Source organism: Stenotrophomonas sp. PI_27 (genome assembly GCF_027854495.1).
In the GTDB taxonomy this organism is placed as follows: domain Bacteria; phylum Pseudomonadota; class Gammaproteobacteria; order Xanthomonadales; family Xanthomonadaceae; genus Stenotrophomonas; species Stenotrophomonas pavanii.
The window spans coordinates 55651-166892 of the sequence record NZ_JAJNOF010000010.1 but is presented as its reverse complement, the minus strand read 5'-3'; the positions used below and the strand labels follow the sequence as shown (position 1 = coordinate 166892).

General features: G+C 67.2%; 107 protein-coding genes, 11 tRNA genes, 1 pseudogene and 1 riboswitch (1 of these 120 running past the window's edge). Of the genes and pseudogenes, 40 read left to right on the top strand and 79 right to left on the bottom strand.

Features of this window, described 5'->3' with window-relative positions; all coding sequences use genetic code 11:
- Positions 1-4 precede the first annotated feature (4 nt).
- The 7 genes and pseudogenes from pgi to pcnB form a co-directional block, all read right to left on the bottom strand.
- Positions 5-1519 (bottom strand): glucose-6-phosphate isomerase, encoded by a 1515-nt coding sequence (gene pgi / locus LRM18_RS14440; RefSeq protein ID WP_270954871.1) that lies wholly within the window; start codon positions 1517-1519, stop codon positions 5-7.
- Complete coding sequence (panD, locus tag LRM18_RS14435; RefSeq protein ID WP_005409061.1) at positions 1516-1896, bottom strand: aspartate 1-decarboxylase; 381 nt, start codon at positions 1894-1896, stop codon at positions 1516-1518. Before panD ends, pgi begins: the two co-directional genes overlap by 4 nt.
- Positions 1897-1983: 87 nt before the next feature.
- A pseudogene (locus LRM18_RS14430) lies at positions 1984-2482 on the bottom strand (hypothetical protein).
- A gap of 66 nt (positions 2483-2548) precedes the next feature.
- Positions 2549-3388, bottom strand: a complete 840-nt coding sequence (panC, locus tag LRM18_RS14425; protein ID WP_074725890.1) for a pantoate--beta-alanine ligase — start codon at positions 3386-3388, stop codon at positions 2549-2551.
- On the bottom strand, positions 3385-4200 hold the full coding sequence (panB, locus tag LRM18_RS14420) for a 3-methyl-2-oxobutanoate hydroxymethyltransferase (protein ID WP_005416119.1): 816 nt from the start codon (positions 4198-4200) through the stop codon (positions 3385-3387). Before panB ends, panC begins: the two co-directional genes overlap by 4 nt.
- 34 nt (positions 4201-4234) lie before the next feature.
- Positions 4235-4720, bottom strand: coding sequence for a 2-amino-4-hydroxy-6-hydroxymethyldihydropteridine diphosphokinase (folK, locus tag LRM18_RS14415; RefSeq protein WP_049466335.1), 486 nt, complete (start codon positions 4718-4720; stop codon positions 4235-4237).
- 3 nt (positions 4721-4723) lie between these two features.
- On the bottom strand, positions 4724-6109 hold the full coding sequence (gene pcnB, locus LRM18_RS14410) for a polynucleotide adenylyltransferase PcnB (RefSeq protein ID WP_270954869.1): 1386 nt from the start codon (positions 6107-6109) through the stop codon (positions 4724-4726).
- A 46-nt stretch (positions 6110-6155) separates the two neighbouring features.
- Here pcnB and LRM18_RS14405 point away from each other — a divergent pair.
- Positions 6156-6230 (top strand) — tRNA-Glu (locus LRM18_RS14405).
- A 459-nt stretch (positions 6231-6689) separates the two neighbouring features.
- Here the strand turns inward: LRM18_RS14405 and LRM18_RS14400 are convergent.
- On the bottom strand, positions 6690-8114 hold the full coding sequence (locus tag LRM18_RS14400) for a sugar porter family MFS transporter (RefSeq protein ID WP_053506625.1): 1425 nt from the start codon (positions 8112-8114) through the stop codon (positions 6690-6692).
- A 189-nt stretch (positions 8115-8303) separates the two neighbouring features.
- Between LRM18_RS14400 and fdxA the strand changes: the two genes are divergently transcribed.
- Positions 8304-8627 (top strand): ferredoxin FdxA, encoded by a 324-nt coding sequence (gene fdxA / locus LRM18_RS14395; RefSeq protein WP_049411316.1) that lies wholly within the window; start codon positions 8304-8306, stop codon positions 8625-8627.
- Between the two features lie 175 nt (positions 8628-8802).
- Here the strand turns inward: fdxA and LRM18_RS14390 are convergent, their stop codons facing one another.
- Positions 8803-9318 (bottom strand): hypothetical protein, encoded by a 516-nt coding sequence (locus tag LRM18_RS14390; protein WP_270954868.1) that lies wholly within the window; start codon positions 9316-9318, stop codon positions 8803-8805.
- A 32-nt stretch (positions 9319-9350) separates the two neighbouring features.
- Positions 9351-10244 (bottom strand): 4-hydroxy-tetrahydrodipicolinate synthase, encoded by an 894-nt coding sequence (dapA, locus tag LRM18_RS14385; RefSeq protein ID WP_053463400.1) that lies wholly within the window; start codon positions 10242-10244, stop codon positions 9351-9353.
- Positions 10245-10408: 164 nt separating this feature from the next.
- Here dapA and LRM18_RS14380 point away from each other — a divergent pair, with 164 nt between their 5' ends.
- From LRM18_RS14380 to LRM18_RS14335, 10 genes are all read left to right on the top strand, one after another.
- Complete coding sequence (locus tag LRM18_RS14380) at positions 10409-10969, top strand: glycine cleavage system protein R (protein WP_005409051.1); 561 nt, start codon at positions 10409-10411, stop codon at positions 10967-10969.
- Positions 10970-11060: 91 nt separating this feature from the next.
- A complete protein-coding gene (locus tag LRM18_RS14375) occupies positions 11061-11540 on the top strand; it encodes a peroxiredoxin (RefSeq protein WP_049466345.1) in 480 nt (159 codons plus the stop codon).
- An 84-nt stretch (positions 11541-11624) separates the two neighbouring features.
- Positions 11625-13025, top strand: coding sequence for a PhoH family protein (locus LRM18_RS14370; RefSeq protein WP_049466347.1), 1401 nt, complete (start codon positions 11625-11627; stop codon positions 13023-13025).
- Positions 13022-13528: a hypothetical protein gene (locus LRM18_RS14365; RefSeq protein WP_182067829.1), complete on the top strand. Its 507-nt coding sequence runs from the start codon at positions 13022-13024 to the stop codon at positions 13526-13528. The genes LRM18_RS14370 and LRM18_RS14365 overlap by 4 nt, the downstream gene beginning before the upstream one ends.
- A 12-nt stretch (positions 13529-13540) precedes the next feature.
- Positions 13541-14209: a YoaK family protein gene (locus LRM18_RS14360; RefSeq protein ID WP_053506629.1), complete on the top strand. Its 669-nt coding sequence runs from the start codon at positions 13541-13543 to the stop codon at positions 14207-14209.
- Between the two features lie 121 nt (positions 14210-14330).
- Complete coding sequence (thiD, locus tag LRM18_RS14355) at positions 14331-15140, top strand: bifunctional hydroxymethylpyrimidine kinase/phosphomethylpyrimidine kinase (protein WP_049466353.1); 810 nt, start codon at positions 14331-14333, stop codon at positions 15138-15140.
- Complete coding sequence (locus LRM18_RS14350; RefSeq protein WP_270954867.1) at positions 15137-16063, top strand: alpha/beta fold hydrolase; 927 nt, start codon at positions 15137-15139, stop codon at positions 16061-16063. Before thiD ends, LRM18_RS14350 begins: the two co-directional genes overlap by 4 nt.
- Positions 16054-16130, top strand: a tRNA-Arg gene (locus tag LRM18_RS14345). The genes LRM18_RS14350 and LRM18_RS14345 overlap by 10 nt, the downstream gene beginning before the upstream one ends.
- A 58-nt stretch (positions 16131-16188) precedes the next feature.
- Positions 16189-16265 (top strand) — tRNA-Arg (locus LRM18_RS14340).
- 32 nt (positions 16266-16297) lie between these two features.
- A tRNA-Arg gene (locus LRM18_RS14335) sits at positions 16298-16374 on the top strand.
- A 686-nt stretch (positions 16375-17060) separates the two neighbouring features.
- On the opposite strand, the gene LRM18_RS14330 is transcribed toward LRM18_RS14335, so the two are convergent.
- Positions 17061-17981, bottom strand: coding sequence for a LysR family transcriptional regulator (locus LRM18_RS14330; protein WP_057493842.1), 921 nt, complete (start codon positions 17979-17981; stop codon positions 17061-17063).
- 140 nt (positions 17982-18121) lie between these two features.
- Here LRM18_RS14330 and LRM18_RS14325 point away from each other — a divergent pair, with 140 nt between their 5' ends.
- Positions 18122-18823: a pirin family protein gene (locus tag LRM18_RS14325; protein ID WP_049464791.1), complete on the top strand. Its 702-nt coding sequence runs from the start codon at positions 18122-18124 to the stop codon at positions 18821-18823.
- Positions 18824-18905: 82 nt separating this feature from the next.
- Here LRM18_RS14325 and LRM18_RS14320 read toward each other — a convergent pair whose 3' ends face one another.
- Positions 18906-19601, bottom strand: coding sequence for an alpha/beta hydrolase (locus LRM18_RS14320; protein WP_270954866.1), 696 nt, complete (start codon positions 19599-19601; stop codon positions 18906-18908).
- Positions 19602-19785: 184 nt separating this feature from the next.
- Between LRM18_RS14320 and LRM18_RS14315 the strand changes: the two genes are divergently transcribed.
- Complete coding sequence (locus LRM18_RS14315) at positions 19786-20925, top strand: MFS transporter (protein WP_057493845.1); 1140 nt, start codon at positions 19786-19788, stop codon at positions 20923-20925.
- A gap of 81 nt (positions 20926-21006) precedes the next feature.
- On the opposite strand, the gene LRM18_RS14310 is transcribed toward LRM18_RS14315, so the two are convergent.
- Positions 21007-22125, bottom strand: a complete 1119-nt coding sequence (locus tag LRM18_RS14310) for an alpha/beta fold hydrolase (RefSeq protein ID WP_064238141.1) — start codon at positions 22123-22125, stop codon at positions 21007-21009.
- Positions 22126-22310: 185 nt separating this feature from the next.
- On the opposite strand from LRM18_RS14310, the gene LRM18_RS14305 reads away from it, so the two are divergent.
- The 4 genes from LRM18_RS14305 to LRM18_RS14290 all read left to right on the top strand — a co-directional run bounded on the left by LRM18_RS14305 (position 22311) and on the right by LRM18_RS14290 (position 29191).
- Positions 22311-23657, top strand: a complete 1347-nt coding sequence (locus LRM18_RS14305; protein WP_270954865.1) for a cytochrome c — start codon at positions 22311-22313, stop codon at positions 23655-23657.
- Positions 23654-24580, top strand: coding sequence for a c-type cytochrome (locus LRM18_RS14300; protein ID WP_270954864.1), 927 nt, complete (start codon positions 23654-23656; stop codon positions 24578-24580). Before LRM18_RS14305 ends, LRM18_RS14300 begins: the two co-directional genes overlap by 4 nt.
- Before the next feature lie 115 nt (positions 24581-24695).
- On the top strand, positions 24696-27074 hold the full coding sequence (locus tag LRM18_RS14295; RefSeq protein ID WP_270954863.1) for a TonB-dependent receptor: 2379 nt from the start codon (positions 24696-24698) through the stop codon (positions 27072-27074).
- Between the two features lie 8 nt (positions 27075-27082).
- A complete protein-coding gene (locus tag LRM18_RS14290; RefSeq protein WP_270954862.1) occupies positions 27083-29191 on the top strand; it encodes a phospholipase C, phosphocholine-specific in 2109 nt (702 codons plus the stop codon).
- Between the two features lie 109 nt (positions 29192-29300).
- Here the strand turns inward: LRM18_RS14290 and LRM18_RS14285 are convergent, their stop codons facing one another.
- From LRM18_RS14285 to LRM18_RS14270, 4 genes are all read right to left on the bottom strand, one after another.
- Positions 29301-30896 (bottom strand): alkaline phosphatase D family protein, encoded by a 1596-nt coding sequence (locus LRM18_RS14285; RefSeq protein WP_270954861.1) that lies wholly within the window; start codon positions 30894-30896, stop codon positions 29301-29303.
- A gap of 10 nt (positions 30897-30906) precedes the next feature.
- A complete protein-coding gene (locus LRM18_RS14280; RefSeq protein WP_270954860.1) occupies positions 30907-33840 on the bottom strand; it encodes a TonB-dependent receptor in 2934 nt (977 codons plus the stop codon).
- A gap of 140 nt (positions 33841-33980) precedes the next feature.
- Positions 33981-34994: a FecR domain-containing protein gene (locus LRM18_RS14275; protein WP_270954859.1), complete on the bottom strand. Its 1014-nt coding sequence runs from the start codon at positions 34992-34994 to the stop codon at positions 33981-33983.
- Positions 34991-35506 (bottom strand): sigma-70 family RNA polymerase sigma factor, encoded by a 516-nt coding sequence (locus LRM18_RS14270; RefSeq protein ID WP_049469036.1) that lies wholly within the window; start codon positions 35504-35506, stop codon positions 34991-34993. Before LRM18_RS14270 ends, LRM18_RS14275 begins: the two co-directional genes overlap by 4 nt.
- A gap of 135 nt (positions 35507-35641) precedes the next feature.
- Between LRM18_RS14270 and LRM18_RS14265 the strand changes: the two genes are divergently transcribed.
- Both LRM18_RS14265 and aceE read left to right on the top strand, forming a co-directional pair.
- Positions 35642-35941 carry a hypothetical protein gene (locus LRM18_RS14265; protein ID WP_057493854.1) on the top strand — a complete coding sequence of 100 codons (300 nt, stop codon included), beginning with the start codon at positions 35642-35644 and terminating at the stop codon, positions 35939-35941.
- A gap of 243 nt (positions 35942-36184) precedes the next feature.
- On the top strand, positions 36185-38857 hold the full coding sequence (aceE, locus tag LRM18_RS14260; protein ID WP_270954858.1) for a pyruvate dehydrogenase (acetyl-transferring), homodimeric type: 2673 nt from the start codon (positions 36185-36187) through the stop codon (positions 38855-38857).
- A 49-nt stretch (positions 38858-38906) separates the two neighbouring features.
- Here aceE and LRM18_RS14255 read toward each other — a convergent pair whose 3' ends face one another.
- Positions 38907-39389, bottom strand: a complete 483-nt coding sequence (locus LRM18_RS14255; RefSeq protein ID WP_049469030.1) for a hypothetical protein — start codon at positions 39387-39389, stop codon at positions 38907-38909.
- Positions 39390-39565: 176 nt separating this feature from the next.
- On the opposite strand from LRM18_RS14255, the gene LRM18_RS14250 reads away from it, so the two are divergent.
- Entirely contained in the window at positions 39566-41896 is a 2331-nt protein-coding gene (locus LRM18_RS14250; protein ID WP_270954857.1) for a TonB-dependent receptor, read from the top strand.
- Positions 41897-41955: 59 nt separating this feature from the next.
- On the opposite strand, the gene LRM18_RS14245 is transcribed toward LRM18_RS14250, so the two are convergent.
- From LRM18_RS14245 to rlmE, 16 genes are all read right to left on the bottom strand, one after another.
- Positions 41956-42048 (bottom strand) — tRNA-Ser (locus LRM18_RS14245).
- Positions 42049-42126: 78 nt separating this feature from the next.
- On the bottom strand, positions 42127-42330 hold the full coding sequence (gene csrA, locus LRM18_RS14240; RefSeq protein ID WP_004152909.1) for a carbon storage regulator CsrA: 204 nt from the start codon (positions 42328-42330) through the stop codon (positions 42127-42129).
- Between the two features lie 147 nt (positions 42331-42477).
- On the bottom strand, positions 42478-45126 hold the full coding sequence (gene alaS / locus LRM18_RS14235; protein WP_150827255.1) for an alanine--tRNA ligase: 2649 nt from the start codon (positions 45124-45126) through the stop codon (positions 42478-42480).
- Between the two features lie 109 nt (positions 45127-45235).
- Complete coding sequence (recX, locus tag LRM18_RS14230; RefSeq protein ID WP_049469023.1) at positions 45236-45727, bottom strand: recombination regulator RecX; 492 nt, start codon at positions 45725-45727, stop codon at positions 45236-45238.
- 110 nt (positions 45728-45837) lie between these two features.
- Entirely contained in the window at positions 45838-46875 is a 1038-nt protein-coding gene (recA, locus tag LRM18_RS14225) for a recombinase RecA (protein WP_049420399.1), read from the bottom strand.
- 203 nt (positions 46876-47078) lie between these two features.
- Complete coding sequence (gene lexA, locus LRM18_RS14220; RefSeq protein WP_046429914.1) at positions 47079-47714, bottom strand: transcriptional repressor LexA; 636 nt, start codon at positions 47712-47714, stop codon at positions 47079-47081.
- A 153-nt stretch (positions 47715-47867) separates the two neighbouring features.
- Positions 47868-49550, bottom strand: coding sequence for a 2-polyprenylphenol 6-hydroxylase (gene ubiB, locus LRM18_RS14215; RefSeq protein ID WP_270954873.1), 1683 nt, complete (start codon positions 49548-49550; stop codon positions 47868-47870).
- A 34-nt stretch (positions 49551-49584) separates the two neighbouring features.
- Entirely contained in the window at positions 49585-50079 is a 495-nt protein-coding gene (locus LRM18_RS14210; RefSeq protein WP_053463576.1) for a nicotinamide-nucleotide amidohydrolase family protein, read from the bottom strand.
- Positions 50080-50198: 119 nt separating this feature from the next.
- Positions 50199-51509, bottom strand: a complete 1311-nt coding sequence (gene hflX, locus LRM18_RS14205) for a ribosome rescue GTPase HflX (protein ID WP_049469021.1) — start codon at positions 51507-51509, stop codon at positions 50199-50201.
- Between the two features lie 14 nt (positions 51510-51523).
- Positions 51524-51799, bottom strand: a complete 276-nt coding sequence (hfq, locus tag LRM18_RS14200) for an RNA chaperone Hfq (protein ID WP_004152891.1) — start codon at positions 51797-51799, stop codon at positions 51524-51526.
- Between the two features lie 96 nt (positions 51800-51895).
- On the bottom strand, positions 51896-52849 hold the full coding sequence (miaA, locus tag LRM18_RS14195) for a tRNA (adenosine(37)-N6)-dimethylallyltransferase MiaA (RefSeq protein WP_103281743.1): 954 nt from the start codon (positions 52847-52849) through the stop codon (positions 51896-51898).
- A complete protein-coding gene (gene folP / locus LRM18_RS14190; protein ID WP_064238111.1) occupies positions 52849-53745 on the bottom strand; it encodes a dihydropteroate synthase in 897 nt (298 codons plus the stop codon). Before folP ends, miaA begins: the two co-directional genes overlap by 1 nt.
- A gap of 184 nt (positions 53746-53929) precedes the next feature.
- On the bottom strand, positions 53930-54433 hold the full coding sequence (locus LRM18_RS14185; protein WP_150827257.1) for a hypothetical protein: 504 nt from the start codon (positions 54431-54433) through the stop codon (positions 53930-53932).
- A 194-nt stretch (positions 54434-54627) separates the two neighbouring features.
- Positions 54628-54813: a hypothetical protein gene (locus LRM18_RS14180; protein WP_049469015.1), complete on the bottom strand. Its 186-nt coding sequence runs from the start codon at positions 54811-54813 to the stop codon at positions 54628-54630.
- A 99-nt stretch (positions 54814-54912) separates the two neighbouring features.
- The gene (gene ftsH / locus LRM18_RS14175) at positions 54913-56847 is read right to left on the bottom strand and encodes an ATP-dependent zinc metalloprotease FtsH (RefSeq protein ID WP_049469014.1); all 1935 of its coding nucleotides are present in this window, start codon (positions 56845-56847) and stop codon (positions 54913-54915) included.
- A 69-nt stretch (positions 56848-56916) separates the two neighbouring features.
- A complete protein-coding gene (gene rlmE, locus LRM18_RS14170; RefSeq protein WP_005409014.1) occupies positions 56917-57549 on the bottom strand; it encodes a 23S rRNA (uridine(2552)-2'-O)-methyltransferase RlmE in 633 nt (210 codons plus the stop codon).
- A 65-nt stretch (positions 57550-57614) separates the two neighbouring features.
- Between rlmE and yhbY the strand changes: the two genes are divergently transcribed.
- On the top strand, positions 57615-57920 hold the full coding sequence (yhbY, locus tag LRM18_RS14165) for a ribosome assembly RNA-binding protein YhbY (RefSeq protein WP_049469012.1): 306 nt from the start codon (positions 57615-57617) through the stop codon (positions 57918-57920).
- A 13-nt stretch (positions 57921-57933) separates the two neighbouring features.
- Complete coding sequence (locus LRM18_RS14160) at positions 57934-58308, top strand: Mth938-like domain-containing protein (RefSeq protein WP_014646710.1); 375 nt, start codon at positions 57934-57936, stop codon at positions 58306-58308.
- A 27-nt stretch (positions 58309-58335) separates the two neighbouring features.
- Here LRM18_RS14160 and LRM18_RS14155 read toward each other — a convergent pair whose 3' ends face one another.
- The 5 genes from LRM18_RS14155 to surE form a co-directional block, all read right to left on the bottom strand.
- Positions 58336-58824, bottom strand: coding sequence for a hypothetical protein (locus tag LRM18_RS14155; RefSeq protein WP_154331475.1), 489 nt, complete (start codon positions 58822-58824; stop codon positions 58336-58338).
- A gap of 597 nt (positions 58825-59421) precedes the next feature.
- Positions 59422-60207 (bottom strand): peptidoglycan DD-metalloendopeptidase family protein, encoded by a 786-nt coding sequence (locus LRM18_RS14150; RefSeq protein WP_053507016.1) that lies wholly within the window; start codon positions 60205-60207, stop codon positions 59422-59424.
- Positions 60204-60818: a YqaA family protein gene (locus LRM18_RS14145; RefSeq protein WP_014036746.1), complete on the bottom strand. Its 615-nt coding sequence runs from the start codon at positions 60816-60818 to the stop codon at positions 60204-60206. Before LRM18_RS14145 ends, LRM18_RS14150 begins: the two co-directional genes overlap by 4 nt.
- A gap of 18 nt (positions 60819-60836) precedes the next feature.
- Positions 60837-61514: a protein-L-isoaspartate(D-aspartate) O-methyltransferase gene (locus LRM18_RS14140; protein ID WP_270954856.1), complete on the bottom strand. Its 678-nt coding sequence runs from the start codon at positions 61512-61514 to the stop codon at positions 60837-60839.
- Positions 61511-62290, bottom strand: a complete 780-nt coding sequence (gene surE, locus LRM18_RS14135; RefSeq protein ID WP_270954855.1) for a 5'/3'-nucleotidase SurE — start codon at positions 62288-62290, stop codon at positions 61511-61513. Before surE ends, LRM18_RS14140 begins: the two co-directional genes overlap by 4 nt.
- Positions 62291-62499: 209 nt before the next feature.
- Here surE and LRM18_RS14130 point away from each other — a divergent pair, with 209 nt between their 5' ends.
- The gene (locus LRM18_RS14130; protein WP_049464684.1) at positions 62500-63039 is read left to right on the top strand and encodes a Smr/MutS family protein; all 540 of its coding nucleotides are present in this window, start codon (positions 62500-62502) and stop codon (positions 63037-63039) included.
- A gap of 122 nt (positions 63040-63161) precedes the next feature.
- Here LRM18_RS14130 and truD read toward each other — a convergent pair whose 3' ends face one another.
- The 9 genes from truD to LRM18_RS14085 all read right to left on the bottom strand — a co-directional run bounded on the left by truD (position 63162) and on the right by LRM18_RS14085 (position 70808).
- On the bottom strand, positions 63162-64193 hold the full coding sequence (gene truD / locus LRM18_RS14125; protein ID WP_049464685.1) for a tRNA pseudouridine(13) synthase TruD: 1032 nt from the start codon (positions 64191-64193) through the stop codon (positions 63162-63164).
- Positions 64190-64687, bottom strand: coding sequence for a 2-C-methyl-D-erythritol 2,4-cyclodiphosphate synthase (gene ispF / locus LRM18_RS14120; protein WP_049464687.1), 498 nt, complete (start codon positions 64685-64687; stop codon positions 64190-64192). The genes truD and ispF overlap by 4 nt, the downstream gene beginning before the upstream one ends.
- Positions 64688-64721: 34 nt before the next feature.
- Positions 64722-65420: a 2-C-methyl-D-erythritol 4-phosphate cytidylyltransferase gene (ispD, locus tag LRM18_RS14115; protein WP_049464689.1), complete on the bottom strand. Its 699-nt coding sequence runs from the start codon at positions 65418-65420 to the stop codon at positions 64722-64724.
- Complete coding sequence (ftsB, locus tag LRM18_RS14110) at positions 65417-65770, bottom strand: cell division protein FtsB (protein ID WP_053506901.1); 354 nt, start codon at positions 65768-65770, stop codon at positions 65417-65419. Before ftsB ends, ispD begins: the two co-directional genes overlap by 4 nt.
- Positions 65771-65774: 4 nt before the next feature.
- Positions 65775-67067, bottom strand: a complete 1293-nt coding sequence (eno, locus tag LRM18_RS14105) for a phosphopyruvate hydratase (protein ID WP_049464694.1) — start codon at positions 67065-67067, stop codon at positions 65775-65777.
- Between the two features lie 181 nt (positions 67068-67248).
- Entirely contained in the window at positions 67249-67596 is a 348-nt protein-coding gene (locus LRM18_RS14100) for a hypothetical protein (RefSeq protein ID WP_053463430.1), read from the bottom strand.
- On the bottom strand, positions 67593-68423 hold the full coding sequence (gene kdsA / locus LRM18_RS14095; protein ID WP_053463431.1) for a 3-deoxy-8-phosphooctulonate synthase: 831 nt from the start codon (positions 68421-68423) through the stop codon (positions 67593-67595). Before kdsA ends, LRM18_RS14100 begins: the two co-directional genes overlap by 4 nt.
- An 89-nt stretch (positions 68424-68512) precedes the next feature.
- Entirely contained in the window at positions 68513-70177 is a 1665-nt protein-coding gene (locus LRM18_RS14090) for a CTP synthase (protein WP_053506902.1), read from the bottom strand.
- 397 nt (positions 70178-70574) lie between these two features.
- The gene (locus LRM18_RS14085) at positions 70575-70808 is read right to left on the bottom strand and encodes a hypothetical protein (protein WP_270954854.1); all 234 of its coding nucleotides are present in this window, start codon (positions 70806-70808) and stop codon (positions 70575-70577) included.
- A gap of 160 nt (positions 70809-70968) precedes the next feature.
- Between LRM18_RS14085 and parE the strand changes: the two genes are divergently transcribed.
- From parE to LRM18_RS14070, 3 genes are all read left to right on the top strand, one after another.
- Positions 70969-72858 carry a DNA topoisomerase IV subunit B gene (parE, locus tag LRM18_RS14080; protein WP_049464702.1) on the top strand — a complete coding sequence of 630 codons (1890 nt, stop codon included), beginning with the start codon at positions 70969-70971 and terminating at the stop codon, positions 72856-72858.
- 195 nt (positions 72859-73053) lie between these two features.
- Positions 73054-73632: a GNAT family protein gene (locus tag LRM18_RS14075; RefSeq protein ID WP_053507024.1), complete on the top strand. Its 579-nt coding sequence runs from the start codon at positions 73054-73056 to the stop codon at positions 73630-73632.
- 110 nt (positions 73633-73742) lie between these two features.
- On the top strand, positions 73743-75239 hold the full coding sequence (locus LRM18_RS14070; RefSeq protein WP_164688104.1) for a S10 family peptidase: 1497 nt from the start codon (positions 73743-73745) through the stop codon (positions 75237-75239).
- 355 nt (positions 75240-75594) lie between these two features.
- Here LRM18_RS14070 and LRM18_RS14065 read toward each other — a convergent pair whose 3' ends face one another.
- Both LRM18_RS14065 and LRM18_RS14060 read right to left on the bottom strand, forming a co-directional pair.
- Complete coding sequence (locus LRM18_RS14065; RefSeq protein ID WP_064238092.1) at positions 75595-76716, bottom strand: inorganic phosphate transporter; 1122 nt, start codon at positions 76714-76716, stop codon at positions 75595-75597.
- A 13-nt stretch (positions 76717-76729) separates the two neighbouring features.
- Positions 76730-77356, bottom strand: a complete 627-nt coding sequence (locus LRM18_RS14060) for a DUF47 family protein (protein WP_004152833.1) — start codon at positions 77354-77356, stop codon at positions 76730-76732.
- A 292-nt stretch (positions 77357-77648) separates the two neighbouring features.
- On the opposite strand from LRM18_RS14060, the gene LRM18_RS14055 reads away from it, so the two are divergent.
- Together LRM18_RS14055 and LRM18_RS14050 are read left to right on the top strand one after the other, a co-directional pair.
- Positions 77649-78953 carry a hemolysin family protein gene (locus LRM18_RS14055; RefSeq protein ID WP_032959200.1) on the top strand — a complete coding sequence of 435 codons (1305 nt, stop codon included), beginning with the start codon at positions 77649-77651 and terminating at the stop codon, positions 78951-78953.
- Positions 78937-79596: an exopolysaccharide biosynthesis protein gene (locus LRM18_RS14050; RefSeq protein WP_064238090.1), complete on the top strand. Its 660-nt coding sequence runs from the start codon at positions 78937-78939 to the stop codon at positions 79594-79596. The genes LRM18_RS14055 and LRM18_RS14050 overlap by 17 nt, the downstream gene beginning before the upstream one ends.
- A 1033-nt stretch (positions 79597-80629) precedes the next feature.
- On the opposite strand, the gene LRM18_RS14045 is transcribed toward LRM18_RS14050, so the two are convergent.
- The 4 genes from LRM18_RS14045 to LRM18_RS14030 all read right to left on the bottom strand — a co-directional run bounded on the left by LRM18_RS14045 (position 80630) and on the right by LRM18_RS14030 (position 83903).
- A complete protein-coding gene (locus tag LRM18_RS14045) occupies positions 80630-81127 on the bottom strand; it encodes a pyridoxamine 5'-phosphate oxidase family protein (protein ID WP_270954853.1) in 498 nt (165 codons plus the stop codon).
- A 67-nt stretch (positions 81128-81194) separates the two neighbouring features.
- A complete protein-coding gene (locus LRM18_RS14040) occupies positions 81195-82190 on the bottom strand; it encodes an LLM class flavin-dependent oxidoreductase (RefSeq protein ID WP_053463437.1) in 996 nt (331 codons plus the stop codon).
- 221 nt (positions 82191-82411) lie between these two features.
- Positions 82412-83179 carry a sulfurtransferase gene (locus LRM18_RS14035; RefSeq protein ID WP_270954852.1) on the bottom strand — a complete coding sequence of 256 codons (768 nt, stop codon included), beginning with the start codon at positions 83177-83179 and terminating at the stop codon, positions 82412-82414.
- 358 nt (positions 83180-83537) lie between these two features.
- Positions 83538-83903 (bottom strand): DUF6164 family protein, encoded by a 366-nt coding sequence (locus tag LRM18_RS14030; protein WP_049468563.1) that lies wholly within the window; start codon positions 83901-83903, stop codon positions 83538-83540.
- A 69-nt stretch (positions 83904-83972) separates the two neighbouring features.
- Here LRM18_RS14030 and LRM18_RS14025 point away from each other — a divergent pair, with 69 nt between their 5' ends.
- Both LRM18_RS14025 and LRM18_RS14020 read left to right on the top strand, forming a co-directional pair.
- Positions 83973-84407 (top strand): FKBP-type peptidyl-prolyl cis-trans isomerase, encoded by a 435-nt coding sequence (locus tag LRM18_RS14025; protein ID WP_049468561.1) that lies wholly within the window; start codon positions 83973-83975, stop codon positions 84405-84407.
- Complete coding sequence (locus tag LRM18_RS14020) at positions 84394-85641, top strand: TIGR03862 family flavoprotein (protein WP_270954851.1); 1248 nt, start codon at positions 84394-84396, stop codon at positions 85639-85641. Before LRM18_RS14025 ends, LRM18_RS14020 begins: the two co-directional genes overlap by 14 nt.
- 37 nt (positions 85642-85678) lie before the next feature.
- Here LRM18_RS14020 and LRM18_RS14015 read toward each other — a convergent pair whose 3' ends face one another.
- The 4 genes from LRM18_RS14015 to LRM18_RS14000 form a co-directional block, all read right to left on the bottom strand.
- A complete protein-coding gene (locus LRM18_RS14015) occupies positions 85679-86140 on the bottom strand; it encodes a GNAT family N-acetyltransferase (protein WP_270954850.1) in 462 nt (153 codons plus the stop codon).
- Between the two features lie 84 nt (positions 86141-86224).
- A complete protein-coding gene (locus tag LRM18_RS14010) occupies positions 86225-87847 on the bottom strand; it encodes an FMN-binding glutamate synthase family protein (protein WP_064238081.1) in 1623 nt (540 codons plus the stop codon).
- A 55-nt stretch (positions 87848-87902) separates the two neighbouring features.
- Complete coding sequence (locus LRM18_RS14005) at positions 87903-89189, bottom strand: nucleotide sugar dehydrogenase (RefSeq protein WP_270954849.1); 1287 nt, start codon at positions 89187-89189, stop codon at positions 87903-87905.
- Positions 89190-89332: 143 nt separating this feature from the next.
- Positions 89333-89767: a BLUF domain-containing protein gene (locus tag LRM18_RS14000; protein ID WP_049468552.1), complete on the bottom strand. Its 435-nt coding sequence runs from the start codon at positions 89765-89767 to the stop codon at positions 89333-89335.
- 131 nt (positions 89768-89898) lie between these two features.
- Between LRM18_RS14000 and LRM18_RS13995 the strand changes: the two genes are divergently transcribed.
- Positions 89899-89985: transfer RNA gene (locus LRM18_RS13995), tRNA-Leu, on the top strand.
- Positions 89986-90006: 21 nt separating this feature from the next.
- Here the strand turns inward: LRM18_RS13995 and hemN are convergent.
- Positions 90007-91416: an oxygen-independent coproporphyrinogen III oxidase gene (gene hemN / locus LRM18_RS13990; protein ID WP_053463579.1), complete on the bottom strand. Its 1410-nt coding sequence runs from the start codon at positions 91414-91416 to the stop codon at positions 90007-90009.
- A gap of 44 nt (positions 91417-91460) precedes the next feature.
- The gene (locus LRM18_RS13985) at positions 91461-91901 is read right to left on the bottom strand and encodes a group III truncated hemoglobin (RefSeq protein ID WP_049468550.1); all 441 of its coding nucleotides are present in this window, start codon (positions 91899-91901) and stop codon (positions 91461-91463) included.
- 179 nt (positions 91902-92080) lie between these two features.
- On the opposite strand from LRM18_RS13985, the gene LRM18_RS13980 reads away from it, so the two are divergent.
- Complete coding sequence (locus LRM18_RS13980) at positions 92081-92368, top strand: hypothetical protein (protein WP_049468548.1); 288 nt, start codon at positions 92081-92083, stop codon at positions 92366-92368.
- Complete coding sequence (locus LRM18_RS13975) at positions 92365-93405, top strand: 4Fe-4S dicluster domain-containing protein (RefSeq protein ID WP_270954848.1); 1041 nt, start codon at positions 92365-92367, stop codon at positions 93403-93405. Before LRM18_RS13980 ends, LRM18_RS13975 begins: the two co-directional genes overlap by 4 nt.
- Positions 93406-93414: 9 nt before the next feature.
- Here LRM18_RS13975 and LRM18_RS13970 read toward each other — a convergent pair whose 3' ends face one another.
- Both LRM18_RS13970 and LRM18_RS13965 read right to left on the bottom strand, forming a co-directional pair.
- Complete coding sequence (locus LRM18_RS13970) at positions 93415-93651, bottom strand: hypothetical protein (RefSeq protein WP_053506619.1); 237 nt, start codon at positions 93649-93651, stop codon at positions 93415-93417.
- Between the two features lie 352 nt (positions 93652-94003).
- Complete coding sequence (locus LRM18_RS13965) at positions 94004-94213, bottom strand: hypothetical protein (RefSeq protein WP_080375681.1); 210 nt, start codon at positions 94211-94213, stop codon at positions 94004-94006.
- A 111-nt stretch (positions 94214-94324) separates the two neighbouring features.
- On the opposite strand from LRM18_RS13965, the gene LRM18_RS13960 reads away from it, so the two are divergent.
- The gene (locus LRM18_RS13960) at positions 94325-94726 is read left to right on the top strand and encodes a hypothetical protein (protein ID WP_049468541.1); all 402 of its coding nucleotides are present in this window, start codon (positions 94325-94327) and stop codon (positions 94724-94726) included.
- Positions 94727-94749: 23 nt separating this feature from the next.
- Positions 94750-94810: riboswitch (Fluoride riboswitch) on the top strand.
- Positions 94811-94891: 81 nt separating this feature from the next.
- A complete protein-coding gene (crcB, locus tag LRM18_RS13955) occupies positions 94892-95284 on the top strand; it encodes a fluoride efflux transporter CrcB (protein ID WP_049468539.1) in 393 nt (130 codons plus the stop codon).
- A gap of 3 nt (positions 95285-95287) precedes the next feature.
- On the opposite strand, the gene LRM18_RS13950 is transcribed toward crcB, so the two are convergent.
- Positions 95288-96121, bottom strand: coding sequence for an AraC family transcriptional regulator (locus LRM18_RS13950; RefSeq protein WP_270954847.1), 834 nt, complete (start codon positions 96119-96121; stop codon positions 95288-95290).
- Between the two features lie 456 nt (positions 96122-96577).
- Between LRM18_RS13950 and LRM18_RS13945 the strand changes: the two genes are divergently transcribed.
- Both LRM18_RS13945 and LRM18_RS13940 read left to right on the top strand, forming a co-directional pair.
- The gene (locus LRM18_RS13945; protein ID WP_270954846.1) at positions 96578-97651 is read left to right on the top strand and encodes a hypothetical protein; all 1074 of its coding nucleotides are present in this window, start codon (positions 96578-96580) and stop codon (positions 97649-97651) included.
- Between the two features lie 9 nt (positions 97652-97660).
- Positions 97661-97810, top strand: a complete 150-nt coding sequence (locus LRM18_RS13940; protein WP_206150142.1) for a hypothetical protein — start codon at positions 97661-97663, stop codon at positions 97808-97810.
- A gap of 21 nt (positions 97811-97831) precedes the next feature.
- Here LRM18_RS13940 and LRM18_RS13935 read toward each other — a convergent pair whose 3' ends face one another.
- From LRM18_RS13935 to LRM18_RS13915, 5 genes are all read right to left on the bottom strand, one after another.
- Entirely contained in the window at positions 97832-98101 is a 270-nt protein-coding gene (locus LRM18_RS13935) for a hypothetical protein (protein ID WP_005415995.1), read from the bottom strand.
- 217 nt (positions 98102-98318) lie between these two features.
- Positions 98319-99233 carry an ADP-ribosylglycohydrolase family protein gene (locus tag LRM18_RS13930; protein WP_270954845.1) on the bottom strand — a complete coding sequence of 305 codons (915 nt, stop codon included), beginning with the start codon at positions 99231-99233 and terminating at the stop codon, positions 98319-98321.
- Between the two features lie 118 nt (positions 99234-99351).
- Positions 99352-99425: transfer RNA gene (locus tag LRM18_RS13925), tRNA-Cys, on the bottom strand.
- Between the two features lie 66 nt (positions 99426-99491).
- A tRNA-Gly gene (locus LRM18_RS13920) sits at positions 99492-99567 on the bottom strand.
- A gap of 142 nt (positions 99568-99709) precedes the next feature.
- A tRNA-Gly gene (locus LRM18_RS13915) sits at positions 99710-99785 on the bottom strand.
- 128 nt (positions 99786-99913) lie between these two features.
- Between LRM18_RS13915 and LRM18_RS13910 the strand changes: the two genes are divergently transcribed.
- Both LRM18_RS13910 and LRM18_RS13905 read left to right on the top strand, forming a co-directional pair.
- Complete coding sequence (locus LRM18_RS13910; protein ID WP_057493625.1) at positions 99914-100315, top strand: hypothetical protein; 402 nt, start codon at positions 99914-99916, stop codon at positions 100313-100315.
- Complete coding sequence (locus tag LRM18_RS13905; protein ID WP_270954844.1) at positions 100308-100736, top strand: hypothetical protein; 429 nt, start codon at positions 100308-100310, stop codon at positions 100734-100736. The genes LRM18_RS13910 and LRM18_RS13905 overlap by 8 nt, the downstream gene beginning before the upstream one ends.
- A 2-nt stretch (positions 100737-100738) precedes the next feature.
- Here LRM18_RS13905 and LRM18_RS13900 read toward each other — a convergent pair whose 3' ends face one another.
- From LRM18_RS13900 to LRM18_RS13850, 11 genes are all read right to left on the bottom strand, one after another.
- Positions 100739-101659: a biotin/lipoyl-binding protein gene (locus tag LRM18_RS13900; RefSeq protein ID WP_270954843.1), complete on the bottom strand. Its 921-nt coding sequence runs from the start codon at positions 101657-101659 to the stop codon at positions 100739-100741.
- Positions 101656-102384 (bottom strand): ABC transporter ATP-binding protein, encoded by a 729-nt coding sequence (locus LRM18_RS13895; RefSeq protein WP_049470093.1) that lies wholly within the window; start codon positions 102382-102384, stop codon positions 101656-101658. Before LRM18_RS13895 ends, LRM18_RS13900 begins: the two co-directional genes overlap by 4 nt.
- A gap of 10 nt (positions 102385-102394) precedes the next feature.
- Entirely contained in the window at positions 102395-103534 is a 1140-nt protein-coding gene (locus tag LRM18_RS13890) for an ABC transporter permease (protein ID WP_206632061.1), read from the bottom strand.
- The gene (locus LRM18_RS13885; RefSeq protein ID WP_270954842.1) at positions 103531-104994 is read right to left on the bottom strand and encodes an efflux transporter outer membrane subunit; all 1464 of its coding nucleotides are present in this window, start codon (positions 104992-104994) and stop codon (positions 103531-103533) included. Before LRM18_RS13885 ends, LRM18_RS13890 begins: the two co-directional genes overlap by 4 nt.
- Before the next feature lie 366 nt (positions 104995-105360).
- A tRNA-Gly gene (locus tag LRM18_RS13880) sits at positions 105361-105436 on the bottom strand.
- A gap of 113 nt (positions 105437-105549) precedes the next feature.
- Positions 105550-106656 carry an NAD(P)/FAD-dependent oxidoreductase gene (locus LRM18_RS13875; RefSeq protein WP_270954841.1) on the bottom strand — a complete coding sequence of 369 codons (1107 nt, stop codon included), beginning with the start codon at positions 106654-106656 and terminating at the stop codon, positions 105550-105552.
- Between the two features lie 138 nt (positions 106657-106794).
- Positions 106795-106870: transfer RNA gene (locus LRM18_RS13870), tRNA-Gly, on the bottom strand.
- Positions 106871-107105: 235 nt separating this feature from the next.
- Positions 107106-107732 (bottom strand): CDP-diacylglycerol--glycerol-3-phosphate 3-phosphatidyltransferase, encoded by a 627-nt coding sequence (pgsA, locus tag LRM18_RS13865; RefSeq protein ID WP_049464736.1) that lies wholly within the window; start codon positions 107730-107732, stop codon positions 107106-107108.
- A gap of 18 nt (positions 107733-107750) precedes the next feature.
- The gene (gene uvrC, locus LRM18_RS13860) at positions 107751-109595 is read right to left on the bottom strand and encodes an excinuclease ABC subunit UvrC (protein WP_049464739.1); all 1845 of its coding nucleotides are present in this window, start codon (positions 109593-109595) and stop codon (positions 107751-107753) included.
- Positions 109592-111004, bottom strand: a complete 1413-nt coding sequence (locus LRM18_RS13855; RefSeq protein WP_270954840.1) for a hypothetical protein — start codon at positions 111002-111004, stop codon at positions 109592-109594. Before LRM18_RS13855 ends, uvrC begins: the two co-directional genes overlap by 4 nt.
- Positions 111001-111242, bottom strand: the end of a protein-coding gene (locus tag LRM18_RS13850) for a low molecular weight protein-tyrosine-phosphatase (protein WP_053463481.1). It continues 247 nt past the right edge of the window; 242 of the gene's 489 nt are visible here — the last part of the coding sequence; its start codon lies beyond the right edge, outside the window; its stop codon occupies positions 111001-111003. Before LRM18_RS13850 ends, LRM18_RS13855 begins: the two co-directional genes overlap by 4 nt.

Below are 111242 nucleotides of genomic sequence, written 5' to 3'. Positions count from 1 at the left end.
GGCATCAGCGCTTCAGCTGCGCCAGGATCTCGCGGGTCATCGGATCGGCAATCGCCACCTCCTCGCCCTGCAGCGCCGGCAGCAGGCCACTGGCCAGCTGCTTGCCCAGCTCGACACCGAACTGGTCGAAGGCGTTGATGTTCCAGATCACCGACTGCACGTACACGGCGTGTTCGTACATGGCGATCAGCGCGCCCAGCGCCTGCGGGGTCAGCGCGTCGAGCAGGATCAACGTGCTCGGGCGGCCGCCCGGGTAATCCCGGTGCGGATCTTCGCTGCCCTGGCCATTGGCCAGCGCCTCGGTCTGCGCCAGCAGGTTGGCCAGCAGGGCCTGGTGATTGACCGTGTACGGATCATCGTTGTGCACGCAGCCGATGAAATCGGCCGGCACGATGCTGGTGCCCTGGTGCAGCGCCTGGAAGAAGCTGTGCTGCACATCGGTGCCCGCCCCGCCCCACCACACCGGCACGGTGTCGGTGGTGACCGGCTGGCCGTCACGCTGCACGCGCTTGCCCAGGCTTTCCATCACCAGCTGCTGCAGGTAGGCCGGCAGCAGCGCCAGGCGCTGGTCGTAGGTCATCACCGCATGCGTGGCATGGCCCAGCAGGTTGCGGTTCCAGATGTCGGTCAGACCGTGCAGCACCGGCAGGTTGCGCTCCAGCGGCGCATCCAGCGCGTGCGCATCCATCTGCGCCGCGCCTTCCAGCAGCTGTTCAAAGCGCTCGAAGCCGATCGCCAGCGCGATCGGGAAACCGACCGCCGACCACAGCGAATAACGGCCCCCCACCCAGTCCCACATCGGCAGCACGCGATCGGCGGCGATCGCGAAGGCCTTGGCGGCACGTTCGGGATTGGCGCTGACCGCATACAGGCGCTCGCTGCCGCCCAGCCAGTCGTGCAGGATCTGGCCGTTGAGCAGGGTTTCCTGCGTACCGAAGGTCTTGGAAATCAGGATGCCGGCGGTCTTGGCCGGATCCAGCGTGGCCAGCGTGCGCTGCATGGCGGCGCCGTCCACGTTCGACACGAAATGCACGCGCAGGCGCGCGCCGGTGACCGGGCGCAGCGCGTCGGCAACCAGGCGCGGGCCAAGGTCGGAACCACCGATGCCGACACTGACCACATCGGTCACGCCACTGTCTTCCAGCGCGCGCACCAGCACGCCCATGCGCTGGCGGATCGCGCGCGCGGTGGCATAGGCCTCGGCCGCCACCGGCGCATCGACCACGTCGCCGCGCAGCGCGGTGTGCAGCGCCGCGCGACCTTCGGTCAGGTTGACCTGCTCGCCGCGGAACAGGCGGGTGATGGAACCGCCGACGTCACGGTCGGCCGCCAGCGCCAGCAACGCCTGCAGCGCCGCGGCATCGTATTTCTGCCGGGCAAAGTTGACGTACAACGGACCGACCCGCAGCGCCAGGTCCTGTACGCGGCCGGGTTCGGCGGCGAGCAGGCTGGGAATGCTTGCGCCCTTCAGGCGCTGGGCGTGGGAATGCAGCGAGTCGAATCCGTTGTTCGTTGTCATGCGGCCTGGGTCGGGATCGTGTCGTTGGTGTGGGTGATCTGGTTCTTGCCATCAACGTACACCAGCTTCGGCTTGAAGCTGTCGGCTTCCTGCTCGGTCATGCTGGCGAACGCGGCAATGATGATGATGTCACCGACCTGCACGTGGCGCGCGGCGCCACCGTTGAGCGAGACAACGCCGCTGCCGGCTTCGGCGCGGATGGCATAGGTCGAGAAACGCGCACCGTTGGTCACGTCCCAGATGTGCACCTGCTCGAACTCGCGGATGCCGGTGGCCGCCAGCAGGTTGTCGTCGATGGCGATCGAGCCTTCGTAGTTCAGCTCGGAATGGGTGACGGTGGCGCGGTGGATCTTGGTCTTGAGCAGGGACAGGTGCATGGGGGCGCTGCAACGGCAAAGGAAAGAGCAGATTCTAGCACCCGCTTGGCCGTCGTCAGGGGGCTGCCGCAGGACGCTGAAGGCCGTTCAGGCGCCCTCGCCCCGCGGCGCTGGCGCGGCAGGGACGGCACCGCCCTGCAGTGACAGCCGGAATACCGCATGGAAGGCCAGCCCGGCGGCCAGGCCCAGCCCCCCCGGCCAACGACACCGTCAGCCCATAGCGGATCACATCGAAGGTATCCACATAGCGCAGGCGCTGCAGCAGCGGCCCCTGGACCGCACCCGGCCATTCATGGACCGCCATGGCCAGCGCGCCCAGCGCAGCCCCCACAAACGCGAAGCTGATCCGGCGCAAGGGCCGCCGGGACTGCAGGATCAGCGCCATCGGCAGGAACACCGCGATGGCGCTGCAGACGCCCAGCCCGAACATCAGCCCACCGCCGGTGAGCGCGGGCATCGGCGTGCGCCTGAATTCGAGCGCGAACAAGAGGCCGCCAAACAGCTGCGCCGGCAGCATGCCGGCCCCCAGCACGGCGAGGATCGACGCGTGGGCAAGGCGGCCGGCGTCAGTGGCAGGGGTCTTCATATCCAGTCTCCCGTCCGTGGGATGGTGAGAGGCGCCCGTTGCGGGCGCCCCGGAGCCACGTGCGGCTCAGAACTCCAGGTTGTCGATCAACCGGGTGGTGCCCAGGCGCGCAGCAATCAGCGCCACGCGGCCACCGCCGTCGAAGGTCGGCTCGGCCAGTTCCGGGGTGCGCAGCACCGCGTAGTCGACCTGGAACCCGGCTGCCTGCAGCGCGGCGGTGGCATCCGCCTCGATGCGTTCGCGCGGGTGACCGGCCACGTAGCCCTCGCGCATGCCCAGCAGGGTGCGGTGGAGGGTGGTCGCAACCGGGCGTTGTTCCGCGCTCAGGTACTGGTTGCGCGAGCTCTTGGCCAGGCCATCCTCGTCACGCACGATGTCGGCGCCGACGATCTGGATCGGGAACGACAGCTCGGTCACCATCTGCCTGATGACCGCCAACTGCTGGTAATCCTTGCGGCCGAACACGGCCACATCCGGCTGGACCTGCAGGAACAGGCGCGCCACCACGGTGCAGACGCCATCGAAGTGGCCCGGCCGGCTGGCGCCTTCCAGCACTTCACTGACACCCGGCGCATGCATCTGCGTGGTCTTGTCCACGCCCAGCGGGTACATCACCTCGACGCTGGGCAGCCACACCGCGTCGCAGCCGGCCTGCTCCAGTCCGGCCACGTCGGCCTCGGGCGTTCGCGGGTAGCGGTTGAAATCCTCGTTCGGGCCGAACTGGGTCGGATTGACGAAAATGCTCGCCACCACCTTGTCGGCGTACTGGCGGGCCAGCGCCACCAGCGAATGGTGGCCGCCATGCAGGTTGCCCATGGTCGGCACCAGCGCCACGCGCAGGCCGTCCTGCTTCCACTGGGCGATCTGCGCGCGCAGTGCGCCGAGTTCGTTGAAGGTCTGGATCATTGGGCGTAGGCGTGCTGTTCGTCGGGGAAGCTGCCGTCGCGCACGGCGTCGGCGTATGCGCGGGTGGCACCGGCCACCGAACCGCCTTCGGCAAGGAAGTCCTTGACGAACTTGGGACGGCGATGGCCGCTGTCCAGGCCCAGGAAGTCGTGCAGCACCAGCACCTGGCCGTCGCACTGCGGGCCGGCACCGATGCCGATGGTCGGCACATCCACCGCGGCGGTCACTTCCGCGGCGACCGGGGTCGGCACGCATTCGAGCACCATGATGCTGGCACCGGCCGCGGCCACGGCCTTGGCATCCTCGACCAGCTGGCGGGCGGCATCGCCGCGGCCCTGGATCTTGAAGCCGCCCAGGCGCAGCACCGATTGCGGGGTCAGGCCCAGGTGCGCGCAGACCGGAATCTCGCGCTCGACCAGGTAGCGGATGATGTCGACCTTGAAGCCGGCCCCTTCGATCTTGACCATCTCGGCACCGGCCTGCAGCAGCTGCAGCGAAGCATCCAGCGCGCGCTCCGGGGTGGCATCGGCGCCGAACGGCAGGTCGGCCACCAGCAGCGCACGCTGCAGCACGCGGGCCACGGCGCGGGTGTGGTAGACCATGTCGGCCACGGTCACCGGCAGGGTCGAATCATGGCCCTGCACGACCATGCCCAGCGAATCGCCGATCAGGATCAGGTCAACGCCATTTGCGTCGAAGGTGCGGGCGAAGCCGGCGTCGTAGGCGGTCAACATGACCAGCTTCTGGCCATTGCGCTTGGCCTCGGCCAGGGCGGGAACGGTCCAGGGCTTGCTGTCTGCGTGGGTGCTCATGTGCTGATAACCGGGGGAGATAACCCGGGCATTATCACCCTATCGGCGCGATCCCGCAGGCATCCACCCGCATCACTGCATCCCGCACGCGGCCATGGCCGGGAATGGCCAGATCCGGTGCGATTTCGGCCAGCGGCACCAGCACGAAGGCACGCGCGTGCAGGTAAGGGTGTGGCACCTGCAGGCCCGGCTGATCGAGCACCTGCGCGCCGTACAGCAGCAGGTCCAGGTCCAGCGCACGCGGCCCCCAGTGCACCGCCGGATCGCGTACGCGGCCGAAGCGCTGCTCCAGCGCCAGCATCGCCTGCAACAACTCATCGGCCGGCAACGTGGTTTCGACCGAGGCCACCGCATTGACGAACGGCGGCTGGTCTTCCTTGCCCCAGGCCGGCGTCGCGTAAAGCCGCGAGGCCTGGCGCAGGCGGGTCCCGGGCAGGCCGTCCAGCGCGGCAATCGCCGCGCCCACGGTGGCGGCCGCGTCGCCAAGGTTGGCGCCGAGGCCGATCCAGGCAAGGGTCATTGCTTACTCGCCCGCTGCACCGGCCGTGGCGCCCGGACGACGCCGACGACGGCGGCGCTTGCGCGGCGCCCCACTCTCGTCCTCGGCCTCTTCGCTGTGCATCGCATCCAGCGACGATTCCAGCTCGCGTCCGGACTGCGCCTGCGCGTCGCGCCAGAACTCGACATCGGCAGCATGCTCGGACGATGCCACCTGGCGCAGGCTGAGGAAGTCGAACGCCGCACGGAAACGCGGGTGGGTCAGGGTGCGGAACACGCGCTTGCGCTGGCGCGAACCGAAGCGCGACTGCAGCAGCCAGATCTCCTGCATCGGCAGCGAAAAACGCCGCGGCAGCGCAATGGTGCTCAGCTGCTGCACGGTGACGCGGTCGGCGGCACGGCGTTGTGCCTCTTCCGGTGCCACGCCCTGCTTGAGCAGGGTCGCCTGCGCGCGGCAGAACGCCGGCCACAGCAGCAGTGCGAACAGGAACGCCGGCGAGACCGGCTCGTCGTTGGCCACGCGCGCATCGGTGTTGGCCAGGCCCTCGACCAGCATGCGGCGCAGCGCGCCGGTGCGGTTGGACTTCAACGCCTTGGCGCTTTCCGGGAACAGCACGTCGAGCAGGCCGTAACGCTCCAGGCCTTCGAAGCTGGCCACGCCGTGCCCGGACAGGAACAGCTTGAGCACTTCCTCGAACAGGCGCGCCGGTGCGGCTTCGTTGAGCAGGCCGGCCAGCTGCGGGATCGGCGCGGCGGTGCCCTCTTCGATCTGGAAGCCGAGCTTGGCCGCCAGGCGCACCGCACGCAGCATGCGCACCGGGTCTTCCTGGTAGCGCTGCACCGGATCGCCGATCAGCTTCATCAGACGTGCCTGCACGTCCTCGAAACCACCGGTGTAGTCACGCACCGAGAAGTCCTCGATGGCGTAGTACAGCGCGTTGCAGGTGAAGTCGCGGCGGACGGCGTCGTCTTCGATGGTGCCGTACACGTTGTCGCGCACGAGCATGCCGTTTTCCATCTCGCGGTCGCCGCTGCCGTCATCGCTGTTGGCACGGAAGGTGGCGACTTCGATGATCTCGCGGCCGAACACAACGTGGGCGAGGCGGAACCGGCGGCCGATCAGGCGGCAGTTGCGGAACAGCTGCTTGACCTGTTCGGGCGTGGCGTCGGTGGCCACGTCGAAATCCTTGGGTTGGCCATTGACCAGCAGATCGCGCACCGCGCCGCCGACAAGGTAGGCGCCGAAGCCGGCGTCGCGCAGGCGATAAAGCACGCGCAGGGCGTTCGGGCTGATGTCCTTGCGGGAGATCGTGTGCTGGTCGCGCGGGATGACGCGCAGGCTGAACGGTGATGTAGCAGGGGAAATGATGTTGGCGCTTCCGGTTGAAGTTTCGGGATTGCCCAATGGCATCGAGGTGCATATACTAGCGCTCCTGCCTCGGCAGCGACACAGTTACGCTCCCTTCGTCTAGTGGTTAGGACGTGGCCCTCTCAAGGCTAAAACAGGGGTTCGAGTCCCCTAGGGAGCGCCAGTCGCCGCAGCAGGAACCGAAAAAGCCCGCCTTGTGCGGGCTTTTCTGTTTTCCGGGGTTGCAATGATTGCGATCGGATTGGCCGCTTGTGCGCCTCCCTGTTCCTGCGCGGGAGGGGGCGGGCCACCCTTTTCTGGACACGCAAAAGCCCATCCATGGTGCTCGATGGCGCCATCCATGGCGCCAACGGTCCAGAAAAGGGTGGCCCGCCCCCTCCAGACAATCTCCCGCGACGGCGGTACGAACAGCCTCGCTCATCCGCAGCCAATTCAATCCCGACGTGCAGACCTGCGTCCGCCACCCGCAATGTGTCGAGAGGCGGCAGGCCCGCCGATCCAGGACCGTTGGCGCCATGGATGGCGCCATCGAGCCCCCATGGATGGGTTTACGGCGTGTCCTGGATCGGCGGACCTGCCGTCTCCCCGCAGAACAGGGAGGCGCTGAAACACAGGCCGGCCGTCAGCCTTCCATCTGCTCCAGCTCCTTGCCCTTGGTCTCGCGCACGTAGCGGACCACAAAGAAGATCGAAAGGATCGCCGCGACCGCGTAGATACCATAGGCGCCGGCCAGGCCGATGCCGGCCAGCAGCATCGGGAAGGTCACGGTGATCGCGAAGTTCGAGGTCCATTGCGCGGCCCCCGCCACAGCCAGCGCCGGGCCACGGATCTGGTTGGGGAACATTTCGCCCAGCATCACCCACATCACCGGGCCCCAGGACATGTTGAAGAACACCACGTAGACATTGGCTGCGACCAGCGCCAGCCGACCCATGCCATCGGACAGCTGCAGGCGCCCGCCGGCCAGGCTGCCGCTGGCAAAGGCCACCACCATCAGCACCAGTGCCACCGACATGCCGACCGAGCCGACCCACAGCAGCGGCTTGCGCCCGATGCGGTCGATCAGCAGCACGGTGAGCAGGCAGGCGCCGATGCTCAGCGCGCCGGACAGCACATTGATCAGCAGTGCGTCGCTTTCAGAGAAGCCCACCGCCTGCCACAGCACCGCGCCGTAGTAGAACACCACGTTGATGCCGACCAGCTGCTGGAACATGGCCAGGCCGATGCCCACCCAGAGGATCGGGCGCAGCCTGCCGGTAGCCCTGCTGCGCAGGTCGCCGAAGCGCGGCTTGTGCTGGTCCTGTGCCAGGCTGGCCTCGATCTCGGCCTGCTTGGCCCGGGCAGCGGCCTCGCCGTACAGTCGCGACAACACCGCCCTCGCCTGCCCCTGGCGGCCCTTCAGCACCAGGAAGCGCGGGCTTTCCGGAATCACCAGCAGCAGCACCAGGAACAGCGCGGAGGGCAGCGCCTGCATCCAGAACATCCAGCGCCACGCCTCATGGCCCAGCCACAGCGGCTCGGTCGAGGCGCCGGCAGCGCGGGCCAGCAGATAATTGCTGAGGAACGCCGCAAACAATCCGCAGATGATGGCCATCTGCTGCACCGTGGCCAGTCGGCCGCGATACCGCGCCGAAGCGACCTCGGCGATGTAGGCCGGCGACATCACGCTGGCCGCGCCCACCGCGAAACCGCCCAGCACGCGGGCCGCGACAAACAGCCAGGACGCATGGGCCGCGCCGGCGCCCAGCGCCGAAACCAGGAACATCAGCGCCGACACGATCAGGACGCCGCGGCGCCCCAGCCGATCGCCCAGCCAGCCGGCCAGGAAGGCCCCGATCGCGCAGCCCAGCAACATCGAGGCGACCTCGAAGCCCAGCGCGGCCTCGCTGGAATTGAAGGCCTGCCGCAGGCCATCGACCGTGCCATTGATGACACCACTGTCGAAGCCGAACAGGAACCCACCGAGGGTGGCAACGCAGCTGATCAGGACGATGAAGGCCGTGTTTTCACCGCCGTGGGAGGCGACGCCGGGCTGGGCGTGAGACATGGAAGATCCTGTTGGAAAGGGAGCCCGGCCACCACGGCCGGTTGCCGCGCAGCGTCGCACAGGCCCTGCCATGCCGCCAACGGCGGCCACGGCCGCGCCTGCCAGACGCCCGTTTTCGGCTCCGCGCCGACACCGGGGGCCAACCTGTTCTAGAATTGGCGGGTTCAGGAATCGATCCACCCCCAGCCCATGCCCTTTGTCGTCACCGAAAACTGCATCAAGTGCAAACACACCGATTGCGTGGAAGTGTGCCCCGTGGATTGCTTCCACGAAGGCCCGAACTTCCTGGTGATCGACCCGGATGAGTGCATCGACTGCACCCTCTGCGAGCCGGAGTGCCCGGTCAACGCGATCTTCCCGGAGGACGATGTCCCCGCCGGCCAGGAGGGCTTTGTCGCCCTCAATGCCGAGCTGGCGAAGGCGTGGCCGGTGCTGACCGTGCGCAAGGATCCGCCTGCCGACGCCGGCGAGTGGGATGGCAAGCCGGACAAGCTGAAACTGCTGGAGCGCTGAGAAGCGCCCGTTGCAGCAACGAAAAGGGCGCCCTTGGGCGCCCTTTTGCGTTTTCCGGCATACGCCAACCGCACGATCCGGTAGGTGCCAACCTTGGTTGGCACAGAAGCGCCGACCCAGGTCGGCCTCTACCCGGGCAGCTGCGGACCTGGGCCCGCACCCGCTCGACCGGCCCTTACGGCGCCAGCTTCGCCTTCAGCGCAGCGATCAGCTTCACCGGTGCTGCGGCCGTGGCCGGCAGGCCACGCGGATCGACCGCGGAGATGTAGGCGCCAGCATCGACGGCGACCACGCGGACCAGGAAGTTGCTGCCTTCATAGGCCACGTCGTACGAACCCAGCAGCTGCGCGCGGCTGGCGATGGTCACGCCCTCCACGCCTTCCAGCGCCGTGCCGACCTTGGCGAAGGCTTCTTCCTTGCCGCCGGCAATGGTGAAGCCCGTGGTGCCCACGGCCGGGGCAGCCGCGGCAGGTGCCGCCGGCTTGGTCGCCGAGGCCAGCGTCGGCACCTTGTTGTCACCGGTGGTGGCCGGCAGGTTCAGGTCCGGCGGCACTTCCAGCGGACGCATTTCCGGGGCCAGGGCGTAGTCGCCCTTGACGCCGCGCTTGAAGCAGCCGGTGGTGCCGGCAGCGACCGCCACAGCAAGCAGGGCATAGGACAGCACGCGGACGGTGCAAACGGATTGACGCATATGAATCTCCTGGGTCAGACCAAGACGGAAGGTCAGTGGCTGGAAAGGGCTTCGAGGGCGGCGATGTCGCCCGCAAGATGATCGGCGGCCGGGTGATGCGCTGCCGACAGCGGCAGCAGTGGCAGGCGCAGGTCGTGGCCGATGCCGATGCGGCGCAGCAGCGCCTTGACCGGGATCGGGTTCGGTTCGACGCCACAGAAATCATGGAACGGCTGCAGGCGCGCATCCCACGACTCGGTGGCTTCATGGTCGTGCGCGGCGGCCAGCTCGCACATCCGGCGGTAGGCGCCGGGAAGCACGTTGGAACCCACCGAGATCAGGCCATCGATACCGGCCCGGATGGAACGGGCAGCGGTGCCATCGTCACCACTGAGCACCGCGAACTGCGGGCTGCGCAGTGCCAGCAGCGCGTGGACCCGGCCGGTGTCACCGACCGCTTCCTTGATGCCGACGATGTTGGGGTGGCTGGCCAGCTCGGCGACGGTCTCCGGCTGCATGTCGCAGCCGGTGCGGCCAGGCACGTTGTACAGGACGACGGGCAGCCCGCCCTGGTCGGCAACCGCGCGGTAGTGCGCGATCAGGCCGGCCTGGGTCGGCCGCACGTAGGGCGGGGTGACCACCAGCGCATGGCTGGCGCCCAGTGCGGCGGCACGACGGGTCTGTTCGATGGTCTTGGCGGTGCCGGACAAGCCGGTGCCGGCCATGACGGGAATGCGGCCGCCGATGCGTTCCACCGCACTGGCCAGCAGCTGGTCGTACTCGGCGTCGGTCAGGGTGGCCGCCTCGCCGGTCGAGCCGGCCACGACAACGCCATGGACGCCACCCTCCAGTTGCAGGTGCAGCAGGCGCTGCCAACCATCGGGATCGAGGGCACCGTCGGCCCGGAACGGGGTCGCCAGCGCGGTGATGAGGCCGGAAAGGGACAAGGACGTGCTGCTCTTGGCTGGGAAGGGAAAACGCCCGCCACGACAGGCCGGGGGCGACCTGAATGTTACTTGCGGCGCGAAAGCACGGGCAAGTATGCTGGACACCGGTGGATCCCCGCCTCTGGCGGGCATTCAGACTCACGCATGCATTACCCGGAATCGCCTTGACCGACACCACCCCGCGCCCCGCGCCGAGCGAAAACCACCTCCTGATCAACGCCTATACGACGCATCCGGAGTCCCCCCTGCTGTCCGTCACCCGCCGCATCGCCGACAGCGGCTGCAATCTGGTGGACGCACGCCTGGCCACGGTCGGCCGCGATGTCTCGGTCACCGCCCTGGCCACCGGCTCCTGGGACTCGGTGGCCAAGCTCGAGGCGATGCTGACCCGGCTCGAGCGCGAGGAAGGCCTGAAGCTGGTCTGGTACCGCACCGCCGCCAAGCAGGCGCAGTCCAACCTGCTGCCTTACATCGTCGAAGTGATCGCCGCCGACAAGCCGGGCATCCTGTTCCAGCTGGCCGACTTCTTCGACCGCCAGGGCATCACCATCGAGAACCTGCAGAGCACGCGCTACCGCGCCATGCAGACCGGTGCGGAGATGTTCAGCGCGCAGGTCACCATCGGCGTGCCGGCCAACATGCACATCGCCGCGCTGCGCGACGATTTCCTCGAGTTCTGCGACCACCTGAACCTGGACGCGATCATGGACCCGATGAAGTTCTGAATGAATTCCTGATTTTTCGCGCATCCCTCACGGGCGCGTGGCGTTTCATGCAATTGTCGTAGAAAGAACCCAGGCTCGACAGAAGGACCTCATGAACAACGGCGACACCCTGGACCGCACCACCCTCTCCCTGCCACTGGCGTTGTCCGGTGGCGCCCAGGCCACCCTCGGCGACTACGCCGGCCACTGGCTGGTGCTGTACTTCTATCCCAAGGACAGCACCCCGGGCTGTACCACCGAAGGCCTCGACTTCAACGCGCTGCTGCCGGAATTCAAGAAGGCCGGTGCGGTCGTGCTGGGCGTCTCGCGTGATTCGGTGAAGTCCCACGACAATTTCTGCACCAGGCAGGGCTTCGGCTTCCCGCTGGTCAGCGATGGCGACGAAGCGCTGTGCAACGCCTTCGACGTGATCAAGATGAAGAACATGTACGGCAAGCAGGTACGTGGCATCGAACGCAGCACCTTCCTGATTTCCCCCGACAGCCGCATCGTGCAGTCCTGGCGCAAGGTCAAGGTTGCCGGCCATGCCGATGCGGTTCTCGCCGAACTGAAGGCCTCCCAGTCCAAGTGAGTCCCACTGCCTACTGTGTCTGCCATCACCCTGCCCCGCAGCAGGCCGTGGTGGTTTTTCCCTGTCCGTAACCAGGAATCGACGATGACCCGAGGCAAGCGCATCTACGTGCTGGATACCAACGTGCTGATGCACGATCCCACCGCGCTGTTCAAATTCGAGGAGCACGACGTCTACCTGCCCATGCAGGTGATCGAAGAGCTGGACAACGGCAAGAAGGGCACCTCCGAGGCGAGCCGCAACGCCCGCCAGGTGAGCCGCTTCCTCAACGAGCTGGTGCAGGAATCCGGCCTGGACAACCTGGCCGACGGCATTCCGCTGCAGCGCCCCAACGGCCTGCAGCTGCGCGGCAAGCAGAGCGCCGGCAAGCTGCGCTTCCAGACCAGCCATTTCGATGCAGGCAAGAGCTTCGGCCAGGTCATTCCGGACAACGCCATCCTTGGCGCGATCCTGGCCCTGAAGGAAGAAACCCCGGACCTGCCGGTGGTGTTCGTCTCCAAGGACATCAACCTGCGGATCAAGGCCGCCATCGCCGGCATCGTGTCCGAGGACTACGAGAACGACCGCGCGCTGGACGATTTCAGCCTGCTCTACACCGGCGCCACCGAACTGCCGGAAGACTTCTGGAAGCGCCACGGCGACGACCTGCGCAGCTGGAGCGACAAGGGCCGTACCCATTACGAAATCCAGGCGCAGGACGGCGAGGAGTGGTATCCGAACCAGTATGTCTACCTGCCAGGCGAGGATGAAGTCGAGCTGCGCGTCAGCCGCGTGGTCGGCGACGGCAAGGTGGTGCTGTCGCTGGTCGATGATTTCCGCCACGGCAGCCACGCCGTGTGGGGCATCAGCGCACGCAACCGCGAGCAGAACTTCGCCCTCAACGCACTGATGGACCCGGAGATCGACTTCGTCACGCTGCTGGGTACCGCCGGCACCGGCAAGACCCTGCTGGCACTGGCCGCCGGCCTGGCGCAGACGATGGACCAGCAACGCTACCGCGAGATCATCATGACCCGCGCCACGGTCAGCGTGGGCGAGGACATCGGCTTCCTGCCCGGTACCGAGGAAGAGAAAATGACGCCGTGGATGGGTGCGCTGACCGACAACCTGGAAGTGCTGACGCACAACCAGGAAGGCGGCACCTGGGGCCGCCAGGCCACCAACGACCTGCTGGCCAGCCGCATCAAGATCCGCTCGATGAACTTCATGCGCGGCCGCACCTTCCTGTCGCGCTACCTGATCCTGGACGAGGCGCAGAACCTCACTCCGAAGCAGATGAAGACGCTGATCACCCGTGCCGGCCCCGGCACCAAGATCGTCTGCCTGGGCAACGTCGAGCAGATCGACACGCCGTACCTGACCGAAACCACCTCGGGCCTGACCTACGCGGTGGATCGCTTCAAGAACTGGCCGCACAGCGCGCACATCACGCTGCGCCGTGGCGAGCGTTCGCGCCTGGCCGATTACGCTTCGGAGGTGTTGTGAACCGCTGCACCCGCCTGCTGCTGCCCACGGCGGCGATCGCCCTCGCCGCCGTCCTGGCTGCCTGCACCACCACGCGCGGCCCGGCCAGCGTGCCGACTGCCGCGCGCACTGGCCAGTCCTGGGTGGTCACCCGCCCGATCATCGCCGCGCAGGTGCTCGATACCTGCTCGCGGCCCAGCCCGGGCCGCGAGCCCGGGCGGGTCAGCGGCTACTGGGCACCCAGCCGCCAGCAGGTCGACCAGCTGGAAGCGAAGCTGTCGTCGCTGGAGGCCCAGGTGCCGAAGGTGCTGGACTTCGACCGGCAGTACGTCGGCATCGAAAGCGCTGGCAAGCGGTTGATCTACATCAACGCCTTCCATCTGCCCGACGACAGCGGCATCAACCCGGCGCGGGAAGCGATCCGCGTCTGCGACGGCGGCGCGCAGTTCTGGGGCGCGGTGTTCGACCCGGCCAGCAACACCTTCAGCGAGCTGCAGTTCAACGGCGGCCTCGGCGGGCCCTGAGGGGCCCCGCCGATGGGAATCCGCCTGCCCACCTGGGTCTGGATCGGCGCGGTCGCGCTCTCGTGCGTGGCCGGCATGGTCAACGTGGTCGGCTTCCTCGGCTTCGAGCACCAGGCGGTCAGCCACATGACCGGCAGCACCAGCCAGCTCGGCATGGCGCTGGCGCAGGGCGACTGGCGCGCGGTCGGCCATCTGTGGGGGCTGCTGATCGCGTTCTCGCTGGGCGCGATGCTCAGCGGCCTGCTGATCCAGGACAGTACCCTGCAACTGGGCCGACGCTACGGCGTGGCGCTGGCGCTGGAGTCAGCGCTGCTGCTGGTGGCCATTCCGCTGTTCGAACGCCACCAGATCTGGGGCGCACTGGCCGCCGCGATGGCCTGCGGCCTGCAGAACGCGATGGCCACGACCTTCAGCGGCGCGGTGGTGCGCACCACCCATCTCAGCGGCATGTTCACCGACCTCGGCATCGGCCTGGGCCACCTGCTGCGTGGCCTGCCGCTGCAGGTGCGGCGACTGACCCTCAGCGGCCTGATCATCAGCGGTTTCCTCGGCGGCGGCATCCTCGGCGCCTGGCTGTTCATGCGCTGGCAGTACCACGCCCTGCTCGCCCCGGCCCTGCTGACCGGCCTGACCGGGCTCGGCTATGTGGTGTACCAGCAATGGGCGCGCTGGCGGCACTGAGGGCCGCGCTCTGGGGGTCAGGTCCCTTTTCCTGCGAAAAAGGGCTCTGACCCCATCTACCAAGGCATCCACGCATGGCATGGATCTACTTTCCCCCGCTGGACCACGGCACAATCGCTGGATGAGCCCGACCACGCCCGTTTCCGCCCTGACCATCGCCGGTTCCGACTCCGGCGGTGGCGCGGGCATCCAGGCCGACCTGAAGACCTTCGCTGCCCATCGCGTGCACGGTCTTTCCGCGATCGCCGCGCTGACCGCGCAGAACACCCGCGGCGTCATCGCCGTGCATGTGCCACCGGTCGGTTTCCTGCGCGCGCAGCTGGAGGCCTGCTTCGACGACTTCGACATCCACGCGGTGAAGCTGGGCATGCTGGCCAACGCCGAAGTGATCCACACCGTCGCCGATGCACTGGAGCAGCATCGGCCGCCGCACGTGGTGCTGGACCCGGTGATGGTCGCCACCAGCGGCGCACGCCTGCTGGAAGACAATGCCCTGCAGGCGATGCGCGAACGCCTGATTCCCTTGGCCACGCTGGTGACCCCGAACACACCGGAGGCGGAACTGCTGGTGGGCCGGAAGATCAGCAATGGCGATGATGCCGAACGGGCGGCCTCCGACCTGCTCGACCTCGGTGCCGGTGCCGTACTTCTCAAGGGCGGACACCTGCTGGAAGGCCATCGTGTGATCGACCGTTACTTCGACGGCGTCAGCAGCGAAGAATTCATCCACGCCCGCCTGCCGCTGGATGCACATGGCACCGGCTGCACACTGGCCTCGGCCATCGCCGCGCAGCTGTGCAACGGCCTGAGCCTGGCCAACGCCTGCGAAGCCGGCATCGACTACGTTGCGCGCGGCCTGCAGCAGGGCCATGCCCCCGGCCGCAGCGAGGTCCTGGTCCTCGATCACTTCGGCGCGGCGCCGCACGCATGAACCTGGCGCCGCGCAACCTCGCCGTGCAGTGCGACGACGGCCACCGCTACGAGGTGATTGCCTGCGTGCCTGCGCAGCCGCTCGCGCGCCTGCTGTGGCTGCCGGCGCTGGGCGTGGCTGCACGCCATTACCTGCCGCTGGCATTGGCGCTGGCAGCCAGGGGCGTGGCGGTATACCTGCATGAGTGGCGCGGCAATGGCAGCAGTTCGCTGCGCCCATCGCGCACGCAGGACTGGGGATACCGCGAAGTACTTGAACAGGATCTGCCGGGAAGCCAGGCGATCCTGGCCGCCGCCGATCACGAGGGCGGCGCCCTGCCCTGGATCATCGGCGGCCACAGCCTCGGCGGTCAGCTGGCCTGCGTGCACGCCGGGCGCAATCCGAAGCACTTCCACCGGCTGTGGCTGGCGGCCAGCGGCTCGCCGTTCTGGCGCGGCTTTCCGCCACCACGCGGCTGGCTGCTGCCGCTGGTCTACCGCTTTCTGCCGTGGATCGCACAGCGCCAGGGCGTGCTGCACGGGCGCCGACTTGGCTTTGGTGGCACCGAAGCACGCGGACTGATCGCCGACTGGGCGCGCGTGGGCCTGAACAACCACTACGCCGCGGTCGGCATGGATGAGGATCTCGATGCGCAGATGGCGCGCGTGCGCGGCAGCGCGCAGGCGGTGCTGATGGAACACGACTGGCTGGCGCCGACCGGGTCGATGCAGGCGTTGCTGGCGAAGCTGCCGAACGTGGACGCACAACTGTGCGTGCTGTCGGCGCAGGAGCTGGGCACGCGCGCCGATCATTTCGCGTGGCTGAAAGCCCCGGACGCTGTGGCTGACCTCTTTTTCATTCAGTTGGATGAAAATTTTCACAAAACTGTTGACGGTCCGCGCCGACATCCGCATAATTCCGCTCCTGTCGCAGGGCGCCCGTAGCTCAGTTGGATAGAGTACCTGGCTACGAACCAGGCGGTCGGGAGTTCGAATCTCTCCGGGCGCACCACTCGACAGGTTTTCAGCATCCGCCGCTGGAAATGCTTTAAAATTTGATTGTGTACCGCGCGCCCGTAGCTCAGTTGGATAGAGTACCTGGCTACGAACCAGGCGGTCGGGAGTTCGAATCTCTCCGGGCGCACCATACACAGTCAACACAACAAGTTTATGTAATTGGCGCCCGTAGCTCAGTTGGATAGAGTACCTGGCTACGAACCAGGCGGTCGGGAGTTCGAATCTCTCCGGGCGCACCATTACACCGAAACAGCAGGCCTCGGCCTGCTGTTTTTTTATGTGTGTTCTTCGGCAGGGCGGCGCCCTGCACCCCTGGTAGTGCCGGCCGCTGGCCGGCAACCTCAACAGCAAAAGCTGGCATTCCGTGGGTTGGCAGGGCGGCATGGACAGGCAGGACACGCCGTAAACCCATCCATGGGGGCTCGATGGCGGCATCCATGCCGCCAACGGTCCTGCCTGTCCATGCCGCCCCACCTCTGACAGATTTCCGCGATCTGATGGATCTACGCCATGCGTGGATGAATCTCCATCGGAATCGAATATTTCGAATCGAGATCGAAAAGCATCCACGCATGGCGTGGATCTACCGTGCCGACCAAGGTCGACACCTACCAGAGCAGTACGCCGTTCCGACAGATCGCGGAAAACTGTCGAAGGCGGGGTGGGTCCGGTTGCGGGAGTGTCCGCGGCATGGGCCCGAGGCATGCCTCGGGCGGGTTGGGCGGGACGCCCAACCCCGGTCTTGCCGTGTGCGCAGGAAAGCGCACACGAGCAAGCCCCCCATGGACGGGTTTACGGCGTCTCCCGCAACCGGCCCCACCCCGCCATCCCTCAGGAAACCAGCTTCTGCTGTTGCTGTTGCTTCGAATGTTGCCGGCCAGCGGCCGGCACTACGGCGGGTGCAGGGCGCAGCCCTGCCAAACCCCTACCCCCTGGCCATCGCCTGCCACCACTCCGACAGCAGCTCCGGCCTGCGCAGGCGCTCCCGCCACCAGCGCAGGGCAGCGCCCTCCTCACCGGTGCGCCAGGCCAGCCAGAACGTCTCCTCCGGCTTGTGTTCCTCCACCTCACGGATCACCAGCTGGCCGCGCGCCACTGCGGCGCGTGCACAGGGCTCGGGCAGGAAACCGAAGCCCACGCCTTCGCACTGCAGCTTCAGCTTGCTGGCCATGTCCGGCACCGTCAGCATCTCCTGCCCCATCAACAGTCCAACGGTGCGCGGCAGCAATCTGCGCGCGGAATCGGAAACGGCGATCGCACAGTGCTCGGCCAGCTGCTCGCGACCGAGCACGCCGGGCACCGCGGCCAAGGGATGCTCGGGCGCGACGGCGAACACGAACGCCACCGTGCCCAGGGGCTCCACCACGTAACCGCCGCCACTGGGTCCCTCGCCAGGCGCACCGACCAGCAGGTCGGCACGCCGGTCCAGCAGGGCCTCCCAGGTGCCGGACAGCGCCTCGCCGATCAGTCGCAACCGGGTCGGCGCCTCGGCCTGTCGAAATGCGGCGATATCCGGGCCGAGCAGCCAGGTCGGGAACACCGAATCCACCGCCAGGGTCAGCTCGGTCTCCCAGCCCGACGCGACCCGGCGCACCCGCAGCTCCAGCTCGCGGGCCGCACGCAGCAGGTGCCGGCCTTCGTCCAGCAGCGCGCGGCCGGCCTCGGTCGGCTCGGCGCGCGGGCCAACGCGGTCGAACAGCTGGACACCCAGGTCTTCCTCCAGCTTGGCCACGGTATAGGAGATGGTCGAAGGCACCTTGTGCAACGCCTTGCCGGCACCGGCAAACGATCCGCGGCGGTCGATGGCATCCAGTATCTGCAGGGCATCGAGGCTGAGCTTGAGCATTCGAATTTTTCGATGATGGCTGTCAAAACTATCCGTTTTTCAAACCCGCGGCGCAAGCGGATACTTCTCTCCAACGGGGAAACACGCAGGCTTCCGGCCCACCCCGCCCCATCGAAACCATCGAACAAGGAGATTCCATCATGCTGCAGATCCGCAAGAGCGCTACCCGTGGCCTGGCCGAGCATGGCTGGCTGTCGTCGCGCCATACCTTCTCCTTCGCGAACTACTACGACCCCCGCTACGTCAGCTTCGGCCCGCTGCGTGTCATCAACGAAGACAAGGTGATCGGCGGCCAGGGCTTCGGTACCCACGGTCACAGCAACATGGAGATCATTTCCTACGTGCTGGGCGGTGCGCTGGAACACAAGGACTCGATGGGCACCGGCTCGGTGCTGCGCTACGGCGACGTGCAGCGCATGAGCGCCGGCAGCGGCGTCACCCACAGCGAGTTCAACCACTCGGCCGACGAGACGGTGCACTTCCTGCAGATCTGGATCTTCCCGGACAGCGAGAACATCACCCCGTCGTACGAGGAGACCCACTTCCCGCCGGACAGCAAGCGTGGACAACTGCGACTGATCGCTTCGCCGGACGGTGCCGACGGTTCGCTGCGCATCCACCAGGACGCCCGCATCTTCGCCACCATCCTCGATGGCGGCCAGAAGCTGCACCATGCGCTCGGCAACGGGCGTGGCGCCTATGTGCAGGTGGCGCGTGGCCAGCTGCAGGTCAACGGCATCACCCTGGAAGCCGGTGATGCACTGCAGGTCAGCGACGAAGCCCAGCTGACCCTGGAAAACGGCAACGACGCCGAAGTGCTGGTGTTCGACCTGCCGCTGTAACCACAACGCCCGCGGTGCCTCCGTGCATCGCGGGCGCTTTCGTGCTGCGCCGGCGCTCGCTCGGCGCTGTGCAGAAGCAGCCTCAGCCAGCGATGGCAGCGCTGGCTTCCAGGATCAGCGCGGTCACTTCCTTCGGCTGCGAGGCCAGCGAGGCATGGCTGGCATCCAGCTCGAGCAGGCGCTTGGGCTGCATCCGCGCGGCCATCGCCTTCTGGTTCTGCGGTGCGATCATGCGGTCCTGGCGGGACAGCTGGTACCAGCTGGGCTTGTGCTTCCAGGCCGGATTGCTGACCGCATCGCCGAACGTGCTGGCCAGCGGCGCCTTCTGGGTCACCGCCATCACCCGGCCTTCGTCGTCACTCAGGTCCTGGCAGAAGCTCTCGTGGAACCTGTCTGCACGCAGCCACAGATAGCCATCGCTGTCCGGCGCCAGGTTCTGTGCCGCCTCCGGCAGGTGTTGCTGGGTGATGCCACCCGGGCTCTCGCCGGCATCAGGCGCGAAGGCCGCGATGTAGACCAATCCCTTGACGTTGTCCTCGTTGCCGGCCTGGCTGATCACCGCGCCACCATAGGAGTGGCCGACCAGCAGCACCGGTCCATCGACCTGCCGGATCATCTTCTGCGTGCGCCCCGCGTCGTCGGCCAGCGAGGTAAGCGGCAGTTCCACCGCCTGCACGCGGTCGTGGCCGTTGCGATGCAGTTCCAGGATCACTTTGGCCCAGTGTGCCGCCCCGCCCCAGAATCCATGGGCGAGGAGGATGGTCGGTGTCGTGCTCATGTACAGGTCTCCGGCAGCGGCCGGCGGGATGCCGGCCGTGCGGCCACTGTGCGTGCGCGAGGTTAATCACCAGTGACGCTGCGGGCCCACTGCAATCGTATGCGTCGCCGGATGTCACCCATGGCACTTGCCGAGGCTATCTGAAAACGTTTTCATTGAGGCTCCCTGGAGCTTCGCACCGCGCATGACGCCTTCATCCCCACGTGCCCAGCAGCACGCCACCCGCGCCGCCTTCTTCATTCCCGGATTCGCCACCGCTGCCTGGGCGCCGATGGTGCCCTATGCCAAGGCCAAGGCCGGGCTGAGCGATGCCAGCCTGGGCGCGGTGCTGCTCTGCCTCGGCCTGGGCTCGTTGCTGGCAATGCCGCTGGCCGGTGCGCTGACCGGGCGACTGGGCTGCCGGCGCCTGCTGGTGGCCAGCTGTGCAGCGGTGCTGCTGGCACTGCCATTGCTGGCACTGGCGCCCTCGCCGCTTGCGCTGGGCGCCGCCCTGTTCCTGTTCGGCGCCGGTGTGGGCGCGATGGACTGCACGGTGAACATGCAGGCCGTGGCGGTCGAGCGCGATGCAGGGCGCGCGATGATGTCCGGTTTCCACGCCTTCTACAGCATCGGCGGATTCGTCGGCGCCGGGTGCATGACCGGCCTGCTGATCCTGGGCACGCCGCTGTGGCTGGCCGCGCTGCTTTCGGTGGCGGCGCTGTTGCTGGTCGCGGTGCTGTCGGCGCCGCACTGGCGTCCGCAACGCATCCTGCACGAGGGACCTCTGCTGGCGCTGCCGCACGGCGTGGTGTTGTTCATCGGCGTGCTGGCCTTCGTGGTGTTCCTTGCCGAGGGCTCGATGCTGGACTGGAGCGCGGTGTTCCTGGCCGAGGTACGCCAGGTGCCGCGCGATCAGGCCGGCGCTGGCTTCGCACTGTTCACCCTGGCGATGACGGCGATGCGCCTGTTCGGCGACGGCATCGTCGAACGCCTTGGCCGGACCCGCACGATGGTCTTCGGCGGCATCACGGCGGCGGCGGGGTTCACGCTGGCGACGCTGGTCCCGTCGTACGCGGTGGCGCTGGTGGGCTACGTGCTGGTCGGCCTGGGCTGTGCCAACATCGTGCCGGCCCTGTTCTCGATGGCGGGCCAGCAGCGGGTAATGCCGGAGAGCATTGCCATCACCGCAGTCACCACACTGGGTTACGCCGGCATCCTCGCCGGCCCGGCGGCAATCGGTGCCCTGGCGCATGCGACCAGCCTGGGCTTCGCCTTCCTGTGCGTAGCAGCACTCCTGCTCGGCGTCGCCGCCTCCGCGCGTTCCCTGGCACACCGACTGCCCTGACAGAAAAAGGGGACGGAGGGGATTAAGTCGTTTGCAGCACACCTGTGGCAGATGCGACTTAATCCCCTCCGTCCCCTTTTTTCAGCTTCGCGTCAGCCACTCGGCCTGGGCCGGCAGCTGTGGGGCCGGGCAGGCACTGTGCGGAGGGTGCGCGTCGCGCGCCATCCAGTCATCGACCACTCCGGCCAGCAGGTCCAGCCGCAGCGGCAGGGTGATGTGGTCCTCGCCGCGCATCTCGATGTAGTGCGCGCGCGGGTTGGCCTGGGCGAGCGCGCGGCCCTGGCTGACCGGAATGTGCTGGTCGCCCTGTCCATGCAGCAGCAGCACGCAGGCGCGGGTATCGGCCAGCGCACGCGCGACGTCCACGCGGTCCAGATCGACGTCGATGCGGCGGCTGGCCGCAGCAATCACCTGGTTGATGTCCTGACCGCCATAGCGCCAGCGCGCGTACGACGCCATCGCCTGCGCTTTCAGTCCGTCCGGCTGCAACCCCATCAGGTGCGGGATCATCGTGCGGATCGCCACGCCGGCATTGGCGAATGACTCCATCGCCACCACGCCGGCCACCTGGTCGCCGAGCTTGTCGGCGGTGAACACGGCCGTGGCGGCGCCGTAGGACACGCCGAACAGGTACAGCGGCCCGATCACTTCGCCGCGCCTACGCAGCGCGCCGATCACATCGACGACGTCATCCGATTCGTAGGTGCCATAGCCGGACGGTCCCGCACCGGACTGGCCGTGGTTGCGCAGGTCGAGGGTGACCACGCGATAGCCGGATTCCGCCAGCTGCAGCGACCATGGCAGCATCGAATCGCCGTTCATCATCCACCCGTGCAGCAGCACTACGGTGCCACGCGGCGCCTGCGCGCGGAAGGGCTTCGGCACGGCCAGGCTCAGCCCGGTATCCAATGGCAGGCCGTTCTCGTGGCGCTGCGGCAGGTAGTGGTAGCGCGCGCCGTAATCGCCGGGATCGAACACGCGCCAGAAGATCGGCACGCCATCGCGGCCCGCTGCGAATCCGTGGCGGTTGGGCAATGCGGCGATGGCCGCAGCGATGCGCGGGCGATCAAGCAGGGTCGAGACGCCACCTGGCGCAATCAGCCGATCGGCGAGCGAGGTGGACGAGGCATTGATCGAGGAGGAGCATGCAGCCAGCCACAGGCCGGCGCACGCCAGCAACAGCAGCAGCAGGCGCTTCATGGCACGTCATAGGGGGGAATCCGACAGACTCGGACAGTAACGCCCCAATACGCCCCCGATCTATCGCACGCGGATGACGGCTTGATGACAGCGCAGCAATGATTCAGCTTCGCGCGCAAGCTGTACACGTTCAGTCATTGATCGGAATCAATGAGCGCGCGCACGTGCTTGCCCAGAGTGCACCCATGCGCACCTCGATCAAGCTTGCCCTCGCTCTGGCCGCGACGTTGGCCGCCGCCTATGGCATCGCCCGCAGCATGCCCCACTGGTTCGCACCGCGGCAGACCGCGCAGGTCGACATCCACGATCCGGCGCTGATCGCGCAGGGGCGGTATCTGTCGCGCGCCGCCGACTGCGCGGCGTGCCACACCGCGCCGGGGGGCAGGCCGTTCGCCGGTGGCCTCGGCATGCAGACGCCGATGGGCACGATCTACTCGACCAACATCACCCCCGATCCGGATACCGGCATCGGTGCCTACGACTACGCCGACTTCGAGCGTGCGGTTCGCCGCGGCGTCCGCCACGACGGCCAGCCGCTGTATCCGGCGATGCCGTACGCCTCATACGTGATCGCCCGCGATACCGAAATCAAGGCGCTCTATGCCTATTTCATGGCCGAGGTGCAGCCCGTGAGGCAGGACAACGCCGCCAGCACGATTCCGTGGCCGGCCAACATGCGCTGGCCGCTGGCCTGGTGGCAGCTGTTCTTCGCACGCCCGCGCAGCTTCAGCCCGGATCCGGCGCTGGATGCCGGCCAGCAGCGTGGTGCCGAACTGGTGGAAGGCCTGGCCCATTGCGGCGCCTGCCACACACCACGCGGCCTGGCCTTCCAGGAAAAGGCAATGGCCGATGATGGCAGCCGCCAGTTCCTGTCCGGTTCGGTGCTGGAAGGCTGGTACGCGAAGAACCTGCGTAACGAATCGACCGGCCTGGCCAGCTGGAGCGAGGGCGAGATCGTCGAGTTCCTGCGCACCGGCCGCACTGATCGCTCTGCGGCTTTCGGTGGCATGGCCGACGTAGTCGAGCACAGCACGCAGTACCTGTCCGATGCCGACCTGCTGGCGATGGCACGCTACCTCAAGCAGCTGCCGGCGCGTGAGGGACGCAGTGCGCAGTGGTCGCCCGGTACCGACACCACCACCGCCGCGCTGCGCAGTGGCGACTACCGTGCTGCCGGTTCGCTGGCCTACGCCGAGCACTGCCAGGCCTGCCACCGCGCCGATGGTCGCGGCATGCCCCGCGTCTATCCGGCGCTGGCTGGCAACTCGATCGTGTTCGCCGATGATCCCAGCTCGCTGGTGCAGGTGACCCTGACCGGCGGACGCACGCCGCACACCCCGAACGATCGCATGGCCTTCAGCATGCCGGGCTTCGAGCACCTGCCGAACGCGCAGCTGGCGCAGATCCTGACCTTCATCCGCAGCAGCTGGGGCAACCACGCCAGCGCTGTGAGCGAGGTCGACGTGGCGCGCATGCGCCGGGTGGTGCGCGACAAGCCGGTGCACTACGTTCCGCAGGAGGCCGCACAATGAAGCGTTCGCGCACGCGTTCCCGCCTGCTGGCCGGCACTGCGATCACCCTGGTGATGCTGGCCGGCGCCGGTGCCCTCGCCTACCGTCATCTGTATCCGGACCTGGATGCTGCCGTGGCCGCCACGATCAATACCCTTGATGCGCAAGGCAGACGGGTCGGCCACTACGCCGCGCCCAGCGCCGACGAGATTGCCGGCCTGGACAATGCCGGATCGGTGATGCTCGGCCGGCGCATCCTCAACGAGACCGCGCGGCTGCTGCCGGACAACGTCGGCAACGATCTGAACTGCAACTCGTGCCACATGGCCGAGGGCAAGCGGCCTTTCGGCAATCACTACTTCAATACCGGCGGCGGCGCCTATCCGCGTTACATGCCGCGCCCGGGCAAGGTGATCGGGCTGCCCGAGCGCATCAACGGCTGCCTGCAGCGTTCGATGAACGGCAAGCCGCTGCCGAAGGACGCGCCGCAGATGCGCGCGATGCTCGACTACATGGCGTGGTTGAGCAGTCCGGTGCCAGAAGGTGCAACGGTGGCCGCGCCCAGTGAGGGGCCCATCGACAGCACGCTGACCGCAGACCCGGTCCGTGGCCAGGCGCTGTACGCCGTGCAGTGCGCTGCCTGCCACGGCGACAACGGCGAAGGACGGCGCGACGCCAGCGGGGACATCGCCTTCCCGCCGCTGTGGGGCGACCACAGCTTCAACATCGGCGCCGGCATGGCGCGCCTGTACAAGGCCGCCGGCTTCATCAAGCACAACATGCCACCGGCGGTGACCCGCGAGCCGCCACTGGGCCAGCAGGCGATGCCCGACCAGGATGCGGTGGACATCGCCGGCTATTTCATCAACCAGCCGCGGCCGGACTTCGCCAACAAGGGCAAGGATTGGCCACGCGACCCGAAACCCAAGGACGCGCGGTACTGAAGCAGGCCGCAGGTGCCGGCCGTCGCACAACACGATTCCTGCATCGTCACGTCATGCCGATGTCATTGGCGCTGCCGACACTCCGGGGCTTCCCTCCCCTGAAGGTCCGGTCTCGATGCGAATGTCTGCGCGCTTTCCCCGTGTCTCGCTGCTTGCCCTGCTGATCGCCCCCGCACTGGACGCCCTGGCTGAAGCACCGCAGGGCGATGCCGCTGAAGCGCGCAGCAGTGAGGCCCGCACCCTCGACCAGGTGCAGGTGATCGGCCAGGCCACCAGCTACGCCAAGACTTCGGTACGTGCGGAAACGCTGAACCGGCAGACCGTGATGAGCAGCGTCAACGACGCGCTCAACGAGGTGCCTGGCGTGGTGGTCAGCGAAGCCGACGCCACCGGCTCGTCGGTGTGGGGCACGCAGATCAGCATGCGTGGCTTCGTCACCAACCGCGACACCCAGCAGATCGGCACCACCATCGACAGCCTGCCCAACGGCGGCTCGGGCTATGGCGGCGGCTCGCTGGCCAACCGCTACATCGACACCCTCGACCTGGAAACCGTGGAGGTCAGCCAGGGCACCGCCGATATCTCCTCGCGCTCGAACGAGGCCCTCGGCGGCACGCTCAACTTCCTCACCAGCGACCCGCTGCAGGACAGCCGCCTGCGCTTCGTGGTCGGTGCCGGTGACAACGAGGCGCGCAAGTACTACGTGCGGTACGACACCGGCCTGCTCGGTGGCCACACCCGCGCCTGGGTCAGCGCCTCGTCGGCGCGCGTGCAGGACTGGATCGACGGCAGCGGCAAGGCCAGCAACGACCACATTGCCGGCAAGTTCATCACCGAACTCGACCGTTGGACGCTGACCGGCTACCTGTCCTACAACGACGCCGACGAGCCGGAATACACCAGTGTGTCGCCGAACGGCTTCGCCACCAATCCGGATCGCGACAACCTGGTCGGCACCCTCACCGGCATTCCCTACCTGGACCAGAACTACCGCTCCGGCTCGCGCGCGCTGCGCGAGAACACCTTCGGCTACCTGCGCGCGGCCTTCGATGCCGGCAACGGCTTCAAGGCTTCGGTGGCGGCTTACGGACACCGCATGCAAGGTCGTGGCGACTGGCTGCCACCGTACCTGGCGCAGGTCAGCGATGACGGTGCGGGCCGTCCCGAGTCAGAGTACCTCGGTGGCAAGACCGTGTACGGCGGCAGCAATCGTGGCCAGATCTTCTTCGTCAATCCCGACGGCAGCGCCGCGCAGCGCCTGGCCAACTGCACGCCGCGGCTGGGCTTCACCGCCGAATACGATCCGGACTGCTATGCCGGCAACGTGCTGGGCGCGCAGTCCTACCGCCACACCCACTACGACAATGACCGCATGGGCGTGACCGCCGACGTCGAGTGGCGGCAGACCTTCGGTGCGATCGACAACACCCTCCGGGGTGGCCTGTGGGTCGAGAAGCTGGACCGATCGGCACGCCGCGACTGGCACCGCCTGCTCAACGTCGGCCAGGACATCGCCTTCGACCACCAGCCGTACTGGGTGCAGTTCGAAGACAAGTACAAGGTCGACGAGCAGATGTACTACGTCGAGGACGTCGCCCGCTTCGGGCCGTTCAGCGCGCGCCTGGGCGTGAAGCAGTTCTTCGTCGACCAGTCGCGGCGCCGGGTGATCGGCGCCAGCGAACACGTGACGTCCGATTCCAGGTCCGATCCGCTGCTCTCCACCGGCTTCACCTGGGCGCCGGGCGTGGAAGGCATGGAGCTGTTCGCGGGCTTCTCGCAGAACTTCGCCGCCATTCCCTCCGGCGTGCTCGGCGAGACCGACCCGCAGCGCTTCCGCAACGTCGAGCCGGAAACCGCCGACAACATCGAAGTGGGCATGCGCATCAGCCGCTGGCCGCTGACGGCCTCGGTCACGCTGTACAACATCAAGTTCGACAACCGCATCGTCTACCTGCCGGCCGGCTTCGTCAGCGGCATCGACTACCTGGGCGAGACCGACGGCGTCTACGAGAACTTCGGCGGCGTGGAAAGCAACGGCCTGGAAGCGGCGTTCGGCTATGGCTGGGACAACGGCTGGCGCCTCAACGCCGCCTATACCTACAACCGCTCCAAGTACCTGGGCAGTGGCGATGCCGCGCGTGATACCCAGCTGGGTATCGTCGACGGCGCCAAGGTGATCGGCCAGCCCGAACAGACCCTCGTCCTGTCGGCGGACTGGCAGGGCGAGAGCTGGAACTTCGGCCTGTCCGGCCGTTACCTGGGCACGCGCTATCTCGACGCCGCCAACGTCAACACGCTGCCTTCGGCCACCGTGTTCAACGCCAACATCGGCGTCGACCTGCAGGGCCTGTCGCCGCGGCTGAAGGGCATGGGTGCCAACCTGGTGGTGAGCAATCTGACCGACAAGCGGTATCTTGCTGGGGTGGACGGCCGCGACAACGCCTTCATCGGCGCCCCGCGCACCGTCGGCATCTCCTTCCGTGTGGACCTGTGAGTGAGCCCGTGACCGATATCGGCCGACGCCGGTTGTTGCAGGCCGGCGTTGCCGCCGGCCTTTCCCCGCTGCTGCCCAGTATCGCCCGGGCCGCAGCGATCGCGCCTGCGGCGCAGACCCGCAGTCTGGAAGACCTGCAGCACATCGTGGTGTTCATGCAGGAGAACCGTTCGTTCGACCACTACTTCGGCACGCTGCCGGGGGTACGTGGTTTCGGCGATCGCTTCGTGGCCCCGGCGCCGGCACTGCAGGCCGGCGGCCGCACCCGCAGCCTGTGGCTGCAGCCCGATGCGAGCGGCACGCGCGCGATCGCACCGTTCCCGCTGGATACCGCCGCGCACTTCGGCTACATGCGGGTGGAAGGCACGCCGCACACCTGGCCCGACGCACAGCGTGCCTGGGACCACGGGCGCATGGGGCAATGGCCGAAGGCCAAGCAGAACCACGCGATGGGCTACTTCCAGCGCAGCGACCTGCCGTTCCAGTTCGCGCTGGCCGATGCCTTCACGATCTGCGACGCCTACCACTGCGCGATGCAGGCGGGCACCAACCCGAACCGGGTGTTCCTGTGGACCGGCCACAACGACGCGCACGCGCGTGCCGGTGGCCCGGTGATCGCCAACTCGCACGACAACTTCCCCGAACAGGGTGGGCACCCGGCGTCGTACCGCTGGACCAGCTATGTCGAGCGTCTGCAGAACGCCGGCGTGTCCTGGCAGATCTACCAGGACATGGCCGACAACTTCACCGACAACCCGCTGGCCGGCTTCGAGGCGTTCCGCCAGGCCCACCGCGCTGCGCCAGGGCATGACCCGCAGCTGCGCGCACGCGGGGTCAGCACGCGTGGCCTGGCGCAGCTGCGCCAGGATGTCATCGACGGGCGCCTGCCGCAGGTCAGCTTCATCATTGCCGACGCGGCCGGCAGCGAGCACCCGGGACCCTCCAGCCCCGCCCAGGGCGCGGCCTATACCGCGCGCGTGCTGGATGCGCTGACCGCCGATCCGCAGGTGTGGAGCCGCACCGCCCTGCTGCTGATGTTCGACGAGAACGACGGCTTCTTCGACCACATGCCGCCGCCGGCTCCTCCTTCACCAGTGGGCACTGGCTGGGCGGGTACGTCTTCGGTCAGCACCGAGGGCGAGTACCACCGCCATCCGGCACCGGGAGACGAGAAGTACGATGCCGCCGAGCTGCGCGGCCGCCCGTATGGGCTGGGTCCGCGCGTGCCGCTGTACGTGATCTCGCCCTGGAGCCGCGGCGGCTGGGTCGATTCGCAGGTCTACGACCACACCTCGGTCATTCGACTGATCGAACGCCGCTTTGGTGTGGCGGCACCGGATATCTCGCCGTGGCGCCGCGCCGTGTGCGGCGACCTCAGCAACGCCTTCGACTTTGCCCAGCGCGATACCCGGCCGTTCGTCCGCGGCCTGCCGGACGTCAGCGCAGTGGCGGCACGTGCTGCTGCTTTGCCGGGACGCACCGTGCCCGCGCTGCCGGAGGGGCTGAAGCCGGCGAAACAGGAAAGCGGTGTACGCCCGGCGCGTGCCCTGCCCTATCGCCCACAGGCGTCGTTGGCGGCGGTCGACGCCTCGGGCGTGGATCTGACGCTGTCCTGCGATGGTGCGGCGGCCGTACTGCACGTCTACGACCGGCTGCGGCTGGAGGCGGTGCCCCGCCGCTACACGCTGGTCCCGGGCGTGCCGCTGCGCGAGCGCTGGCCGCTGGACGCCCAGGGTCGCTATGACCTGTGGCTGCTTGGGCCGAACGGCTTCCATCGTCACTTCCAGGGTGCGGCCAGGACGCCTGCCGTGCAGGCGTCGATTGATCACGCGGATGGCCAACTGCGGCTGCACCTGCGCAACCTGGAGGACAGCGCACAGCCGCTGCGCATGCAGGCTGGCGCCTATGCCGGGCACATGCCAGAGCAGATGCTGGCACTGCCGGCGCGCGCGGAAACGACGGTGGCCTGGGACGCGGCACTCACGGCAGGCTGGTACGACCTGCGCGTCAGCGCGGGTGAGAGTGTGCTGCGTCTGGCGGGCCGCGCCGAGGATGGTCGCCCCGGCACCAGTGACCCGGCGATGGGCGCCGAACCGCTGCGGTTCGAGCACGATTGAGGAATCCCCTGTAGAGCCGAGCCCACGCTCGGCTGCTTCTCGCCCTGGTCGCATCGCCCCGAAAAAGCAGCCGAGCGTAGGCTCGGCTCGACAGCACAGACCGGTAGATTCAGGCCTCCTGCAGCCCCGGCCGGCCGTGCTCCACCGCGTAGCGCTTCCAGCTCTGCACGGTACCGTTCGGCCGCATCACCGTATCCAGCGTCTTCATGTCGCCGATCCACGCATCACGGGTGACATCGCACAGCACATAGCCACGCTTGTCGGTGGTCGCCTTCAGATTTGGGCTGTGCGCAAGCTGGTTGCGGGCGTAAGCGTCCATGCCCTGGCCATCGGCACCGGACGTGATCGAAGTAGCAAGGAACTCGCTGGAGACCACGCCCGAATCACGATGGTCCTGCACCAGGTCGCTGGCGTAATGCCGGTGCGCGTCGCCACAGGCGGTCACCACGTTGCCGAAGCCGACCTTCTGGATGTGGTCGAGCAGGCGCCGGCGGCTGTCCAGGTAGCCCGACCACTGGTCATCGGACGACTGCACCACCCCGTCCTTCTCGCGCATGTAGTTGCCCAGCGCCACCTGGTGGGCGATGGTGTGCCAGCGCGGCGCGGCATCGGCCAGTCCATTGAACAGCCAGCGCTCCTGCTTCGCACCGACGATGCTGCGCTCCGGTGATTCCACGTCCTCACGCAGCGCAATGTTCACCTGCTTGCTGCGGTACTGGCGGGTGTCGAGCAGGTGCAGGTCCATCAGCGTGCCGTAGCGTGCGCGCCGGTACAGCTGCATGTGGCCGTCGCGCGGGAAGGCCGAACGGCGCAGCGGCATGTTCTCGTAGTACGCCTGGAACGCCTGCGCACGGCGAAGCAGGAACACCTCGCTGGGCGTATCGTCCTGGTCCTCGGCGCCGGCCCAGTTGTTGTCCACTTCATGGTCATCGAAGGTGACGAACCAGGGGGCCGACGCGTGCGCGGCCTGCAGGTCGGCGTCGCTCTTGTACTGGGCGTAGCGTCGACGGTAATCGTCGAGGGTGTAGGTCTGCGGCCCGACATGATTGCGCAGGTTGGTGAACGGCTGGCCGTTCATCTTCCGCAGGCCTGGCTGGCTTTCGCCCTCGTAGATGTAATCACCGTAGTGGAAGACGAAGTCCAGCGGTTCCTCGGCGATGCGCCGCCACGCGGTGTAGTGGCCCTCTTCGTAGTGCTGGCAGCCGGCCACCACAAAGCGCACGCGATCCACCGCCGCCGTGGCCGCAGGCAGCGTGCGGGTACAACCGACTGCACTGGCGTGACCTCCAACGGTGAAGCGGTACCAGTAGGGCCGTCCGGGCGCCAATCCGTCCAGTTCCACGTGCACCGCGTGGCCGAGTTCGGGATGCGCGAGCGCCGAACCCTGGCGTACCACCTTGCGCATGCCTTCATCCGCTGCCAGTTGCCATTCGACCACCATCGGCCGGGCCGGCATGCCACCGCCGAACACCAGCGGCTCGGTCGCCAGCCGCGTCCACAGCACCATGCCATCGGCGGACGGATCACCCGAGGCCACGCCCAGCGTGAACGGTGTGCTGGCAAAGCGTGGCGAAGCCAGCAGGTTGCGCGGGTTCAGCGCGGTGGCATCAACCTGCGCGGCCAGCGCGCGTGCCGTGCCCATCCAGGCGCCGGCGGTGGACAGGCCGGCCAGGGCCAGGAATCGCCTGCGATTGATCGTGTCCACGGCTGCGCCCTCAGTTGTAGATGATGTGGAAGTAGAAGAAGCGGCCGTAGTCGTCGATCTCGGTGCGGAAGCGCCCGTTCGGACCGGTGCTGTAGGTCGGCTGGGTGTTGAACAGGTTCTTGGCCTCGTACTTCAGCGTCACGTGCCTGCTGACCTTGTGGCTGAAGGCCATGTTGAAGGTCATGTACGGGTCGTAGTACGAGTCCAGCCACTGGGTATCGCCGAAATCGACCAGCATCCGGCTGCGATAGGTTCCGGACAGGCGCAGTTGCGAGCTCCTCCACGGCATGCGCCAGATCACCGAGCCATTGAGCGACCAGTCCGGCTGGTACAGCAGGCGGTCCAGGCGCCGCTCGGTGCCATCGGTGATGCGGTAGTTGGTGCGGCCTTCCAGCCGCGTGGCGTTGAAATACATGTCGAAGCGCTGGCGGCCCCACCGCAGGTTGCGGTTGGCCACCGCGAACTCGACGCCATGCAGCGTGGACTCATCGGTGTTCATCGGCTGGGTCACCCGGTAACGGGTGTCGCCCACGTTCTCGAAGGTGGTCAGGGTGTAGATGTCGTCCTTGATCACCTTGTCGAACAGCGCCACAGAAACCAGGCCGTTGTTGCCGTTGAAGTACAGATCCCAGGCCAGGTCGAGGTTGGTGGAACGGCGCGGCTGCAGGTCCGCATTGCCCTGCTTGATGGTGCAGAAGCCCCTGCCTTCCTCGTCGTCGCCACAACTGGTGCTGGTGGCCTGGGCGATGTTGCTCGGCGTCGGCCGGCCCAGCGTGCGGCTTGCAGAGAAGCGCAGGCGCTGGTCCTCGCTCAGCTTGAAGGTCGCGTTCAACGAAGGAAGCAGGTTGTTGTAGCCGCCACTGGTCGTGCGGAACGCCGGACTGTAGGTGGTGCCACCGTCATCGCTGAACGGGCTGTACGCATCGAAGCGGGTGTGGTCGTAGCGCAGGCCGCCGATCAGCAGCAGCCGGTCCCACGCGTAGTGCGCGGACACATAGGCGTTGGTGATGTCCTCCACGTACTTGTAGTCGCTGGTGAAGTTGGCATTGGGATACGCCGCATTGTTGTTGCCCAGTTTCGGCAGCAGTTGCTCGTTCCACTTGCGGTTGTCGATCAGCGGGAAGCCCGGCACGCTGCCCAGCAGCGTCGAACCCGGATACAGGTAATCGTTGAGCGTGGCACTGCTCTTGAAGTAGTCGAAGTCGATGTCCTGCCAGATCTTCAGGTGGCGGTATTCGGCGCCGGCGCCCAGGCCGAAGCCCCGCGCATCGGCGTCGATGTTGTAGCTGACGTCGGCGCGCAGGTTATCGATGCTCTCCCTGGCGTTGCGGGGGGAGACGTAGGCCTGCGCAGGATTGAGCTTGAACGCGGAGCTGGTCAGCAGGCTGGAATCGGATACCGCCACCGCGTTGGGGAACCCGTGGCTGTCGTTCTCGTAGTCGACGAACAGATTGCTGGGGTAGGCGCGCACGCCCCAGTAGACCTGGTTGTTGTGGAAGGTCTCTTCGGTATGGCCGCCACGCAGGGTCAGCCGCGAACGCTCGCCGATGTCCCAGTTGAAGCTGGCGATCGCGCCCCGGTTGCTGCGGTCCCAACGGTCGTGGCGGTTCTTGATGTAGATGCTGTTGATCTGGGTGGTGCCGCTGTCCTCGGTCTGGTTGCGGATCGGGAACTTGGCATTGCCATACAGATCGGTCTTGTTCATCGTCGAGTTCTCGTAGAACCGGTACGAGTACAGCAGCAGCGATGCGTAGAGCGGGTCATCCGAGGGCTTCCACTCAAGCTTGGCGGAGCCGCCGAAATTGGTGATGAAGTTGGTATAGGTGCCGGTGCTGAAGTTGCCAGGCGCGCGCAGCCCGTTCCAGCCCTTGGCTTCGTCCGGCCCGGTGGTGCCGTCGGTGAGGTACTTGCCAGCGTCGTTGTAGTAGTAGTTCGACTCCACCCAGCGCTTGACGCTGTTGCGCGAGCGTTGCTCGTAGCGGGCCACCGCGACGATGCCGAATTCCTGGTCGGCGCCGAACGGGCTGGAGAACACCATCTTGGCGCTCTTGCCGAAGTGACCGAGCGTCTCGTGGTTGCCGCCAGCGCTGCGCTCGACGTTGGTCTCGGCGGTGGAATAGATGCCTGCCACATCGGCAAACACGTACTTGCCGGACCGGTCGAAGGCACTGCGGCTGATGATGTCGATCACACCGCCGATCGCGTCCGGTGCCTGCTCCGCACTGAAGCTCTTGTAGATGTCGGTGCGGGTACCGATGTCGCTGGGAATCAGCTGCAGGTTGTTCATGCGTTCACCCGACCCGCTGCCCCCCACGCTCGCAATGGCGATGCCATCGATGGTGGTGTAGTTGAGATTGGCCTGCACGCCGCGCACGGTCACGTAGCGAGGCTCGCCGGCATCTTCCACCGCACTCAGGCCGGGCGCGGCCATCAGGCTTTCGGCCAGGGTTTCGTCGCCGTAGCTGTCCATCTCATCGTAGACCACCGAATCCTTGATCACCGGCGAGGTCTTCTTCTGGTCGATCACCTCATGCGCGGCAATCACCTTCACCGTGCCCAGCGTCGGCGCGACCATCGCCTCGGCTTCGCGCGGCTTCGGTACGGCTGGCTTCGGCGCGTCGTGCACGGGGGTCGGGTCGATGGCGATGACATTGCCATCCACCACGGTATAGCCCAGTCCGCTCCCCGCCAGCAGTGCATCCAGCGCCTGCCTGACGGTGGCACCGCGCGGCACCGCACCGGCCATGCGGGCATCGCCATCGGCCGAGTACAGGAACTGGACGCCGGAACTGCGCGACAGCTGCTCCAGCGCGCGCGCCAACGGCTGTGCCGCGATCGGCGTGGACACGCGCGCCTGCAGGCCATCGGGCGCGGCAGCGACGGCCGGTGCCACGCTACAGGGAGACAGGGCGAGGATGATCGACAGGTAGAGCGTGTTGCGCATCACGGGTCCTTGCAGGAGAGAAGACAGCAGGCGCCGCTGCGTGGTTCGGCAGCGGCTTCTCCCATGTAAGAGCCCGCGTCTGCCGAAGTGGAGAACGCGGATTCGATGAATTTTTTCTGACAGCCCGCGCCCACACGGGTTCAGCGGCTGCCGACCCGCACCGTATCGCCCTCGCGCCGCACCACGAAACGCGGGTCGCGTTCGAGGAAGGCCTGCAGCGCACCGATGCGATGCGCATCGAGACTGCCGGACAACCGCGCCGATGCCGCGCCTTCATCCAGCACGCGTACCTGCACCTGGTTGTGCCGATTGAAGGCAGCAGCCACTTCGTCCAGGCGCTCGTCAAGGAAGGACACTTTGCGCTGCTGCCAGTCCAGCAGCATCGACAGTGGCATGTCCAATGACTCCACCGCATGGCTGCGCGCGTCGACCTGCACCACCCGGCCCTGCCCCAACTGCGCCAGGCGGTGGGCGCCCGCGCCCTGGCTCCAGACCTCGACCTCGCCGGAAACCACACCGATGCGCGTGCTCTGCAGCCGTCGCGACACGTCGAAGACGGTGCCGATGTCTCGGATCTCCAGGCCGTTCACTTTCACCTCGAATGGACGGCGGTCGCGGGCGATGTCGAACGTGGCCTCACCCTGCAGCAGCTCCACCTGGCGACCGAACCAGCCCATGCGCACCCGCAGGCGACTGTCCGCGTTCAGTCGCACCTGGGTCTGGTCAGGCAGCACCAGGTCGCGCAGTTCGGCGTGACCGGTGCCATGGATCTGCTCGCTCGGCATCATCCAGGGCAGCAGGCCTGCGGCCAGAACGCCGATGCAGGCCGCCGCCATCCTCCAGCGCGCGCGGCCGTAGCGTGGCGTGGTGCCCGTCGGCGCTGGTGCAGTGCCGAACAGGGGCACGACCTTCGCCGACACCGGCGATGCCACCGGCAACGCTCCGGGCACCTGCGACTGCAGCGCCTCGCCCACCTGCCGGTGCAACGCGAGAGCACGCAGGTAGGCGCGCACATGCTCGGGCGAGCGCTTCATCCATTCCAGCAACGCAGCGCGTCCCGCTGCATCCAGCGTTCCCTCGCGATTGCACAGGAACCAGTGCGCCGCCTCACGGGCGACCTGGTCGTCCAGCCACCGCGATGGATCCCGGTTCATGCGCGCTCCCTGGCGCGCAGCGCCTTCCTGCAGGCTTCCAGCCCCTTGCCGATGTGCTTGCGCACCATGTGCACCGACACCTGCAGCTGCTGGCTGATTCCGGGGCAGTCCAGCCCGTCGCGGTAGTGCAGTTCCATCACCCGCCGGGTGGTCGCCGGCAGCTGCTCGATGGTGCTGCGGATGTCGTTCCAGCGCTGTGCGCGTTCGAACTCGCCTTCGATGTCTTCTTCGCTCTTCAATACTTCGGCCAGCAGATCGACGTCTTCCAGTGGCGGCAACGACGAGCGTGCGCGTGCATGCTCGCGCGCCAGGTTGGCGGCCACGGTGAACAGGTAGGCTTCCGGATTCTCGACCGCATCGGCGTGCTCGCCGGTGCTGCGCAGCAGGCGCAGGTAGACCTCCTGTGCCAGGTCTTCGGCATCCTCGCGGGCCGAGCCGCGGCGCAGGAAGAAGCCACGCAGCAGCCGGCGCCGCAGTTCGTAGCGCTGCTCCCAGATCCTCACGCTGTTCACGGCCGGCCAACCCTCCGCAGGCTGGAAAGCCCCGCAGGGTGACGGTCGTCGATGACAGGGGCGTTTCAGCGAGCGGCGGGCAACCGCTAGACTGCCGCCCCCGCCACCGCGGCGACCCGCACAAGGAGTGCTCCAATGAACGCACGCACCGCCATCAATACCCTCAGCAGCCTGCTGTTCCTGCTGCTGGTTGCGCACACCACGGCCTACCAGCAGCAGATGTGGCCGCCCAGCCGGGTCGTCCACGTGCATCCGGTCGTCGTCGCCCTCGCCTACGCGCTTGGGCTGCTGACGCTGCTGCTGTGGATCGCCGGCCCGCGTGCGCCGGAGACCACCCAGCGGCTGGCGCGCGGGCTGCCCATCGTTGCCTGGTGCCTGCTGGCCATCGGCGTGGCGATCATTCCGGTGTTCTTTCCCGGCCTGCTCCCGGGCTGATCGGTTGGCACGACCGGCGCACTGCCGATGATACGGCGCGCGGCGCCAACCCCGGCTTTGCAGAGACCCAAGCCCGCGCCGCCTATCGACGCCGGCTGCGCGGGCCTAGGCTGGCGCTCTCGGTGACCGCCACGGTCGCCCTTCGCGTCACGGCCCCGCCGTTGCGACCCCGCTCCAGTGCTGTGCGCCCTGCCGGTGTTGTCGCCCCGGTGGATGTCCGACCGGCGCCCTCTGGAGACAGCCATGAACCCAACCCCGATCCCCTTCGATACCGACCCGCTGGAGACACGCGAGTGGCGTGAATCGCTGGAGGCGGTGATGCAGGCCGGCGGACGGCCGCGCGCGCACTACCTCATCGACCAGCTGAGCGAGCTGGACACCCAGCAGCACGGCGATCTGCATGCCCGTGCCTGGACCGCCTACGTCAACACCATCCCGCCCGAGCGCCAGCCGGCCTACCCCGGTGACCTGGCCATCGAGCGCCGCCTGAACGCGATGATCCGCTGGAACGCGATGGTGATGGTGCTGCGTGCCGGCAAGCACTCGAACGTCGGCGGCCACATCGCCACCTACCAGTCGGCAGCGGTGCTGTACGACGTGGGCTTCGACCACTTCTTCCGTGGCCGCACCGATACCTTCGACGGCGACCTGATCTACATCCAGGGCCATTCGGCACCCGGCATCTATGGCCGCGCTTACGTGGAAGGCCGTATCGACGCGGCAACGATGGGCAATTTCCGCCGCGAAGCCTATCGCGAGGGCCTGTCTTCATACCCACATCCGCGCCTGATGCCGGAGTTCTGGCAGTTCCCCACCGTATCGATGGGACTGGGCCCACTCACCGCCGCCTACCAGGCGCGCTACATGCGCTACCTGGAGTACCGCGGCCTGAAAGAACACCAGGGGCGCAAGGTCTGGGCCTTCCTTGGCGACGGCGAGATGGACCAGCCCGAGTCGCTTGCGGCGATCTCGCTGGCCGGCCGCGAGCGGCTGGACAACATCGTGTTCGTGGTCAACTGCAACCTGCAGCGGCTGGACGGGCCGGTGCGCGGCAATGCCAAGGTCATCCAGGAGCTGGAAGGCACCTTCCGCGCGGCCGGCTGGAACGTGATCAAACTGATCTGGGGCAGTGGCTGGGACGACCTGCTGGCCCGTGACCACGACGGCCTGCTGCGCCGGCGCATGATGGAATGCGTGGACGGCGACTACCAGACCTTCAAGTCGCAGAATGGCGCCTACGTGCGCGAGCATTTCTTCGGCCGCTATCCCGAGCTGCTGGAGCGGGTCGCACACATGAGCGACGACGACATCTGGGCGCTGGCACGTGGCGGCCACGATCCGCAGAAGGTGTTCGCCGCCTACCAGCAGGCAGTGCAGACCCGCGGCCGCCCGACCGTGATCCTGGCCAAGACGGTCAAGGGTTTCGGCATGGGCGAAGCCGGCGAAGGCCAGAACATCAACCACCAGCTGAAGAAGATGAGCGCCGACGCGGTGCGCGCCTTCCGCGACCGCTTCAACCTGCCGGTCAGCGACGAGCAGCTGGAGGAAATGCCGTATCTGCGCCCTGAGCCGGGCAGCCCCGAGGCCGCCTACTTCGCCGGGCGCCGCCGCATCCAGGGCGGCCAGCTACCTGCGCGCCTGGCCAGGGTCGATCCGCTGCCGCTGCCGCCGCTGTCGATCTTCAACACCCAGCTGCAGGGCAGCGGCGATCGCGGCCAGTCCACCACCATGGGCTTCGTGCGTATCCTCACCAGCCTGCTGAAGGACCCGGAACTGGGCAAGCGGGTGATTCCGATCGTGCCCGATGAATCGCGCACCTTCGGCATGGAAGGCCTGTTCCGCCAGATCGGCATCCACTCCTATCTGGGCCAGCTGTACACCCCGCAGGACGCCGGCCAGCTGAGCTACTACAAGGAAGCCAAGGACGGCCAGATCCTGCAGGAAGGCATCAACGAATCCGGAGCGATCTGCTCGTGGATTGCCGCCGGCACCGCCTACAGCAACCATGGCCTGGCCACGATCCCGTTCTACATCTTCTATTCGATGTTCGGCCTGCAGCGCGTCGGCGATCTGGCCTGGGCCGCTGCCGACGCGCGTACGCGTGGCTTCCTGCTCGGCGCCACCTCGGGCCGTACCACGCTGATGGGCGAAGGCCTGCAGCACGACGACGGCCACAGCCACGTGCTGTCGTCGGTGATCCCCAGCTGCGTGTCCTACGACCCGACCTACACCTACGAGCTGGCGGTGATCATCCACGACGGCCTGCGCCGCATGTATGTCGAGCAGGAAGACATCTACTACTACATCACCGTGCTCAACGAGAACTACCCGCAGCCGGCACTGCCCGAAGGCGCCGAGGCCGGCATCCTGAAGGGCCTGTACCTGCTGCATCCGGCAGCCGCCGACAACGCTTCGCAGCCGCGCGTGCAGCTGATGGGCAGCGGCGCGATCCTGCGCGAGGTGGAAGCCGCGGCCGACCTGCTGCTGCAGGACTTCGGCATCGCCAGCGATGTGTGGAGCGCGACCAGCCTGACCGAACTGCGCCGCGACGGGCTGGCCGCTGAGCGCTGGAACCTGCTGCATCCGGCCGAGGAACCGCGCGTACCCTACGTGCAGCAGTGCCTGCAGGGCCATGAAGGCCCGGTGGTGGTGGCCACCGACTACATGAAGATCGTCGGCGACCAGATCCGCCCCTTCATCAACGACCGGCGCTTCATCGCGCTGGGTACCGATGGCTTCGGCCGCTCGGATACACGGGAAGCGCTGCGCACGTTCTTCGAAGTGGATCGCCACTTCATCGTGCTGGCCGCCCTGAAGGCCCTGGCCGACGAAGGCCGCATCGAGCGCTCGCGGATGCAGGACGCCATCGACAGGTACCGCATCGACACCGGCAAGCGCGACCCGGCCACAGTGTAAGACAGCCCTGCTCACTACGCCCGTCGCGGGCGTGGTGAACGCCGCAACGCTACGGCATGCGCTTGAACAGGTTGGTCTGCAGGATCGGTGTACCGTCGTGGGCGTAGAACGCCTTGGTCTCGGTCATCGTCGCGTGGTCATCGGCCACCGTGTAGATGCGGGTGGAGGCCGGGGTGCCGTGGTCCACCAGCTGCATCACCAGCGTATTCGGGGCCGGCAGTTTCAGGTTGGCCCTGTCCGCGCCGTAGGTGCCGGACAAGGCACCCGGCGTGCCATCCAGGGCCAACGTGCCGTCGGACTTCATGGTCTTGCCGTCGTGCAGGACGATGTCCACGTGCGAGCTCCAGCGGCCACCCCCGGCATCCCTGAACTCCAGCACCACCCGCTTCGGGCGCTGCGCTTCGGGTAATGCCGAGGTCGCTGTATCCAGCGACCAGCGCCCCAGCAGCGGCGACGGGGATGCCTCCCCGGCCAGTGCCGACGCGATCGGCAGCGAGCACGCACACAACAACACCGCGGACAACAGCTTCATACGTTGCTCCGTTCCAGTGGAGAAGGCACTGCATTGACGGGTGGCGGGGGCACCGCCTCGGATCGTGCACGGCATCGGCGGGCCGCGCAAGGCGCGGGCGACACGCGCCGCCCCCCCTTCTTGTCCACCCAAATAGTTACGTTATAACATTTCACTTCACCTTCACGGATCGCATCATGCGTCGCCACCTGCTTGCCTCAGCCATTCTGTTCGCCGTCCACACCGCCCACGCTGCGGACGCGCCCACCCTTCCTACCCTCCAGGTCCAGGCCGCCCCGCCCTCGCGCATCGACAGCCGGGCCACGGTCGACCATCCGCAGGCCCAGAACCGCACCCTCGGCAACCTGCTCGAACATGTCTCCGGCGTGCAGAGCAGTGCCTTCGGGCCGAACGCGGGTGCCCCGGTCATCCGCAGCCTCAGCGGCAACCGCGTGCAGATCCTGCAGGACGGCCAGTCCATCCTCGGCATGAACGCGATCAGCGGCGACATCAACATTCCGTTCGATCCCCTGTTCGTGCGCAGCGTCACCGTCAACAAGTCCTCGGACACCGTGCGCTATGGCGGCAATGCGATCGGCGGCAGCGTGGACATCGATTCGGGCCTGATCTCGCGCAGCATGGAGGACAAGGACCAGTCGATGGAACTGGTCCTGCGCAAGGGCTTCAATGCTGCCGACGCGCAGGGCTTCCGCATGAACTTCAACAACCAGCGCAACCTCTCGACCAACCTGCAGGTCTCGCGCCAGCGCATCTCGCACTACGACATCCCCGGCAACAGCAAGGCCGCCGTCTGCAACACCCGCCTGTTCCCGCCGACCGGCGGCGTCAACTCGGCGCTGGCCGACAGCTGCCAGAAGGAGGCACGCGTCCAGCAGATCTACAACAAGGCCTCGCAGCCCTACATCGACCAGTTCATGACCGAGAATCCTGACTGGGCCGATGGCGATTTCTCGTTCTACACCAACAGCCCGACCTCGGTCTGGCAGCGCCGCACCTATATCAACCCGGTCAACCCGGCCTATGTCGCTGGCACGCCGTCGTATGTGCAGAAGCAGATCAACAACGATGTAACGCCCGATTACCATCACCGGCTGGGCAACAGCTATGCGCGCAGTTCGCAGGTGGCCGCCGGCTCGACCCTGTTCTTCGATCGCGGCTACGTCGGTGTCAGCATCGATGCCAAGGACAGCGAGTACGGCGTGCCGGGCTTTTCGATGCAGAACCTGTCATTCGGTTCGAACTACGCCGACGGCCTGCCGGTGGGCGTAGTGATCAGGCAGGAGCGCTACGCGCTGGAAGCCCTGCTGCGCGATCCGCTGCCGTGGTTCGAGCGTGCGGAACTCCGGGTTTCCAGGCTGGACAACACTTCGGGCGAGCGGCTGGGCGCCACCAGGGCCAACGACTACGATTTCGAGAGCACCCAGGCCGAAATGCTGCTCAGCCATCAACGCATCGGCCCGCTCAGCGGCCTGCTCGGCTTCAGCCACCAGTCGCGTGACGTCACCGGCAGCGGCTCGCAGCGCTACCTGCCTGACGTCGACACCCGCAGCAATGCGGTGTTCCTGAAGGAAACGCTGGACTTCGGTTGGGTCGCGTTCGATGCCGGCGTACGCCAGGAGCGGACCGATCACACGCTTCAGCCCAGCCGCTTCAAGACCGCGCGCAATGCCGCCAACACGAAACTGCAGGATCGCGCCTACCGGCTCAACAGCTACAGCCTGGGTTCCTATGTGGAGCTAGGCCCCTTGTTCGCCGCCAAGCTGCGCTACGCGTCCTCGCAGCGCGCACCGGAGATCAACGAACTGTATGCCAGCAACGCGCACTATTCGGTGATGACCCAGGAAGAAGGCAACCAGAACCTGGAGCCAGAGCACGCGAAGAATCTCGAACTGACCGGCCTGTTCCACCTCGGTGGTTTCGAACTGTCGGCCACCGCCTACCGGATGAAGTACGAGAACTATCTCTACCTTGGCTACTCCGGCCTGCAGACCGCCAACCGCCTTCCGTTGAAGTACTGGAAGCAGACCGACACCACGGTGAAGGGGTTCGAGATCGACGCATCGCAGGCACTGGATCTGGGTCGATACGGCACATTGAACGTCTCCGCCTTCGCCGACCTGGTGAAGAACAAGGCCGACCACCCTGATTCACTGCGCGCCCACAACGATGGCGAGTACCTGCCGAACATGCCGACCAACCGCTACGGTGCCAGCCTGCAGTGGCAGCGCCAAGGCTGGAAGGCGCAACTCTCCAGCACGTACTACGGCACGCAGAAATACCTCGGCCGCAACGTCAGCGAAGAAGTGCCGCTGGATGCATTCAACCTGGTCGACCTGCAGGTCAGCCGTGAACTTCCGGTGCGCAACAGTTACGTCGCCGGCATGGAGGTGTTCGTCAACGGCAGCAACCTGCTCAATGAGGAAGCGCGTCCACACAACTCGCCGCTGAAATACATCGCGCCGTTGCCGGGGCGTGGTTTCCAGGTCGGTGTGACGGTACGGCTCTGAAGACCGGCCATAAAGAAAAACGCCTGCAGATCGAGGATCTGCAGGCGCTTCTTTGTATCTGGCGGAGTGAGAGGGATTCGAACCCTCGATAGAGCTTTTGACCCTATACTCCCTTAGCAGGGGAGCCCCTTCGGCCACTCGGGCATCACTCCGGGGTTTTCTCCGCGTCTGGTGCGGTGCACCTCAGCGGGGCGTGAATCATAACGTTAATCGAGTGCGAAGGTAAAGCGTTATTCGGCAGAATTTTCGCTGCCGGTGCCACCGGCTTCGTCACCGCGCTGGATGCGCTGATAGATCTCTTCGCGGTGCACAGCGACGTCCTTCGGTGCAGTGATGCCGATACGCACCTGGTTACCCTTGACGCCAAGCACGGTGACGCTCACCGAGTCACCGATCATCAGGGTTTCGCCGACGCGGCGAGTCAGGATCAACATTTTTGTAAGTCTCCATGGAACCGTGTGGAAGGGTATCCCCCACCGGCTTGACGCTCCGTCAAGAAGCGCTACCACGACAAAGGGAAAAGATTCGCAATGGTACCGTCAGCCGTCCCGCTCCTACAAGGAGGGGGACGGCTGGGTTCATCACAGGCGGGGGCTGACCCATTCGACGACTGCAGCCAGCGCAGTGGCAAGGGCGGGCCCGTCCTCACCACCACCCTGGGCGAGGTCCGGGCGTCCGCCGCCCTTGCCCCCGATCTGACTGGCAATGTGGGACAACAGTTCCCCGGCCTTGACCTTGCCCATTGCGCTGCCGTTCACGCCGGCCACCAGGGCCGCCTTGCCGTCCTGGGCGCCGGCCAGCACGATCACCGCGTCGCCCAGCTGCTGCTTCAGGCGGTCCATGGCATCGCGCAGGGCCTTGGCGTCAAAGCCTTCCAGGCGGGCGGCCAGCACCTTCACACCGGCAACCTCGACCGCCTGGCCGGACAGGTCGGCGGTAGCGCCGGCGGCGACCTTGGCCTTCACCGCCTCCAGTTCGCGCTCCAACTGCTTCTGGCGCTGGCCGAGGGCACGGATCTTCTCGACCACGTCGGCGGCGCTGCCACCGAGCAGTTCGGCGGCTTCGGCCAGGCGGGCCTCCTCGGCGTCCACGTAATCCAGGGCGCCCTGGCCGGTGACCGCCTCGATACGGCGCACGCCGGCCGAGACACCGCCCTCGGAGGTGATCTTGAACAGGCCGATGTCGCCGGTACGGTTGACGTGGGTACCACCGCACAGCTCGGTGGAGTAGTCACCCATCTTCAGCACGCGCACGTGCTCGCCATACTTCTCGCCGAACAGGGCCATCGCGCCGAAGTCCAGCGCTTCCTGCATGCCCATGGTGTGGACTTCGGCCGCGTTGTTGGCGCGCACCTGCTGGTTGACCTTGCGCTCGATCAGCGCCAGTTCTTCCGCGCTGATCGGCTGGAAGTGCGAGAAGTCGAAACGCAGGCGGTCCGGAGCGACCAGCGAGCCCTTCTGCTGCACGTGCGTGCCCAGCACTTCGCGCAGGGCGGCATGCAGCAGGTGCGTTGCCGAGTGGTTGAGGATGGTGGCGCCGCGGCGCTCGCCATCGACCTGGCCGGCGAGCACGTCGCCGACCTTCAGGCCGCCTTCGGACAGGGTGCCGACATGGCCATGGAACTGGCCGGCGAACTTCTGGGTGTCTTCCACTGCCAGGCGCACGCCGTTGCCGGCAAGCACGCCCGTGTCGCCGACCTGGCCGCCGGACTCGGCATAGAACGGCGTCTGGTCGGTGATCACGATGACCGCGTCCCCGGCCGCGGCCGACTGCACCGGACGGCCGTCCTTGAGCAGGGCCAGTACGGTCAGGCCATCGGCCTGCAGGCGGTCATAGCCGAGGAAGCGGGTCGGGCTGAGCGTCGCCACCAGCTCGGCAGGCAGGCTCACGCCGCCGCCGAACTTGCCGGCCGCACGGGCGGTTTCGCGCTGCTGCTCCATTGCGGCATCGAAGCCGGCGATGTCGACGGTCAGGTCGCGCTCGCGGGCGATGTCCTGGGTCAGGTCGAGCGGGAAACCGTAGGTGTCGTACAGGCGGAAGGCGTCAACGCCCGGGATCACGCCGTTGCTGGCCTTGCCGGCCACGTCCTCGAAGATCTTCATGCCGGCATCGAGGGTTTCGGCAAAACGTTCTTCCTCGGCCTGCAGCGCACGGGTGACGGTGTCCACCGCCGCCGGCAGTTCCGGATAGGCCTCGCCCATCTGCTCGACCAGGGTCGGCACCAGCTTGCTGAAGAACGGCTGGCGCACGCCCAGCATCCAGCCGTGGCGCAGGGCGCGGCGGATGATACGGCGCAGCACGTAGCCACGGCCTTCGTTGGACGGCAGCACGCCGTCGACGATCAGGAACGAGCAGGCGCGGATGTGATCGGCGATCACGCGCAGCGACTTGTTCTCCAGGTCGGCGGTGCCGGTCAGCTCGGCGGCCTTGCGGATCAGCGCCTGGAACAGGTCGATCTCGTAGTTGGTGTGCACGTGCTGCAGGATCGCCGCCAGGCGCTCCAGGCCCATGCCGGTGTCCACGCACGGCGCCGGCAGCGGCACCAGGGAGCCGTCCGGCTGGCGGTCGAACTGCATGAACACGAGGTTCCAGATCTCGATGAAGCGATCGCCGTCTTCATCCGGGGAGCCCGGAGGGCCGCCGGCGATGTGGTCGCCGTGGTCGTAGAAGATCTCGGTGCACGGGCCGCACGGGCCGGTGTCGGCCATCTGCCAGAAGTTGTCCGAGGCGAACGGTGCGCCCTTGTTGTCGCCGATGCGCACGATGCGCTCTTCCGGCACACCGACCATGTCGCGCCACAGCGCGTAGGCTTCGTCGTCGGTCTGGTACACGGTGACCAGCAGGCGCTCGGCCGGCAGCTTCCAGACCTGGGTCAGCAGCTCCCAGGCCCAGGCGATCGCGTCCTTCTTGAAGTAGTCGCCGAACGACCAGTTGCCCAGCATCTCGAAGAAGGTGTGGTGGCGGGCGGTGTAGCCGACCTGGTCGAGGTCGTTGTGCTTGCCGCCCGCGCGCAGGCAGCGCTGGACGTCGGCCGCACGCACGTAGCTGCGCTTTTCCGCGCCCAGGAACACGTCCTTGAACTGCACCATGCCGGAGTTGGTGAACAGCAGGGTCGGATCGTTGCCCGGCACCAGCGGCGCCGACGGCACGATGGTGTGGCCTTTGCCCTTGAAGAATTCAAGGAAGTCGCTGCGGATCTGGGAGGTCGTGAATTTGGCGGATGCGTTCATTGGGGGCTGGCAGTCTGCGGGCCGGCGGGCCCGGACCACCGGCCGCGTTGGCCAGGGTCGCGAGGGACCGCCGAAAACCTAAAGGGTATCAGGCCCGGCGCCGCCAGTCTCAGTCATCCGGGTCATAGCGGGTCGCGCGGCGGATGCTGTCGCCGTCGAAGCCCCGCCGGGCCAGCAGATCAGCGGCCTTGCGCCGCTGCGCCAGGTCCTGCGGACCCGCCTCGCCGAAGCGCCGACGCACCAGGTCGCGGGCGTTTTCCTGCCAGTCGCCCTCATAGCTGTCCATCGCTGCGGCAATCGCGCCACTGTCCAGGCCGTGGGTGCCCAGCTCGGCACGGATATGGATCGGCCCATAACCGGTGTTGGCGCGCATCCTCACCAGGTTCTCGGCGAAACGGGTGTCGTCCTGCCAACCGGCTTCGGTCAGTTTGGCGACAGCGGCCTGCGCGGCTTCGTCTTCAATGCCGCGGGCGGTCAGCTTGCGGGTGAGTTCCTTGCGCGAATGCTCGCGGCGGACCAGCAGGCCCAGCGCACGTTGCACGGGCGTCTGCTCGCGCGGCCGGCGCTTGCGGCCGGTGGGAATGTCATCGGCGTCGGACATCGGTACTCCAAGGGTGGCGCCGTCCGTGGCGCCCTGCCCGTCCCTGGGCGATTCGAACCTGCGGGACAGGGCGACGTCACTGACGGCGCCGCCCTGCCCCACAGCAAGCCTTACTCGTCGTCGCCTTCGTCGTCGCCTTCCTCGCGGGCCGCTTCGGCCGGCTGGAACTTCTCGCGAAGCTCGGCCTCGAGCTTTGCGGCAACGGTCGGGTTGTCGCGCAGGTAGCCACGGGCATTATCCTTGCCCTGGCCGATGCGCTCTTCACCGTAGCTGTACCAGGCACCGGCCTTCTCGACCAGCTTGGCATCCACGCCCATGTCGATCAGCTCGCCTTCGCGGCTGATGCCTTCGCCATACAGGATCTCGGTGATGACCTGCTTGAACGGGGGCGCCAGCTTGTTCTTGACGACCTTGATCTTGGTCTGGTTGCCGATGATCTCGTCACCCTTCTTGATCGCGCCGATGCGGCGGATGTCCAGGCGGACCGAGGCGTAGAACTTCAGCGCATTGCCGCCGGTGGTGGTTTCCGGGCTCTGGCCCGGCATCATCACACCGATCTTCATGCGCAACTGGTTGATGAAGATCACCAGCGTGTTGGAGCGCTTGATGTTGCCGGTCAGCTTGCGCAGCGCCTGGCTCATCAGACGGGCCTGAAGGCCCGGCAGCTGGTCGCCCATCTCGCCTTCGATTTCGGCCTTCGGCGTCAGCGCGGCAACCGAGTCGATCACCAGGATGTCGACCGAACCCGAACGCACCAGCATGTCAGCGATTTCCAGCGCCTGCTCACCGGTATCCGGCTGCGACAGCAGCAGGTCGTCCACGTTCACGCCCAGCTTGGCGGCGTAGATCGGGTCCAGCGCGTGCTCGGCATCGATGAAGGCCGCAGTGCCGCCCATCTTCTGGCATTCGGCGATGGCCTGCAGGGTCAGGGTGGTCTTGCCCGAGGATTCCGGCCCGTAGATTTCGACGACACGGCCCTTCGGCAGACCGCCAATGCCCAGTGCGATGTCGAGCATCAGCGAACCGGTCGGGATGGCCTCGACGGGCTCGACCACGCGGTCGCCCATGCGCATCACCGAGCCTTTGCCGAACTGCTTCTCGATCTGGCCCAGAGCAGCAGCCAAGGCGCGCTTCTTGTTCTCGTCCATCGTATTGGTCCTTGCAGAGGTCATGTCGTTGGGGGTGCTGTCTTTGGGGGTCTTCTTTGCCATGGGTTCACTTTAAGTCGGACGTATCGCACAGGCTGAGATTCTGCCCGGCGCTCTGAAAAGAATTATCGGACATCCGTACCAACCTCAGTGGAACCAGAGAATCGCCACAAAAGACCGCGGGTAATGCGCTATGGAACAGGTCAACGGTTGGGCCGAAGCAGGCCGCAATAGAGGCCCTCGATTGCGAAGTCCTGGTCGGGCAGCACCTCGATCGGCTTGTAGTCGGGGTTGCGCGGCAGCAGGCGGATGCGGTCCTTGGCGATCTTCAGCAGCTTGACGGTGATCTCGTCATCGATGCGGGCCACCACGATCTGCCCGGAATGGGCGTCGCGGGTGCGGTGCACGCCGATCAGGTCGCCGTCGAAGATGCCCTCGTCGATCATCGAATCGCCCTGCACCTTCAGCAGGTAGTCCGGCGCCGGCGAGAAGAACACCCGGTCCAGCACCACGAAATCGTCCGAACCGATATCCGCGCCGATCGGCAGGCCGGCCGCGACCCGGCCCAGCACCGGCAGGCGCAGCACACTGTCAGGCAGGCCCGGCTCGGCCAGCGTCTCCACCGGCGGTGCCTGCACCAGGCGGATGCCGCGGGCCTGGCCGGGGATGCGACGGATCGCACCGGCCTGCTCCAGGGCTTCCAGGTGGTACTGGGCCGCGCGCACGCCCTTGAAGCCGAACGCACGTGCGATTTCAGTCTGCGACGGCGGTGCGCCATCGCTCTCGATACGCTCGGCGATCAACTGCAGGATCGCCTGCTGGGTGTCGGTCAGGTCCATGGTTAGTAGTATTACTACTAACGTTCGGATCTGCAAGTGCCGGGGCATGCTCGGCGAGCGCGAACGCCCGGCCGGGCGGCAAAGGCAAAAGCAAAGGCAGCCGACCAGCGGTCGGCTCTACGGGAATCGCTGCGCGATTCCGCGGCAAGCACGCTAAGCGTGCTTGCCGCTTCTCCAGATCGAGAACAGGATCCATACGCCGCAGAAGCCGGCGCCGATGAATCCGCATACGCCCAGCGCCAGCAACCAGCGGCTGGAAACCCCTCCGACGCTGTGCATCACGATCGACGAGCCGATGATCAGCGCGGCCGTGATCACGCCCACCACCAGTCGGTTCGCGGCTCGGTTCACCTGCTCGCCGAAGCCCTGCAGCGCGGTGGTCTCCACCTTCAGCTGGAGGCGACCACGGCGCGCCGCCTGGACCAGCTTGCGCAGGTCACGCGGCAGTTCACCGGCGAAGTCGACCAGTCCCAACAGGCTGCGGCGGCCGCGCTTGAGCAGCGCCCTGGGGGCATAACGCTGCAGCACGACCCGCTCCAGGAACGGACGCGCGGCGCTGGCCATGTCGAAATCCGGATCCAGCTGCCGGCCCATGCCTTCCAGGGTCAGGAAGGCCTTGATCATCAGGGCCAGGTCCGCCGGCAGGGTCAGGCTGTAGCTGCGCAGCAACTGGGTGATGTCGCCCAGCATCAGGCCGATGCGCAGGTCCTTCAGCGGCACGCCCCGGTACTGGTCGACGAACTGGCTGATGTCATGCTGAAGGCGGTTCTCGTCCACTTCCACGCCGCCGGCCCAGTCCAGCAGTACGTCCGCCACGCCCTGCGGGTCCTGCTCGACCAGGCCGTGCAGCAGTTGCGCGACCTGGAAGCGGCGCACTTCGGACAGCGCGCCGACCATGCCGAAGTCGATCACGCCGATGCGGCCGTCCCGTAGGTAGATGATGTTGCCGGGGTGCGGATCGGCGTGGAAGCTGCCGTCCTCCAGCACCATCTTCAGCACGATGCCGGCGCCACGCCGTGCCAGTTCGCGCCGGTCCAGGCCCGCCGCATCGACGCCGGCCAGATCGCGGCCGGGAATGCCCTCGACGAAGTCCTGCACGTTCAGGCTCTCGCAGGTCCACTGCCAGTGCACCCTCGGAATCAGTATGTCGTCACGGCCGCTGAAGTTGCGCGCGATGCGTTCGGCATTGCGGCATTCAGCAGCGAAATCCAGCTCGCGGCGCAGCGATACGGTGAACTGCTGCACGACCTCGGCCGGGCGATAGCGACGCAGGTCCGGCAACCGGGCCTCGACGATCTCGGCCAGCCGCGCCAGCAGCCGCAGGTCGGCCTCGACCACGTCGCGGATGCCGGGACGCCGCACCTTCAGCACCACCTCACGACCATCATGCAGCCGGGCGCGATGGGCCTGCGCCAGCGAGGCGGCGGCCATCGGGGTTTCATCAAGGAAGACGAATACCTCCGCCGGCGACGCGCCCAGGTCGGCTTCGAGCTGCCCGCGGATCTCGGCGTACGGCAGGGCCGGCACCGCGTTCTGCAGTTCGGACAGCTCGGCAATCCACTCCGGCGGCAACAGGTCGACGCGCGTTGCCAGCACCTGGCCAAGCTTGACGAAGGTCGGGCCAAGATCCTGCATCGCGCTGCGCACGCGCACCGGTGCGGTCATCCGCAGCAGTTCCTGGCGGTCCTCGTTCCAGTGCAGCAGGCGCCCTGCCCGCTCCAGCGTGGTGGCCAGGCCGATGCGCCGCACCACGTCGCCGAAGCCGTAGCGGATCAGGACAACGGCGATTTCCTGCAGTCGGCCCAGGTCACGGACCGTGCCCAGCGTTTCCCACATCATGCGTGCTCCGGACGGTTACCGGGGCAGCATGTCACAGCTGGGCGTCGATACCGCGCAATGCCGCCGCCACGGTTTGCCGGCGGACGGCTTCGCGGTCGCCGTCGAACTGGAACAACTCGGCGCGGGCGTAGCCGCCCCGACGCTTCCAGCCGATCCAGACGCTGCCGACCGGCTTGTCCGGGCTGCCACCGCCAGGGCCGGCGATGCCGGTCACCGCGACGGCGATGCCGGCGCCGGAGTTGACCAGTGCGCCGGACACCATCTCCAGCACGGCTTCGCGACTGACCGCGCCGAACTGCTCCAGTGTCTGCGCGCGCACGCCCAGCAGGCGCTGCTTGGCCTCGTAGCTGTAGACCACCATGCCGCAGTCGAAGAACGCCGAAGAACCGGCGATGTCGGTCATGCACTTGGCGATCCAGCCGCCACTGCAGCTCTCGGCGGTGACCAGCTGCAGCGAAGCCTGCTGCAGGCGCTGCCCGAGCGCGGCGGACTGGGCATTGAGATCGGCGTCGGTGGGGATGGACATCGGCATGACGGTGGGGTGAAGAACCCCGTTGTACCGCAGATGACAGGCGGATGTCGCGCCCCTCCGGCACGGCTGCGTTGCCGGCCAGCGGCCGGCACTCCCCGGCATCGGCCGCTAGCTCACCACTCCGGCAGTTTTTCCGGCAGCAGCGCCCGGATCGGGCCGCCATCGGCACTGGCGGCCAGCTTTTCGGCTTCGGCGACCGGCAGGTCGACCTGCAGCAGCCAGCCGTCCTCGTCGGCCTGCTCGCTGCGGATCACTTCCAGCTGATGCAGGCGCGCACGCAGGCGGCCGGCATCCGGCGGCAGGCGTAGTTCGCCGGTGACATGCTGCAGGCCCAGCCGCTTGCCCAGCACCGCCTGCAGCAGCTCCAGGCCCTGCCCGTCACGCGCGGAGATCCACACCCGTTCACGGCGCGACTCGTCCGGAATTCCGTCCTGGCCATCGTGGCGGACATCGGCACCTTCGATGCGGTCGATCTTGTTGAACACCAGCAGCTGCGGCAGATCGCCGGCACCGACCGCGGTCAGCACCTCGTCCACCTGGGCGATGCGCTCCTCGCGGTGCGGATCGGCGGCGTCGACCACGTGCAGCAGGAAATCGGCCTCGCGTGCCTCGGACAGCGTCGAGCGGAACGCGGCGACCAGATCATGCGGCAGGTCGCGGACGAAGCCGACGGTATCGGCCAGCACTACGTTGCCGCCCGGCACCGCGATGCGGCGCACGGTCGGATCCAGCGTGGCGAACAGCTGGTCGGCCGCATAGGCCTCGGCGCCGGTCATGGCGTTGAACAGGGTCGACTTGCCGGCGTTGGTGTAGCCCACCAGGGCCACGCGCGGCAGCTCGCTGCGCACACGCGCACGGCGCATCTGGGTGCGCTGCACTTCCACCTTTTCCAGGCGCTTCTGCAGCTGCTCGACCCGCTTCTGCAGCAGGCGGCGGTCGGTTTCCAGCTGGGTTTCACCCGGGCCGCGCAGGCCGATCGAACCGCCGCGCTGGCGCTCCAGGTGGGTCCAGCCGCGCACCAGCCGCGTGGCCAGGTGGCGCAGCTGCGCCAGCTCGACCTGCAGCTTGCCTTCGTGGCTGTGCGCACGCTGGGCGAAAATGTCCAGGATCAGGCCGGTACGGTCGATCACCCGGCGCTCGAGGAAGCGCTCAAGGTTGCGCTCCTGGCCCGGGCTCAACGCGTGGTTGACCAGGATCAGGTCGGCACCGCTGGCATCGGCCGCGGCCTTGATCTCGTCCAGCTTGCCGCTGCCGATCAGGGTTGACGGATTCGGACGGTCCAGGCGCGCAGTGATCGTCGCGGCGATGCTGGCCCCAGCGGAGCGGGCCAGATCACCGAATTCTTCCAGCACATCGTCTTCCAGCTTGCCGAAATGGGGCTGGATCAACAGGGCGTGCTCGCCCTTTTTCGAGCGGTCAAACATTCACCGCTCCGGTATTACTCGTCTGCTTCATCACCTGCCTGACCACCTTCACCGGACTGCACGTAACCACCACCCGGGCCGACCTTTACATTGCGTGCCGGAACCACCGTGGAAATGGCGTGCTTGTAGACCATCTGACTGACCGTGTTGCGCAGCAGGACCACGAACTGGTCGAACGACTCGATCGTGCCCTGCAGCTTGATGCCGTTCACCAGGTACACCGAAACCGGCACGCGTTCGCGCCGCAGTGCGTTCAAGAAAGGATCCTGCAGCGATTGCCCCTTGGACATTGCACACTCCTGATTATTGTTCTTATTGGGTTGCCGACGGTTGCCACGGCCCCCGAGCCGCCCGCCGACCGACGATGTTACACGGCTGGCGTCGGTTCAGCGTGCGACGAAGGTCGACACCGCGCCAGCCAGGCGCTCGTGGTCGATATGGGGGTCGAACCAGCGCGCATCAAGCTCCCCGCGCAGCCAGGTCAGCTGGCGCTTGGCCAGCTGGCGGGTGGCGAAGATCGCCTTGTCACGGAAACGGGCGGCATCGCCCTCCCCGTCCAGGTACTCCCACGCCTGGCGATAGCCGACCGCGCGCACGGCCGGCAGGTCCAGCGGCGCCTCCACTGCGGCCATTTCCGGCATGGCGCGCAACGCCCGCACCTCGTCGAGAAAGCCCTGCGCCAGCATGGCGTCGAAGCGCGCCTCGATGCGCTGGTGCAGCACCGCGCGGTCACGCGGGGCCAGGATCAGCTTGAGGGTGCGCACCGGCAGCGGCGCCACGCCAGGCCGGCGCTGCCATTCAGTGATGGGGACGCCGGTCAGGCGAAAGACCTCCAGCGCGCGCTGGATGCGTTGCGGGTCGGTGGCATGGATGCGCGCGGCCGCGGCGGGATCGACCCTGGCCAGCTCTGCATGCAGTGCCGCCCAGCCGCGCTCGGCGGCTTCGGCGGCCAGCACCGCTCGCACCCCAGGATCGGCCTCCGGCATCGGTGACAGGCCCTGCAGCAGTGCACGGAAGTACAGCCCGGTGCCACCGGCCAGGATCGGCAGCTTGCCGCGCGCCACGATGTCGGCCACGGCCCGGCCGGCATCGGCGGCGAATTCGGCCGCCGAATACGCCTGCCAGGGGTCGCGCACGTCCAGCAGATGGTGCGGCGCCTGCGCGCGCTCGGCCGCATCGGGCTTGGCCGAGCCGATGTCCAGGTGGCGGTACACCAGCGCCGAATCGACGCTCACGATCTCGCCATCCAGCTGCTGTGCCAGGGCGATCGCCGTGGCGGTCTTGCCGCTGGCGGTGGGGCCCATGACGGCGATCGCCAACGGACGCCGGTCGATGGCCATCAGTCTTCGTCCGGCCAGCGGATCGTCGGCGCGGCATCGGCACGCGGCGTCGGCACGGCCTCGACCGCCTGCCAGATCTTCAGCGCGTCGACGGTGGCCGCCACGTCATGCACGCGCACGATGCGCGCGCCGCGCTGGACCGCGATCAGGTGCGCGGCCACCGACGCCGCCACCCGCTCGGAGGGCGTGTCGCGGCCAGTGAGTTCGCCCAGGCTACGCTTGCGCGACAGGCCGGCCAGCACCGGCACGCCCAGTTCCAGGAAGCGCTCCGAGCGCGCCAGCAGGGTCATGTTGTGGGCGGTGGTCTTGCCGAAGCCGAAACCGAGGTCGATCAGCAGGTTCTTCTTCGCGATGCCAGCCATTTCCGCGGCGAACAGGCGCTGCACCAGGAAACCGTGCACCTCGGCAACCACGTCGTGGTAGTGCGGATCGGCCTGCATGTGGCCCGGCTCGCCCTGCATGTGCATCAGCACCACCGGCACACCGGCTTCGGCGGCCGCCTCCAGCGCGCCGTCCTGGCGCAGGGCGAAGATGTCGTTGATCATGCCGGCGCCAGCGGCCACGGCCGCGCGCATCACCTCCGGCTTGAAGGTGTCGATGCTGATCGGCACCCGCGTGCGCGCAGCCAACTGCTCGATCACCGGAATCACCCGACGCAGCTCTTCCTCGATCGAGACCGGCGCGGCGCCCGGGCGGGTGGATTCGCCGCCGATATCAAGCAGGTCCGCCCCCTCCTCGACCAGCTTCAGTCCATGCGCGACCGCAGCCTCGGTGGTGTCGTGCGCGCCACCATCGGAGAACGAATCGGGGGTGACGTTGACGATGCCCATGACCCGGGCACGGTCCAGGCGCAGGATGCGGCCGGCGCAATCGAGCTGGGGCGAGGTATCGAACATGGGCAATCCTGCTGGGGCAACGAGGCGTAGTTTAAGCTGCGGCCCGGACCCTCGCATGCGCGCCGTTGTTCCCGCACCCGCTTGGCCGCAGGCGCTGCGGCGCGCCCGTCCGGGCAGTGACATACGGTGGGGATGTCCGCGCCACCGAAGCGGGCACGGACATCCGAGGGTGGCGACAGCGCCCTCAGAAATCGCCGAGGCGCGCGTTGTCCGTCGGCGCGGCCAACCAGCCGGCAAGGTCTTCGCCAATGGCGCTGACGGTGCGATCGAGCACGGCACAGGACCCCTTGAAACCGCCGAACGCCCCGCCGCGGGACACGCGGCGTGCGGTCACCGTCGCGACCTGGTGGCCATCCTCGAACAGCACCCCACGCACGGCGGCGGACTTGAAGTGGCCGACGAAGGCGTTTCCTGCGCTCTGCGCTTCAACCAGCTCAAGCTTCAGTGAACGTCCGTTGCCGCTCTCGGCACCCACCGGGCCGGGCACGACGGTATTGCCGTGACGAGTAGCATGGGTGGACAGCGACTGCACCAGCGTGGTGCCGATGCTGCACTCGTTCCTGATGGCGTCGGCGATGATCGCCGAGTCCGCGAAAGGAACCGGCTGTGCGGTGCGGATGTCTGCGGCAGCGGCGGGTACGGCGATGGTTGCCAGCCCTGCGAGGGCCAGCGGAAGCAGCAGTTTCATGGTGTTCCCCTGTAATCCCGGCCTCCCCCTATGGCGGCCGTGGCCGCGCATCGTGCCGCGCGAACGGGCTGTCATGCAAGGCCCAACCCGTGCAGGCGGCGGTCGTGCTGCGCAGCGGAGATCATGCGCACGCGGCGGGAGTCACCGCCCACCGCGCAACGGTGCTGACGGGAACGCGCCCTGCCGCGGCGCCGTCAACGCCGCCGGCGCCTGCGATCCACGTACAGGGTCCTGGCGATGCTCAGCACGACGCCGACGGCGATGCCCACCACGCAGCCCAGCAGCAGGTTGTCGGCGCCCAGCCCTACGCCCACGCCGACCACGGTGGCGATGATCATTTCGGCGGTGTGGGAAATCGGTTCGGGCTTCGGGGCGGACATGCAGGCTCCAGCATCAGTTCGGTTCGGGACGGGCCGAAGGCCCGGAAACGACAAGGCCGGGTTGCCCCGGCCTCGTCTGGTGTTACGTGCAGCGGGCCGTCAATGCGATTCGGCCGGGCCTGCGATCGGCGGCAGCGGGCGGGCGTCGCCGCCCTTGTCGTTGCCACCGTCCTTGTTCGACTTGCTCCAGCCCGCCGGCGGCGGCGGATCGCGGCCTTCCATGATGGCGTCGATCTGCGGCGCGTCGATGGTCTCGTACTGCAGCAGCAGCTGCGACATCGCATGCAGCTTGTCGATGTTCTCGGTCAGCAGCTGGGTGGTGCGGGCATAGGCCTTGTCGAGGATGTTGCGCACTTCCTCGTCGATCCGGCGCGCCGTGTCGTTGGACACGCTCTTGTGCTGGGTGACCGAACGGCCCAGGAACACCTCGTCATCCTCTTCGCCATAGGCGATCGGGCCGAGCTGCTCCGACAGGCCCCACTTGGTGACCATGTTGCGAGCCATCTTGGTGGCGCGCTCGATGTCGTTGGAGGCACCGGTGGTGACCTTGTCCTCGCCGAAGATCAGCTCTTCGGCGACACGGCCGCCGTACAGGGAGCACAGCTGCGACTGGATCGCCACGCGGTTCATCGAGTACTTGTCGCCTTCCGGCAGGTACATCGTCACGCCCAGCGCACGGCCGCGCGGAATGATGGTGACCTTGTAGACCGGATCGTGCTCGGGGACCAGGCGGCCGACGATGGCGTGACCCGCTTCGTGGTACGCGGTGAGGGTCTTCTCGTCCTCGCTCATGGCCATCGAGCGGCGCTCGGCACCCATCAGGATCTTGTCGCGGGCACGGTCGAAGTGGTCCATGCGGACTTCCTTCTCGTTGCCGCGCGCGGCGAACAGGGCCGCCTCGTTGCAGAGGTTGGCCAGGTCGGCGCCGGAGAAGCCCGGAGTACCCCGCGCGATCACCATCGGCTCGACGTCGTCGGCCAGCGGCAGCTTGCGCATGTGGACCTTCAGGATGTGCTCGCGGCCCTTCACGTCCGGCAGGCCGACCACGACCTGGCGGTCGAAACGGCCCGGGCGCAGCAGCGCCGGGTCCAGCACGTCCGGACGGTTGGTGGCGGCGATCACGATCACGCCTTCACCGCCCTCGAAACCGTCCATTTCGACCAGCAGCTGGTTCAGGGTCTGCTCGCGCTCGTCATGGCCACCGCCCAGGCCGGCGCCACGATGGCGACCGACGGCGTCGATTTCGTCGATGAAGATGATGCACGGGGCATGCTTCTTGGCCTGCTCGAACATGTCGCGCACGCGGCTGGCGCCGACGCCGACGAACATTTCCACGAAGTCCGAACCGGAGATCGAGAAGAACGGCACCTTGGCTTCGCCGGCAATGGCCTTGGCCAGCAGCGTCTTGCCGGTACCCGGCGGCCCGACCATCAGCACGCCGCGCGGAATCTTGCCGCCCAGCTTGGTGAACTTCGACGGGTCGCGCAGGAAGTCGACCAGCTCGCCCACTTCTTCCTTGGCCTCGTCGCAGCCGGCGACGTCGGCGAAGGTGACCTTGATCTGGTCCTCGCCCTGCAGCTTGGCGCGCGACTTGCCGAAGGACATCGCGCCCTTGGCACCGCCACCGCCGCCCTGCATCTGGCGCATGATGAACAACCAGAAGCCGATGATCAGGATGACCGGCAGGAAATTCATCAGGATCGCGCCGAGGGAAATGCCGCTGGACGGCTCCTCCTGCACGATTTCCACGTTCTTGGTACGCAGCACGTTGATCAGGTCCCGATCGAACGGCGCGGTGATGGTGGACGACTGCCCACCACGGGTGGTGTAGGTCAGCTGGCTGGTGCCGCCGCGCATGTCGCCGCCGAAGGCGACCTTCTGCACGTTGCCACTGTCCACCTGGTCCAGGAACTGCGAGTAGGACGCACCCTGCGCGCCCGCCCCCGAGGTCTTGGGCGAGAAGCTCTGGAAGACCACCATCAGCACGACGGCGACGACCACCCATAGCAGGAGGTTCTTGGTCAAGTCGTTCATCCTCATTGGCTCCGGTGTTCCTCTCAGTGCTGGCGTTGCGTGGGGGTCGAACTTGCGTACAGTGCGAGCTTACTTCATGTGGGCGCGTTTTCCCTGACCCAAGGCATACACCTCGGGGGAGCGCTTGCGCGAGGCTTCCGGCTTGCGGATGGAGACCTTGTCGTACCGGCGGCGCATGTCGCGCACGTAGTCGTCAAAGCCCTCACCCTGGAACAGCTTGATCAGGAATGCCCCACCGGTCTTGAGGTGGTTGTCGGCAAAATCCAGGGCCAGCTCCGCCAGGTGCATCATCCGCGGCTGGTCGACCGCGCCCACACCACTCTTATTGGGGGCCATGTCCGACAGCACAAGGTCTACCGGCTGGTCCCCGAGCATGGCTTCAAACTGTGATAGGACGGCTTCTTCCCTGAAGTCACCATGAAGGAACTCCACGCCGGCCAGCGGCGGCATGTCCAGGATGTCCAGTGCCAGCACGCGACCGGTGTCGCCGATCTGTCTCCGAACCTGCTGAGACCAGCCACCGGGGGCCGCGCCAAGGTCGACCACCACCATGTGCGGCTTCAGCAGGCGGTCACGTTCGAGCAGCTCCTCGAGCTTGTAGGCGGCGCGCGAGCGCATGCCCTCGGCCTGCGCCTTCTTCACGAAGGGGTCGGAGAAGTGTTCCTTGAGCCAGCGCTGGCTGCTTTTGCTGCGGGTAGCCATTGAAAATAGGGGCTGATGGGGTCCTCATGATACCCTGATCGCCCCATTCAACCGTGTTTTCCTGCATGTCCATCGCCCTGACCGCCTCCCAGACCCGTTTCCTGCGCGGCCAAGCCCACGACCTGAAGGCCCTGCTGCAGACCGGCGGCAAGGGTGTGACCCCGGCCTTCATCGCGGAGCTGAACGAAGTGCTGGAGCGCCACGAACTGGTCAAGGTAAAGGTCGCCGCAGAGGATCGCGACGCCCGTGACGCGATGATCGGCGAGATCGTCGAAGCCACCGGGAGCGCACTGGTGCAGCGCATCGGCCACGTCGCGGTGCTGTACCGCCCGAGCAAGGAACAGCGTCAGATCGTGCTGCCGCGCGGCTGATCGTCCCACCGTCATGCAGCTGAACCACGAACCGCCGGATTACGCCTACAGCCTGCGCGCCGCCGATGGCCGCTCGGCCAAGGTGAATGACCAGGTGCTGGGTGGCAGTTTCTTCCTCACCCCGGACCAACTGGTCACGCACTGGCCGGTGGCAAGTGCCGCCGCGCTGCAGCTGGCGGACCTGGAGCCGATCCTGGCGCTGAACCCGGCGCTGATCGTGCTGGGCACGGGTGACCGTCAGGTGTTCCCGCCTGCGGTGGTGATGGCCGCCTGCCTGTCGCGTGGCATCGGCCTGGAGGTGATGAACAATCCAGCCGCCGCGCGCACCTTCAACATCCTGGCCGGCGAAGGCCGCAAGGTCGCCGCCGCCTTCATCCTGGAAGGCTGAATTCGAGGCGCCGGGTGCCGCCCGGCGCTAGCTGCGCGAAGGCGTGCAGCGGAACGCGGAGAACGCCTGCAGCCGACCGATCAGGTTGCCGCCCTGCCCCCAGCGGATCTCCATGACCTGCCAGTCCTGGCCCTGCCGCTGCAGCAGGACCCGGTCGGTCCAGCGATAGTCACCCACCGCCAGATCGACCGGTACCCACGTGGCGTTGCCGGTGGATCCGGGCATTCCCACGCTCACCGTCTGCGGTCGATCCGGCGCCATCAGGTAGGGACTCTGGTCGAGCATGTGCGGCTTCTCGTCAGGCGCAGCCAGTGTGGTACATGCCCGCTCGTAAGCGCGCTGCGCCTCGACCGCTGAGCGCAGGGCATCGCCCAGCAGCGGCGCAATGGCCGCGTCGTCCGACGCCGGCGCCTGGACGACAGCGTACAGGCGGGTAACCACCTCGCGCGGATCGGTGCTGGCGGCGGACAGCGGCGCGACGATGAACAGCGGCAGGAAGACGGCGAAGCGGCTCATACGGCACCGGTTTGGCTGGGTGCGCAGCAGCATGCCGCGTTCCGCGCCCATCGGGAAGGTTGAGATACGTCTCTCAAACGCGCGCCTCGCCCGGCCCGACGCCACCAGGCGAGGACGCCGGGCGTGGCCCGGCGCTTGTGCATCCGGCGATCAACGCGCCGGGAGGTATTGCTGCGGGTCGACCGGCTTGCCGTTGTAGCGGGTGAGCTGACGGCGCTTGCGGCCCATGGGCCGTGCCGTCGGTGAACGCCCGGCGCGCTGCGCCGGGCCGGGGATCCGCCCAGATGGCGAACCTGCGATCAACGCGTCGGGAGGTATTGCTGCGGGTCGACCGGCTTGCCGTTGTAGCGGGTGAGCTGACGGCGCTTGCGGCCCATGGGCCGTGCCGTCAGTGAACGCCCGGCGCGCTGCGCCGGGCCGGGGATCCGCCCAAGTGGCGAACCCGCGATCAACGCGCCGGGAGGTATTGCTGCGGGTCGACCGGCTTGCCGTTGTAGCGGGTGAGCTGACGGCGCTTGCGGCCCATGGGCCGCGCCGTCGGTGAACGCCCGGCGCGCTGCGCCGGGCCGGGGATCCGCCCAGATGGCGAACCCGCGATCAACGCGCCGGGAGGTATTGCTGCGGGTCGACCGGCTTGCCGTTGTAGCGGATCTCGAAGTGGACCATGTCGCGGTTCGCGCCGGTGCGGCCCATCTCGGCGATCTGCTCGCCTGCCTTCACGCTCTGCCCTTCGTTCACCAGGCGCTTGCGGTTGTGGCCATAGGCCGACAGCCACTGGTCGCTGTGCTTGATGATGATCAGCTCGCCGTAGCCGACCAGGCCGGCGCCGGAGTACACCACCACACCGTTGGCGGTGGCCTTGACCGGCTGGCCGCTGGTACCGGCGATGTCCACGCCCTGCTTGGTCGCATCGCCGGCAACGTAGCGGCCGACGATGGCGCCATCGGCCGGCCAGCGCCAGGCGATATTGCTCTTCACCGGACCGGCCGGTGCCGGGGTCGGCGCAGTACTGCCAGCGCTGCTGCCACCCGGGCGCGGCGCAGTGACCACCGTAGTCGGCGCACGACCACCACCCGCACCCGGCGGATACAGGCGGATCACCTGGCCCGGGTAGATGGTCGAAGGATTGTCCAGGCTGTTCCACGCGATCAGGTCGGCCGGCGTGATGTCATGGATGCGGGCCAGCGCATAGATGGTGTCGCCCTTGCGCACCACCACGGTCTGCCCGGGCTTGGGCACCGAGGTCTTCGGCGTGGTCACCGCACCACCGGCACTGCCGCCGCCCGGGCGGACCACGGTGGCGGTGCCGCAGGCGGCCAGGGTGGAAACCAGCAACGCCAGCGCGCCGATGCGCACTCCCTTGCTCAGACGATCAGGACTCATGCGAACTTCGACCTCCATACAAGCCAGGCGATCAGCACCACCACCAGCGCGGTGGCGATCCAGCCCAGCGGTTCAATCCAGCGACGCAATGCCGCTTCGGCACGCGCACCACCGATACGGATCACCGCAGCCAGCACGAACACGCGCTTGCCGCGACCGATCAGCATGCTCAACAGATACTGCGGCATCGGTACGCCGACGATACCCGATGCCCACGTGAAGACCTTCATCGGGATCGGCATGAAGCCGCCCAGCACCAGGAAGGTGAACACCGCCCACGGCGATTCGGCCATCTTCGCCTGCACGGTGGTAATGCCCTGTTCGATCGCAGGCAACATGCCCAGCGCTTCGAACAGTGGCTTGATCGCCTCGAAGGCGTAATGCCCCAGCGCGTAGCCGACCAGTGCGCCGACCATCGAGCCCGCCAGGCTGAGGGTGGCGAACCACCAGCCCCGCTTGGGCTGGGCCACGCACATCGGCGCCAGCATCACCTCCGGCATCACCGGGAAGATGATGGCTTCGAAGAAGCTCAACACCGTCAGGTAGGTCGGCGCGCGTTCGTGCGCCGCCCACTTCATCGCCCGCTCGTACAGCGGCCCGAAAATCTTCATGCAACCCTGCTCCGTGGATTAGTCGAGCATGCCAGACAGCAGCGGCACGAACGTGACCGGCGCCAGCACGCGTTGTTCGATGCTGCCATCGGATCTGCGGTCCAGCTGCACCAGCGACTGCCCGCCCGGGCCACCGACCGGTGCGACCAGACGCCCGCCTTCGGCCAGCTGCCCGACCAGTTCGTCGACCAGCGCCGGCGCCGCGGCAGTGACCACGATGGCATCGAACGGACCGTGCTCGGCCCAGCCAGCGCGGCCGTCGTCATGCTTGGTGCGGATGTTCATGCCCAACGCACGGAAGCGCTTGCGCGCCTGGCGCAGCAGGTCGCCGATCCGTTCCACGGTGTAGACCTCCAGGCCCAGCGCGCCGAGGATGGCGGCCTGGTAGCCGGAACCGGTGCCGACTTCCAGCACCCGCTTCGGCGCGACCTGGAGGACCGCCTCGGTCATCCGCGCAACCACCCAGGGCTGCGAAATCGTCTGCCCGTGGCCGATCGGCAGCGCGGTGTCCTCATAGGCACGCGACGCCAGCGCTTCATCAATGAACAGATGGCGCGGCACCACGCGGATCGCATTCAAGGTGGACTCATCGGCGATGCCGGCCTCGCGCAGGCGGTCGACCAGGCGGTCACGCACGCGCTGCGAGGTCATGCCGATACCCACGGCCTCCGGCTGCAGTCGCAGGCGCGGACTCATGCCGGCTGGTCCAGCGCGGCGCTGAGGCCGCCGACCCAGCTGGCCACCTTTTCAAGAGCCTGGTAGCGGGTCAGGTCCACCTGGATCGGCGTGATCGAGATATGGCCGGTGCGCACGGCGTGGAAGTCGGTACCGGGGCCGGAGTCCTGCTCGCGGCCGGCCGGGCCGATCCAGTACACCTCGTTGCCGCGCGGATCCTTCTGCGCGATGCAGCCCTCGGCGCGGTGCCGGTTGCCGAGACGGGTGACCTCGAAGCCCTTCACCTCGCTCCACGGCAGGTCCGGCACGTTGACATTGAGGATGGTGTCGGCCGGCAGCGGATCGGCCTTGAGCCGGGTGACGATCTCGACCGCCGCGCGCGCCGCAGTTTCATAGTGCTTCGGGTCGTGGTTGCGGCTGACCAGCGACACCGCCACGGCGGGCAGTCCAAGGAAGCGACCTTCCATCGCAGCCGAGACGGTGCCGGAATAGATCACGTCGTCGCCGAGATTGGCGACATTGTTGATGCCGGACACGACAATGTCGGGCTCGAACTCAAGCAGGCCGGTCAACGCCAGATGCACGCAGTCGGTCGGTGTACCTGCCACCGAAACGGTGTAATGGTTGATGCGCTTGAGCCGGATCGGCAGGTCCAGGGTCAGCGAATTGCTAGCACCGGAGCGGTCGCGGTCGGGCGCGACCACCGTGACTTCGTGTCCAGCCTCGCGCAGCACCGAGGCAAGCATCCGGATGCCTGCGGCGTCGACGCCATCGTCATTGCTGACCAGGATTCGCATCTTCGATTTAACCGCTTGATTTTCCAAGAATTCGATTCCGTCACCGTGCAGTGTGGGCGGGACCGTCGCGCTCCCCTGCGGAAGCCGTCGACCCTGCAAGGGCATCGTCTATTGTGCCGCATGCGGGCCGCCGGTCCTACCCTGCCGGCGGTCACGACCGACATCGAACCGTCATAGGCAGACCTGCGCCGGCGGTTTACCCTGTGCGCATGTCGCACCCTGAAGACGAAGATCCCGCCGCGCTGTTCCGTGCGGCCATCGGCGCAGTGACGCCGCTGCGCAAGGATGCCGAGCCGGCGCCTGCCGCGCCCCGGCCGAAGCCGCGCGCGCGGATGGCCGAACGTGACGAGGCCGAGGCAGCCGGCGAGTTCGCCCGGCTGCTGCGCGACAGTACTCCGCTGGAAGCTGGCGACGTGGCCAGCTATCGCCGCGACAACCTGCCGCCGCGCCTGTTCCAGCGCCTCAAGCGCGGCCAGTACTCGGTGCAGGACGAGCTGGACCTGCACGGTGCCACCGCCGCGCAGGCCGAAGCCCTGCTGCGCCAGTTCCTGCTGGAGGCACATGCACACGAATATGGCTGCGTGCGCATCATCCACGGCAAGGGATTGCAGTCAGATGGCGGGGCGCCGGTGCTGAAGAACCTGGTTGACCGCCTGCTGCGGCTGCGCAACGACGTGCTGGCGTTCCATTCGGCGCCGACCGGCCAAGGCGGGACCGGCGCGGTACTGGTGCTGCTGGCACGGCGCTGAAAAAGGGGACGCCGTGTGTCCAGGTAGAGTCGACTGTCAGTCGACTGCTCTTCCAGCGGCAAGCGAATACCCCGTGCTGCGCGCGCAAGTCGACTGACAGTCGACTCTACCGCGCGCCCTGCTCAGGCCTGCGAGGCGTCTTCGACGGGGCCGAGTTCGTGCAGTACGGCGGTGGCGTAGCAGCCCGGCGGCAGCGCGAACGAGAGTTCCAGTACATCACTGGCCAGCCACTGATGCTGCAGCAATGCCGGGCGCAGGCGCAGCGCGCGCCGTTCCTGCTTCAACCGCGCCTCTTCCAGGCCGGCCCGCAGCGCCTTCGATTCGTCGTCGTCCAGCGCGGCCAGCTCCAGCGCGCGTGCGGCATCGGCGCTGCGCAGCTCGCCTTCGCCCCACAACGGCGCGCTGGGATGGATGTCGAAACGCGCCAGGCGCTCGGCCAGCACGTCGGTGTACGGCTCGGGACCGAACACGCTGCGGCTGCCGTCGAGCATCCACACTTCACCCTGCAGCGGCTGATCCCAGTTGCCCTGCTCCACGCGTGCGGCGAGCACGCGGTTGAACAGCGCCGAACGGGCAGCCGACAGCAACAGCGAACGCTGGTCCTTGCGCATGCGGCGACCACCGAACATCGCCAGTGCCGCTGGCACGTTGCCGCCATCGCGCCCGAAGCGCTGTTCGCCGAACCAGTTCGGCAGGCCGCGTTCGGCAATCTGCTGCAGGCGTTCGCTGATTGCGGCGGCATCACCCCGCACTTCGCGCAGCACCAGCCTGAAGCGGTTGCCGGCCAGGGCGCCGCGCTGCAGCTTGCGGTTGTGCCAGGTCGCGTCGAGCACCTCGATCTCGTCGCTGGCCAAACCGGCCAGGTCCGGTGCGATGCGCTTGGGCAGGTGCACGCTGAAACGCTGGGTGGTGACCGCGTTGCGATCCTTCATGCCGGCATAGCTCACTGCCATCTCCGGCAGGCCCGCCCACGTGGCCAGCCGCTTGGCCACATGCACGGTGTTGGCACCGCGCTTGCGGATGTGCAGCAGCAGGTGCTCGCCTTCGCCGGTGGCCTCGAACGCCGGCAACTCGTCCACCTGGAAATCCTCCGGCGTGGTGCGGATGCGAGCCGACAGCAACGGCGCACCAAATGCCAACGGCAGCGGGATCATGCCGCCACCAGCAACACGACCGCCTGTGCGGCGATGCCTTCGCCACGGCCGGTGAAACCGAGCTTCTCCGACGTGGTGGCCTTGACGCTGACCGCATCCAGCGGCAGCTGCAGCAGGCCGCCGATGCGCTCGCGCATGGCCAGTGCATGCGGGCCGACCTTCGGACGCTCGCAGATCACGGTGATGTCGGTGTTGCCGACGCGCCAGCCCCGCTCGCGCAGCAGGCCGTCGCAGTGGCGCACGAAGTCACTGCTGTCGGCCCCCTTCCAGCGGTCGTCACTCGGCGGGAAGTGCTGGCCGATGTCACCCAGCGCCAGCGCACCGAGCATCGCGTCGCACAGGGCATGCAGGATCACGTCGCCGTCGCTGTGCGCGAGCACGCCGCAGCTGTGCGGCACGTTCACCCCACCGAGCATGATGTGATCGCCCTCACCGAAGGCATGGACGTCGTAGCCCTGGCCGATGCGGACGGGCGGGAACGGTGCGGTGCTCATGGATGCAACCCTTGCAGCAGGGCCGCGCGGGCGGTCAGCCGGCGCGGCGGGAAAGTACGAATTCGAACCGGTCGAGATCGGCCGGAGTGGTGACCTTGAAGTTGTCCTCGCTGCCTTCCACCAGCAGCGGGCGCTGGCCCTGGCGCTCCATGGCCATGGCCTCGTCGGTGACTTCGACACCGGCGGCAGCGGCTTCGGACAGCGCGCGGCTGAGCTGGTGGCGGCGGAACAGCTGCGGCGTCAATGCACGCCACAGGCGCTCGCGCGGCTCGGTGCCATCGATGCCACCGTCGTCGCCGGCGCGCTTGAGGGTGTCGCGCACCGGTGCGGCCAGGATCGCCCCGACCGGGTCGGCACGACCGACTTCAAGCAGGCGGCCAAGGTCGGCCAGCGACAGGTTGGGCCGGGCCGCATCATGGACCAGCACGAACTCATCGGCGCGCACCGAATCCGGCAGCGCCTGCAGCCCGGCCAGCACCGAGGCGGCACGGGTTGCGCCACCGATGCAGGTCCGTACCGGCTTGCCGGCCCAGTCATTCCAGCCGGGCCAGTCCGCATCGTCCTGGCCGATCACCACCATCGCCCCGGCCACGGCCGGGTGCGCCAGCAGGGCGTCCAAGGTATGGGCAAGCAGGATCTGCCCGCCCGCCTGCAGGTACTGCTTGGGCAGCGGCGCGCCGAAGCGGGTGCCGCGGCCTGCGGCCGGAACCACCACCCAGATCGCCGCGCTCATGGCACATCCGCCGGGTGTTCGCCCGCCGGCGCGTTGGCCCCTGCAGCAGGCTGCGCCGGAGCGACCGGCGCATCCTCGACCACGCGGTAGAACTTCTCGCCGGGCTTGATCATGCCCAGCTCGCTGCGCGCGCGCTCCTCGATGGCGGACTGGCCTTCCTTGAGGTCCTTCACTTCAGCAGCCAGCGCGTCGTTGCGCTGCTGCAGGCCCTCGTTGTCCCGCTCCTGGTTGGCGACCTGGGCTTCGAGCATCATCACTTCGCCCGAATTGCCCGGACCGAACCAGAAGCGGTACTGCAGCCAGCCCAGCAACAGGGCCAGCACCAGCAGCATCCAGCGCCAGTCGCGCATCGGCTCAGCGCTTCAGCGAAACGAACGCGTCACGACCGGCGTAACGCGCGCCGGCGCCGAGGGCTTCCTCAATGCGCAGCAGCTGGTTGTACTTGGCCACGCGATCGCTGCGGCACAGCGAACCGGTCTTGATCTGGGTGGCGGTGGTGGCCACGGCGATGTCGGCGATGGTGGTGTCTTCGGTTTCGCCCGAGCGGTGCGAGACCACGGCGGCATAGCCGGCGCGGTCGGCCATGGCGATCGCTTCCAGGGTTTCGCTGAGCGTGCCGATCTGGTTGACCTTGATCAGGATCGCGTTGGCGGTGCCCGAATCGATGCCTTCCTGGAAGATCTTCGGGTTGGTCACGAACAGGTCGTCACCGACCAGCTGCACCTTCTTGCCGATGCGGTCGGTCAGCAGCTTCCAGCCGGCCCAGTCATTCTCGGCCAGGCCATCTTCGATCGTGATGATCGGGTACTGCGCGGCCCAGTCGGCGAGGAAGTCGACGAACTGCTCGGAGGTCAGGCGCTTGTTCTCGCCGACCAGGTTGTACTTGCCGTTCTCGAAGAACTCGCTGGAGGCCACGTCCAGGCCCAGCAGCACGTCTTCACCGGCGGTGTAGCCGGCCTTGCCGATCGCTTCGAGGATGGTGTCGAGTGCTTCGACGTTGCTGCGGAAGTCCGGCGCGAAACCGCCCTCGTCGCCCACCGCCGTGCTCAGGCCGTGGCCCTTCAGCACCGACTTCAGCGAATGGAAGATTTCGGTACCGGCACGCAGCGCTTCGGAGAACGAGGTGAAGCCGACCGGCAGCACCATGAACTCCTGGAAGTCGACGTTGTTGTCGGCATGCGCGCCGCCGTTGATGATGTTCATCATCGGCACCGGCAGCGACGGGGCCACCCCGGTCTTGGCCGCCAGGTACTGCCACAGCGCCTGCTTGTTCGACGCGGCAGCGGCGTGCGCAGCGGCCATCGAAACACCCAGCAGTGCGTTGGCGCCCAACCGACCCTTGTTCTCGGTGCCGTCCAGATCGATCAGGCGACGGTCGAGGCCGGCCTGGTCGGTGGCTTCGAAGCCCTTCAGCGCGGCGGCAATCGTGGTGTTGACGTTGTCGACGGCCTTGCGCACGCCCTTGCCCAGGTAACGGGTCTTGTCGCCGTCACGCAGCTCGACCGCTTCCTTGGTGCCGGTCGAGGCGCCGGAGGGAACCGCGGCGCGACCGAACGAACCGTCCTCCAGGATGACTTCGGCTTCCAGCGTGGGGTTGCCACGGCTGTCGAGGATTTCACGGGCGTGGATGCTGCGGATCGTACTCATGGTCGGGCCGGTTACCTGTCTGGAGAGGGGGCGACAAAACGAATGCCGCGTGATTATCCCCGGCTGCCCGCCACTTGCCAAATGGCGCGGGCGCCGTCAGGCCAGACTGGCCCAGCAACGCGCCGCCAGCGCCGGCGCGATCAGACCCCGGGCCGATCACGCCTTGCCAGGGTCGCATTCATCAGAGCAGCCCGTAGAACAGGGCGCCGAGCCACAGCGAGAGCAGGATGATCGCCAGGCCGGCCGCCACCTTGCCACGGTTCAGGCGCCACGCCAGTCCGGCGGCAGCGATGCAGCCCACGGCCGCCACCAACTCCCCGATCAGCAGCGCGATGAAGCAGGCGCGCAGGTTGAAGCCGCTGCCACCATCACCCGGCGGGCGCACGGACGCGGCGCCGATCAGCACCAGCCCGAACATGCCCGCGGTGAACAGCACGGCCAGGCCCAGCGCGATCAGGCCCCATGGCCACTGCCTCCAGTGCCGGCGCTGACGCTGGCTTTCCAGCGCCAGCCACGGGTCACGGCTCACGCAAAGCGCGAGAAGCCGTGCTTCTTGGTCACCGCGTCGAGCTCCATCAGGGTCTCGAGCAGTGCTTCCATCTGGTCCAGCGGCCACGCATTGGGGCCATCGGACAGGGCCTTGGACGGATCCGGATGGGTCTCGGCGAACAGGCCGGAGATGCCCACTGCCACTGCAGCGCGCGCCAGCACCGGCACGTGCTCGCGCTGGCCACCGGAACTGGTGCCCTGCCCGCCCGGCAGCTGCACCGAATGGGTGGCATCGAACACCACCGGGCAACCGGTATCGCGCATCACCGCCAGCGAGCGCATGTCGCTGACCAGGTTGTTGTATCCGAAGCTGGCACCGCGCTCGCAGACCATGATCTGCTCGTTGCCGGTGGCCTTGGCCTTCTCCACGACCGGCTTCATGTCCCACGGCGCCAGGAACTGGCCCTTCTTGATGTTGACCGGCTTGCCGGCCGAGCACACCTTGCGGATGAAGTCGGTCTGGCGAACCAGGAACGCCGGGGTCTGCAGCACATCCACCACCGAGGCCACTTCGTCCATCGGGGTGTATTCGTGGACGTCGGTCAGCACCGGCACGCCGATCTGCTTCCTGACCTCGCCCAGGACCTTCAGGCCCTCTTCCATGCCCGGGCCGCGGAACGCGGTGCCCGAGGTGCGGTTGGCCTTGTCGAAGCTGGACTTGAAGATGAAGTTGACGCCGAGCTTGTCGGTGATTTCCTTCAGCTTGCCGGCGGTATCGAGCTGCAGCTGCATCGACTCGATCACGCAGGGTCCGGCGATCAGGAACAGGGGCTGGTCCAGCCCGACCTCGAATCCACACAGTTTCATGGCGTTTCCTTGTTGTCCGCGGCACCGGCCGGGCCGGTGCGCTGGGGGTTTAAGCATGCAGGATGGGGGCCGAAGCCCCCATTCACAAGTCAGGCGCGCGCTTCGGAAAGCAGCTTGCCGCCCGCCTTGCGCTCGCGCGCGGCACGGATGAAACCGATGAACAGCGGATGGCCGTCACGCGGCGTGGACAGGAATTCCGGGTGCGCCTGGCAGGCCAGGAACCACGGATGGGTATCGCGCGGCAATTCGACCACTTCCACCAGCGTGTCATCCATCGACTTGCCAGCGATCACCAGCCCCGCATCTTCCAGCTGGGTGCGGTAGCGGTTGTTGAACTCGTAGCGGTGGCGATGGCGCTCGGCGACCACGTCCTTGCCGTACAGCTCACGGGCCAGCGTGCCCGGCTTCAGGCGCTGTTCCTGCAGGCCAAGGCGCATGGTGCCGCCAAGATCGCTCTTGTCGTCACGCTTCTCGACATCGCCGCTGGCGGTGCGCCATTCGGTGATCAGGCCGATCACCGGGTTCGGCGACTGGCGGTCATTCTCGGTGCTGTTGGCGCCTTCCAGGCCAACCACGTTGCGGGCGTAGTCGACCACGGCCGCCTGCATGCCGTAGCAGATGCCGAAGTACGGCACGTGCTGCTCGCGGGCGAACTTGGAGGTCAGCACCTTGCCTTCGAAACCACGGTCACCGAAGCCACCCGGCACGAGGATGCCGTCGACATCGGCCAGTGCGGCCATGTCGGTGCCCTCCAGGTCCTGCGCTTCCAGCCACTTCAGGTTGACCTTGGTGCGCTGGCGCAGGCCACCGTGCTTCAGCGCCTCGCCTACCGACTTGTAGGCATCCTGGTGATCGACGTACTTGCCGACCACCGCGATGGTGACTTCATCCAGCGGATGCAGGGTTGCGTCAACCGCATCCTCCCACATCGACAGATCGACCGGACCGGCCTTGTCAGCCAGCTTCAGCTGGTTGACCACGATCTCGTCCAGGCCCTGCGCGTGCAGGCCCGACGGAATGCGGTACAGCACGTCGACGTCCGGCACGCTGATCACCGCGCGCTCGGAGACGTTGGTGAACTGGGCGATCTTGCGGCGCTCCGAGTCCGGCACGGTCTGTTCGGAGCGGCACAGCAGCACGTCCGGCTGGATGCCGATCGAGCGCAGTTCCTTCACCGAATGCTGGGTCGGCTTGGTCTTCAGCTCACCCGCGGCGCCGATGTACGGCACCAGGGTGAGGTGCATGAACAGCGCCTTCTCCGGCCCGCGCTCGGTGCGCACCTGGCGGATCGCTTCCAGGAACGGCAGCGACTCGATGTCGCCGACGGTACCGCCGATCTCGACCAGCGCGACGTCGTAGCCCTCGGTGGCCTCATCGATGCAGCGGCGGATCTCGTCGGTGATGTGCGGAATGACCTGCACGGTCGCGCCGAGGTAATCACCACGACGCTCCTTGCGGATCACGTTCTCGTAGATGCGACCGGTGGTGACCGAGTTCTTGCGGCTCAGGCGGGTACGCACGAAGCGCTCGTAGTGGCCCAGGTCGAGGTCGGTCTCGGCACCGTCGTCGGTGACATAGACCTCGCCATGCTGGAACGGACTCATCGTGCCCGGGTCCACGTTGATGTACGGGTCGAGCTTCATCATCGTGACCTTCAGGCCACGGGCTTCGAGAATGGCGGCCAGCGACGCGGCGGCAATGCCTTTGCCGAGCGAGGACACCACGCCGCCGGTTACGAAAATCAAGGGAGTCATGGCTGCAAGCATCCTGTCTGGAAATGGAAAACGGCAGCGCCACGCGCACCCGGAGGGCGGGCATGGTGCTCAGAGGGGGTTTTCCGGTTCGCTGGAACAGCGAGGGAGGTGCGGATCCGCGCGGCAGGCGCCGGACCGGGACCACCGTGCGAGGTCGGGGCGGCCGTGCCGGCCACATCGACCGTCACCTGCGACCCGCATTGCTGGCGGCCACGCTTGGCCGTGCCAGCCCATTCGCAAAGGGTGGACACGCACTTACTCCCGGAAAGCCATAGTTTACAGATTGATGGCCGCCAACCCAAGGGGCAGACGCCACGTTCCTCAAAAGAAACGCCCCGCTGGGCGGGGCGTTCCGGAGCGCAGCCCTTGTCGCAAGGGCGTCTGGCAGGCCGTGGGATCAGCGCTTCTTACGCGCTTCCTCTTCCTCTTCCTGCTGCGGGGTCGGCTGGCCCTGCGCCTTCATTTCGGCATTGGCCTGGGCACGGCGCTTCGCCTTGGCGTCGGCCTCGGCCTGCGCCCTGTCGGCCTGGTCACCCTGCTGCGGGGCCGGCTGGCCGGCGTTCTGCGCCACCACCAGCGGCACTGCAACGGCGGCAGCGGCCAGGATCGCAATGGTCAGCAACTTCTTCATGGAGTCCTCCTCGCGGTATGGCTGGGATGTGCGGGCGCCGGCGTTCAGAATCCAGCGGCTGTCATTTTACCCCCTCCCCGCCATCGAGGCTGAACCGCAGGCGTGCAAAATCGCCGTCCAGACCGCACACTTGCGCGTCGCTCCGCGCTTTAGAACATAGATGAACGCCCGCTATAACGCCGCCGATATTGAAGTCCTGTCCGGCCTTGACCCGGTCAAGCGCCGTCCCGGCATGTACACCGACACCGCGCGCCCGAACCACCTGGCGCAGGAAGTGATCGACAACTCGGTGGACGAGGCCCTCGCCGGCCACGCCCGCTCGATCGAGATCACCCTGTACAAGGACGGCAGCGTGGAGGTCAGCGATGACGGCCGCGGCATGCCGGTGGACATCCATCCGGAAGAGAAGATCCCCGGCGTCGAGCTGATCCTCACCCGCCTGCATGCCGGCGGCAAGTTCAGCAACAACAACTACACCTTCTCCGGCGGCCTGCACGGCGTCGGCGTCAGCGTGGTCAACGCGCTGTCGACCCTGGTGGAGGTGCACATCAAGCGCGAAGGTGCCGAGCACCGCATCACCTTCCGCAACGGCGACCGCGCCACGCCGCTGGAAGTGGTCGGCAGCGTCGGCAAGAAGAACACCGGTACCCGCGTGCGCTTCTGGCCGGACCCGAAGTACTTCGATACGCCGAAGTTCGCGGTGCGCGCGTTGAAGCACCTGCTGCGCGCCAAGGCCGTGCTGTGCCCGGGCCTGACCGTGAAGCTGACCGACGAAGCCACCGGTGAAGTCGATACCTGGTACTACGAGGACGGCCTGCGCGATTACCTGAAGCTGGAACTGGGCGAGCGCGAATCGCTGCCGGCCGACCTGTTTGTCGGCAACCTCAAGAAGGACACCGAGGTGGTGGACTGGGCCGTGGCGTGGCTGCCGGAAGGCGAGCTGGTGCAGGAAAGCTACGTCAACCTGATCCCCACCGCCCAGCACGGCACCCATGTCAACGGCCTGCGTACCGGCCTGACCGAGGCGCTGCGCGAGTTCTGCGACTTCCGCAACCTGCTGCCGCGCGGCGTCAAGCTGGCCCCGGAGGACGTGTGGGACCGCGTGTCGTTCGTGCTGTCGCTGAAGATGACCGACCCGCAGTTCAGCGGCCAGACCAAGGAACGCCTGTCCTCGCGCCAGGCGGCCGGCTTTGTCGAGGGCGCCGCCCACGACGCCTTCAGCCTGCTGCTGAACCAGAACGTGGAACTGGGCGAGAAGATCGCGCAGATCGCCATCGAGCGCGCCAGTGCACGCCTGAAGACCGAGAAGCTGGTCGTCCGCAAGAAGGTCACGCAGGGCCCGGCCCTGCCCGGCAAGCTGGCTGACTGCATCAGCCAGGACCTGTCCCGCACCGAGCTGTTCCTGGTCGAGGGTGACTCGGCAGGTGGCAGTGCCAAGCAGGCGCGCGACAAGGACTTCCAGGCGATCCTGCCGCTGCGCGGCAAGATCCTCAATACCTGGGAAGTCTCGTCCAACAGCGTGCTGGCCTCGGAGGAAGTGCACAACCTGGCCGTGGCCATCGGCTGCGACCCGGGCAAGGACGACATCACCGGCCTGCGCTACGGCAAGGTGGTGATCCTGGCCGACGCGGACTCCGACGGCCTGCACATCGCAACCCTGCTGACCGCGCTGTTCCTGAAGCACTTCCCGGCGCTGGTCGATGCCGGCCACGTCTTCGTGGCGATGCCGCCGCTGTTCCGCATCGATGTGGGCAAGCAGGTGTTCTACGCCCTGGACGAGGAAGAAAAGCGTTCGATGCTGGACAAGATCGAGCGCGAGAAGATCAAGGGCGCGGTCAACGTCACCCGCTTCAAGGGCCTGGGCGAGATGAACCCGAACCAGCTGCGCGAGTCGACCATCCACCCGGATACGCGCCGCCTGGTGCAGCTGACCGTGGACGATGGCGAACAGACCCGCTCGCTGATGGACATGCTGCTGGCCAAGAAGCGCGCCTCCGACCGCAAGGGCTGGCTGGAGTCGAAGGGCGACCTCGCCTCGCTGGAAGTCTGATACCGGCGTGGGGTCGGATCCGTTTCCTGACAGGAGACGGCTCTGAGCCGGTTGCCCGGTAGTGCCGGCCGCTGGCCGGCAACCTCGACGGCCGGCCAGCGGCCGGCACTACCGGTTCATGCGCCCTTGGCATTACGCCCCCATCGGCAAACCCGGCAGCGCCATAATGCGCGTCCACCCGTGTGGACCATCGTATTGGCCAGCCACTCGCTGCTGTTCCCCGGCCTGCCGCTGCACAGTGCACGGCTGGTCCTGAGCCCGATCCGCCGTGACGACGCCGCCGCGCTGTTCACGCTGCAGTCCAACCCCGATGTGATGCGCTGGTGGAACCATCCGGCCTGGACACGCCAGGCCGAAGCACGCGCGCAGATCGACGATGATCTGGCCGCCCAAGCCATCGGCAGCCAGCTGAAGCTGGCGGTGCGTGAATCGCTGGAGGGTCCGCTGCTGGGCATCTGCGTGGTGTTCGCGGTGGACCGCGATGCAGCGCGCGCCGAGATCGGCTACCTGCTGGCACCTGATCGGCAGGGACAGGGCTACATGCACGAGGCCCTGCAACAGGTGCTGGCCTACCTGTTCCGCACCCTGCACCTGCATCGGGTGGAAGCCGAGATCGATCCGCGCAATGCGCCATCCGCGCACGTGCTCGAACGCCTCGGCTTCCATCGCGAAGGCGTGCTGCGCCAGCGCTGGCGGATCCAGGGGGAACTGGCCGACTCGGCCGTCTATGGCCTGCTGGCCGATGACGAAGCGGCCGCCACCCTGCCGGCTTGACCCAATCTGGCCAGTCGTGGCCACAACGCCACGCCATGCCTTTGGACACATACGGCATGGGCTGCCACCGGCCTAGCATCGGAATCCCCTTCCGCTGCCGATCCGGTGCCATGAAGTCCCTGCTGCACACTGCCGCGCTCTGCGTCGGCCTGCTCGTCGCCCCTGCCAGCGTGCTGGCGGCGCCCGACGCCGACCCCAAGCCCGACCCGAAAGACGACAAGACCGAAGCGCCTGCGCTGCCCGCCGATGCCTCGGCGCGCCAGAGCATGCGCCTGGCAGGTCGCACGCTCGACTACACCGCCACCGTCGGCACCCTGCCGGTGCGCGATGCCAAGGGCAAGGTGATCGCCGATGTGGTGTTCACCGCCTATACGATGCCGGGCAAGGACCGGCCGGTGACCTTCGCGCTCAACGGCGGTCCCGGCGCGTCGTCGGTGTACCTCAACATGGGCGCGATCGGACCCAAGGTGGTGACCTTCGGCTCCGAGGGTGACAGCGCGTCGGCGCCGGCGACCCTGCACGACAACCCGGGTACCTGGCTGGACTTCACCGACCTGGTGTTCATCGATCCGGTCGGCACCGGCTTCAGCCGCGCGCGCATTGGCGACGAGGAAGCGAAGAAGCAGCTGTACAACCCTGCTGCCGACATCGAATACCTGTCGCGCTCGATCTACGACTGGCTGCTGCGCAACCAGCGCATGGCATCGCGCAAGTACCTGACCGGCGAGAGCTACGGTGGCTACCGTGGCCCGCGCATCACCCACTTCCTGCAGACCCGGCTGGGCGTGGCGATGAACGGCCTGGTACTGGTTTCGCCCTACCTGAGCCCGACCCTGGAAGACAACGCCGACGTCTCGCCGATGGCGTGGATGCAGACGCTGCCGTCGATCGCTGCCGCGCACCTGGAGCGCCAGGGCAGGTTGACCGATGCGGCGATGCGTGAGGTGGTGGAGTACACCCGTGGCGACTACGCCACCGCATTGATGAAGGGCCGCAGCGATCCGCAGGCAACCGAGGCGATGCTGCGCCGGGTGACCGAGCTGACCGGGCTGGACCCGCAGTTCGTGCGCCGTGCCGGTGGCCGCCTGGAAACCCAGGCCTACCTGCGCGAGGTGTTCCGCGACAAGGGCACGCTGGGCAGCCGCTACGACTCCAACGTGACCGCGTTCGACCCATTCCCGAATGATCCGGAACAGCGCGCCAACGATCCGCTGCTGGACAGCATCATCGCGCCGACCACCACGGCGATGGTCGACTTCGTGACACGCGTGGTCGGCTGGAAAGTAGATGCGCGCTACCAGGCGCTGAACTACGACGTGAACCGGTTGTGGGACCGCAATGGCGAACTGCGCCAGGGCGCGGTGACCCAGCTGCGCCAGGCGGTGGCGATCGACCCGCACCTGCAGGTGCTGATCGTGCATGGCTGGAACGACCTGTCGTGCCCGTTCATGGGATCGATCCTGACCGTGGACCAGATGCCGACGATGGGCAGCGATCCGGACCGGGTGCAGGTGCGCAGCTATCCGGGCGGGCACATGTTCTACAGCCGGGCCGACAGCCAGGCGGCGTTCCGCAAGGATGTGCAGGCCCTGTTCCAACGGAATTGAGGGGTTCGGCCGGGCCTGTGGCCCGGCACCCGCTGACAGCTACGGCAAGATCAACGGCAAAAGCGGGCTTCCTGAGGGCTGGCGAGGTGGGGTGGATAGGCAGGACACGCCGTAAACCCGTCCATGGGGGCTCGATGGCGCCATCCATGGCGCCAACGGTCCTGCCTATCCACCCCACCCCGCCGCTGACAGGTTCCTGCTGCTGTTGGTGGGTGCCGACCGTTGGTCGACACGCTGGATACTGAAGAATGATCTGCCATGAAAAAAGCCCGCCGGAATCCGGCGGGCTTTTTTCGATTGTCGGGGTCAGATCCCTTTCCTCAGGGGAAGGGCTCTGACCCCAGGGCTGCGGGCATCAGGTCCAGCCGAACAGCTCGAACAGCTTCAGGATCAGGTAGGCGCAACCGCCGGCCGCCGGGATGGTCAGGATCCAGGCCCAGACGATGCGCTCGATCACGCCGAACTTCAGCGAACGCGGGTTCTTGGCGAAACCGACGCCCATGATCGCGGTGGAGATGCTGTGCGTGGTCGAGACCGGCATACCGAAGTGGGCCGCCAGGGTCAGGATGGTGGCCGAGCTGGTCTCCGCGGCGAAACCGTGGATCGGGTGCAGCTTGACCATCTTGTGGCCCAGGGTCTTGATGATTTTCCAGCCGCCCGAAGCGGTACCGGCCGCCATCACCACCGCACAGGTCAGCACGATCCACATCGCGATGCCGTCACCGGCATGCGCATCCGGGTGCATGAAGGCCAGCCAGGACGGCAGGTCATCCAGTGCGCCGGTGGCTTCGGCACCGATCAGGGTCATGGCGATGATGCCCATCGTCTTCTGGGCGTCATTGTGGCCGTGGGCAAAGCCCATGTAGGCCGCCGACGCGATCTGCGCCTTGCCGAAGAACGCGTTGACGATGCGCGGACGGGCCAGGCGGCCGATGGCACCACCGATCTTGGCCAGGCCGGCGATCAGCGCCCACAGCAGCACCATCACCACGATGCCGAGCAGGAAGCCGGCGATCGGCGAGGTGATCATCGGCACGAACACCTTCCACAGCAGGCCCTTGTTCTGCGCCCAGCTGCCCAGGCGCTCGGACCAGATCAGCGCGTCCCAGTTGTTGTGGGCCGCGGCCAGGCCGGCACCGCAGAGGCCACCGATCAGCGCGTGCGAGGACGAGGACGGCAGGCCCTTCCACCAGGTGATCAGGTTCCAGATGATGCCGCCCAGCAGGGCGCACAGGATCACCTGCGGGGTGACCTCGACCACGTTGGTGTTGAGCAGGCCCGAGGCGATGGTCAGCGCCACCGCGGTGCCGGTCAGCGCACCGATGAGGTTCATGAAGGCGGCCAGCATCACCGCCCAGCCGGGCGAGAGCACCTTGGTCGCCACCACCGTGGCAATGGAGTTGGCAGTGTCGTGGAAGCCGTTGATGAACTCGAAGACGAGCGCGGCCAGGATCACCACCAGGACAAGGGTCAACATGCGGCGGCGTCCGTCAGCTGTTCTTCAACACGATCTGGTACGCCACCACGCCGGCCTCGCGGCAACGGTCGATGGCCTTTTCCAGGATCTCGAAGAATTCCTTCAGCAGGAACATCTGCAGGTTGTCCAGGCGGCCCGAATAGATGTCGCGGTACAGCTCGAGCATCAGGCGGTCGGCCTCGTTCTCCAGCGAGCGCAGCTTCTCGTTGAGCGCGGTCATCCGGTCCAGGTTCATGTGGCGCAGGTCGGCCACCATCTCCACCACCACGCCGGCGGCCTGTTCCAGCATCGCCGCGCGCGGCGCGAAGTCGATGTGCTCCAGGTGGGTCGTGGCCAGCGAATAGCGATCGGCGAACTTCTCGATCTGCTTCGGAATCTTGTACAGCGCCGAGCCCAGCGCTTCGATGTCTTCGCGCTCGATCGGGGTCATGAAGCTGTCCACCAGCGCCTGGCTGATCTTGTCCGAGGCGGCGCGTTCGCGCAGGCGGGCCAGCTTGAAGGCGTCCAGCGCGGGCTGGCGATCGGCCTCGCGCAGCATGGAATGCAGTGCCTTGGCGGCGTCGGACGCCGCGACGGCAGCCTCATCGAGCAGGGTGTAGAACTGTTTGCCGGAACCGAAAATGGTCTGCAGAGAGAACATTGAGAAACCTGTCAGCCGTCGCGGGAAGGACGGCACCAGACGGAATTATGACGGCTAGATGACCATCACGGGTATCCCCGCCCCCTTTCGGGGCGCCGGAACCCCCAACCTGAACAGGCGGTTGCCACCCTGCCACGCCCCTTTGCTAAGATGCCAGCGCGCCTTCGGGCGCACCTTATGGACGACGACCCTTATCCCCCTGCGCCGCGCCGGACCCCGTTCCTGAGCGCCTGCCGCCATCGCAAGCACCCGCCCTCCCTGCCACCAACCGGGGACGACGCCCGTGTTTGAAATGATCCTGATTGTCTTCGCGCTTGTTCTGCTGAACGGCTTCTTCGCCATGTCCGAGATGTCGGTCATGACCTCGCGCAAGAGCCGCCTGAAGCAGATGGCTGCCACCTCCAAGCGCGCGGCCAAGGCGCTGGAGCTGTCGGAGAAGCCGGAGAGCTTCCTGTCCACCGTGCAGATCGGCATCACCGTGATCGGCGTGCTCACCGGCTACCTCGGCGGTGAGGCGCTGGGCGAGGCCTTCGCCGGCTGGATCCAGGGCCTGATGCCGGGGTTTGCTTACGCGGGCAACATCGGTACCGCGCTGGCCGTCAGCCTGATCACCTTCATCACGCTGATCTTCGGCGAACTGGTGCCCAAGCGCCTGGCGCTGACCCGCTCGGAAGCCATCGCCGGCCTGGTCGCGATGCCGATGAGCTGGCTGGCCAAGCTGGCCCTGCCCTTCGTCTGGCTGCTGTCCAAGACCACCCAGCTGGTGCTGCGCCTGTTCGGCCTGGGCAAGGATGAAGTCGCCTCGGTGACTGAAGAAGAGATCCGCATGCTCGTGGCCGAGAGCCATGAAGCCGGCGTGATCGACGCCCACGAGCGCGACATGATGAACCGTGTCATGCGCCTGGGTGACCGCACCGCCGACAGCCTGATGACCCCGCGCAACCGCATTGCCTGGCTGGACACCCAGGCCGGGCTGGAGCGCAACCTGGAAATCATGGCCGAGCACGAGTTCTCGCGGTACCCGGTGTACCGCGACAACGACATGGACGTGGTCGGCGTGCTTGAACTGAAGTCGCTGGCCACGCGCATGGCGCGCGGCGACAACGCGCTGTTCCAGACCCTGCGCGAACCGCTGTACGTCTCCGAATCGACCCATGCGATGAAGCTGCTGGAAATTTTCCGCGAGGAACAGCAGTCGATGGCGCTGGTGGTGGACGAGTACGGCGAGATCCAGGGCCTGGTGACCATCAGCGACCTGATGGGCGCCGTCGTCGGCCGCCTGCAGGCGGTGGAGAATGCCGATGAAGACGCGCTGGTGGTGACCCGCGAGGACGGTTCGCTGCTGGTGGATGGCTCGCTGCCGATCGAAGACCTGCGCGAGCTGATCGGCAGCAACGAGCTGCCCGATGCCGAGGACGGCGATTACTACACCCTGGCCGGCATGTGCATCCACTACTTCGGCCGCATCCCGCACGCAGGCGAGTACTTCGATTGGGCCGGCTGGCGCTTCGAAGTGGTCGACCTGGACGGTGCGCGGGTGGACAAGCTGCTGCTGCGCACGCTGTCCGACGAGCAGGCCGATGAGCTCACCGCCTGAGGCCGGCCAAGGTCAAGGCGGCGAGCGCCCGGCCTACCGCAACGAGGGCATCCGCACCCTGCTGGAGATGTTTGCCTCCGGCGACCCGGCCGAGCACATGCCGCTGGGCCAGATTCTCGGGAACCTGCAGCAGAGCGCGTTCGGCGTGTTCCTGTTCGTGGCGATCCTGCCGTCCTTCATCCCGATCCCGGGCATGGGCGGCGCGGTCAGCGGCCCGCTGGTGATCCTGATCGGCCTGCAGATGCTGTTCTGCCTGCGACGGCCCTGGCTGCCCGGTTTCATCGCCCGCCGCGGGCCCAAGCGCGGCACCATGCACCGTTTCCTGGACCGCATCGACCGGCCGCTGCGGCGCCTGGACAGGATGCTGAGGCCACGCCTGCCGCAGCTGCTTACGCCCCTCCCCGCCCACGCCTTCAGCGGCCTGCTGCTGGTGCTGCTGGGCCTGCTGCTGTCGTTGCCGATTCCCTTCACCAACTTCCTGTTCGGCTTCCAGCTGCTGCTGTTTTCGCTGGCGCTGCTGGAACGCGATGGCGCGCTGATGCTGTTCAACTGGATCGCCGCGTTGGCGGCGATCGCCTTCTTCGGTTTCAGTTCGGGGCAGCTGGTGGGTTACACGGTGGACCTGTTCCAGCGCTGGTTCTGAGCCGGAACCCGGTAGAGCCGGCCGCTGGCCGGCCGCCACGTTTCCAGGTCTGCCGGCCAGCGGCCGGCACTACCAGTACCCGGACACCGGTCATCACCGACTGAGGCTGTTCAACTGGATCGCCGCGACGGTGGACCTGTTCCAGCGCTGGTTCTGAGCCGGAACCCGGTAGAGCCGGCCGCTGGCCGGCTGCCACGTTTCCAGGTCTGCCGGCCAGCGGCCGGCACTACCAGTACCCGGACATCGGTCATCACCGACTGAGGCTGTTCAACTGGATCGCCGCGACGGTGGACCTGTTCCCGCGTTGGTTCCGAGCCGGAACCCGGTAGAGCCGGCCGCTGGCCGGCTGCCACGTTTCCAGGTCTGCCGGCCAGCGGCCGGCACTACCAATACCCGGACACCGGTCATCACCGACTGAGGCTGTTCAACTGGATCGCCGCGACGGTGGACCTGTTCCAACGCTCGTTCTGAGCTGGAACCCGGTAGAGCCGGCCGCTGGCCGGCTGCCACGTTTCCAGGTCTGCCGGCCAGCGGCCGGCACTACCAGTACCCGGACATCTGTCATCACCAACTGATGCTGTTCAACTGGATCGCCGCGACGGTGGACCTGTTCCCGCGTTGGTTCTGAGCCGGACCCCGGTAGAGCCGGCCGCTGGCCGGCTGCCACGTTTCCAGGTCTGCCGGCCAGCGGCCGGCACTACCAATACCCGGACATCTGTCATCACCGACTGAGGCTGTTCAACTGGATCGCCGCGACGGTGGACCTGTTCCAGCGCTGGTTCTGAGCCGGAACCCGGTAGAGCTGGCCGCTGGCCGGCTGCCACGTTTCCAGGTCTGCCGGCCAGCGGCCGGCACTACCAATACGGGACGACGGGCATCACCGACTGAGGCTGTTCAACTGGATCGCCGCGACGGTGGACCTGTTCCTGCGTTGGTTCTGAACCGGAACCCGGTAGAGCCGGCCGCTGGCCGACCGCCACGTTTCCAGGTCTGCCGGCCAGCGGCCGGCACTACCCGTACCGGACATCGGTCATCACCGAAGATCGATGAAGCCGTTGTCGGCCAGTTGCGCCGGCTCGTCCTGCACCGCCGACAGCACGAAATCCAACGCCTTGCCCAGCAGCGTGCCCGGACCATCCCAATACTCGGCCGAATCGGCCCGCACGTGGATCAGGCGCAGGTTCGGGTCGTCTTTGCCGCCGGGGAAGAACAGCTTCATCGCCGGCGACCACAGTTCCTCGATCTTCGCGCGGTCGTCAACGATGCGCGCGCGCCCTGCCACCGAGACGTAGGTGTTCTTCGAAGGCGAGGCATAGGCCACGTTGACGTGCGGATCAAGCGCGATCTCGGCAACCTTCGGGCTGTCGGCGGTGATGACGAACCACAGGTCACCGTCGAAGGTGACCTGCTGGGTGGCCAGCGGTCGGCTGTAGAGCCGCCCGTCGACGCCGGTGGTGGTGAACATCGCCACCTCCACGTCCTTGATCAGTTCGGCCAGCTGGGCGATGTGTTCGGCGCGGGTATCCGCCATGGGAGGCTCCAATGGGTAGAGCCCCCATCAGACCCGTCGCGGCTGCAACGGGCCGTGACGCCATTGTTCAGCCCGCGTGGCGGGCGTGCCAGGCCTGCATCGCCAGTTCGAACGAACGCAGGCGCGCGCGGTGGTCGTACAGGTTGGCGGTGAGCATCAGCTCGTCCGGCGAGTGCCGCTCAACGAACGCGGCGATGCCATCGGCCACCTGCTGCGGATCGCCGAGCACGGTGCAGGCCAGGGCCCGCTCCACGCCGAGCTTTTCGTGCGGCTCCCAGAACGCTTCGATGTCGTCGATCGGCGCCGGAATCTTGCCCGGCCGGCCGCGGCGCAGGTTGACGAAACTCTGCTGCTGGCTGGTGAACAGGCGGCGCGATTCGGCCTCGCTGTCACTGGCGACGACATTCAGGGCCAGCATCGCGTGCGGCTGCTTCAACGTGGCCGAGGGGCGGAACTCGCGGCGGTACACCGCCAGCGCCTCGTCCATGGCGTCGGGCGCGAAGTGCGAAGCGAACGCATAGGGCAGGCCCATCGCGGCGGCCATGCGCGCGCCGAACAGGCTGGACCCCAGGATCCAGGTCGGCACCCGCAGGCCACCGCCCGGAACCGCCTGCACCGCCTGCCCGGGCTGTACCGGCTCGAAGTAGTGCAGCAGCTCGCGCACGTCCTGCGGGAACTGGTCGGCGCTGTCAAAGTAGCGGCGCAGTGCACGCGCAGTCGGCTGATCGGTGCCCGGCGCACGGCCGAGGCCGAGATCGATGCGGTCCGGATACAGCGACGCCAGCGTGCCGAACTGCTCGGCCACCTGCAGCGGCGCATGGTTGGGCAGCATGATGCCGCCGGCACCGACGCGGATGCGCCGCGTGCCGCCCGCGACGTGGCCGATCAGCACGGCCGTGGCCGCGCTGGCGATGCCCGGCATGTTGTGGTGTTCGGCCAGCCAATAGCGGCGGTAGCCCAGCGCATCGGCATGCTGGGCCAGTTCCAGCATGTTGGCGAAGGCGGCGGTGGTGTCACTGCCCTCGCAGACCGGGGCCAGGTCAAGGATCGACAACGGGATCATCAGCGGTTTTCCGTCACAGGATCCCCCCTGCATGGGGTCGGCCGGGCGCAGCGGCCAGTGCCGGTGGCAGGATGCTGATTCCCGCGGCGCGGGTTCGGCGCTGACCGGGCCGATCCGGGTGCCCTGATCCGCGACAAGCGCGATTGGTAGTGCCGGCCGCTGGCCGGCATTCAGGTAGAGGGCTTCGCGCTCGGCCAGCGGCCGGCTCTACCGGAGCGCGGTCAGAACGCGCTCGGGCGCGGCTCCGGCAACGGCTGGTCGACCATCGGCTTTAGTTCCGCATCCAGCGCAATGCGCTCGTCGAATACGAAGCAGCGGCCTTCGTAACCCTCGCCGCCCACCTCCTCGAAGTACCCCAGGATGCCGCCGTCGAGCTGCAGGACGTTGTCCATGCCGTCGTTGACCATCCACAGCGCCGCTTTCTCGCAGCGGATGCCACCGGTGCAGAAGCTGACCACGGTGCTGTCCTTCAACGCTTCGCGGTGCGGCGCCAGCGCCTCGGGCAGCTCGGTGAACTTGTGGATGGGCAGCACCAGCGCATCCTTGAACGTGCCGTACTCCACTTCCTGCAGGTTGCGGGTATCGAGCATCACCACCGGCTTGCCGGCGTCGTCGTGCCCCTGCCGCAGCCAGCGCTGCACGGTGGCCGGGTCGACCGACGGTGCGCGCGGATAGTCCAGCGGTTGGCCGTCATCGCGACGGAAGCTGATGATCTCGTCCTTCACCTTGGCCTTCAGCCTTGCGAACGGCTGGTGCTCGCTCAGGCTGGTCTTGACCCGCATATCGGCGAAACGCACATCGGCGCGCAGCGCCGCGTAGAAGTCCTCGACCGCGTCCGGTGCACCGGCCAGGAACAGGTTCAGTCCCTCGCCCGCCACCAGGATCGTGCCCCGCAACCCGGCCGCCTGGGCACGCGCCAGCAGCTGGTCGCACAGGGCCTGGGGGTGGTCGATGACGGCGAAATGGTAGGCAGCGGTGTTGGCGATCATCCCGCCATTTTAGCGCCTCCCGCCCGCACAGACAGATTCAGGGGTCAGCGCCCTCTGCACGGCAGAGGGATCCGGCCCCGGCAGGCACCCGGAACCTGTCAGAGGCAGGGCGGTGTGGGCAGGCGGGACCGTTGGCGCCATGGATGGCGCCATCGAGCCCCAAAGGGTGAGGGCGCTTTGCTTGCGAAGCACTGCTTCGCAAGCGCCCGAACGCACAGTCGCCAGCGGCTGGGCCGGACCGCGGAGCGCGGGTTTACGGCGTGTTCCGCCTGCCCACACCGCCCTGCCCGCCACGGATTGCCTGCTGTTGCTGTTGCCGTTGCATCGGCGGGTGCCGGGTGCAACCCGGCCGAACGCTCTACCCCCGCAACAGCACGAACGGCAGCAGCACCAGCGCCGCCGCAGCCACCATCCCCAGCAGTACCAGCACCACGTAGACCGGCCGCCGCCGGAACAGGCTGCCGAAGGTCTCCGCCGTGCCATCCCGCAATGCCTGCTCGCGCTCGGCCCGCACGCGCACGCCGCGCGCCGCCTGGTACTCGGCCATCAGCGCCTTCGCGCGCGGATGATCGGCGTCCTCGCGCAGCCACAGGCCACCGTTGGAAATGCCCCAGGGGCTGGGTTCGGTGCGATACCAGGCGATGCCGTGCTGGTCGAGCAGCGTGCAGACATCGGCATATTCGTCGTCACCGACATTGCGCAGATTGAGCAGGAGTTTTGCCATGCCGCCATGATACCCGGCGCCGATGCGCTACCCTTGCCGCCCTCGACCTGCGCCTACCGGAGACGCCCGATGCGCCGCCTGCTGCTTCCCCTGCTGCTGTCCCTCGCCGCCGCTGGCTGCTCGACCGAACCGTCCGGCCCGCCGCCGGGGGGCACCCTGACCACCTTCGAACGCATCGATACCGTCGCTGGCACTGGCACCGAAGCCGTTCCCGGCAGCAAGGTCACCGTGCACTACACCGGCTGGATCTACGACAACCGCACCGAGACCAAGCACGGAAAGACCTTCGACAGCTCCTTCAAGCACGGCCAGCCGTTCACCTTCGCGCTCGGCGCCGGCCAGGTCATCCGCGGCTGGGATGAGGGCGTGGCCGGCATGAAGGTCGGCGGCAAGCGCACGCTGATGATCCCGCCGGACTATGGTTACGGCGACCGCGGGGTCGGCCCGATTCCGGCCGGTTCGTCGCTGGTGTTCGACGTCGAGCTGCTTGATGTCAAACCGTAATTCCGCCGATGCGCGTCGGGTTGCCGTGATCGGCGGTGGCCCGGCCGGCCTGTTCGCTGCCGAGCGCCTGCGCGCCGCCGGGCTGGACGTCGACCTGTACGAGGCGAAGGGGTCGCCTGGCCGCAAGTTCCTGATCGCCGGCAAGGGCGGGCTCAACCTCACCCACTCCGATCCGCGTCCGCTGTTCGACCGCCGTTACCGCGAACAGGCCGCTGCCGTGGGCCGCTGGCTGGACGGCTTCGACGCGCAGGCACTGCGCGACTGGGCCGCCGGCCTGGGCGTGGAGACCTATGTGGGCAGCTCGGGCCGCGTGTTCCCGGTCGACCGCAAGGCCGCGCCGCTGCTGCGCGGCTGGGTGCGCCGCCTGAAGGAACAGGGCGTGCGCCTGCATGCCAACCATCGCTGGATCGGCTGGAGTGACGACGGCGCGCTTCGCTTCGCCACTGAAGCGGGCGAAATCGAGGTTCACGCCGATGCCACCGTGCTGGCCATGGGGGGCGGCAGCTGGCCACAGCTGGGCAGTGATGGCGCCTGGGTCGCTGCCCTGCAGGCGCGTGGCGTGGATGTCGCGCCGCTGCAGTCGGCCAATTGCGGTTTCGATGTGGACTGGACGCCGTTCTTCGCCCAGCGCAACGCCGGCGCGCCGTTGAAGCCGGTGGTCGCGCACTGGATCGACCTGGACGGACAACCACAGTCGCTGCAGGGCGAATGCGTGGTCAGCGGATACGGCATCGAAGGCAGCCTGGTCTACGCACTGGCAGCGGATCTGCGCGAGACCGTCAACCGTGATGGCCACGCCATGCTGTGGTTGGACCTGGTGCCGGGCCGCGACGAGGCGCGCCTGCAGGCCGAACTGTCGCGCCCGCGCAAGGGCCGCAGCTTCGGTGAGCACCTGCGCCGCCAGGCCGGCCTGGATGCGGTGAAGGCCGCGCTGGTGTTCGAGTTGCTCGGCAAGGACGCGGGCAACGACCTAGCGTCGGTCGCTGCCACGCTCAAGCGCCTGCCGCTGCGGCTGCTGCGGCCGCGACCCATGGCCGAAGTGATCAGCACTGCCGGCGGCGTGCGCCTGGATGCGATGGATGACGGCCTGATGCTGCGGACAGTGCCCGGCGTATTCTGCGCGGGCGAGATGCTGGACTGGGAAGCGCCGACGGGTGGCTACCTGCTGACCGCGTGTTACGCCAGTGGCCTGCGCGCGGCCGAGGGCGTGATCGGGTGGCTGGCCGGACGGTGACGCCTGCGTTGTAGCGTCGAGCAAGCTCGACGCTACATCACCACGGCCGGCGCATGCTCACCGAGGCCAGCGCCACGCCGCTGGGATGCGGGTAAGTCTCTTCGCGCACGCTGACAAAGCCCTGACGTTGATAGAACGGCACGGCATTGAGCGAGGCCGACAGCACCACCTCACGCTCATGATCGGCCATCGCCAACAGGCGCTGCATCAGCGCCTGGCCGATCCCTTTTCCGCCACGATCCGGATCGACAAACAACGCGTCGACCTCATTGGCCTCGGCATCAAACACGCCGAAACCGAGCAGGCCGCCCTGCCCGTCCTCGGCCACCACGCAACCGCCCTGCCCCAGCAACCGCGCGTACTGCGAAGGTGGCGGCGATGCCGACCACGGTGCAATGACCTCGGGAGGGTAGTGACTGCTGCAGGTTTCACGCACACAACGCGTGCGCAGCGCCCACAGCGTGGCGACATCATCGATGGTGCCGGTCCTGAACTGCATGCCGTCTCCTTGTAGCGTCGAGCCCTGCTCGACTGTTCTTCGTTCCAGACAAGCAGTCGAGCATGGCTCGACGCTACAGGGACATTAGCGCGACTTGCTGGCGCGCAGCGCCTGGATCTTCGGCGGCGGTTGGAACGAGTCGCTGCGCGCATCGGCCCAGAACGCATGGAACACCGCATGGTCGGGCACCTTGTGCAGCAGCTCGCCCGGTTCCAGGTAGCGGTAGAGCGAGGCCAGCGAGCGGATCTCCACGGGCGAAACACGACGCAGGATGTGCTCCGGCCCCAGCTCGGCCGGATCGTTCAGGCCCGCGGCACACAACAACTCCTTCAACGCATGCAGCGTGTGCTCGTGATAGCTGTACACCCGGGTGGCCTTGTCCGGTGCATCCAGGTGCTTCCAGCGCGCCGGGTCCTGGGTGGCGATGCCGGTCGGGCACTTGTCAGTGTGGCAGCTCAGCGACTGGATGCACCCCAGTGCGAACATGAAGCCACGACCGGCGTTGCACCAGTCGGCACCGAGGGCGATGGTGCGCGCGATGTCGAATGCACTGGTGATCTTGCCGGCCGCGCCGATGCGGATGCGCTCGCGCAGGTCCAGGCCGACCAGGGTGTTGTGCACCAGCAGCAGTGCTTCGTGCATCGGTACGCCGACATGGTCGACAAATTCGGCCGGTGCCGCGCCGGTGCCGCCCTCGGCACCATCGACGACGATGAAGTCCGGCAGCAGCCCGGTTTCCTGCATCGCCTTGGCGATGCCGAACCATTCCCAGGGGTGGCCGATGGCCAGCTTGAAGCCAACCGGCTTGCCACCGGACAGCGCGCGCAGCCGGGCCACGAACTGCAGCAGCTCGACCGGCGTGGAGAAGGCCGAGTGACGCGACGGCGAGACGCAGTCCACGCCCATTGGCACGCCACGGGTGGCCGAGATCTCGGCGGTCACCTTCGGTGCCGGCAGCACGCCGCCGTGGCCGGGCTTGGCGCCCTGCGACAGCTTGATCTCGATCATCCTGACCTGGTCGTGGGTGGCATTGGCGATGAAGCGCTCTTCGCTGAAGCCGCCCTTCTCGTCACGGCAACCGAAATAGCCCGAGCCGATCTCCCACACCAGATCGCCGCCCATCTCGCGGTGGTACGGCGAAATCGAACCTTCGCCGGTGTCGTGGTAGAAACCACCGCGCCGCGCGCCTTCGTTCAATGCGCGGATCGCATTGGCCGACAGGGAGCCAAAGCTCATCGCCGAAATATTGAACACGCTCGCCGAATACGGCTTTGCACAGTTGGCACCGATCAGCACGCGGAAATCGTGCTTGGCGATGGCGGTCGGCGCCAGCGAGTGGTTGATCCACTCATAATCCACCGCATAGGTGCTGCGCAGGGTGCCGAACGGCACCGTGTCCATCTCGTTCTTGGCGCGCTGGTAGATCAGCGCACGCTGCTGGCGCGAGAACGGCACGTCCTCCAGGTCGCTCTGCACGAAGTACTGGCGGATCTCCGGGCCGATCGATTCCAGGCCGTAGCGGAAATGCGCCATCACCGGATAGTTGCGGCGCAGCGTGCTGCGCTTCTGCAGCAGGTCCCAGGTCCCCAGCGCCACCATCGCGGCAGTCAGGCCGACGCCCCAGTACCAGGCCGGCCAGATCGTGGCCAGCCACAGGCAGATGGGAAACATCAGGATGGCGAGCAGGTAGACGATATACCGGTGCATGGCGTTCCTTGGTTGCAACTGCCTGCGAGTCTACCGCGCCGGCCAGCACCGGCGTTTACAGGCGAGCGTCAACCACATTGCGCGGCCAGGCCGATTTCACGTCGTAGACCAGGCCATCAGGTGCCAGCAGCGCCTGGATCTGCGCCTCGCCCATCGCCTTGAAACGGGCGTGGGCCACCGCCAGCACCACCGCGTCGTAACGCCCCGCCTGCGGCTCGGGCCGCCAGTCCAGGCCTGCATCGGCCAGTGCCGCCGGGCCGACCCACGGATCGCTGACCTCGACCTCGGCGCCGGCATCACGCAGGCGCTGCGCCAGCTCGAGCGCGCGGCTGTTGCGCAGGTCCGGGCAATCCTCCTTGAAGGTCACGCCCAGCACCAGGATGCGCGACTGTGCGGGTGCGCGGCCGCGTTCGGCCAGCATCGCCAGCACCCGCGACGCCACATGTTCACCGACGCGGTTGTTGACCTGCCGCGCAGTGTGGATCAGGTCGGGGTGGTAGCCCACGCTCTCGGACTTGTGCAGCAGGTAGTACGGGTCCACGCCGATGCAGTGGCCGCCGACAAGCCCCGGCCGGAAAGGCAGGAAGTTCCATTTGCTGCCGGCGGCATCGAGTACATCCTGGGTATCGATGCCGAGCCGGTCAAAGATCAGCGCCAGCTCATTGACCAGCGCGATGTTGACGTCACGCTGGATGTTCTCGACCACCTTGGCCGCTTCGGCCACGCGCATCGATGGCGCCGGGAAGGTCCCGGCGGCGATGATGCGCTGGTACAGGCCATCGATCACCGCCGCCACTTCCGGCGTCGAGCCGGAAGTGATCTTGCGGATGTCGGCCAGGCGCCGATGGCGGTCGCCGGGACTGACCCGTTCCGGGCTGTAACCGCAGTAGAAGTCCACGTTGAAGCGCAGCCCGGAGACCTGCTCCAGCAGCGGCACGCAGACTTCTTCGGTGGTGCCGGGATACACCGTGGATTCGTAGATCACCAGGTCGCCCGCGCGAAGATGGCTGGCGATCAGGCGCGTGGCCGAACGCAGCGGCTCCAGGTCGGGCTGCTCGTACGCATCGATCGGCGTCGGCACGGTGACGATGTAGACGTTGCAGGCATCCAGCAGGTCCGGCTCGCTGCCGTACTGCAGCAGTTGCGCACTGGCCAGCTCGTCGGCCTCCATTTCCAGCGTATGGTCCCGGCCATCGCGCAGCTCGGCGATGCGATCGGGATCGATGTCAAAGCCGAGGGTCGGCCAGTGCCGGCCGAAGGCCACGGCCAGCGGCAACCCCACGTAGCCCAGCCCGATCACCGCGAAACGCGGCGACTCCGCCGCCGACAGCGGCGCGCTCACTGGCGCATCCCGCGCAACCGATGAAATCGCATGCGCGCTGGCATGGCTTCGGCCGACCTGCTCATTCGCTGTACCACCCCGGGATGATCCACACCAGAAAGGCCCCAGCGTAACGGTCCGCGGGCCTCGCCGCCAAGGCGGGTTCAGGACCCCAGCGCGACCGCCGCCGGTTCCAGTTCACCGTCGGCGCCGGTCCAGGCCTGCAGCAGCCGTTCGAAACCCCCGCTGCCGAGCAGGAAGCCCGGCCACGCGGCGTCGACGATCTGTGCCAGCAGCTCCGCCTCGATGCGGCGGGTGCCCATCGACCAGCGCGGAAACGCCCGCTGCGCCACCGGTGCCCGGCACAGCACCTTCAGCTGGCCATGGCTGCGCGCGTTGACGATGCGCTGGTACACCGAATCGATGCCATCCTCCGGCCCTTCCAGGTACTGCAGGAAACGGCTGCCATCGAACATCAGCACACCGGTGACACCGGCTACCCGGTTGAATGCCGTGGCGTCGGCCAGCACGCGGTCAAGATCGGTTGTCCGCAGATCGGCGCGGGCCTCACTGGCATAGGCAATCGCGTGCAGCGACATCGGGCAGCTCCCCCCCTGGGAACAATGGCTTGGACTATGACATGAACGGGAGCGACAGTTAAGCATGCCGCCGCCGTTCCGCAATCCGGCCGGAAATGCGCAGCTGGGCTACAATCGGCGCCGCGCTGCAGGCCCGGATGGCGAAACTGGTAGACGCATCGGACTTAAAATCCGCCGGGGGCAACCCCATGCCGGTTCGATTCCGGCTCCGGGCACCACGCCTTTCGCACCACGCAGCGTCAGATCGCACGCGAGTAGCGCGGCTGCTCATGCGCCGCACGCAGGTACGGATCGAAGCACATCGCCAGCAGCCGCAGCAGCGGCCGCCCCGGCTCGCTGGCGCGCACCACACCGTCGCGGTATTCGGCCAGCCCGTCTTCCTGCAGCCGCTGCACCGAGCGCAGGTCTTCGGCGAAGTACTGCTCGAATGCGATGCCATGGCGCTGCCCCAGCATGGCGCCGTCCACCTCGCCCTGGCACATCAGCTGCTGGATCAGCTCGGCGCGCAGCTGGTCGTCGGCACTCAACGCTACGCCACGCCAGACCGGCAACTGGCCCTGATCCACCGCGTCCTCCCACGACGGCAGGTCGCGCGGGTTCTGGCTGTAGGTGGCACCGATGTGGCTGATCGCACTCACGCCCAGGCCCAGCAGATCGGTGTCGGCATGGGTGGTATAGCCCATGAAGTTGCGATGCAGCTGGCCGGCACGCTGCGCGCGCGAGAGATCTTCTTCCGGCAGCGCAAAATGATCCATGCCGATGTACTGGTAGCCTGCGGCAGAGAGCTTCTCCACCGCCAGGCCCAGCAGCGCCAGCTTGTCTTCCGGTGAAGGCAACCGGCGTTCATCGATCTGCTTCTGCGCGCGGAACAGATGCGGCAGATGCGCGTAGCCATACACCGCCAGGCGATCCGGGCGCAGCGCCAGCACCTGTTCGAGGGTGCGGCCGAATCCCTGCAGGCTCTGCCCCGGCAACCCATAGATCAGGTCGACGTTGACCGAACGCATGCCGCTGTCACGGCACGCACGCAGGATGTCCAGCGTCTGCTGCACGCCCTGCACGCGGTTGATCGATTCCTGCACCTGCGGATCGAAATCCTGCACGCCCAGGCTGGCCCGGTTGAAGCCCAGCCGTGCCAGCATCGCCACGTCGTGGGTATCAATGAAGCGCGGGTCGAGTTCGATCGAAAAATCGCGCTGCGGCGAATCGCTGAAGTCGAAGCGCCGGCGCAGGCCTTCCACCAGCGTGGTCATCGCCTCGGCATCGAGGAAGTTCGGCGTACCGCCGCCCAGATGCAGCTGGATGACCTCACGGCCATCCTCGAACTGCGGTGCCAGCAGATCGGCCTCGGCCAGCACGCGCGATACATAGCTGTGGCCACGACCGCGGTCGCGGGTGATCACCCGGTTGCAGCCGCAGTAGAAACAGGGACTGGAACAGAACGGCACGTGCACGTACAGCGACAACGCGCGGGCCAGCCGGTTGCTGTCGGCGATTGCCTGGCGCAGCGCCGGTGCGTCGAAGCCATCGTGGAAGTGCGGTGCGGTCGGATACGAGGTGTAGCGCGGCCCTGGCCGGTCGTGCCGGCGCAGCAGGTCGGGGTCGAAGGTCCAGGCCAGGCCACCGGCGGCGGGAGAGAACGTGTCCATGCGGCCAGCATCGCGCGGCCTGGCCGCAACCGCCTTGACCCAGATCAATCCCGGGCGGGGATCCCCAGCACCGGCAGGCCGACCTGTGGCCAGCGCAGCATCTGGTAGCGCTTCCAGAAGGTGTCACCGATGCGCGCGGCCACGTCGTTGGCCAGTTCCTGCATCGGCGCATTGCCGCACTCGGCAGTGGTGATGCGGAACAGCGCCAGCCAGCGATCAAACAGGTCCTTGTCCAGCTCGATGGCCATGTGCTTGGACATCGGCGAGCCCTTGAAACGGCGCGTACCGCGCAGCATCGCAGACCAGAAATCGACCAGCTGCGCCAGGTGTTCCGGCCAGTCGCGCACATGCGCGTCGAACACCGGCCCCAACCGTTCTTCCCCGCGCACGCGCGCATAGAAATCGTGGACCAGGCGGGTCACTTCCTGCTCGCTGCAAAGCTCGGCCGAAGCGACGGGAAGGACAGGCGGCGGTGTTGCGTTCATCGGGGCACCCAGGGCTTGCCGGCAGTGTGCCGCGACAGGCCGGGACCACCGTTGATCCAGATCAATGTCGGCGCGGTCCACTGCACCTAGGCTGGCACGCCTGCAGGAAACATGCCCTGCGGATGCTGCGCCGGCCTCGGCGGAGTATACGCGCCGCCCTCATTCCGATCCGGGAAAGCATGAACAGACCCTCTCCCAGCCGTCGCCAGCAGCTGATCCAGCACTGGGGTGCCATTCTCTGGCCAAGCTTCATCGCGGCCGGCGTGGCCAGCGTGGTGTTCTTCGCCTTCGTCGACCCGCTCCGGCTGCAGGCGATCAGCTTTCCGGCTACGCCGATCAGCCGCGAACTGGGCTACACGGCAGGCTTCTTCATGTTCTGGACGGTGACGGCACTGTCCAGCGCGGTCACCTGGTACCTGCAACGGCCCATGCCCGGCGACGACGACGACGAGCTGCCACTGGGATGACCACGAAGCCCACCCGCCCCTGGCGTTGGCGCGGCACGCTCAGCGTGCTCGTGCTGGCCCTGTTCTATGCCCTGCCGTGGCTGCGATGGGAGGGCCACCAGGCCGTGCTGCTGGATATCAACGCACGGCGCTTCGACCTGCTTGGCTGGACGCTGTGGCCAGGCGACGTCGGCGTGCTGATCGGGATGCTGGCCGTGATGGCGGTGGGGCTTGCACTGCTGACCCACCTGGCCGGACGCGTCTGGTGTGGCCATGCCTGCCCGCAGACGCTGTGGCGCCGTGCCTTCGACGGGATCGCACGCGGCATGGCCCGGGTGCTGCCGGTGCCGGCCGTAGGCCCCGCCACCCAGGTAGCCTGGGCGGTGCTCTCGCTGTGGACCGGCATCACCTTCGTCGGCCTGTTCAGCCCGATCAGCGAGCTGGTGGCAGCGGCACCGCGCGTCGGCTGGAGCGGCTGGGAAACGTTCTGGGTGCTGTTCTATGCCGCAGCCACCTGGGGCAATGCCGGCGTGCTGCGCGAACAGGTCTGCCGATCGCTGTGCCCGTTTGCACGCATGCAGCCGTTGCTCACAGATCCGCATACACCGCGGATGCTGTACGACGCACGCCGGGGCGAACCGCGCGGCGCACGCCCGTCCGGCCTCGGCGGCGTGCTGGGCCGCGGCCGCGGCCTGCTCGACCCGGTGACCGCCCAGGACTACGTGTTCCGCGCGGCACATCCGCTGCTGGCCGGACCCATGCCGACCTTCAGCGCAGACCGCCTGGGCGATTGCACCGATTGTGCCGCCTGTGTCCGCGCCTGCCCGATGCAGCTGGACATCCGCCAGGGACCGCAGGCCGATTGCCTGGCCTGCGGCGCCTGCCTGGACGCCTGTGCGCAGGAACAGCACCAGGGCGGTTTCGGGCCGGGCCTGGTGCGCTACTGCAGTCCGCAGGCAATGGCCGGGCAACCGCGGCAGTGGTGGCGACCGCGGACCCTGGCACTGCTGTCGATGCTGCTGGCGCTGCTGGCCTGCGGCGCCTGGCGCCTGCTGTGAATCAACCGATCAACGCGGCCCGCCGGCGTGCGGCGGAACCAGCTGCGCACGCCGTACGATGCCGAGCTGCTCGATGATGAGCGCCATTTCATTGGTGAATTCGGTGCGCTCGGTCCCCTGCGGAACCAGGCGGTCAAGCACCTGCTGGTAGGTATCCCAGAACGCCGGACCGCATCCGTGTTTGTGATAACTGGCTTCCAGTTCGCGGCGTACCCGTTCAGCCAAGCCATGCATGCCGTATTCCATACGACCTCCGTTGGACTTGTTCTGCATCGTTGACGGTCTACCGACTCACTTGCGAGCTACTGAAAGACTCCCGGGCTTCACGTCCGGTTGATCCCAATTAGTCACAGATTTCACGACAGGTCAATTACATACGGCGACTTTCGTGATTGAAATTATTAATCGTTCACGAAAGTACATACGGGGAGGCGGGTTCCCCGGATGGGCTGGACCCGACACAGCCTTCCATCCTCCATCCGCCGCTCCGTTAGGCATCGTCGATGGTCAATCCCGTGCCCATCGAACTTTCCTATGTTGCTAAGCATACTTTGCAAATGGCCCATGGGGTGTTACATGCGACAAAAGGCGGCGTAACTCACGCCTGTTCGGGCTGTGTTGCCTGAGTTGCAGGGAACAGGTTGGGGTATCGCTGATGCAGGATGTATTGACGTAGCGCAGGAATCGGGAAATCCCGAGGCCATTGCGACACTGCGGATCGGCTTATGCCAAAGAAGCGCGCCAGTTCGGCGTCGGTCCGGAAACCCAGCCGGGTGCGCACCTGCCGCTTGCTCCAGAAATCGGTCACGGTCGGTCCTTCTGTTAACCAGACTTATTCTTGGAACAAGGGTTCTTTGCGATCCACGCGTTAAGCTGGCTTGCATAGATGAATACTCTCGGCCAACGACTCGCCATTGCCATGAAGAAAGCCGGCCACCCGCGCCCGGCCGATCTGGCCCGCGCCGCCGCTTCGACGACGGCAACCATCAGCAACTGGCTCAACGACCATGTCAGCCCCGCCCACGTGAAGGCCGAACAGCTGTTCCGCATCGCCGATGCGGCCAAGCTGGACGCGCGCGAACTGCTGTACGGCGTGGGCGGGCTTGGCGTCGGTGAGCGGGGCAACACCTATATCCCCAGCCAGGCCCACCTGGATGTCTGGCAGGACGCCTACGAACTGGTCAGCCACCTGGTGGAGGAGAAAGGGCTGGAGATCGACCATCGCCGCCACGCGGCCCTGGACCTGCTGGCCTTCGAGCTGCTGATGGACGGCTTCAGCCGCAGCAAGGTCATCCGGGTGCTGACGACCTCCATGACGTGAATGCACCGCCGCTGGTAGCATGGTCGGCGATGGGATGGGGCTCCCCCGATAACCGCCTGAACGGCTGATGGCTCCTGCCAGGACGAACCGGCGTTCGTCGATGGCAGGCGGTGCCTGCCCTCGGCGTTCGCCATCGAATCAGCGAACCCGCACCCGAGGCACGTGATGCACGCACTGAACAACTACCTCCTGGTTTTCATCGGCGGCGGGCTCGGCGCCTGCGTTCGCCACGCCTGCAACCTGATGGGTGCGCGGGTGGCCGCTGGCAGTCCGTGGCCCTGGTCGACCTTCCTGATCAACATCAGCGGTGCGCTGCTGATGGGCGTGCTGGTCGAGGCCTTCGCCCTGCGCAACGGCGCGTCACCGCAGCTGCGCCTGCTGTTGGCCACCGGCATCCTCGGCGGCTACACCACGTTCTCCACCTACGCGCTGGAAATCGGCGTGCTGCTGCAGCGCGGGCAGCTCGGCCTGGCCGCGCTGTATGCCGGCGGCTCGGTGGCACTGGGCCTGGTCGGCCTGTTCGCTGGCATGAAGCTGGCCCGGCTGGTGCTGGGCTGAGGCTCAGGCCGCGCCCGCGCGCGCCTGCTCCCGCCACTCCCGCGGCGACTGCCCGGTGTGCGCCTTGAACGCGCGCGACAGTGCCGCCTCGCTGCCATAGCCCACCTCGTCGGCAATCCGCTTCAACGGACGCCCCTGACGCAGTGCCTGCTGCGCCAGGCCCACCCGCCAGCCCTGCAGGTACTGGCCCGGCGTGGTGCCCATGGCTTCGCGGAAGCTGGAGGCGAACACGCTGCGTGACATGCCGGCGACCTCGGCCAGGTCTTCCAGGGTCCACGACTGCGCCGGCGCCTCATGCATTGCCACCAATGCCAGCCGCAGCCGCGGATGACCCAGCCCGGCGAACAGGCCACCTCGCATCTCGCCCCCTTCCATCAGCTGGCGCAGCACCTGGATCATCACCACCTCGAACAACCGGTTGACCATCGCCGCACGCCCGCAGCGCTGCTCGAAGGCTTCTTCGAACAGCAGCTCCAGCGCGGCATTGCCGCCATGCAGATCCGTCAGGGGCATGCAGATGAAATCGGGCAACGCCGCGCTGATCGGGTTGAGCCGGCCGCCCTCGAAATGCAGGCTTGCGCAGGCCATGTCGGCGCCGTGCTGCGGATCGGTAACGAAGCGGTGCGGCAGCGGCCGCGGATACAGCAGCAGGCTCGGCACCTCGACCTGCACGGTGTGTGGCCCATGAGTGACCTGGAGCGGGCCTCGCCTTACCAGGTGCAGTTGGCCGGCCTCATCCTCGCCGTCCAGCGTGTTGATGCCGCACAGCGCGCCGGCATGGAACACCGAGGCGGTGACCGCGAAACGTTCCAGCAGAATGGCAAGGCGGTCGACCATGACGGGACTCCGGGTCAAGCGAGGCGAACTCAATGCGACAGATCGTATCGAAATCGGCGATTGAGCGGGCGGCAGCGGCTGAGTGATCCGTCTCGAATTGATGCAGCTGCGCCAGCATGACGACGGCCGCCTGCTGCTGACCGCCCTGTCCTCTGGCCAGAACACCACCGACGTCAACGCCATCCGGGGCGCGATGGATGCCCTCCTTGGTGGATTCCACTACCCGGGAGAGCGCCGTATGCAACCCGCCTTCCCGGGTGGGTTGCTTGGCCGTGATGACCGCGCGCTACCCCGCCTTCCCGAAAGGAATGCGGATAATCGATGCGGTGCTGTGCAGGGCCATGCCGCCAGCATGGAGCGCAGTACGCCCGACCGGCAATGCCCTGCGGCAGTGCAGCGCGCGCAAGGTAGTGCGGGGATCTATGCTCGGCGCCATTCCCGCATGGAATGGCCCCGATGCCCGCCTTGCTTCGATGTGTTCTTGCCCTCTGCCTGCTGCCTTGGATGACATCGCTGGCTGCACCACCGCCAGCAACACGCACGCTCAGCGGCGAGCTGCAGGGCGCACCGTGGCGGCTGGATGTACCGGCCAATTGGAACGGCGACCTGGTGATGCTGGCCCATGGCTACGAACCGGTCGGCGTGCCGCGCACCGCACCCATGGCGGCCAATGACAGCACCGCGCCACTGCTGGCAGCAGGTTACGCCGTCGCGCAGAGCGCCTATGCCAGCCAGGGCTGGGCAGTGGTCGATGCGATCACCGATACGGAACGCCTGCGCCAGCAGGCAGTGGGTGAACTCAAGCATGTCCGCCACACCTGGATGCTGGGATTCTCGATGGGCGGTGCCGTGACCATCGGCAGCCTCGAGCGCTTCCCACAACACTACGCGGGCGGTGTGTCGCTGTGCGGCGCCAATCTCAGTGGCGAACAGATCGCGACCGATCTGCTGACCACGCTGGTCGCATTCGACTACTTCTTCCCCAAGGCCGATGGGCTGCCGCCCGCCGGCCTGGCATCGCGCGAAGCCGCCGCGCTGCCACAGGGCGAGTTGTACCAGGGCATCGCCAATGCGCTGCAGCGCGATCCGCCGCACGCCGCCGTACTGGCGCGGCGGCTGCAGGTCTCGCCTGATGCACTGGCCGGCACGATCAGCCTGCACGCGCTGGTCCTGCACCAACTGGCTACACGGAGCGGCGGCATGCCGATCGGCAACATCGGCGTGATCTACAGCGGATTCGGTGATGACGCCGCGTTCAATGCCGGCGTGCAGCGCATCGATCCCGTGCCTGCGGCGCAGGCGCAAGTGCGCAGCACGCTGGCAATGACCGGCGCACTGAAGCGACCGCTGGTGATCCAGTTCAACCACAACGACCCGACCATCGTGCCGCACATGCAGACGGTGTATCCGCAATTGGCCGCACGGGCTGGCGCACGCCCGCTGCCACGCGTGTTGCCGCCGGTGGGCGAAGGTCACTGCGGTTTTTCTGGAGCGCAGGTGGTCGACGCCTTGAGGGCAGTGCAACGCTGAGTCCAGCGCGTGCCGCAACGCATCGCATCAAGTGCCTGCCGGAAGGGGCTGCTCTGGTGGCAGGGGGCGTTCAGCCGCCGGGGCCTCGGCCTGACCCGCAGGGTGCTGCACGATGCACGCGGCCCGATCGGCATCCAGGGCCAGGCGCTGACCATGTGAGCGCAACGGTGACGGCCCTAATCAGCCGCCCAGCGTGCCCATCGTGAAGGTGTAGCCCGAGCTCATCAGGAATTCGCGCATGCGCATTTCCGCGCGCCGCGGTGAGGCCAGGTTGGCCGGCGCATACAGGGCATACACCAGTCCCGACCCTTCGATATGCTCGCGGCGCACCCCGCAGCGGGCGGTTTCCGAGGCGATGACCCATCCGTCCTTCAGCCGATCCGGGCCAATGGATTGCCCGTTCTTCAAGCGGAAGGTCAACCAGCGCACATCTGCCGTGACTTTGCTCATTTCCGTATCGCTCCCTGGCTGGAGCGATACCTGGTGCCCTTGCTCGCCATTGCAGCTCCCTGAGACGTGGAACCCGACCATAGCGCCTTCCCATGTCGTGGGCGGCTGAGACTGGCCGCCACGGCGCGGCCAGCTGCCGCAGGGGACGCCCGTCGCGTCGGAAAGGGTGGCAGCCGGGAGCACCGTGCCCGCGCAGTTCGCAGGCACTGGATGGGCCTTATGCGGTGCGGGCGATGCCTTGGTTGAGGGCGTGCAGCGCATCGGCCAGCGCCTGGATTTCGGTGCGCAAGGCCAGCCGCTGCAGCCATCTCTCAGGAATTCCGCGCGCGCCATGGAATGCGCCCGCCAGCTGCCCGGCGATGGCGGCCGTGGTGTCGGCATCCTCGCCAAGATTGGCCGCCTCGAGTACGACGGCTTCAAAGGTATCGTGGCGATCAAAGCACCAGAGTGCAGCTTCCAGACTGTCGACAACATAGCCATTGCCACGGATCTGCTCACGCGTCGCATCACGATAGCCGCCCGCGGCGATCTGCTGCAGCCGCGCGCTCTCGACGGGAACATCGCTGAGATCCAGCACTCCGTCGCGGGTGCTCCCCGCCAGCGCCCGCTCCAGCGCGACGGCCAGCAGGCGGCACGCCTCCAGGCACTCCTGCGCAGCGTGCGTGGTTCGCGAACTCAACGCGGCCATGGCCTGCAGATCGGGGGTCCCGGCGTAGCGCAACGCGACCGGCGCCAAACGCATGATCGAGCCATTGCCAGCGCTGCGCGGGTCGTCACTTCCCGCCAGCGGATGGCCATCCTGCAGGAACCGGTCGATGGCAGCCCGTGTCGCCATGCCGATATCGAAACACTCCCCGGTCGCACTCCAGTAACCATGCCGGTACCAGTTGGCGTAGCGGTTCATCTGATCGCGCGCGTCGAAGGTTTCGCAACGCACCAGGCTCTCGGCCAGGCACATCGCCATGGAGGTATCGTCGGTCCACTGCCCCGGCTGCAGCTGGAACGGCCCGCCACCCACCATGTCGGTGATCGGGGTGAAGCTGCCACAAGGCTTGAACTCCAGCGTGGTACCGACGGCATCGCCGCACGCGAGGCCGAGCAACGCACCCCGGAAGTGATCAATCTGGTTCATCAGGCAAGTGTAGCGCCGCCGCCGCCATGACTGGCCGCCAGGCCGCGCAACGATCGCGCGAGCAGGAAAGCGATCGCAGCCAACAAAAAAGCCCTGACCGGAGTCAGGGCTTTTCAATTGGAGGCCTCAAGCGGAATCGAACCGCTGTAAACGGATTTGCAATCCGGTGCATAGCCACTCTGCCATGAGGCCAACGTACTGCACGCCAGGAACACTGCCCTGACAAGACAAAACCCCAAGATGGGGCCTGTCGGAACATGGAGCGGGAAACGAGACTCGAACTCGCGACCTCAACCTTGGCAAGGTTGCGCTCTACCAACTGAGCTATTCCCGCGTAAGCCGACATGGTACCGGAAATCCGGGACACACACCAGCGATTTCACCTTTCTGACTGCGCGCAGAGCCTTGTGGCCCAACGTGCCCCGCCTTGCCGTGGCGGGAGAAAAACAAGGCCCCTGTCGGGGCCCTGTAGAATCTGGAGCGGGAAACGAGACTCGAACTCGCGACCTCAACCTTGGCAAGGTTGCGCTCTACCAACTGAGCTATTCCCGCAGATTCTTCGACCTGCGTCGAAGGAGCGCCATTGTGTCCAAATTCCTTCACGCCGTCAACAGTCTTCACATCATGCCGTCACGGGCGTCCGCAGTGGGGTACGCTGCCCCGCCCGGCCCCGTTCACCGATGCTCCTTCGCGGCACGCCCCTGTTGATCGCCCTGCTGCTGCATCTGCTGGTGGCCCTGCTGTACTGGGCACTGATGCCGATGGGAATGAACTGGTATCGCGACCATTTCGGCTTTGCTTCACATCGTGACATCGGCTTGGGCATCGCCCAGTTCCATCTGTTCTGGATGTTCATTGGCGCCCAGCCGCTGATCGCGGTGCTGCGGCCGCTGTTTGCCAAGCTGCTGGTGCTGGCGATTCCCCTGGCGTTCGCGAGCTGGACACTGATGCACAACCATCCGCTGCGCCTGCTGTACTTCACCCTCGGGCCCGGCCTGCTGGCACTGGCCGCGATCGCCATTTCCGCGTGGTATGCGTCACACAACCGCCTGCCTGCCACCACGGACACCACCAATGCCTAGACGCTACGTCCGCCTGTTCTGGCTGCTGGTTTCATTGACCTGGCTGGCGCTGATCGCGGCCTTGGTCAACGCCGGTTTCACCCCGGACTACTGGCTGCTGCACCACCTGGAAGGCGCCGAGTCGCCCTACCCGACCAGCACCGTCATCGTGTTCGCGTTGCTGGGCACGGTCGAACTGGTGGTGGCCGCCTTGATCGTGCGGCCGTGGAGACTGAAACGCCTGTGGCTGCGCCTGCTGATCGCCTTCGCCCTGCTGGTGCTGTGGTCGGTGCCGTGGATGCTGTCGGCGATGCATCAGCCGCCGGTACAAGGCATGCACCTGCTGTGGCTGCTGCTGTTGGACGTGGGCCTGCTGCTGGCGCTGTGCGGGGTGTCGGCGGTGAGCGCATGGCGGGCGTTCAGGCGTCCGCCACAACGCTAGGCCTACTTCCGGAACTCCACCCGCACATGCTGGCCGAAGCGTGCCTTGGCCTCGCCGTCGAACTCCAGCACGCACTCCACCACCTTGGCCACGCCACGCCCCGCGTCTTCAGGCAGGCGGGCCTGCGCGAACACCGGGCTGATGCGTACCACGCGTGCGGTCGGCAGCGTGCCGGTGTTCTCGGCACCATCGCTGTCCGGTACCACCGTCGCTTTCATGCCTACCTGCACCGCATCGGCATAGGAGGCACTGAGTTCGGCACGCACCTGCAGCGGGCGTGCCGGCAGCAGCGAGATCGCCGGCTTGCCGCCCTGCACGAAGGCGCCCAGGCCCGGCACCTGGCCGACCACGGTGCCGGCTTCCGGTGCACTCAACGACATCTGCTGCAGTTTCAACCTGGCGTGCTCCAGCTTGTGCTGGGCCATGTCGACCTGCGCACCCGCCACGTCGACGTCGGCGCGAACAACCGCCAGCTGCTGCCTGGCCGCATCGGCCTGCTGGTTGGATGACACCCCTTCGCTGGCGCCGGTGGACAGGCGGGTGGCGTTGCGCTCCAGTTCGCGCAGCTGCGCCTGGCTGCCCTTCAGGCGATCATTGGCCAGGGCCAGATCGGCGGTGGCCATCGCCACTTCCTGCTGCAGCAGCGCGCCATCCAGCGACAGCAGCAGCTGCCCCTTCTTGACCGTGGCGCCCTCCTTCACCGGCGCAGCGGTGATCGAGCCATCCACCGGCGGTGCAAGCGCGATCAGGCCGCCCTCGACATCGATGATGCCGCGCGCGACCGCGACCTTGCCGGCGGCGGCTGCATCGGCCTTGCCCGAAGGCGGCTGTACAGGCGCGGGCGCGTCCCTGGAACAGGCGCCGAGCAGCAGTGCCGCGGAGAGGGCCAGGCTGAGGGGAAGCAGGTGCGGCGTCTTGGTCATGGGGCGGACTCTACGGTTTCGTTCTGGCGGCGGTCATCACGGACCATGCCGTCTTCCATGGCGATCACCCGATCCGCATGCCGGATCAGGCGCGGATCGTGGCTCACGCACAGCACGGTGGCGCCGTGCGCCCGCGCATAGCGATGCAGGATGTCGATCACGCGCTGACCGTTCTCGGCGTCCAGCGCGCTAGTGGGTTCGTCGGCGAAGATCAGCGTTGGCGACTTGGCGAAGGCACGGGCCACCGCCACGCGCTGCTTCTCACCGCCGGACAGCTGCGCCGGGCGCATGTGGCTGCGGTGGCTGAGGCCAACCTCTTCCAGCGCCCTGCGGGCCAGTGGTTCGCTTTCGCGATCGCGCATGCCGCGGTAGCCCAGCGGCAGCTGCACCTGCTCCAGCGCGGTCAGCGCCGGGAACAGGTTGAAGCCCTGGAACACGAAGCCGACATGGTGCAGGCGGAACCGCTCCACCTCGCTGCGGGTCATGTGCCCCACATCCTGGCCCAGCGCGTGCACCCGCCCACCATCGGGCGCGGACAGGCCGGACAGCAGAGACAACAGCGTGCTCTTGCCGCACCCCGAAGGCCCCGACACCAGGGTCAGCTCGCCGGGGTAGATGTCCAGCGACAGGCCACGCAGCACCGGCACCTGTACATCGCCCGACATGAAGCCTTTTTCCAGTGCGTCGGCCTGCAACGTGGGGGCGATGGCATGTTTGGAGGTCATCGGCCGGTCCTCAACGCAGCAGCAACGATGGATCGGAGCGGACCACACTGCGCACCGCCATGATGCTCGACAGCATGGCCATCACCGCGACCAGCGCCACGCAGCCCAGGATCACCATCGGCGTCAGCTGCACTGGTACGCGCTGGGTCTGCGCGATCAGCAGCACCACGGTGCTGAAGGCCGCTGCCAGCAACATGCCTACGCCGCCGATCAGCAAGGCCTGCTCGAACACCACCCGTGCCAGCGCGTAGCGACCGGCACCGAGCGCATTGAGCGTGGCGTACTCGCGCACCGAACCGGCCACCACCGAGGCGAATGACTGGTTGGTGATCACCGCACCGACGAAGCAGACGATGACCGCCATGAACAGCACCGCGATGCCGGCGCCGGTATCGAACAGCCAATATTGCTGCGAGCGGCTGGCAAACTCCGGGGCGGTCCAGAACTCGACCGGCGTCGCCTGGCCCATCGATGCAGACAGGCGATCGCGCACGTGACCGGCGAGGTCCGGCGAACGCAGGCCCGCTACGAAATAGGTACTGCCCTCGTGCGGATCCGTGCCGGCAATGGCGCGCGCGGTATCCAGCGAGGCCAGCACATTGACGCCGCCAAGGCCCCGCAGCCCCGGTTGCGCGGCGACCACGCGCACGGCCTTGCCGTTGATCCACGCGCGGTTGTTCTGCAGGTCCACGCCCAGCGTATCCAGGTCGGCGCTGTCGACGATCACCGCACCGGGCTCGCGCAGCTGTGCGCGCAGGTCGACAGGCAGGATGCGCGCGAACATCATTGCGTCGTCGCGGGTGGAGATGCCGGACAGGTACACCGACACGTTGCCGGTGCCCTGCGCGCCGGAACGCCATTCGCCGTCGACCCACTCGTAGGGCTCGACGCGGGTGACATCCGGGTCCATGCGCAGGTGGCTTTCCACGTCGGCGCTGATCGCATGGCCGTAGTTGACGCTCTGCGTACCCGGGAAACCTGCCCAGATATCGGCCGAGGATGCCTTCACGTAGATCGCGGCGGTACCAAAGATGCCCAGCACCAGCGCCGCCTGCACGATCAGCAGCACGCCGGCAAAACACATCGCCAGCACCACCGGCAGGAACCGGCGCCACTCATAGGCCAGGGTCTTGCGGGCCAGCGCGATCATTGTGATGGCTCCCCAGCTCCGGCCGGCAGCGGCGCGCCCCCGAGGGCGCGGTACAGCGAGGCGAACGCCAGCACGCGTGCGCCCTGTGCACCGATGAGATCGGCCTGCGAGGCCAGTGCGGCACGCTGCGTGTCCAGACCCTCGAACTCGCTGGACAGGCCCAGCTGCACCTGCCGCGCCTGGCGCTTGACCTGCTGGCTGGCAACATCATTGGCCGCACGCAGCGACTGGATGCTGCTGTCCTGGCGCGCCAGGCTGCCCAACGCGCCCTCCACCTCGCTCACGCCTTCCAGCACCGCCTTGCGGTAGCCCAGCAAGGCGGCATCCAGTTGCTTCTCATCGGCATGGAAGCGCGCTCGGCGCTGCCCCCAGTCCCACAGCGGAATATCGATGTACGGGCCCATCGACGGGCTGGAGTCGGAATTGGAACGGGCGTTCTGGGTGAGGTTGTAGGCGTACAGGATCGAGCCACCCAGGCTGATCCGCGGATACATCGCAGCGCGCGCCGCGCCCTTGCTGGCGGCGGCCTGCATCACTTCCGATTCGGCGAGCAGGATCTGCGGTCGATGTCGCAGCAGGTCGGCCGGGACCTGCTGCAGCGTGAAGGCACCCAGCGTCGGCGGGGTGCGGTAGGCGTGCCAGGCCGGATCCGGACGCTCGCGGCCCAGCAGCAATGCCAGCGCACGGGCGGCGTTGTCGGCGTTTTCCCGCGCCTGCGCGATGGCCGCACGGGTGGCCGCCTGCCGCGCGCGCAGCCGTTCCAGCTCGCCCGGCTCATCCAGACGCAGCCGCTGCCGGACCAGCGCCAGCTGTTCGCCGCGGTCGTCCACGGCCTGCTGTCGGGCCAGCAGATCCTGCTGGGCCTGCGCTACGGTCAGGTCGAGATAGCTGCGTACCACATCGGCGATCACCGCCACCTGTGCGGCATTGCGCAGGGCCACGGCGTTGCCGGCCGAGGCCTGAGCGCTCAACTGCGCGCTCTCGGCTGCACCGAACAGGCCCAGGTCCCAGATCGCTTCGATGCCAGCATGGAAGTAGGTGTCGACAGCGGCAGCGTCCTGTACCTGCTTGGCGCTGGCGGTGATTTCCGGCAGGAAGCGCGAATCGGAGGTACCGGCGACGATCCGTACGGCCTGCAGCCGCAACGTCGCCTGCTGCAGGTCCAGATTGCCGGCGATGGCCTGATCGACCAGGCCATCCAGCGCCGGGTCGGACAACACTTTCCACCACTGCCTGGCGTCCACCGCCACGCCCTGCCCCTGCGGCACCTGGGTCCAGGCGGTGGGTGTGCGGTCAGGCAGGTCCGGAACCGGTACCGACATGCAGCCGGCCAGCGCCAGGCATGCAAACAATGCGCCGGGCCGCAGCAGCCCCTGCAGGGAGAATGCTCGCCCGGTCCTGGGCACCGCCACTGGAGTGATACGCCTGACCACCAGCCCGCCAACGTGTAGAAGGAGCATGAAGGCTACCGTGCGATTGTGGAGCGAACATGGAGAAATGGTCCGAAAACGGTCACAACACGCGTGCGGTTCAGGCAACGATGGCGCAGGCCTTTCGCCAGCCTTTCACTGCCTGCAGCAGGCGGAACACTGATGCAGATTCCAGGTCATTGCCTCTTGCAGCAGCCACCTCGCGCCAGGGCTTCCGATCGTCCCCACGATCGCTGCGCCCCCGTCATGCCGATTGCGACGCAAATGTCGGAATCGCCCCCAGGGGCAGACTTACCACGCCCACCATGAAAATGTCGTGGCCCGACTGTAGCGACCCGCGTGGCCAACGCCATGACAAACGAAAAACGCCCCCTTGCGGGAGCGTTTTTCTGAATCTGGAGCGGGAAACGAGACTCGAACTCGCGACCTCAACCTTGGCAAGGTTGCGCTCTACCAACTGAGCTATTCCCGCAGATTTCGTTCGACCTGCGTCGAAGGAGCGCTATTGTGTCGGGATTGCTGCACGGCGTCAACCGGAATTTTCACCTGTGCCACGGAGTAGCGTTCAGGCGCTTGGCCTTGGCTTCAGGCACGCAGGCCACGGCGGTGGAAGTAGACCTGCTCGGCAATGCGACGCGTGGCCGCCGTGTGCAGCAGCGCGTTGAGCGGCCAGTCGGCCTGCAGATGGTCCATCGCCCAGCGCAGCAGGCGCTTGCCATGGAAGGCCGGCGCCACCTGCCGCGCCACCCGTTCGGCGTCCGGCCCCTGGCCACGCAGATGCCGGGCAATCGCCTCGCCGACGGCCCAGCCGTGCCGCCACGAAGAGTGGATGCCCCCGGCGGACAGCGGCGAGACGATGCCCGCGGCGTCGCCGGTCAGGATCACGCGCTGGCCGGTGATCGGCCCATCCGGCCGGCCGCAGGGCACCAGCCCTGCGCGGGTGCCCGAGGGACGCGCCGAAGGCGGAATGCCGACCCCATCGCGCACGTGGTCGAGGAAGCCATCGATATCCGGCGGCCGTACCTGTTGCGGGTCATGACGCAGCGCCAATCCGACCTGCAGGCCGGTTGGATTCTGCGCGACCCAACCGATATAACCCGGCGCGTAGCGCTTGCTGACAAAGCAATGCAGCGCATTGCCCTGCGCCACCTGCAGGCCGGCGAACTCGCGCTCGACGCCGTAGAGGGTGTCGCGCACCTGGCCAAGGCCGGTGCGCTGGGCCACGCGTGAGCGTGCGCCGTCGGCGCCGACCAGATAGGCGCAGCGCCCTGCCCCTTCCACCTGCCAGCCGTCACCACAGCGACGAGCGTCGGTGAAGGACTGCTGCAGGCGCAGGTCGACACCGTTCGCGCGCAGTTCGCTGGCCAGCCAACGCATCACGTTCGGCGTATCGGTGGTGAGGAAGTAATAGCCCGGCGCGGCCAGCAACACGCTGCGCAGGTTCGGCGCATACAGGCGCACGTTGGCAACGCGCTGCACGAGGTGCTCGGGCATGCGCCCAAGCCAGGTCTGCTCCATCGCCTCTTTCACCACGATGCCGGTGGTGTGCAGGCGCTCGCCGGGGTCGGCCTTGCGTTCCAGCACGCAGACGCGCAGACCGTACTGGGCGGCAGCCAGTGCGCAGGCGGCACCGGCGAAACTGGCGCCGACGATGATGACGTCGTGGTCGTAGGCGGAGGGAGTGTGAGGCATTGCGGCATCGCCGTGGAGAATCGGAGATGCAGCTTCGAACTGCCGCGTGGCGAGCCGAAGGAGTGGCGGTGAAGTGGGGATGAAGCGAAGAACGCGCAAACGAAAAACGCCCCCTTGCGGGAGCGTTTTTCTTGAGTCTGGAGCGGGAAACGAGACTCGAACTCGCGACCTCAACCTTGGCAAGGTTGCGCTCTACCAACTGAGCTATTCCCGCTTGGGAGGCGAAATTCTACCTATTCTGGGAATGGCGTCAAGCGGTTTTTTCGGGGCCTGCGAGGCGCCTTGCGCCGCGTATCCACGCATGGCGTGGATCTACTACAGCTTCCCCGCACACCGATGGATCCACGTCCTTCGTGGATGCAGCATTTCCAGTGGATCCACGCCATGCATGGATGGCAGCAACCGTGGTGTCAGAGCCCTTTCCTGCGGAAAGGGATCCGACCCCAGGCTCAGTTGCCCAGCTTCTTCTGCCGCGAGCGCTCGCGCGCGGCACGCTCATCTTCGCGCAGGCTCGGCCAGGCAGCGTGCAGGTACTGCAGGCCCGACCACAGCGTCAGCACCGCGGCGATGGCCAGGGTCCAGTCACCGATGTGGAACACCGGCCAGCCCATCCAGATGTCCTGCACCGGCACGTTCGGCGCCACCGAGTACAGCAGGCACAGCAGCGCGACCATCTGCGCGGTGGTCTTGATCTTGCCGATCATCGCCACGCGCACCTTGGCGCGCTGGCCCAGCTCGGCCATCCATTCGCGCAGCGCCGACACCGCGATCTCGCGGCCGACGATCACCGCCGCCCAGAACGCCATCCACGGCGTCGGGTGGCCCTGCACGATCAGGAACAGCGCCACTGCCACCATCAGCTTGTCCGCGACCGGGTCGAGGAAGGCGCCGAAGGCCGACTCCAGCTGGTAACGGCGTGCGATCCAGCCGTCGAGCCAGTCGGTGATCGCGGCCAGGCCGAAGATCGCCGCCGAAGCGAAGTTGGTCCAGGTATAGGGCAGGTAGAACACCAGCACCAGCACCGGGATCATCACGATCCGCAACAACGTCAGCCAGGTGGGCAGGGTCAACTTCATGCTTGCGTGCTTCTCTCTCTACTCGGCCGCATCGGGCGTGGCCAACCCGTGCAGGTTAGCGTAGATGCGTGCCGCGAGGGCGTCATTGATGCCTTCCACCTTGGCGATTTCGGCTTCGCCGGCCGCTTTCAGGCCCACCAGGCCACCGAAATGCTTGAGCAGGCTGGCCCGGCGGCGCGGCCCGATGCCGGGGATATCCTCCAGCTTGCTGGTCATCCGCGCCTTCTGGCGGCGGCCGCGATGACCGGTGATGGCGAAGCGGTGGGCTTCATCGCGAACCTGCTGGATGAACTGCAGCGCCGGGTTGGCCGCGCCCGGGCGCAGCTCGCGTCCATCGGGCATCACCAGCGCTTCGTGGCCTGCGCGGCGCTCCACGCCCTTGGCCACGCCCACCAGCAGCACCCCTTCCACGCCCAGGTCGGCCAGTGCGGCCTCGGCCTGCGCCAGCTGGCCGGCGCCACCGTCGATCAGCAGGACGTCCGGCAGCACGCCCTGCTCCTCCACGGCGCGGCGGAAACGGCGATCGATGGCCTGGCGCATGGCCGCATAGTCGTCGCCCGGCTCGATGCCGCTGATGTTGAAACGGCGGTACTGCGCGCGCACCGGACCGGCGGCGTCGAACACCACGCACGAGGCCACGGTGGCCTCACCCAGCGTGTGGCTGATATCGAAGCACTCGACCCGCTTCACCGGCTCGGCCAGGCCGAGCATCTCGCGCAGTGCATCACTGCGTGCGTGCTGTGCGTTGCGGCTGTTGAGCTCGGTGGCCAGGGTCAGCTGCGCATTACGGCTGGCCAGCTCCACGTAGCCGGCGCGCTCGCCGCGCACGTTCCACCTCAGCTGCACCTTGCGCTCGGCCGAGGCCGAGAGCGCGGCGACCAGCAGGTCGGCGTCGGGAATTTCGCGGTCCAGCAGGATCTCGCGCGGCGGCTCGAACTCGATGTAGTACTGCGAAACGAACGCGGCCAGCACTTCTTCCGGGCTCTCCTCGCCATTGGTGCGGGGGAAGAACGGGCGGGTACCGAGGTTGCGGCCATCGCGGAACGCCAGCAGCAGCACGCAGGCCTGCGACCCCTGCATGGCCACCGCCAGCACGTCCAGGTCCGCGGCGCGACCGTCCACGTACTGCCGGGTCTGCATGCTGCGCAGCGAGGAAATCAGATCGCGCAGCCGCGCGGCCTGCTCGAACTCCAGCGCTTCGCTGGCGGCCTGCATCTGCTCGCCCAGCTCGCGGGTGAGCTCGTCGCTCTTGCCTTCAAGGAACAGGGCGGCACGGCGCACCGACTCGGCGTACTCCGCTGCCGGCACCAGCTCCACGCACGGCGCGCTGCAACGCCCGATCTGGTACTGCAGGCACGGCCGCGAACGGTTGCGGAACACGCTGTCCTCGCAGCTGCGCAGCTTGAACAGCTTGTGCATCAGGTTCAGCGTTTCGCGCACCGCAGTGACGCCCGGGTACGGACCGAAATAGCGGCCCGGAATGGCACGCGGGCCGCGATGCAGCGCGATGCGGGGCCAGTCCTCACGGGTCAGCAGCACATGCGGATAGGTCTTGTCGTCGCGCAGGGAGACGTTGTAGCGCGGCGACAGCGATTTGATCAGCTGGTTTTCCAGCAGCAGCGCCTCGGCTTCCGAGCGCGTCACGGTCACGTCCATGCGCGTGATCTGCGAGATCATCGACATGATCCGCGCATTCTTCGGGCTGCCGTTGAAATAGCTGCCGACACGGTTGCGCAGCGCGCGCGCCTTGCCCACGTACAGCAGCGTGTCGTCGGCGGCGTACATGCGGTACACGCCGGGTGCAGTGCTGAGCTGGGACGCGAAGGCCTTGCCGTCGAAGGCCGGGGCGGGAACGTCGGTCATTCGCTGATCGGGACTTCGCTGAGCACGCCGCTGTCGGGGTCGAATCGCAGCACGGCGTGGGCGTCGGTCTCTGCGATCCACACCGCCCCGGCACCCACCGCCAGCCCGGCCGGGCCATGCAGGCGACGCGGCAGCGGCTGGGTGGTCAACTCACCGCCGCCCAGGCGCAGCGTGCGCAGGCGGCCATTGCCGCTATCGGCAATCCACAGCAGCGGCGCCTCCGGGCTCAGCGCAATGGCCTGCGGGAACTGCAGGCTGGCCTGCGCGCGCGGCCCGTCTTCACTGCCGAAGCGCCAAGGCCCCTGCCCGACCAGGGTCTGCACCAGATCGCCGCGCAGTTGCAGCGCACGGATCGAGGATCCCAGCGCATCGGCGACGTACAGCACCTGCTGCACCACGGCCAGCGCGGTCGGCTGGGCAAAGGCCGCCAGATGGCCGCTGCCGTCGCGCTCGTCGATGGCGCCGCTGCCGGCGTGCCACTGCAGGCTGCGCTGGCCGAGGTGGTAGCTCCAGATGCGGTTGTCGCCAGCCATCGCAATGTGCAGCTGGTTGTCGGCGATGGCCAGGCCGACCGGATGGTCCAGCGAGACCTGCCGCGCCTGCGCCACCGGGCCTTCCACCGGCGCGCCGGGACGCCCGTTGCCACACAGCGTGTCGACGATGCCGGTCAGCAGGTTGATGCGGCGCACGGCATGGTTGCCGGTATCGGCCACGTACAGCGAATCGCGCTCCAGCACCAGCGCCTGCGGGCGGTGGAACGCCGCTTCGGCCAGGTTGCCATCCATGAAATCGGCGGTGCCGAGGCCGAATTGGCGCAGGATGCGGCCGCCGTGGCTGCATTCGAGAATGCGGTGATGGCCGCTGTCGGCGATGTACAGACGCTCGGTGCTGACCGCCAGCCCCAGCGGAAAACGCAGGGCCTGGCGCGGTTCCGGGTGCAGTTCGCTGCCGCCACGCGGCGGCGCCGACGGAGCGCCCTGGCACAGCGCGTTCAAGGCGCGTTCGAGTTCACCGGGTGCGCCCTGCCCGACCAGCCGTTGCTGTTCGCGACCCTGCGCATCCAGCAGCACCATGGTCGGCCAGGCGGTCACGCCGAAGCGGCGCCAGCCATCCCAGTCCGCATCGAGCAGCACCGGCATGGCCAGGCCCTGGCGGCGCAGCAGCTTCAGCGCCGCGCTGGCGTCGCGCTCGAAGTCGAAGCGCGGCACCTGCAGCACCAGCGGCTGCAGCTTGCCGGGGTGGCGCGACAACCACTGGCCGAACTCGGCCAGGCGTTGCGCACTCCAGGCCGAGGCCGCGTTGACGAACAACAGCGCGACCGGCCGACCGCGCAGTTCGGTCAGGGTGCAGGGGGTGGCATTGAGCCAGGTGGCGAACTCGGGCAGGTCCGGGACGGGCTGGACGTTCATGACCCGATTATGCCGGAGTCGGCGTCATGCAACAGTCGTGCCACTGCACGTTTTGCAGCATCGTCGACCAGCGACCAGACCTGTTCGAAATGATCGCTGCCGCCGGTGTAGGGATCGGGGATCGCTGCCCGCCCCTGCCCGCCGGACCAGGGCAGGTACAACGCCAGCCGTTCACGCTGGGCCGCCGACGCCAGGCGCCCGGCATCACGCAGGTTGGCCTCGTCGGCACACAGGACCC

Bases quoted from the DNA above. Each gene is read 5' to 3' on its own strand.
- LRM18_RS14065 (WP_064238092.1), bottom strand. From the start codon at position 76,716: ATGTTGACCCTTGTCCTGGTGGTGATCCTGGCCGCGCTCGTCTTCGAG.
- LRM18_RS14375 (WP_049466345.1), top strand. From the start codon at position 11,061: ATGAACAACGGCGACACCCTGGACCGCACCACCCTCTCCCTGCCACTG.
- LRM18_RS14020 (WP_270954851.1), top strand. From the start codon at position 84,394: ATGTCAAACCGTAATTCCGCCGATGCGCGTCGGGTTGCCGTGATCGGC.
- LRM18_RS14370 (WP_049466347.1), top strand. From the start codon at position 11,625: ATGACCCGAGGCAAGCGCATCTACGTGCTGGATACCAACGTGCTGATG.
- panB (WP_005416119.1), bottom strand. From the start codon at position 4,200: ATGAGCACCCACGCAGACAGCAAGCCCTGGACCGTTCCCGCCCTGGCC.
- ubiB (WP_270954873.1), bottom strand. From the start codon at position 49,550: ATGTGGGAAACGCTGGGCACGGTCCGTGACCTGGGCCGACTGCAGGAA.
- LRM18_RS13855 (WP_270954840.1), bottom strand. From the start codon at position 111,004: ATGAACGTCCAGCCCGTCCCGGACCTGCCCGAGTTCGCCACCTGGCTC.
- LRM18_RS14145 (WP_014036746.1), bottom strand. From the start codon at position 60,818: ATGAAGATTTTCGGGCCGCTGTACGAGCGGGCGATGAAGTGGGCGGCG.
- pgsA (WP_049464736.1), bottom strand. From the start codon at position 107,732: ATGAAGTTGACCCTGCCCACCTGGCTGACGTTGTTGCGGATCGTGATG.
- LRM18_RS14320 (WP_270954866.1), bottom strand. From the start codon at position 19,601: ATGAGCACGACACCGACCATCCTCCTCGCCCATGGATTCTGGGGCGGG.
- ftsB (WP_053506901.1), bottom strand. From the start codon at position 65,770: ATGCGCGACTGGCGCTGGATGCTGCTGGTGCTGGCCCTGTTGCTGGGC.
- hemN (WP_053463579.1), bottom strand. From the start codon at position 91,416: ATGGACACGTTCTCTCCCGCCGCCGGTGGCCTGGCCTGGACCTTCGAC.
- LRM18_RS14330 (WP_057493842.1), bottom strand. From the start codon at position 17,981: ATGCTCAAGCTCAGCCTCGATGCCCTGCAGATACTGGATGCCATCGAC.
- LRM18_RS14300 (WP_270954864.1), top strand. From the start codon at position 23,654: ATGAAGCGTTCGCGCACGCGTTCCCGCCTGCTGGCCGGCACTGCGATC.
- LRM18_RS14060 (WP_004152833.1), bottom strand. From the start codon at position 77,356: ATGTTCTCTCTGCAGACCATTTTCGGTTCCGGCAAACAGTTCTACACC.
- ftsH (WP_049469014.1), bottom strand. From the start codon at position 56,847: ATGAACGACTTGACCAAGAACCTCCTGCTATGGGTGGTCGTCGCCGTC.
- lexA (WP_046429914.1), bottom strand. From the start codon at position 47,714: ATGGACCTGACCGACACCCAGCAGGCGATCCTGCAGTTGATCGCCGAG.
- parE (WP_049464702.1), top strand. From the start codon at position 70,969: ATGAACGCCCGCTATAACGCCGCCGATATTGAAGTCCTGTCCGGCCTT.
- kdsA (WP_053463431.1), bottom strand. From the start codon at position 68,423: ATGAAACTGTGTGGATTCGAGGTCGGGCTGGACCAGCCCCTGTTCCTG.
- uvrC (WP_049464739.1), bottom strand. From the start codon at position 109,595: ATGACCGACGTTCCCGCCCCGGCCTTCGACGGCAAGGCCTTCGCGTCC.
- LRM18_RS14160 (WP_014646710.1), top strand. From the start codon at position 57,934: ATGCAGCTGAACCACGAACCGCCGGATTACGCCTACAGCCTGCGCGCC.
- LRM18_RS13875 (WP_270954841.1), bottom strand. From the start codon at position 106,656: ATGCCTCACACTCCCTCCGCCTACGACCACGACGTCATCATCGTCGGC.
- LRM18_RS14325 (WP_049464791.1), top strand. From the start codon at position 18,122: ATGCTGCAGATCCGCAAGAGCGCTACCCGTGGCCTGGCCGAGCATGGC.
- LRM18_RS14045 (WP_270954853.1), bottom strand. From the start codon at position 81,127: ATGGCGGATACCCGCGCCGAACACATCGCCCAGCTGGCCGAACTGATC.
- LRM18_RS14255 (WP_049469030.1), bottom strand. From the start codon at position 39,389: ATGAAGCTGTTGTCCGCGGTGTTGTTGTGTGCGTGCTCGCTGCCGATC.
- rlmE (WP_005409014.1), bottom strand. From the start codon at position 57,549: ATGGCTACCCGCAGCAAAAGCAGCCAGCGCTGGCTCAAGGAACACTTC.
- LRM18_RS14350 (WP_270954867.1), top strand. From the start codon at position 15,137: ATGAACCTGGCGCCGCGCAACCTCGCCGTGCAGTGCGACGACGGCCAC.
- LRM18_RS13895 (WP_049470093.1), bottom strand. From the start codon at position 102,384: ATGACCTCCAAACATGCCATCGCCCCCACGTTGCAGGCCGACGCACTG.
- thiD (WP_049466353.1), top strand. From the start codon at position 14,331: ATGAGCCCGACCACGCCCGTTTCCGCCCTGACCATCGCCGGTTCCGAC.
- LRM18_RS14025 (WP_049468561.1), top strand. From the start codon at position 83,973: ATGCGCCGCCTGCTGCTTCCCCTGCTGCTGTCCCTCGCCGCCGCTGGC.
- LRM18_RS14085 (WP_270954854.1), bottom strand. From the start codon at position 70,808: ATGAAGAAGTTGCTGACCATTGCGATCCTGGCCGCTGCCGCCGTTGCA.
- LRM18_RS13960 (WP_049468541.1), top strand. From the start codon at position 94,325: ATGAAGAAAGCCGGCCACCCGCGCCCGGCCGATCTGGCCCGCGCCGCC.
- panD (WP_005409061.1), bottom strand. From the start codon at position 1,896: ATGCACCTGTCCCTGCTCAAGACCAAGATCCACCGCGCCACCGTCACC.
- LRM18_RS14310 (WP_064238141.1), bottom strand. From the start codon at position 22,125: ATGAAGCGCCTGCTGCTGCTGTTGCTGGCGTGCGCCGGCCTGTGGCTG.
- yhbY (WP_049469012.1), top strand. From the start codon at position 57,615: ATGTCCATCGCCCTGACCGCCTCCCAGACCCGTTTCCTGCGCGGCCAA.
- hfq (WP_004152891.1), bottom strand. From the start codon at position 51,799: ATGTCCAAGGGGCAATCGCTGCAGGATCCTTTCTTGAACGCACTGCGG.
- LRM18_RS13890 (WP_206632061.1), bottom strand. From the start codon at position 103,534: ATGATCGCGCTGGCCCGCAAGACCCTGGCCTATGAGTGGCGCCGGTTC.
- alaS (WP_150827255.1), bottom strand. From the start codon at position 45,126: ATGAACGCATCCGCCAAATTCACGACCTCCCAGATCCGCAGCGACTTC.
- ispF (WP_049464687.1), bottom strand. From the start codon at position 64,687: ATGAGCACCGCACCGTTCCCGCCCGTCCGCATCGGCCAGGGCTACGAC.
- crcB (WP_049468539.1), top strand. From the start codon at position 94,892: ATGCACGCACTGAACAACTACCTCCTGGTTTTCATCGGCGGCGGGCTC.
- LRM18_RS13985 (WP_049468550.1), bottom strand. From the start codon at position 91,901: ATGAACGCAACACCGCCGCCTGTCCTTCCCGTCGCTTCGGCCGAGCTT.
- hflX (WP_049469021.1), bottom strand. From the start codon at position 51,509: ATGTTTGACCGCTCGAAAAAGGGCGAGCACGCCCTGTTGATCCAGCCC.
- recA (WP_049420399.1), bottom strand. From the start codon at position 46,875: ATGGACGAGAACAAGAAGCGCGCCTTGGCTGCTGCTCTGGGCCAGATC.
- LRM18_RS13980 (WP_049468548.1), top strand. From the start codon at position 92,081: ATGAACAGACCCTCTCCCAGCCGTCGCCAGCAGCTGATCCAGCACTGG.
- LRM18_RS14275 (WP_270954859.1), bottom strand. From the start codon at position 34,994: ATGAACCGGGATCCATCGCGGTGGCTGGACGACCAGGTCGCCCGTGAG.
- LRM18_RS14180 (WP_049469015.1), bottom strand. From the start codon at position 54,813: ATGTCCGCCCCGAAGCCCGAACCGATTTCCCACACCGCCGAAATGATC.
- LRM18_RS14140 (WP_270954856.1), bottom strand. From the start codon at position 61,514: ATGAGTCCGCGCCTGCGACTGCAGCCGGAGGCCGTGGGTATCGGCATG.
- LRM18_RS14000 (WP_049468552.1), bottom strand. From the start codon at position 89,767: ATGTCGCTGCACGCGATTGCCTATGCCAGTGAGGCCCGCGCCGATCTG.
- LRM18_RS14295 (WP_270954863.1), top strand. From the start codon at position 24,696: ATGCGAATGTCTGCGCGCTTTCCCCGTGTCTCGCTGCTTGCCCTGCTG.
- recX (WP_049469023.1), bottom strand. From the start codon at position 45,727: ATGTCCGACGCCGATGACATTCCCACCGGCCGCAAGCGCCGGCCGCGC.
- miaA (WP_103281743.1), bottom strand. From the start codon at position 52,849: ATGGCCATCGACCGGCGTCCGTTGGCGATCGCCGTCATGGGCCCCACC.
- LRM18_RS14130 (WP_049464684.1), top strand. From the start codon at position 62,500: ATGTCGCACCCTGAAGACGAAGATCCCGCCGCGCTGTTCCGTGCGGCC.
- LRM18_RS13975 (WP_270954848.1), top strand. From the start codon at position 92,365: ATGACCACGAAGCCCACCCGCCCCTGGCGTTGGCGCGGCACGCTCAGC.
- LRM18_RS13930 (WP_270954845.1), bottom strand. From the start codon at position 99,233: ATGAACCAGATTGATCACTTCCGGGGTGCGTTGCTCGGCCTCGCGTGC.
- LRM18_RS14055 (WP_032959200.1), top strand. From the start codon at position 77,649: ATGATCCTGATTGTCTTCGCGCTTGTTCTGCTGAACGGCTTCTTCGCC.
- LRM18_RS14185 (WP_150827257.1), bottom strand. From the start codon at position 54,433: ATGAAACTGCTGCTTCCGCTGGCCCTCGCAGGGCTGGCAACCATCGCC.
- surE (WP_270954855.1), bottom strand. From the start codon at position 62,290: ATGCGAATCCTGGTCAGCAATGACGATGGCGTCGACGCCGCAGGCATC.
- LRM18_RS14390 (WP_270954868.1), bottom strand. From the start codon at position 9,318: ATGCGTCAATCCGTTTGCACCGTCCGCGTGCTGTCCTATGCCCTGCTT.
- LRM18_RS13885 (WP_270954842.1), bottom strand. From the start codon at position 104,994: ATGCTCCTTCTACACGTTGGCGGGCTGGTGGTCAGGCGTATCACTCCA.
- pgi (WP_270954871.1), bottom strand. From the start codon at position 1,519: ATGACAACGAACAACGGATTCGACTCGCTGCATTCCCACGCCCAGCGC.
- folP (WP_064238111.1), bottom strand. From the start codon at position 53,745: ATGTTCGATACCTCGCCCCAGCTCGATTGCGCCGGCCGCATCCTGCGC.
- LRM18_RS14030 (WP_049468563.1), bottom strand. From the start codon at position 83,903: ATGGCAAAACTCCTGCTCAATCTGCGCAATGTCGGTGACGACGAATAT.
- LRM18_RS14040 (WP_053463437.1), bottom strand. From the start codon at position 82,190: ATGATCCCGTTGTCGATCCTTGACCTGGCCCCGGTCTGCGAGGGCAGT.
- LRM18_RS14250 (WP_270954857.1), top strand. From the start codon at position 39,566: ATGCGTCGCCACCTGCTTGCCTCAGCCATTCTGTTCGCCGTCCACACC.
- LRM18_RS14305 (WP_270954865.1), top strand. From the start codon at position 22,311: ATGCGCACCTCGATCAAGCTTGCCCTCGCTCTGGCCGCGACGTTGGCC.
- fdxA (WP_049411316.1), top strand. From the start codon at position 8,304: ATGCCCTTTGTCGTCACCGAAAACTGCATCAAGTGCAAACACACCGAT.
- LRM18_RS14210 (WP_053463576.1), bottom strand. From the start codon at position 50,079: ATGTCCATCCCCACCGACGCCGATCTCAATGCCCAGTCCGCCGCGCTC.
- pcnB (WP_270954869.1), bottom strand. From the start codon at position 6,109: ATGCCATTGGGCAATCCCGAAACTTCAACCGGAAGCGCCAACATCATT.
- truD (WP_049464685.1), bottom strand. From the start codon at position 64,193: ATGATCCCGCTGCCGTTGGCATTTGGTGCGCCGTTGCTGTCGGCTCGC.
- LRM18_RS14010 (WP_064238081.1), bottom strand. From the start codon at position 87,847: ATGCACCGGTATATCGTCTACCTGCTCGCCATCCTGATGTTTCCCATC.
- eno (WP_049464694.1), bottom strand. From the start codon at position 67,067: ATGAGTACGATCCGCAGCATCCACGCCCGTGAAATCCTCGACAGCCGT.
- LRM18_RS14280 (WP_270954860.1), bottom strand. From the start codon at position 33,840: ATGCGCAACACGCTCTACCTGTCGATCATCCTCGCCCTGTCTCCCTGT.
- aceE (WP_270954858.1), top strand. From the start codon at position 36,185: ATGAACCCAACCCCGATCCCCTTCGATACCGACCCGCTGGAGACACGC.
- LRM18_RS14315 (WP_057493845.1), top strand. From the start codon at position 19,786: ATGACGCCTTCATCCCCACGTGCCCAGCAGCACGCCACCCGCGCCGCC.
- LRM18_RS14360 (WP_053506629.1), top strand. From the start codon at position 13,541: ATGGGAATCCGCCTGCCCACCTGGGTCTGGATCGGCGCGGTCGCGCTC.
- LRM18_RS14015 (WP_270954850.1), bottom strand. From the start codon at position 86,140: ATGCAGTTCAGGACCGGCACCATCGATGATGTCGCCACGCTGTGGGCG.
- ispD (WP_049464689.1), bottom strand. From the start codon at position 65,420: ATGAGCGCGGCGATCTGGGTGGTGGTTCCGGCCGCAGGCCGCGGCACC.
- folK (WP_049466335.1), bottom strand. From the start codon at position 4,720: ATGACCCTTGCCTGGATCGGCCTCGGCGCCAACCTTGGCGACGCGGCC.
- LRM18_RS13900 (WP_270954843.1), bottom strand. From the start codon at position 101,659: ATGACCAAGACGCCGCACCTGCTTCCCCTCAGCCTGGCCCTCTCCGCG.
- LRM18_RS13945 (WP_270954846.1), top strand. From the start codon at position 96,578: ATGCCCGCCTTGCTTCGATGTGTTCTTGCCCTCTGCCTGCTGCCTTGG.
- LRM18_RS14070 (WP_164688104.1), top strand. From the start codon at position 73,743: ATGAAGTCCCTGCTGCACACTGCCGCGCTCTGCGTCGGCCTGCTCGTC.
- LRM18_RS13970 (WP_053506619.1), bottom strand. From the start codon at position 93,651: ATGGAATACGGCATGCATGGCTTGGCTGAACGGGTACGCCGCGAACTG.
- LRM18_RS14050 (WP_064238090.1), top strand. From the start codon at position 78,937: ATGAGCTCACCGCCTGAGGCCGGCCAAGGTCAAGGCGGCGAGCGCCCG.
- LRM18_RS14265 (WP_057493854.1), top strand. From the start codon at position 35,642: ATGAACGCACGCACCGCCATCAATACCCTCAGCAGCCTGCTGTTCCTG.
- LRM18_RS13910 (WP_057493625.1), top strand. From the start codon at position 99,914: ATGCTCCTTCGCGGCACGCCCCTGTTGATCGCCCTGCTGCTGCATCTG.
- panC (WP_074725890.1), bottom strand. From the start codon at position 3,388: ATGATCCAGACCTTCAACGAACTCGGCGCACTGCGCGCGCAGATCGCC.
- LRM18_RS14035 (WP_270954852.1), bottom strand. From the start codon at position 83,179: ATGATCGCCAACACCGCTGCCTACCATTTCGCCGTCATCGACCACCCC.
- LRM18_RS14155 (WP_154331475.1), bottom strand. From the start codon at position 58,824: ATGAGCCGCTTCGCCGTCTTCCTGCCGCTGTTCATCGTCGCGCCGCTG.
- LRM18_RS13935 (WP_005415995.1), bottom strand. From the start codon at position 98,101: ATGAGCAAAGTCACGGCAGATGTGCGCTGGTTGACCTTCCGCTTGAAG.
- LRM18_RS14090 (WP_053506902.1), bottom strand. From the start codon at position 70,177: ATGACTCCCTTGATTTTCGTAACCGGCGGCGTGGTGTCCTCGCTCGGC.
- LRM18_RS14150 (WP_053507016.1), bottom strand. From the start codon at position 60,207: ATGAGTCCTGATCGTCTGAGCAAGGGAGTGCGCATCGGCGCGCTGGCG.
- LRM18_RS14400 (WP_053506625.1), bottom strand. From the start codon at position 8,114: ATGTCTCACGCCCAGCCCGGCGTCGCCTCCCACGGCGGTGAAAACACG.
- LRM18_RS13950 (WP_270954847.1), bottom strand. From the start codon at position 96,121: ATGGTCGACCGCCTTGCCATTCTGCTGGAACGTTTCGCGGTCACCGCC.
- csrA (WP_004152909.1), bottom strand. From the start codon at position 42,330: ATGTTGATCCTGACTCGCCGCGTCGGCGAAACCCTGATGATCGGTGAC.
- LRM18_RS13905 (WP_270954844.1), top strand. From the start codon at position 100,308: ATGCCTAGACGCTACGTCCGCCTGTTCTGGCTGCTGGTTTCATTGACC.